An 82,391-nucleotide genomic window follows, 5' to 3' on the forward strand; every position below is an offset into this window, starting at 1 on the left:
CGCCGATGGTACTGCGACCGGGAGGTCGTGGGAGAGTAGGACGCCGCCGGACATTCACACTGTTAAGGGCCACCCCACTAGGGGTGGCCCTTAACATTTCTACGCATCTTTGCGTTCTGGTGTGTACGTCCACCAGGGCCGCGGCGGGTTGCCGTTCGCCTGGTCGACGGCGGACATGATCGTGTCCAGGAGACACGGATCGTGGCGTTGCTGATCCCGTTCGCAGATCGTCTCGTAGATCTCGGCAGGATCCCGGCCGGCCAGCTGGTCGATCCGCGTGATCTCCGCTCGGCCCAGGTAGTCGGCGACAGGCGGGCCGACATTCAGGAGACTCGTCAGTTCGGTCTTGGACATACATCCACCCTGCCTCGCGAGGGCCGTGTGGGTCTTGAACAAATCGGACGACCTGTACGGCGTACTGGCCCTATGCTCCCGGCATGGCTGGAATGGTGTTGATCGTCGGTCTGCCGGGTGCGGGCAAAACGTCGTTGGCTCGACGGCTCGAGGAGGACCGGAAAGCGCTGCGGTTGACACCGGATGAGTGGATGGACGCGTTGTTCAACACCAACGAGGTCGACGGACGGCGTTGGGTGCTGGAGTCCGAGATGCTGTGGGGTGTCGCGGCGAGGGCGTTGACCCTCGAGGTGGACGTGATCCTCGATTACGGCTGCTGGTCGGAGGAGGAGCGAGACCTGTTCCGGACCAGGGCGCAGGCGCTGGGTGCGAGTGCGGAGCTCGTCGTACTGGATTTGCCGTTCGAGGTGCTGTGGGAGCGTCTGGAGAAGCGCAATGCGAACCTGCCGCCGGCGACGTTCCGTGCCAGCCGGGAGGAACTCACGGAGTGGAGCAGTAGGTTCGAGGTGCCGACTGTGGACGAGCTCCAGCGTTGGGATCGGCACGTGGTGGTGAAGGAGTAGCTACTCTTCGGGGGCGATGCCGACGAGTGCGGCTGCCGCGCAGATGTGGACCGGTGTGAGGTCGATGGGGGAGACCGGCGCCTGCAGGAGGGTGCCACGCTCGTACGGCGTGAGGCTGATGTCGATGCCGGGAGCGCCGGCCACCATGCCCCGCACGTACGTGAGCCACCCCATCATCGGGATCCCGCGCCGGAAGACACCGGCTGCCGCGGCGAGCTCGGTGTCGGCGATGCTCGCCCACTGCGGTTCCCAGATCGTGACGACCGCGCGGAGGACCTGAGCGAAGCGTTCCGACTGCTGCAGTGCGTCCTCGTCGCTCCAGTGCAGCGTGAGCTGGTCCGAGACGGTCGTCATCGTGCCGCCCATGGACAGGTCGAACAGCCACGGTAGTTCGCCGGTGCTCTGCAGGTGCAGCCGCGTCGTACTCGTACCGTTCGCGAGCACCTTCGTCGTTGCCTCGACCATCTCCTGGAGCGGAGTGGAGCCGTCGGCTTCGAGGACGTGGTACCCCCAGCGCTCGTCCTGCGTCCAGTTGTGGACGTCGGGGAACGCGACCGCCACCGCGGTCAGCGTCCGGCCGACCCGGAGCGCGCGGTGCTCGACGGTCTCGTCACGATGCGGCCATTGGGCGCGGAGCAGCCACGAAGCCATTCACGCCCTCCGATCATGATCAGGCGGACACGACGGCGCGCCGGACGGTGACATGATGCCGGATGCAGGTGACGGTACGCCGTCATACGACCGCTTGACCAGAGCTCCGCCTACTCGGTGTGAGCAGCTACGGCGCCTCTCCGGAAACGTCACCGGACCAGTCTGCTGCACCCCCTGGTGCGGGGTCAGCACCGGGGTCCGATTTTGGTAACAACACATCGAAATCTGGACAAGTGTCAAGCTCAGCCCGCCGGTGCCGCTGCCACCAGTGCCCCCAGAGCGCTCGCCTGCGAACGCCAGTCCCGCGCGCCGCCGCCGGCCCAGCGCTGCCCGAGCCGGTTCAGTGAGTCGCGGTCGTTCTGCCAGATCGAGTCGGCCTGCCGCTGCGCATAGGTCCGGTACGACGCGTCGCCGGTGGCGTCCGCGAGGTCCATGAAGTACCGCATGAAGATGCCCTTGAACTGCTTCTGGTTGTCGTCGCAGGTGCCGGCCGGATCACAGCTCTCGGTGAGGATCCCGCCCGGGCTGAGCGAGGACATCGCCGCGTCACCCAGCTGCCGAGCCCTCGCGAGCAGGGAGCTGTCCCCGGTCGCCCGCCACAGTTCGAGCGCGCCGCCGATCGCCAGGCCCTGGTTGTACGTCCACACGGTCTGGCCATTGTTGGTGCATGCGCCGGTCACACCGTCGTTCACCAGGTTCGAGGAGTTGATCATCCCGCTGCCGACGAACCAGTTCCATCCTGCGGTCGCCCGCTGCAACCAGACGGTGTCGCCGGCCAGCCGGTTGTGCAGCGCAGCGGCCAGCCGGATGTAGAGCCCGTTCGTCACCGCGTTCTTGTACGTGCGCTCGCGGTCCCACCACACGCCGCCGCCACACGTGCTCGTGTCCCAGTACCCCTGCACGTAGTTCGCGATGGTGACCGCCATGTCCAGGTACTTACGGTCGCCGGTCAGGTCGTACGCCTCGATCCACGCGATACCCCACCATTCGGTGTCGTCGATCGCGCGGCTGGTGAAGTTCCCCTCCAGCGCGTCGCCGCTCTTCTCGCCGGCGGGGAACACGCCCTTGTTCTTCTCGAACACCTCGTTCACGATCCAGCGCAGATCGGTACGTCGGGTGCGCTGCTGGTAATCCATCAGCGTCGTCACCGCGACCGCGGAGTTCCACCAGCTCGACAGCCACCACGCGGTGTGCGGCTGATACGAGTACATCAACGCGTCGGCGGCTGCACCGGTGCGGTCGGAGGCAGGGCGCGCCCACGCCGTACAGCTGCCGTTCTGGCCTTCGACGGCTCGCCCGCAGGCGCGGACCGCGCCGCCGTACAGCTTGGAGATTGGGTCGGCTGCCGCGTAGAGGCGGGTTGTGGCTGCACTGGCGCCGGCGGTGACGCTGGTTCGGCCGAGTGATGAGCCGCCGGGCCAGGACGCGCCTTCGTTCCAGGAGCGATCGAGCCAGACCTCGTCGCCGCCTGTGCCGTTCTCGAGAGCCCCCCACGCCATCCCGCGATTGTCGACATGGAGCGAGATCCGCCGGTTGGACAGGGTGGTCGACTGCACCGGCTGGGTGTCGCCGGACGGACCGGAGCTACCGTCGCAGGCCGCCGCGCAAACCGCGGTGTGTACCCAGGCGGTGCAGTCGACGCCGGCCGCGTCACCACAGGCGCGGATCAGGCCGCGCCGGTGCCCGGCCGGGTCGGCGAGGTTGTACATGAGGGTGCGCGTGCCGGTCCATCCGGACGGGATCGAGGCCTTGCCGAGCAGGCCGTCCCAGGTCGCGCCGCCGTCCCAGCTGCGGTCCAGCCAGACCGCGTCGTTGGTGGACCCATTGTCGATGCTGCCCCACGCCATCGCGTCCTTGTCGGACACGTGCAGTACGACGCGACGCCCGTTGATCACCTTCTCGGGTACGGGGAACGTCTCCTCCTGTGCCTGCGAAGGATCGAGCATGTCGCACGAAACCGAACAGACCTGTGCCGCAAGCGGCTGCGAATCAAGTGGCTGGGCATCAACAGGAAGCGGCAACAGCAGGCCGAACACCAACAGAATTCGCATGTCAGCCTCCGAGGGCGGGCTGGTTGGTCCAGGTTGTGTCGGCGTCGTACGAACCGCCGCCGTCCCACGCGTTCGCGCCGCCGACGGTGGCGATGTAGACCAGCTCGCTCGCGTGCCGCACGTAGTACGTCGGATAGTTGATCGACTGCAGTGACACGTTGCCGGTCCCGCCGACGCGTGGCTGCTGGGCGCAGAACGTGGCGTCCTTGCGGAACGTGTCGGTGCCGTCGTTGGACGCCTTCTGCAGGCGGTAGTTGCTGTGCCGGAGGTACTGGCCCGGGAAGTTGACCGACTCGAGTGAGTAGCAACTGCTCTCGGCCAGGCCGGCGCGGATCACGAAGCTCGCGTCCTGGCGATCCGTCAGCGACGAGTTGGCGTCGATCACGTCGGTCCGGGCCAGCCCTTCGCGATGCCGCAGTACTCGATCGGCGTAGCCGGGCGTGGTCACGCGGAACGTGCGGCTCTGGCCGACGGCGAGGTCCGCGCCGCTTCGCCACCAGGCCGGGACGAGGTTCCAGGTCGCGTCGTCGCGGTACGAGCCGCCGGTGTCGGTGTCCAGCCAGACCTCGGAGTTGCGATGGCGCAGGTAGTACCCGGGCCGGGCGGCGGACTCCAGCGACGTACCGCCACCGCTCAGACCGGGATGCGTGCAGAAGGTGGCGTCAGCTGCGTTGGGGTTGGCCTCCTTGTAGATCCGAAGGTCGCGCTGGCGCAGGTACTGGCCGGGGAAGTTCCGCGACTCGAAGGAGTAGCAGCTGCTGTTGGACAGCCCTGGCCGGACCCAGAACGTCGCGTCCTGCTTGAGCGTTTGGTTGCTGCCCGCATCGACGACCTCGGTGTTCGCGACACCGTCGAGGTGCCGCAGGTACCGGTTCGTGTACGTCGGGGTGGTGACCCGGAAGGACACCAGCTTGCCAAGCGGAAGCGTCGTACCGTTGGCGGCGGCCAGGACCTGCTGGTTCACGGCACGTACCCGCGCGAAGTCCATCTTCTGCACCTGCCGGTCGTAGGTGTAGAAGCCGTTGATCTCGTCCTCGACGTCGGTCGGCTCCGTGTAGACCGAGCCGGACAGCCCGGATCCGGTGATCAGATCGGGCAGCTGGCTGGTGATCTGCACGTACCGCGTTGTCAGCGCGTCCGGCGTCGGCAGCATCTCGTACGCGAAGCTGTTGCCGCTCGGCCACTCGTGACCGGGGACGTGCAGTCCGAGGCCGCCGTACTCACCGAGCTGCAGGACGCGCGTCGTCGACGGCGCCCGCGCGACGCCGGGACCGACGTACAGGTGGTCGTCGATGACGTCGCCGTTGCCGGGATCCGGATCCGAGTCGCAGCAGTTCGAACCGGAGTTGTGGTTGACCAGCCGGCTCGGGTCGAGGCTCTTCACCAGGTCGGCGATCCGGCCGGCCTGGAACTCGCCCCAGCCCTCGTTGAACGGGATCCATTGCGTGATCGACGTGATCTGCTGGTGGTTGTCGACCATCCGGCGCAGCTCGGACTCGTACCGCGCCTCGCCGGTCGCGGAAGCGTTGCGTCCGGCAACCAGCGACGGCATGTCCTGCCACACCATCAGGCCGAGCTTGTCCGCCCAGTAGAACCAGCGCGCCGACTCGACCTTGATGTGCTTGCGGACCATGTTGAAGCCGAGCGCCTTCTGCTGCTCCAGGTCGAACCGCAACGCGTCGTCCGTCGGCGCGGTGTAGAGGCCGTCCGGCCAGTAACCCTGGTCGAGGGTGCCGAGCGCGTAGACGAACTTGCCGTTCAGCGTCGGCCGGAGGAAGCCGCCGAGCATCGCCTTGCCGACGGACCGCATCCCGAAGTATCCGCCGACCGAGTCGTTGCCCATCGTCACGCGGAGGTCGTAGAGGAACGGGTCGTCGGGCGACCACAAATGCGCATTCGGTACGGCGACGCGGAACGACGTACCGCTGACGCCGCTCGCGACGACCTGACCGCCGGACACCACCTGCGCGTGGACAGCTTGTCCGGGCGAAGATCCCTGCACGGTGAGGTCCAGTCCGCCGGCCGCGACGTTCGGGATCGTGTCGAGCCGGGTGATCCAGGTGGGCTGCGTCGGCTCGAGCCAGACGGTCTGCCAGATGCCGGACGACGGTGTGTACCAGATGCCGCCGCGGTTGACGCGCTGCTTGCCGAGCGGGATGTCCTCGGTGTCGACAGGCGCCCAGACGCCGACGACGATGTCGTTGCTACCGGCCCGCAACGCCGACGTGATGTCGTACGAGAACGCGTCGTACCCGCCCTCGTGCGTGCCGAGCAGCGTGCCGTTCACCCAGACCTTCGACTGCCACATCACCGCGCCGAAGTTGAGTTGCACGTGGCGTCCCGACCAGCCGGCCGGGACGGTGAACGTGCGCTTGTAGTACATCCGGTTCTCGTGGCGCTGGATGCCGGAGAGCGCGGACTCGATCGGGTACGGGACCAGGACCTCCTCGGGCAGCGTCCCGGTCGGCGGGTTGTTCAGATCGCTCGTCGGCGCGAACTGCCAGACGCCGTTGAGGCTCTGCCACTCGGTCCGCGTCAGCTGCGGCCGCGGGTATTCGGGGAGTGGGTTCGTCACCGACACCTGATTGGTCCACGGGGTGGCCAACGGCGGCGGCTTCGGGGTGAACGCGCTGGCGGTGAGCGGCGTCAGGAGTACGGCGATGACGCCGAGCACCAACGTCAGAAGGCGGAGTCGCGACAGCATGATGGATCTCCCTGGGGCGGTAGGAAGAGAGCGCTCTCACCTGGTGAGTATGCGGGCCCGCGCGACCAGGTCAAGACCTCGCGTGATTGTTTCTGTGGGAAATTGTCGGACTACGTGAAGATCTGACGCGTGCAGTCCGAACTCTGCGTCGGGCGCCTGCCACTCATTTGGTGGGTTGGCGTCCGAGATACAGGGTTGGCGACCGAGATCCCGGGCGCCAACCCAGACTTTCGGACGCCCACCCACCAAATGCCGACCGCCGCCGGCCGGGTCAAGGTGGTGCAGCGGCGCCCAGGGGGCGTCCGCTTCAGGGGGTGGGCTGCCCGGCGGGGGGATCCGGGCACGGACCCAGCTTTAAGCGAGCGTCGGCGAGGCAAGTTCCAGGGTCGGGGTTGAACCGCGGTACGACGTCATCCACTCGCGGAGCAGTTCGACCCGGGCCGCGTTGTCCTCGTTGCCCTTCACCACGGGCGCCTGGTTGTACGGCATGGTGTCCGAGCTGCGCCGGAGCTTCACGTACAGCCGGGACGAGGCGAGCGCGTACCGCTCCATGTCGTCCTGGAGCGCACCGATCACGGTGATGTTCCGGTCGCGGCCGATCTGCTCGAACAGCGCCACCGCCTCGCGACGGTGCTGCGAGCCGAGGTTGCGGCCGAGCTCGTCGAGGATCAGCAGCAGCGGTCGGTCGGAGCCGCCGGCGAGTGCGGCCGCGCACACCAGCTTCACCGCCTTCTCGTCCATCTGGGCGGTGTTGCCCTTGACGTTGAACGCCGAGAACGGACCTCCCTCGGACCGGCGCCACTTCGGCGTGACCGTCCAGCGCCACGGCTTGTCGGGCTCGGCGGGCGGATCGGGCTCGGGGAACTCGAGCTTCGCGCCGTACCCGCCGTACTGCTGGTCGAGGCGGTCGAACTCCTGTGACACCAGACGGAGCCGGGCCTTGATGCCGTCGGCGAGCGACGCGCGGTGCGCGCGGGCCGTGCTCTCGGCTTCGCCGAGTCCTTCGCGGGCGCGCTCGAGCGCGGCGTTCCGCTCGGCACGCTGGCTGGCGATCTGCTGTTGCTGCAGGCTGTCGAACGTCTCGTGCTGGGCGAGGTGGCTGCTCAGCGTGCGCTGCAGCGCCGGCACGAGGCCGACGCGGTCGCCGAGCGTGCCGTTCGTCCAGCCGTCCGGGCCGTTCAGGATCTCCCACAACTCGGTCGGGATCTCTTCACGCGACCGCGCGTTCGGGAAACAGCGGCGGATCACGTCGTCGAGCTGCGTACAGGCCTGGTGGTTCCAGTCGGCCGTCGTACGGCGTTGCGCGTCGTCGGCCAGTCCGAGAATGAACTCCTCGGCCTCGGCGGGTGTCCCGCCCCAGGCCGTCGTCCGGGTGGTGAGGTCGAGCGTGGTCTGCTCCTCGCGCAGCGCGAGACGGCGGCCGGTCAGCTCGTCGAGAATCCGGTCGTGGTCGCGACGGGTCGCTTCGAGGTTCTTCAGGCGCTCGTCGCGGACCAGTTGCTGGCCGGCGGCGGTCTCGGCGGACTCCTTCGCCGCCTGCAGCTGCGGCGCGAGCGTGTCGCGGTCGGTCTCGTGCCGGTCGACGGTCTCGCGGAGCGCGAGGATCTGCTCCTGCACCGAGTCCGCATCGGCGAGCGCGCGAGCGGCCGCCGTACGACGCTCTGCCTGCTCGACCCGCGACCGCGCCTGCTCCAGCGCCGCCGACGCCTTCGACCGTGCTTCGACGGCGGCCTCGACGCGGCGCCTGGCTGCCTCGATCCGCGCGGTCCGGCCGGTGATCGGCTCGTCGAACTGCCCGACCGCCACCACACCGGCGACGTCGTCGACGTTGTCCTTGGTCGCGCGCTCGCCGATCGCGGCGAAGAACGCGTCCAGCACGAACCGCTTGTCCGCGGACTTCGGACCCCGCTTCGCGGAACTCTTGCTGCCCGGGCGATTCGCCAGCACCAGCAGAAATCCGGCGTACCCGGCGTCGGCCAGCGCGGTCGCCGCAACCGTCGCGTCGCCCGCATCGATCACCACGGCCTCGCGGTACGGCGCGAACCGGGGCTCCCACTCCGCCCGATCGGACTCCGGCAGCTCGGTGATGTCCGTCAATGCACCGCACTCGATGCCCGCGTTCTCCAGGACCTGCTGCTGCGCCGCGGAGACGGTCTGACCGCTCTCCGCTTCCTTCAGGTCCGCCGTCGTGTGCTCGACGGCGACCCGTGCGGCGTGGTCGCGGCCGATGTGTTCCTCGAGGACCTCGCGGGCTTCGGCCTGCTCTTCGGCCGCGACGGCCAGGTCGCGGCCGTCCGCCGAACGGCCTGCCTCCAGCAGCCGCCGGTGCTCCTGCCCGAGACGCTCCAGTTGCTCTCGCACCGACCGTTGCGCCAGGTCGAGCTCCCGGTCGCGGGCGTCGAGCTTGTCCCGCTCCTGGCGGGTCAGCTGGACGTCCCGGAGCATGCCCTCCTCGTTGCCAAAGGCATCGATTTCGGCCTCGATCGCTTCCTTCCGGGCCTCCTGCTCGGCGACGCGCTCGTCGAGAACCGTCAACTCCTGCAGGATTTCGTCGTTCCGCGCGGAGCCGTCGATCAGGTGCCGCGCCGAGCGCGCCCGCCAGGACTCCTTGGCCGCGGCGAGCGCTTCCCGCGCCGCCGCACGCTGCAGGATGCCCGCCTCGACGGTCGCCATCTCCTGCTCCCAGCGCTGCAGGTCCGCGGTCGCCTGCTTGGTCGCCTCGCGCTGGGTGTGCTCGGCCGAACGGTGCGCCTGCTCCTGCTCGAGCTCGTGGTCGAGACCGGTGAGGGTCGCGATCGCGTTGAAGATCCGGGCCGGGACGAGCTCGTTGAGCGGCTCGGCGAGCAGGTTCGCGGTCGGGCTGGAACGCACCGACGTCGACAGGAACGAGACGCACCGGACCTGCCCGCCGTACAGCACCTGGGAGAGCTTGTTGGCGTGGAAGTCGGTGCGGCCGTTCGAGTGCGGGAGGGTGGCCCACAACGCGTCGGCGCCGGCGGCCCGCTCGGCCTCGGTCGCGCCGTACGGGATGTGCAGACCCTGTTTCCAGCGCAGGTCGATGTACGACGCCTTGCGGTTGATGCGGATCCAGACCGTGATCGCGGCAGCCTCGATCTCGTCGACGTCGGTGAGGTCCGGGTCGGAGAAGACGCCGACGATGTAGCCGCGGTCGACGTTCGACCAGTTGCCTTCCTGGCCGGCCGCCTCGGCCGTGAACAGCAGCTCGGCCGCGCCGGGCGCGCCGCTGGTCAGGCGCCACTGGTCGTCGGCGTGCAGGAGGCTGAGCGCGGCGATCCAGGACGACTTGCCGGCGCCGTTCGAGTCGGTGGGGCCCTGGCCGGCGACCGTGATCAGGCCGCGGCCGATCATCGGGATCGGGTGCGTCGACAGGCGGGACAGGTCGACGACCTGCACACCGAGCAGCACCTTGGACCCGAGGATGTCGAACGGTCCGTCCTCAATGCTCATGCGTCTCCTCCCGTGGTAGTGCTGACTGGGACGCCGTTGCGGGCGCGGATGGCTTCGGCGATCGGACTGGCCGGCGCCGCCGCGAGGATCAGCTGGTCCTGCAGGCGGCGACGTGCGGCCGGCGTCAGTCGCTGCAACTGCGGACCCGGGATGTACGACGGCCCGCCCGAATGATCGCCGGACAGCTGGATCAACCCCGCGGCCCGCAACCGCTGCAGAGCGAGGCGCCGCTCCTCGCCGCTGATCCTGGTCGTCCGCAGCTCGTCGACCGTGGTGGGGCGAGCGGACTTCCAGCTGTCACCGGTCAGGATTCCTTCGCTGCGGGGGATCGCGACGGAATGGATCAGCACGAGCACCAGCACCGCGCGGTCGACGACGGACAACGGCTGCCAGCCTTGAGCCACGAGGCTGGCGGCGATGTCGTCGTCGTACCCCGCGGTCCAATGGGTGCCGTCGACGTGGACCAGGGTCCGGCCGATGAGCTTGAGCATGCGCTGCACCTGGCGGCGCAGCGTGACGTCACGGAGGCCGGCGAGCTGCACCTCGGCGACCGGGTGCGCGGCGTACTGCACCGCGCTGAACGCGGCCAGCACCTCGTCCCGGGAGCGGTCGCTGAGGTCCTGGAGCAACGGATCGAACAACGCATGCTGCTCACTCATCCGATTCCTCCAGCTCCTGCTCGTCCACGGGCGACACCTGCGGGGACAACACGGCGGCGGGCGGCTCCGGGAGGTGGCGGCAGAGGTCTCGGAGGGTGGTGAGGTCGGCTGCGGTCCAGGTGATGACGCGCGGGCCGAGGCGGACCTCGGCGGCCTTGTCGTCCCACAGGAGCCAGTGCGTCGCGTGCAGGCGGCGCAGACTGCCGATGATCAGGGTGAGATCGCTCGACTGCTCGGGGCGGCCGCGCATCCCGGCGTACACGGATCTGACCTGCGCGAGCGTGCCGGTCGAACCGGGCCAGGCCGGTGCGCTGCGGTCGGTCCAGCAGCAGGCGACGCAGATCGCGAGAATGCGGGCCGTCTCGTTCGGCTGCTCGACGGCGACCGGCGGCGCGTCGAGCTCGTCGAGCACGCCGTGACCTGCGCCGGACGGGAGGGTGGGCACCAGCCAGACCGACGACCCGTCCGGCGCCGCGGCACGGGTGAGACCGGCGACGGCGGGCGTGTCCGGGTCGACCTCGAGCGGCCCGGCGGACTGCACCTTCGCCCACCACATCGCGTTGTACAGCCGCCGCTCGACAGCTTCGGTGCTCATCGGACCACCCGGCGGAACACGCCTTCGGTCGCCCACGGCGTACCGGCGGTGGGGTCGATCCGCATGCCGTCGGACCACACCAGCTCGTAGTCGAGCTCGTCGTGCAGGTGCGCCGCCGTCAGCTCGGCGAGCACGCGGCGCGCGGTGATCCAGTCGCCTGCCTCGTCGATGACCTCGACGATGTCGACGCTCGGGCGCCCGGCGAGCACCCGCTCCGCCTCGGCGCGGAGGTCCTCACGGTCCGTCGCGGCGGCGGACTCCGGAGCGTCCGCATCCGCCGTCGGACGCGGTGGCGCCATCCGCGCCGTCCCGCTGCGACGTCCCGTTTCGACTGCCTCGACCATCGTCTGCGCGGAGAAGTCCGGCGCGGCGGCGTCGAACAGCAGCCCGTCGAGTACGGCGGCCAGCGTGCCGGGATCGCTGCCCCGGGAGAAGGTCAACCAGGTCTCGATGGGCAGCAGGCCGAGCGCCCGTGTCGTGCCGGCGCGCTCGACCAGGCGCCCGGCGGCGAGCTGGACAGCATCGGCGTACGCCGCCAGCGCCATCCGGAGCGAGGTGCAGTCGCGGTGCAGCTCGGGCCAGCGGTCCAGGACCAGCCGGTGCACCTTCTCGGCCTGCTCGATCAGGCGCTCGTTGCCCCAGGCGAGCTGGGCGTTCTCCCGGAGCTGGGCGGTGGTGCTGGTCGAGACCAGGATGGCGAGCTCGTTGCCGAGCAGGCGGAAGACCTTGGTCAGGCGGCCGATCGAGGCGCTGCCGTCGTCGGCCGTCGCCTGCGGGTCGCTGACGCTGTGCGCCTCGAGGGTGAGCAGCTGGTGCAGCTCGCCCTGACCGCCCTGGACGGACATCCGCCGCAGGAACATCAGCATCACGTACGGCGCGAAGGCCGCGCGGTGCCGCAACTCGTTCGGACGGTCGACGAGTTTGGTGATCGCGCCGTACTGCCGGAGGACCTCGAAGCGGCGGACGATCACGTCGTGCGGATACGCCCGGCAGGCGAGGGTGGCCTGCTCGACGGTCAGCCCGTCGCTGCCCGCCTCGGCGAACGCGTCCAGGATCGCCTGGTCGGCGTCGAGCAGATCCGGGTCGACGATCATCGCGCCGGCCTCGCGGGCGAGCACGGCGAACACCTGACGGTAGACCCGCAGCACCGCCGCGTCGGCCTCGGCGTCGAGCAGTGTCGCGTCCATCCGCACTCCCTCCCGTGAGAAAAGGACTCTAACCACCCGCACCGACAGACCAAAACCGGCCCGCCACCGGCCTGTGGAAAACCGGATGACGGCGGAACTGCGGCTGCCTACCATCCGAGGTGTGATGAGAATCCTTGGCTGACGCGGTCGGGAAGGCCGCGTCAGTACCACGGCACCCTCTTGGTGTCGCCCCGCCGGAGTGGACCCCCTGGGTCCCCGGCGCGCTTGCTGATTCTCTCCGTACGGAGCCTGCACATGACTGTGCACCCTTTTGTCCGCTCTATCGGCGCGCAACACCCTCGTGTCCGTGACCTGCTCGCGCTCCGCAAGGACGGTTCGCCCGGCCGGATCATGGTCGAAGGCACCTGGGAACACGACCGCCTGCTGACCACGACCGCCACCATCGAGGCCTTCTTCTGGTGCCCTGAAGCCGGCCCCGAGGCCGGTCCGGCGGTCGTCGATCGGATCGCCGACCGCGCCACCGAGGTGTACCGGATCTCGGAGAAGCTTCTCGCCCGGCTGTCCCGCAAGACCCGCTCGGACGGCCTGATCTCGATCGCGAGGGTCCCGGAGTGGCGGCCGCAGACGTTCCGCTTCACCAGCCGGTCCCTGGTCCTGGTGGCCGACGGCGTCGAGTACGCCGGGAACCTCGGCACCCTGATCCGCACGGCGGACGCCGCCAACGCCGACTGCCTGGTCCTGACCAGCCGCCGCGCCCGCCCGACCCACCCCGCCGTGTACTCCGCGAGCCGCGGCACCGTCCTCTCGACCCCGATCGTGGAGTTCGACGACATCCCGTCCGCGGCCGCGTGGCTGCGGAGCCACCGGTTCCGCGTGCACCTCGCCGATCCGGCCGCCACGGGCACCTACCGAGTCCCGCAGTACGACGGTCCGACCGCGTTCGTGGTCGGCTCGGAGGGGTCGGGGCTGTCGCGGGCGTGGCACGACGAGGGGTTCGACGCGGTGTCGATCCCGATGCTCGGCCAGGCGGACTCCCTGAACGTCGCGCTGTCGGCCGGAATCCTGCTGTTCGAGGCGCGGGCCCGGAAGGAAGGCTGGTGATGCGTTCGGCAGAATGGCATCGCCGCCGAAGACAAGGAGAATGCCCGTGCCGTTCGAGCCAGGCGAGGTCGTCGCCCCGTCCGATCCGCGCATCGTCCTGGAAGGACAGTGGGGACAGCAGCCCGGCGTGGCGATCACCGTCAACTCCGGGTCGCGGATCTCGTTCTCGTACGCCGGGGAGCGGGTGCAACTGCTGTTCGACACCGACGGGCTGACCGTGGCGCCGCACCTGTGGGTCACGGTCGACGACGGCGAGCCCTCGTTGCACGTGCTCGAAGGACCAGTCATCGAGCTGTCTGCGCCCGATGGCCGGCACCAGGTGTCGGTGGTGGTGAAGGACGTCAACGAGCACGTCAACCGGTGGAACCCGCCGTTCGAGTGCGCGGTCGTGTTCGCCGGTCTGGTGCTCGACGTACGGTCGGCGTTGCGGCTCAGCGGCCGGCCGAGCGGTCCCCGGGTGGAGTTCTACGGCGACTCGATCACGCAGGGCGTGCGGTCGCTGAGCGAGCACCCGGAGTCGGAGGGCGCGGACGGTACGACGTCGTACGCGTATCTGACCGCGCGCGCGTTCGGCGCCACGTCGTACCAGGTCGGGTTCGGGAGCCAGGGGATCAGCAAGCCGGGGAACGGCGAGGTGCCGGCCGGGGCCGACTCGTTCGGGTGGAACTTCGCCGGCTCGCCGGCCGAGCGGGTCGAGCCGTCGGACGTGGTGGTGATCAACCTCGGCGTGAACGATCCGACGCTGGAGGTCGAGGAGTACGCCGGTTACGTACGCCGGGTGCGGGCGGCGTACCCGGCCGCGACGATCGTGTCGCTGACCCCGTTCAACGGCAAGCACGCGGACACGATCGAGGCCGCGGTGAAGTCCCTCGACGACCCGAACCTGGTCTATGTCGACTCCACCGGCTGGATCACCGAAGCCGACTGCACCGACCAGGTCCACCCCACAGTCGAAGGCCACGCCAAGATCGCCACCCACCTGATCAAGGCACTAGAAACCCAAACCTCACTCCACCGCCCCGCCTGACCTCAGCACACCCTCCCGAACACGGCCGTCCGGGATCGCTCCGAGTCGTGGCGTTTGGTTGGGCGCCGGAACGTCGAGTCGTGGATCGAGGCTGCGCTTGGACCGCCGATATCCACGACTCGAGGACCGCGGATGCGTGATGGGGGCGCTGCGGTCGGCGGTGGAGGCTGATTGGGGTGTGCGGGCCGGGACGATCGAGTGGAGTTGCCGGGCGACGGCCGAGCACATCGGGCAGGCGCAACTGCATTGGGCGTCTCAGCTCGCGGTCGGTGCGCGGACGCAGTACGTGCGCTGGTCCGCGGAGTGCTCGACCAGGTACGCCGTACGATCCACGCCGCCGTACCCGACGCAGCCGAAAAGATCAGCTACCAGATGCCGACCATCACCCTCGACGGCACACCCCTGCTCCACTTCAGCGCCTGGAAGACCCACATCGCCATCTACCCCATCCCACCCACCGACCAGCCCCTCACCGCAGCCCTCACCCCCTACCGCTCCGGCAAAGGCACCCTCAAATTCCCCCTCGACAAACCCATCCGTTACGACCTCATCACCCGTGTCGCCCGGGCGTTTGTTGCCGCCCGCAACAGTCAGGAGTAGGCCGGCTCGATCGCCCGTGCCAGCATCACGATCGGAATTGGACGCATCTGTTCGATCGGCGCGGAGGCGATCGCCACGTACACGCCCTTGCCGGTCTTGAAGACCAGGAAGCCTTGGGTCTGCTGCCAGCCTTCTGTGCCGACCGTCACGCGATGCGACTCGTTCGACTTGGCGTTCTCTTGGAGAATGTTGAAGCTGAACGCGTTGCCGGAACCTGCCCGGCCCGCGGTGACCCAGACCGCACGGGCCGCCGAACCCCACTGGCACCAGAGTTGCTGGTCGACGAGGGCATCGCGCCGGACGACGGCCTTCGCGCCGAGAACGTGTTCGGCCGCCGCGGTACCGCGGTCGCATTCAGGCCGGACTGTCGTCAGGGGCGCGGCGGGCAGGCCGCCCGGAAGTTCGGCGATCCTCCGGGCGATCGATCGGAGTTCGTCCATAGTTCCGGCGCCGTCGTTGTCGACCCGGAGCCGGACCTGACGACCCTCGGTGCGGAACACGAGCCAGGGAGCGGCCGCCGCCGGGTTGAGCGCCCACGAACCGTTGCCCAGGCCGCCGTCGGTGACCTTCGCGGCGTACCCCAGGCGCGCCGCCGACAGTTCGTCGGCCTTGCGGTACGCGACCGCCTGCTCGTCGGTCACGGGAAGGATGGAGACCTTGACCCAGATCCGGTGAGTCTGCTGGTCGGCGTCCACGAGAGCGCAGGTGTCCGACAGCGGGGCGCCGAGCTTGGGTCCGCCGCTGTCGCCGCCGTCGGCGCTGTCGGCGCTGTCGGTGGTCCAGTTGCCGGCGAGTTGCGGACGTACTCGCTCGCAGACATCGCCGCTCGGAATCGGAGCGGTCTTGTTCGTCGTGTCGGGGTTGCAGCCGAGCAAAGTCAGTAGGAGAAGCGTGGCGATGACGGCTCGGCGGTGCATGGTGATTGATCCCTCCCCAGGTAAGTGGTTGGAGCTTAGAGGAGGGCTCGGGGGTCTGGGGTGGGTGGGCGGGTGAGGGTCCAGTCGTTGAAGCTTTTGTCGAAGCGGTACCAGAGGTTGTCTTTGCCGAGGCGGAGTTGGAGTTTGCCCTTGGTGACCCGGTTGGCTTCGGTGGTGGCTTGGGGGAGGGCTTCTAGGGCTTCGGTCAGGGCTTCGGGGTCTACTTCGTGGGGGTCGTCGATGGTGACGGCCAGGCCGCCGGGGCCGGCTTGGCGCCAGGCGGTGGCCCAGGTGGTGAGTCGGCGGGCGGAGGTGCCGGCTCGGTGCGCTAGGTCGGCTAGTTCCGGCGTACCGAGGAGGTGTGCGGCTCGGCGGGCTAGGTCCTGCTCGTAGGTGAGTGCCTGGGTGGGGTCGCCGGAGGCCAGTTCCCAGGCTCGGCGGGCGGCGTCGGTGGCCAGGGCGATGAGGTCGCGTACGTCGACGCCGGATGATCGCGGTGGGTCCAGCACCTTCACTGCCGCCGGCACACCGGGCGCCCCCAGCGGCCGAGGCGGCACCGGCACAGGAACCACACCTGCACCCGCATCCGCGCCCGGTGCGGTTGGCATGTGGCGGGCGAAGGCTGCGATGGCGGGGATGCCGGCTGGTGCGGGAGCGCGGAGCGGAGCTGGTGCGGTGGTGTTGCCGGTGCGGCGCGAGCGGAGGGCTGAGAGGAGTTCGTCCTTGCGCCGGCCGCGGAGCAGGAGTAGCGCGAAGGGATCGTCGTCCAGCGCGTCCGCCACCAGGTAGCAAACAGCCGCGGAATGCTTGCACGGTACGGCGAAGTCCGGGCAGCTGCAGTTCGTCAGCACCTCGCCTGCGCCGGGTAACAGGTCCAGCCCGGCCGCCTGGACGTCCTCGACGACCTCCGGCGGCAACTCCCCGTCGAGCAGCGCCGCGACCCGCCCGATCTGCGCCGACACAACGTCGAGTACGGCGTCCCACTCGGCCGCGGTGAACGCACGGATCCGGACCGTCACCTGGTACGGCGTGACGCGGCTGCCCTGCACTACTGCCTCGACCTCGCCCGGGCTGACCGTCAGCTCCAGCACACTGCCGCGTCGCGCATACGACCGCCCGCGCGACAGCCGCCCCGGATCGAGCCGTGCCCGCTGTTCGAGCGCCTCCAACCAGGCCCGTCCCCACCACGTCGCCCCGAACGACCGCCGACTCCCCGCGCCCTTCGCCGCCGGCAGCCCCGCATCCTCCCGACTCCGCCACCACGCCGGCCCCGACGCAGCCGGCCTGTTCTCGTCAGGCATCGGATTTCCCAACGGCAGAAGGGTTGTAGGCGCTCGTCGACCCGGATCGCACCGGTCCGGTCGACAGCTCGACGAGCTCGGTCAGCTCGGCGTCCGACAGTTCGCTCAACCACGCTTCGCCCGATCCGACGACCGCGTCCGCGAGGTCGCGTTTCGCGTTGATCACCGTGGCGATCCGGTCCTCGAGCGTGTTCTCCGTGACGAGCCGGTGGACCTGCACCGGCCGGTCCTGACCGATCCGGTACGCGCGGTCCGTCGCCTGGTCCTCGACCGCTGGGTTCCACCAGCGGTCGTAATGCACGACATGCGTGGCCTGTGTCAGCGTCAACCCAACGCCGCCCGCCTTCAGCGACAGCAGGAACACCGGCGCCTCGCCCGACTGGAACTGCTCCACCATCTGCTCGCGCTTCCGCACCCCGATGCCGCCGTGCAGGAACAGTGTCTTGACCTGCCGCGCCGCCAGATGCGCCTCGATCAGCCGGCACATCTCGACGTACTGACTGAAGATCAGCACCGACTCGCCCTCGGCCAGGATCACGTCGAGCAGTTCGTCGAGCGCCGCGAGCTTGCCGGACCGCCGCTCGAGCGGACCGGGCTCGTGCAGGAACTGCGCCGGATGGTTGCACACCTGCTTCAACTGCGTGAGCAGACTCAGCACCAGCCCGCGCCGCGCGATGCCCTCGGCATCCTCGATCTTCGCGAGCGTTTCCTTCGCGACGGCCTGGTAGAGCGTGGCCTGCTCGGTGGTCAGCGGTACGACGACGTCGTGCTCGGACTTCTGCGGCAGCTCCGGCGCGATCCCCGGGTCGCTCTTCCGCCGCCGCAGCAGGAACGGCCGCGTCACGCGACCGAGCCGAGCGGTCGCCTCCTCGTCGTGGAACCGCTCCACCGGTACGGCGACGTCGTGGCGGAACCTGTCGAGCGTGCCGAGCAGCCCCGGAGCCGCCCAGTCGAGGATCGACCAGAGCTCGGAGAGCCGGTTCTCCACCGGAGTGCCGGTCAGGGCGATCCTGGTTGCCGATGGCAACGTTCGCAGGGCACGGGCGGTGCGGGACAACGGGTTCTTCGCGTGCTGCGCCTCGTCCGCGACGGCGAGGCCCCACGCGATCTCACCGAGCACCCGGTGATCCTGGCGCACCACGCCGTACGTCGTGAGCACGACCTCGTCGGGCGCGAGATCGCTGAGCGTCCGTCCCGGACCGTGGTAGCGGCGCGTCGGTACGCCGGGAGCGAACCGCTCGAACTCCCGCTCCCAGGTGCCGAGCAGCGTCGACGGACAGACGACGACGGTCGGGCCGCGCCCCTTGAGCTGCAGGTGCAGCGCGATGACCTGGATCGTCTTGCCGAGGCCCATGTCGTCGGCGAGGCAACCGCCGAGACCGAGGTTGGCGAGCTGCGCCATCCACGCGACGCCGCGGCGTTGGTAGTCGCGCAGGGTCGCCTGGAGACCAGCAGGCTCGGTGAACGGAGCCTGCTCCTCGGCCGTCCGCAGCCGGGCGAGCATCGCGGCCAGCGAACCGTCGGCGTCGAACGGCACCAGCTCGCCGTCCACCTCGATGGTCCCCGTGAGCGCGGCGCCGAGCGCTTCGGCGCCGGTGAGCTTGCGGCTGGAACCGTTGCGGAGCCGCCGGACAAGGTCGTGGTCGACCCGGATCCAGCGCCCGCGCATGCGGATCATCGGGCGCTTGGCCTCGGCGAGCGCCGCGACCTCCGCCTCGGTCAGGTCCTGGCCGTCGAGCGTGGGACGCCAGCGGAACGCGACGAGCTCGGTCAGGCTGAAATCAGGGCCGGTGACGGCGCCGGGAGTCGGTGTCGCGACGGTCGCGCGGACGGCGAGTTCGCCGGCGAACAGCTCGGTCGGCCAGAGCACCTCGATGCCGGCGCCCTCCAGCGCCGTACTGCCCTCGGCGAGCTCTTCCAACGCGTCGTCGTCGATCGGGATGTCTTCCGGTGCGGCGTCACGCAGAGCCGAGCCGAGTGGCGGCCAGACCCGGGCGCCGCGGCGGAGGGCGAGGAGGAGGTCGGTCTCGGCGCGTTCGCCGAGGGCCGTGAGTACGGCGGCCGGGGCGTTCCACATGTCCGCGACGTCGACGAGCAGGCTCGGGTCCACGCCGCTGCGCAACTGCAGAACTGCCCGGAAGTCCGGTGCGTCTTCTGGCGGCTCGATGCGCAGGACGAGGCGGGTGCCGGCTTGCTCGGCGAGGGCGGTTTCGTCGAGCCAGGCGGTCGGGCCGGGGAGCTGTGTGGGCTCGGCGGCCGCGAACGGCGCCGCGCCGGGGCGTGCCGCGACAGCTGCGGCGGGAGTGCGGACGAGGGTGTCCGCGAGCGCGTCCCAGAACGCGCGGACCAGGTGCTCCGGCTCGATCAGCCGGACCGGGCGAGTGCCGTCGAGAGGCAGTGCATGACCGTACGCCGGCATTGCGGCGCTGAGGTTCCGCAGCCAGGCGTGGTCGAGCGGGTCGAGCGGCGCCACCCGCCACGCGCCGTACCCCTCCGGGCTCTGGTCCGGCACCAGCCGCCCGCGCCCGATCAGCACCAACCCCGCGAGCCCAGCCGCCCGCCACGCGGCCCAACTAGTCGAGGCGTGCCCGCCTGGCTCGTCCGGCTCGGTCAGACGGGTGAGTACGTCGTCTATGGACAGCAAGCGCGCCGGGACCGTGGTGCGGCGGACTGTGGTGCCGCGGGGGAGGACCAGGTCGACCGTCCCGTCGGCGGTCTCGCCCGCGCCGGCCAGGTCGCCGTACAGCGCCAGGCGGCCAGCGCGCGGCGGGTCGGCAGGCACGAAGACGGCGTCGAACATGCCCCGCACAGTACGCCCCGCCGCCGACAGATCCGCCGCGCTCTGCAGCTCGACAGTACGTATAGGTCCACTAGCCGTTGATCGAGCCGGTTGGCAGGCGTGCGCGTGCTGCCAGTGGACATATACGTACTGTCGAGCTGCCGGTTGGACTTGACCTGAACCTTCGTTGAGGTTGCAGGCTCGGAGGGTCAGACCGACAAACCCGGAGAGTGTGAATATGCGTGCAGCAGTAGTGACCGCGTTCGGTGGTCCGGACGTGATCGAGACCCGTGAGGTCCCGGCCCCCGAGCCCGCCGGCGGGCAGGTGCTGGTCGAGGTCGGTGTCGCGGACGTGATCTTCGTCGAGACCGCGATCCGCCGGGGTGAGCACGGCGAGTTCTTCGACGTGCAGACGCCGTACGTGACCGGCAGCAACCTCGGCGGACGGGTCCGCGCGGTCGGCGCGGGAGTGCCGGCGGACTGGATCGGCAAGACCGTCGTGGGGCGGGGCGTGGCCTTCGGTGCTCATGCGGAGCTGGCCCTGACCACGACCGATCTGGTCGAGGTACCGCCCGAACTCGACCTGCGGACCGCGGTGGCGGTGTACGGCGACGGCTTCACGGCTCTCATGCTCGAGGAACTCGCGCCGCCGATGGCCGGGCAGGATGTACTGATCACCGCCTCCGCCGGCGGCATGGGCTTGCTGCTGATCCAGTTGGCGCACCAGGCCGGAGCCCGCGTCATCGCGGCGGCCCGCGGTGACGAGAAGCTCGAACTCAGCCGCGCCCAGGGCGCCGACGTACTGATCGACTACGGCAAGCCGGGCTGGGAGAAATCGGTGCTGGAGGCAACGAACGGCGCCGGTGCCGATGTCGTGTTCGAGGGCGCCGGTGGCGAGCTGGGCGCGGCTGCGTTCAGTGTGGTGAAGGACGGCGGCTGGATCTCCGCGCACGGAGCGCCGAGCGGCAGTTTCGCGCCGTACGACGCCGCGGAGGTCGAGCGGCGCGGGCTCACCGTGAAGGGCATCATGGATCTGCGGGCGGATTCGACGACTACGTCCGTCACAGGGGCTGACGTGATCGCTCGTGCGGCCGCTGGGGATCTCAAGCCGGTCATCGACCAGGTCTACGACCTCGACCATGTCGCCGACGCGCACCGGGCGCTGGAGAACCGCACGTTGCGCGGCAAGGCGCTGATCGAGGTCAGTCGCTGACGGTTTGTTCAGCAGCCTCGTTCGGCTGCAGGTCTTCGGAGTGGTTGGAGGAGTGGTTCGGGCGGGCGACCACGATCTGGTTCCGCCCGGACCGCTTGGCCCGCAGCAGCGCGTCGTCGGCAGCCAGGATCAGCTGGTCCATCGTGCTGGCCACGGCCGGGTAGACGGCCGCGCCGAACGAGGCCGGTACGCCGTCGAGCGTTGCCGTACCGCCGTCCGTCGTACTGACCGAGACCGTGAGCGTCACGAGCCGCTCTCTGATCCGCTCTGCGATCTCCAGCACCTCGGACTCGAACGCGCCCGGCAGGAGCACCGCCAGCTCGTCGCCACCGACCCGTGCAACCAGGTCGCCGTTCCGCACCTCCGCCCGGATCGCTTCCCCGGCAGCACGCAGCGCCTCGTCACCAGCGGGGTGACCGTAGGTGTCGTTGATCTCCTTGAACCTGTCCAGGTCCAGCATCAGCAGACCGACCGTGCTGCGCAGTGTGTCCGCGCGAGCGAGCTCTGCGGGCACCGCGCTCGCCCAGTACGACGAGGTGGCCAGGCCGGTCTTGTCGTCGATGCCTGCGGCCCGCTGGTACTGCGGGAGCAGCAGGTCCCTGTGCAGCGCCAGGACCGTCACCATGAGTACCGGAACGACCCAGGGGTACGACGACTGCACCGCAGCGATCGCTACGCCCAGACCCAGGCCGGCACACACGACGATCTGGTCTGACAGCTCACCGAGTGCCTCACGTGCTGTGGCCTCCGGAGTGGAGAGCAGAATCGCTCCGATCACCAGCGCGTAGTTCACCAGCCACCACGTCGCGGCTGCGGCCATAACCACCAGGAGCGACCAGAAACCGGTAGGTACGCGCGGAGCGTCGAGGAGACCTCCTGCACGCAGTACGGCGGCTGCTGCGGCGCTGGCCAGGACGTACGTGGCGGTGGAGAAGACCTTGCGGTGCGCAACGGTCCGGCCGTACACGCGGAACCAGGAATAGGTGTAGGCCAGTACGACGAGCGGGACGACCAGCGACAGCGGGAGCAGCAGCAGAGCCGCGAAGATCCACAGGCACTTCAGGTTGGTGTGCGGCGAGGTGTTCGCGGCCAGCTCGCGCCGGCGCTCGATTCCGCGGGCGAATTCCAGGTGCAGGGTCGAGGCAACGGCGAGGACGCCGAACGCCACCCATTCCGAATGGCGGACACCGGAATGCGGGCCGCTCAGCGTGCTCCGGACCGCGAGTGTGGTAATCGTCACCGCAATCAAATCAATCGCGAGCACATAAGTCAGCGCGGTCCTCGGCAACGACCAGAGCTTCCATTGCCGAGGTAGCACCCAGCTGCTCCGACCGATCAGAATCATCGTCTGCCTCACAAGCGGTCGATCTGAGCGGTTATGCGTTCATAGTAACGACCTGTTCACATCAGGTCACCCGGATGCCCGGGCCATTCCACCAGTTGGTCAGCACCAAGAAGGGTCGAAAATCATGCAGATCCCAGCCTTCTCCGCCTTCCCCGCCCGTACCGGCGCCGACGGTCCCGGTGGCAACGACTGGTTCACCGGTGGCGGAAACGACTGGTGACCGGCGGTATTTCTTTACTTCTTTCTTACATTTAAGAGAGATCGTTCACCGGCTAAACGCGGGAGCCCCCAATTTACCGCACAGTAATTACCCACGGACTATGCCAATCACTATCCGTGGCATCGCGCCTGCCGACAGTGATCGCAGCGGCGCATCAGTGCCAGTTCGGCAACGAATCGGGGACCCGGTGGCGCAGTATTTGGGTGAACGTTCTACTCTGGAGATCTCCGGTAGCGGGGTCTGGGCGGGGCGGCCCCGACCCTGCTACCGGAGCTCTTCTTTTCTGAGCCCCTCCGGTGGGCGGCGGCGCCGAAACTGTCGGTGGCGCCCGGTAGCGTTCTCAGTGCCAGGGGCGGCTCCTGGACGTGCTTCCTTCTCCTTCACCAGGCCAAGTAGCGCGTTCGCTCTCCGCCCCTGGCGCCTTCCTGACGCCCACCCGGGGGAGACGCCGATGCCGGACCAACCAGCGGATCCGCAGGCTGCCGTCCTGCTGCGCCGCCGCCGGCTCGTCGACGCCACCGCCCTCACTCCTCCCGTACGGCGCTCCGCCTGGCACTGGCTGCGCCGGCCGCTCACGATCCAGGCCGGCCTGTCCGCGCTCCAGGCCGACCTGATCCAGCGCGGTCTCCTGCTGTCGGTCGGTCTGTACCGGCACTGTGCCTCGCTGTCGGCGCCCGCGCTGGCCGGTTTCGGCAGTGCGCTGCTCGACCTGCTCGACGCCGAGTCCGGGTTCGACGCCAAGCACACACCGTTGTTCCGGGGCTTCCCGGAGAGTGTGCCGGGCGACACCGAGACCTTCTACGTGAACCGGGTCTTCGCGCGCCTGCTGCAGGAGCCGGAGCAACCGTGCGTGCTCTGCGGCGACACGACGTCTGTGCACGCGGTCTCCCCATGCGCACATCTGGTCTGCCGCACGTGCTGGGACGGCAGCGACTTCAGCGCCTGTCCGTTGTGCCTGCGGCGCATCGACCCGAAGGATCCGTTCCTCAAGCCCTCGCCGGCTGAGGAGCCGCCGGCGCATGTCCGTTCGGATCGTCTGCGGCTGCTCTCGCTGGCCACGGCCGACTCGGTCCGCCAGACCGTCGGGGCCCTGTTGGCGCGCCGCGCGCCCTTGTCCGCGGGGGATCGCGCGGACCTGCAGGTGCTGCTCGACGGCGCGAGCTCGGCCTGGATTCCCGACGACATCCCGGTCCGCGAGACGCGTGCGTTGGTCATCGCGCATTTCCTGGCCGACGATCCCGAGCTGATCGATCGCGCCGACACCGCGACCGACGTATTGCGGCTGGTCTACGCCTTGATGGACGCCGACCCCGGGCTGCGGACGCCGCCGGCCCGGCGGAAGTCGTTGCCGCGGGCAACTCGACGGCTCGTGCTGGAGCGTCTGGACCGGCTGCCGGTCGAGACCCTCGTCGAGGACATGCTGCGTCACGAGCGCGCCTGGAAGCGGATCGGGGAGAACCTGCATCCGTTCGAGTTCGCCACCCGCTTCCCGGTCGCGGCGCTGGCGTTCGCGGTCCTCCGTCGTACCGATCTGGATCTCGGAACGGCCGCCGGGCGTGCGGTGGCGGGCGAGGCGTCGCGGCATCCGCTGGTACGGGTGGAGAGTGGGCGGCTCGTGATGAGCACGTTCAGCTCCCGCGTCGAAGGCGCGTTCGCGCAGGGGCGGCCGGAGCTGGCCCTCGATCTGCTGCGGCAACGTCCGGGCGAGTTGGTACGCCGTCTTGTGCACCTGGCGCGGGCGCTTCCACCGGAGCAGCACGGTGAGCTCGTCGACGCTGTGACGACCGCGGTGTCGGACGTGTCGCCGGCGGTCATCACGGCCGCCCTGGGGCAGGTCCGGACGCCGCCGGGTGATCTGCGGCTGTTCTTCCCGCGCGGTGGGACCGCCCGGATATGGACGGCGGTCGACGACCGGGAGTCGTTGCCGACCGAGCTCGCGGTCGAGCTGTCCGGCGTACTGACCGGGGAGATGCTGCGCCGGGCCACGGGACTGCCGCGTCTGCGCAGGGTGTTCCTGGACGAGGAGCTGTCCCGGATCGCCGCGCCGGGCTCGGAGCGGAACGCGTCGTCGAGCCTGCTGCGGATGACGCGGGGGAGTGCGGTGCCGATCCCGCAGGACGAGCTGCTGCGGCTGTTCCTGCACTGGGTCGAGCCGCGCGGCCGGAGGATCGACCTCGACCTGTCGGTGGCGGTGTTCGACGAGGAGTGGGCCTTCGTCGGGCTGTGCGACTACACCCGGCTGCGGTTCGACCAGGACGCGCTGGTGCATTCCGGCGATCTGACGTCGGCGCCGGGCCCTGACGGTTCGACGGAATTCGTGGACATCGATCTGCGCGCGGTGCGCCGGGTGGGCGGTCGCTATCTGCTGCCGGTGGTGTTCAGCTACAACGACGTACCGTTCGACGAGCTTGAGCGCGGTTTCGTCGGCCTGCTGCGGCAACCGAGCGGGCTGTTCGATCCGGCGGCGGTCGAGGACCGCTTCGACCTGGCCGGCGCGGCGAAGATCCTGCTGCCGTTCGGCGTCGACCTGCGGACCAAGGAGCTGCGCTGGTACGACGTGAACCTCGGCGCGGCCGGGCACGGCCACAACGTCGCGAGGTACGGCGGTCATCTCGGGCTGATGGCGGCGACGCTGGAGGAGGTGCACGGGTCGGGCGACCGGGTGAGTCTGTGGGAGATCTGCTGCTGGCACGCGGCCGCCCGGGCCGACGAGATCGCGGTCCGGTGCGCCGACGGGTCGGTCGTCGGCTACGTCCGGGACCCGGCCGAGGAGCCGGCGGCGTTCGCGCGGCGGGTCGTTGCGCGGTTGGAGCCGGACCGGAGCTGGGACGAGGACGCGGCGAAACGCGCCGATCTCGTCGCGGTGCTGACCGGTGACCTCACGCCGCGCGCGGGCGCGGAAGTGTACGCGCTGCATCCGCGCCTGCTCGACGGCGCGAACCTCTCACTGATCGACGCGCCGTACCTGCTGTCCGGTCTGGCCCCCGACACCCGCGCCCGCGAGAGCCTCGGCGCAACCTCGCCGGCTCCCTGACCTGCACTCGGGCGAGTCTGGGAGGACCCTGAGAGGAAATTGACAATTCCGTGACGGACGCGCGGCCGGTGCTTTGGTCGGCACCCGGGCAGGAGTACAACGGAATTGACGCGAAGGGAGCCACGAATGACGTACGACGTGGTGGTGCTCATCGAGCGGGAGATGAGCGAGGGCGACGCGCGCCGCGTTGCCGCCCTGCATGCAAAGCGCGAGGACACCGTGGACTATCACCTGCTGGTGTCCAGTCATCCGGAGAGCGGGTTCGGCGGTCCGATGGCGTTGCTGGGATCGACGTTCGCGGACGTGGCCGGTCTGACCGGCTCGGCGTCCGTGGTCGGCTCGGCGACGGTGGCGTCGGCGCGCATCAGCCCGCCGGCAACGGTTGACCGAGCACAGAGTCGAACACAGCGTGGAACACAGGGCGGACCACCGACGGCGACCCTCGCGGACCCGGCCGTCGATCTCGCCTCGGTGATCGAGCACAGCTCCCGGCAGCTTCGGGCGGCGAGCGGCTACCCGGTGCACGTCTCCATCACGCACGGCGAGGTGCTGCTGGCGCTGATGCAGATGGTGAAGACCACCAAGAGCCAAGAGGTCGTGGTGGTCGCCTGGCCGGAGACCGCAGCATCATTCGTGTGCTCCGACTGGACCACCAAGGCACGCAAGCTCCTGAAGGTGCCCCGAGTCCGCATCCTCGAGCACGACACCTGATCTCAGCCGGGCGGCTGGTGCGGGAGCCGCACCTGGACCTTGGTCTCGCCCGGGCGTGACGTGATGCCGATCGTGCCGCCGTGGTGTTCGGCGACGATCCGTTGCGCGATGTCGAGGCCCAGGCCGGTGCCCTTGCCGACGTCCTTGGTCGTGTAGAACGGCTCGAACGCACGGGCCGCGACCTCCGGCGGCATCCCTGGACCGGTGTCGGCGATCTCGACGACGATCCGGTCGCCGTCGGCCAGGGTCGTGATCCGCAACGTGCCGACGCCGTCCATCGCGTCGACCGCGTTGTCGATCAGGTTCGTCCACACCTGGTTCAGTTCGCCGGCGTACGCGTCGATCCGGGGTACGCCGGCGCCATATGCGCGCACCACCTCGACGCCGTCGCGGAGCTTGTGCCCGAGCATCACGAGCGTGCTCTCGATCCCCTCGGTGACGTCGATCGTCTGGATCGAGCCGCGGTCCATCTGCGAGTACGAGCGGACCGCGGCGACCAGTTCGGTGATCCGCCTCGTCGACTCCTTCACCTCGCTGAGCAGCGTCGCGACCGACAACGTGCTGGCCACCCATTCGAGACCGGGTCCCAAAGCATCGCCGAGTACGTCGGCCGCGCGCTCGCACCAGCCCACGCTCGTGCCGGCCGCGGCGAGCGGGGGCGCGACGAACCACGATCGCTCGACGTCGTGCTCATCGAGCCAGTCCGCGATCGTGTTCTCGTGATCGGCGAGGTCCACCGGATCCGGCGCCGCCGTCCCTGAGCCGAGCTCGAGCCGCAGCTCGTCGAGCGCGCTGAACTGCGCGGCCGTCACGTCGCCTTCCGCGAGACCGCGCAGCGCCGACAGCAGCGTGACGCACGCGGTGTCGAGTGCGCTGACCGATCGTGCGGCGGCCGCGGCGGGGTTGTTGATCTCGTGGGCGAGCCCGGCCGCCAGCGTGCCGAGCGTGATCAGCGACTCGCGCTGCCGGGCCGTCGACTCGATTGCCCGCGCGGTCCCGTAGACCCCCTTGATCAGGTGCCCGGCGAGCGGGAACCAGTCGTCGATCCGTTCCCGCAGTATGTCGGCCGGCACCCGAAGGACCCGCCCTTCGGCGAGACCGCGGCCGCTCGCCAGGTACAGGCCGTGCTCGTCCCACGCGCGGAACCCGCCGGCCCAGCGCCCCGCGACGTCCATCTTGCCCAGCACGGTGTCCTCGCGGCCGATCTTGCGGTGCAGCGAGATCGCGCCGTCGACGAGCACCCACCAGAAATCGGCGGGTTCGCCCTCGTGGAACAGGTCGACGCCCCGCTCGATCGACACCTCGGTGCTGCCGTCGATCAGCTCGTCCAGTTGCGCATCGGTCAACCCGGCGAAGAGCGGGATCGCGCGCAGGTCCTCTGCCCTCATCAGAAGGTCCCAGTCATCAGATCGTCGCAAGGTAGCGGTGGACGAGATAGATCGACATGGCGCCTTCGCCGACCGCGGACGCCACGCGTTTCATCGAGTCGAGCCGTACGTCGCCGGCCGCGAACACCCCCGGCACGCTGGTCTCCAGCGCGTACGGCGTCCTGGGCAGCGACCACCGGTTCTGCGCGATCAGATCCGGTCCCGTCACGACGAACCCCTTGGTATCGCGGACGACGGAGTCGCCGAGCCAGTCCGTCCGCGGGATCGCGCCGACGAAGATGAACAGCCAGCCGGCGAGCACCTCCTCGACCCGCCCGGAGCTGCGATCCGCGAGCGTCAGGGCCTCGAGATGACCGTCGCCGCGGCAGCCGACCACCTCGGTCCGGCACCGTACTTCGATGTTCGCGGCCTCGGTGATCTTGTCGATGAGGTACCGCGACATCGAGGTCTCGAGGGTGTCGCCGCGGACCACGAGGATGACGCGTTTGGCGTACCGGGCCAGGTTGAGCGCTGCCTGTCCGGCCGAGTTCGCCGCGCCGACGACGTACACCTCGTCGTCCTGGACCTGCCTGGCTTCGCTCGCGGTCGCGCCGTAGTACACACGCCGCGCCCGGTGAGGTCGCCGAGGCCGTCGACGTCGAGGCTGCGGTACGAGACACCGGTCGCGACGATCAGCGCGCGGGCCTCGATCTCACCGGATCCCTCGAGCAGTACGGCGTGCACGGGGCCGCGGGACTCGAGGCCGACGACCGAGCGCGCGAGCACCATCTCCGCGCCGAAGCGGGACGCCTGCGCGACGGCCCGCTGGGCGAGGTCGGAGCCGGTGAGGCCGCGCGGGAACCCGAGGTAGTTCTCGATCGCGGCGCTGAGTCCCGCTTGTCCGCCGGGTGCCTCGCGTTCGACGATCACCGTGCTGAGGCCTTCGGATGCTGCGTAGACACCGGCCGCGAGTCCGGCCGGTCCGCCGCCGACGATGCAGACGTCGTACAGCGGTTGCTCGGCACGGGTGCGCAGACCGAGTGCAGAGGCGAGGTCGAGCGCGCTGGGGGAGCGGAGCGTGTCGCCTTCCGGGATCAGGACGAGCGGGAGGTCGTGGTCGGCGGCGTCGGCGAGCTCCCGCAGCCGCTGCCCTTCGGTGTCGCGCTCGACGTCGTACCAGCGGTACGGGACGTGGTTGCGGGCCAGGAACGTCTTGATGTCGTGTGCGCGGTCCGACCAGCGGTTGCCGACGACACGAACATCTGAGGTGTGCTCGGGGTTGGCGTGCTGCCAGTCGCCGAGCAGGTCGTCGACGACCGGGAAGAGCTGGTCCTCGGGCGGGTCCCAGGGCTTGAGGAGGTAGTAGTCGAGGCCGATCTCGTTGATCGCGCGGATCGCCACGTCGGTGTCGGCGTACGCCGTGAGCAGCAGGTACTTCGCGTTCGGGGCCTGCTCGCGGGCGCGTTCGAGCAGCTCGATGCCGGTCATGCCGGGCATCCGCTGGTCGGTCGCGATCAACGCGATCGGCTGGTTGCGCAGCGCGAGTTTGGTCAGCGCGGCGAGGGCCTGATCGCCCGAGGTCGCGCGGACGACCAGGTAGTCGTCGCCGTACCGCCGGCGCAGGTCACGGGAGATGGCCGCCGAGACCATCGGGTCGTCGTCGACCGTGAGAATCGCAGGTTTGCTCACGCTTGTGCCCCCCACAGCAGTGAACCGATCCCGTCAGAATGCCACGGAAATCACTCAGTCCTCTATGAGCGCTCGCAACGTTTCCTGCTCGGAGTCGGGTACGTACCCGGCGTAGTAGTCGAACATGTTCTGGCGGGCGATCCGGGCCGCGGCGTGGCCGTTGCCGGTGCGGATCGCGTCGACCACCTCGGCGTGGTGGTGCAGCGACTCGAGCATCAGGGCGCGGCTGTTGGCGGCGTGCGCGACCTTGTCGGCGATCAGTCCGAGGACGACACCGCGGACGACCTCGTTACAGGTCTGGATCAGCGAGTTCCGGCTGATCCGCGCGATCAGTTCGTGGAACGCGAGATCGGCCTCGCTGAACGCGGCGAAGTCGACGTCGATCGCGTCCCGCATCGCGACCAGGGTCGCCTCCAGGTCGTCCAGCTCCTCGGGAGTCCGCAGCCGGGACGCGACCTGGATCGCGGCGCCGTCCATGATCATCCGGAACCCGATCAGCTCGCTCAGGGTCAGCTCGTCGACCCGGGCCAGCCGCGCCACCTGCTTGCGGAGCGCGGAGGAGGAGAACGGCAGAATCTCCGGGCCGTTCGGATCGCCGGGCCGGGAGCGGACCACGCCGTTGCTCTCCAGCACCCGCAGTGCCTCGCGAACGGTCGACCGGCTGACCTCGAACTGGGCGACCAGTTCACGCTCGCTCGGCAGCCGCTGGCCCGGAACCAGGTCACCACGGGCGAGAGCGTCCTCGACCTGCTCGACGATCCGTTGGTAGGCGCGCACGGGTTGTACCGGCTCGAACTTCGGGCTCTTTGTCATTCCGGCACACCCCCATTCGCTTGACAGGCACCTGAGCAGGGGACAAACCTAGTGCCCCATTGAGACCTAGTCCACTGGTCAGACCAGTCGGCGCATCGGAGGAGTAGACGTGAAGCCGTCGTTTTCCACTCGAGCGGTCGCATTCCTCGCGTCCGCCGCGCTGCTGGCCGTGACAGCCTGCTCGGCCGGATCCGGTACGTCGTCCGGCAGCTCCCCGGGCGGTGACCAGAACCTGTCGATCGGTCTGGTCGCGGAGCCCGCCAGCCTGGACTTCACCACGACGGACGGTGCCGCGATCCCGCAGGTACTGCTCGGGAACGTGTACGAGACGCTGGTCGAACAGGACGACTCCGGCAAGATCGTGCCGTCGCTGGCGAAGTCGTGGACGGTGTCGCCGGACCGCAAGACGTACACGTTCGACCTGGTCGACAACGCGAAGTTCACCAACGACAAGCAGTTCACCGCGAACGACGCGGTGTTCAGCATCAACCGGGTGAAGACCGCGTGGACGACGTCGCTGAAGGCCGCGATGGACGTGGTCTCGCAGGCCAAGGCGCTGTCGCCGACCCAGTTGCAGGTCACGCTGACGAAGCCGAGCAACGACTGGCTGTTCCGGATGACCACCCGGATCGGCGCGATGTTCTCGGAGAGCGGTGTCAGCGCGCTCGCGACCGCTCCGGTCGGCTCCGGCCCGTTCAAGTTCTCGAAGTGGAACCGCGGCGACTCGATCGTGATGGTCCGCAACGACAGCTACTGGGGCGCCAAACCGTACTTCCAGCAGATCACGCTGAAGTACTTCAAGGACGCGACCGCGCTGAACAACGCGCTGCTCACCGGCACCATCAACGTGATCGGCACGGTGCAGGCGCCGGAGGCGCTCAGCCAGTTCACCAGCAACGACAAGTACCAGGTGATCGAGGGCACGACGAACGGCGAGGTGCTGCTGTCCTTCAACAACTCGCTGCCGCTGTTCAAGGACATCCGGACCCGGCAGGGGATCCGGATGGCGATCGACCACAAGGCGTTGCTGGACACCTGCTGGGCCGGTCGCGGCAAGCTGATCGGCAGCATGGTCCCGCCGACCGACCCGTGGTACGAGGACCTGACCGGAGTCGCGCCGTACGACCTGGCCAAGGCGAAGTCGTTGCTGCAGGCGTCCGGGGCGGTCGGCAAGACGCTCCGGCTCCGGCTCCCGACGTTGCCGTACGCAACGTCCTGCGGCCAGGTGGTGAAGAGCCAGCTGGAGCAGGCCGGGCTGAAGGTGGCGATCGACCAGCTCGAGTTCCCGGCGGCTTGGCTGACGACGGTGTTCAAGAACGCCGACTACGACATGTCGATCATCGCGCACGTCGAGCCGCGCGACCTGGGCGCGGTGTTCAACGCGAAGTACTACACCCGGTACGACGACCCGACGCTGCAGGGCTACCTGGCCGCGGCGGACTCCGGTGACGAGGCCGCGCAGGTCGACAACATGAAGAAGGCGGCGCGCCGGCTGTCCGAGCAGGCCGCGGGCGACTGGCTGTTCCTGCTGCCGAACCTGATGGTCGCCGACAAGAGCGTCAAGGGGCTGCCGACCAACGCGATCACCGAGAACTTCGATCTCTCCAAGCTCGCCCGATGATCCTCCGCCTGATCGAGCGCACCGGCGTGTTCTTGGTCAGTCTTGCGGTGAGCTCGATCCTGGTCTTCGCGTTCATGGCGGTACTGCCCGGGGATCCCGCCCGGGTCGCGCTCGGAGTGAACGCGTCCGACGAGGCAGTGGCCGAACTGCGTCGGCAGTTCGGCCTCGACCGCCCGCTGCCCACGCAGTACTTCGACTGGCTGGGCGGACTGCTGCACGGTGACCTCGGTACGTCGTACGTGTCGAAGGTGGCGATCGGTCCGCAGGTGTTCGACCGGCTGCAGGTCACGCTGTGGCTGGTCGTCGCGGGCATGATCATCGCCCTGGTGGTCGCTGCTCCGGCCGGGACGGTGATGGCGGCGCGGCACCGCAAGATCTCCGGGCTGGCGCTCTCGGCGTTCTCCCAGGCCGGCGTCGCGGTTCCGGCGTTCCTGGCCGGGATCCTGCTGATCGTGGTGTTCGCGGTGCGGCTCGGCTGGTTGCCGGCCAACGGCTGGACACCGCCCGCACAGGATCCGACGATGTTCTTGAAGCAACTGATCCTCCCCGCACTGTCACTCGGCCTGGTCCAAGGCGCCGTCCTCACCCGCTACGTCCGCAGCGCTGTGCTCGATGTCCTGCGCGAGGACTACCTGCGCACCGCCCGCGCCAAAGGCCTGCGTCCGTTCCAGGCGCTCTGGCGACACGGCCTCCGCAACGCCGCCGTACCGGTGGTGACCGTGCTCGGTCTGCAACTCGCGACGCTGCTGATCGGAGCGGTCGTCGTCGAGCGCGTCTTCGTGATCCCGGGCCTCGGCAGCCTGTTGCTCGACGGCGTCTCGAACCGCGACCTGCTCCTGGTGCAGGACGTCGTGATGGTCCTCGTCCTCGCCGTACTGCTGGTCAACTTCCTCGTCGACCTGCTGTACGTCGCCCTCGACCCGCGACTGAGGACGGCGTAGATGAAGCGACTGAACCCGAGCCTGATCGCCGGCGGCGTGATCGTCACGGTGATCGTGCTGATGGCGCTGGTGTCCTTCGTCTGGACGCCGTACGACGCGACGCTTGTCACCCCGACCTCGCGCTTGCTGAAACCGTCGTGGGAACACTGGTTCGGGACCGACAAATTCGGCCGGGACGTGCTCAGCCAGATCATGGTCGGCTCGCGGACGACCCTGTTCGTCGGCGTCGTCGCGGTCGGTGTCGCCGCGGTGATCGGCGTACCGCTGGGCATCCTGGCGGCGATGGTACGGCGGTGGCCGAGCGAGGTGATCATGCGGGCCAACGACCTGCTGCTCGCGTTCCCGGCGTTGCTGCTGGCGATCATGTTCGGTGCGGTGTTCGGGGCCAGCACGCTGACCGCGATGGTTGCCATCGGCATCGCCTCGGTGCCGAGTTTCGCGCGGGTGATCCGCAGCGGTGCGTTGCAGGTGATGCGGACGGAGTACGTGCTCGCGGCGCGTGCGGCCGGCCGGCAACCGTTTCCGATCGCGCTGCGGCACGTCCTGCCGAACGTGACCAGCCTGATCACGGTGCAGGCGTCGGTGTCCTTCGCGATCGCGGTCCTGGCCGAGGCGGCGCTGTCGTTCCTCGGGTACGGAACGCCGCCGCCGACACCGTCCTGGGGCCGGATGCTGCAGGAGAGCCAGGAGTTCCTGTTCACCGCGCCGCGGCTGGCGATCTTCCCCGGGATCGCGATCGCGATCGCCGTCCTCGGTTTCAACCTGCTCGGCGACGGCCTCCGAGACCGCTTCGACCCGAAACTGGAGGATCGACGGTGAACGACGTTCTGACTGTGCGCGGGTTGTCGGTGACCGTTCGGGACACGGCGCTGGTGTCCGATGTCGATCTGACGGTCGGTGCGGGGGAGCGGGTCGGGCTGATCGGGGAGTCGGGGTCAGGGAAGTCACTGACCGCGTTGAGCATTCTCGGGTTGTTGCCCGAGGACGTGCGGGCCGGCGGGTCGGTGCGGCTCGACGGCGTCGACCACGAACTGGTCGGCGCGGACGAGCGACGGATGTCCCGGGTGCGCGGCCGCGACATCGCGATGGTCTTCCAGGAACCGATGACCGCGCTGAACCCGACCATGCGGATCGGTGACCAGCTCGCCGAGGCGATGCTGATCCACAAGACCCTCGCGAAACCCGCGGCCCGGACCGCGGCGGCCGACCTGCTCGACCGCGTGCAACTCCCGGCCGAGACCCTTCGCGCCTATCCCCACCAGCTGTCAGGGGGCCAACGGCAACGAGTCGTCCTGGCGCTCGCACTGGCCAACGATCCGGCCCTGCTGATTTGCGACGAGCCGACGACCGCACTCGATGTGACCGTCCAGGCCCTCGTCCTGGACCTGATCGTGCGCGGTGTCGTGGACCGGTCGTCCGCGCTGCTCTTCATCACCCACGACCTCGCCGTCGTCGCCACCGTCTGCGAACGAGTCCTCGTCATGTACGGCGGACGCGTCGTCGAGGCGGGCCCTGTCGCCGAGGTGTTCACCCGTCCTCGTCACCGCTACACAGAAGGCTTGCTGGCGGCCTCCGACCTCGAAACCACGTCCCGTCGTCTCACCACCATCCCCGGCAACGTACCGCCCGCCGGCCGGTTCCCGTCGGGCTGCGTCTTCCGGACCAGATGCGCGCACGCGACAGCGCTCTGCGAGGAGACACCACCGTGGACAGGCTCCGAGACCGCAGGCTTCGCGTGTCATCACCCGGCGGGGGTGGGTAATGACTGAGCACATCCCTACGACGCACGAACTTGAGACGCCGACCGCGATCCAGGTGGTCGATCTGGTGCGCGACTACCCCCGCCCGCGGACCTCGTTGTTCCAGCCGGCTCCGGTCGTGCACGCGCTGCGGGGCGTGAGCCTGGAAGTCAAGCAGGGCGAGCGTTTCGGCATCGTCGGTGAATCCGGCTGCGGCAAGTCGACCCTCCTGCGCCTGATCGCCGCTCTCGACCGGGCCACCTCCGGCCATGTGATCGTCGAGGACACCGACATCACCCGCCTCCCGGAACGCCGGCTGCGGTCGCTGCGCGAAAACCTCCAGCTCGTGTTCCAGGACCCGATGAGCTCCCTCGACCCGCGCATGCGGGTCCGCGACATCATCGCCGAACCGCTGGTCGTTCAGGGCCATCCGGCGTCCGGCGAGCGCGTTCGCGAGCTGCTCGAAGCCGTCGGTCTCTCCGCGGATGCCGGCGACCGGTACCCGCACCAGTTCTCCGGCGGCCAGCGGCAGCGCATCTCGATCGCCCGCGCCCTCGCCCCGCGCCCGCGGATCCTGATCGCGGACGAGCCGGTGAGCGCGCTCGACGTGTCTGTCCGCGCCCAGGTCCTCAACCTGATCTCGGACCTGGTCGACGAACTCGACCTCACGCTCGTGTTCGTCTCGCACGACCTGTCCGTGGTGAAGCACGTCTGCGACCGCGTGGCCGTGATGAACGCCGGCCAGATCGTAGAGACGGGCTACACCGGTGACGTGTACGCCGCCCCGCAGCATCCGTACACGCAGCGCTTGGTGTCGGCCATCCCGACGCTCCAAAGGGCGCTGTCCGGTGCGACCACCGCCGACCTACTCGCGAAGGGGGAATCAGCGTGAAGATCCAGCTCGACAGCGGCGAGACGATCACGATGCCGTCCGGCCTGCCGATCGGCGAGACGTGGGTCGAGGCGCCGTCAACCGCTCCGGTGATCTTCCCGTACGACGGTTCGACCGTGGCGCACGCACCGGTCGGGGACGTCGAGCTCGCTCAGGCGGCGCTCGAGAGCGCGCTCGCCGTACGAGAAACGGTCGGCCGGCTCCCGTCGTACCTGCGTCGGAAAGTCTTGCAGAGCGTGCATTCCGCCGTACTCGCCAACCGGGACGCGTTCGTGGATCTGCTCGTGCTGGAGACCGGCAAGCCGCTGGTCGACTGCCGGGTCGAGATCGATCGGACACTGCTCACGCTCGAGACCTCGGCGGAGGAAGTTGCCCGGCTGCACGGTGAGACGGTGCCGCTCGACCTGCTGCCGAGCGGCGAAGGACTGCAAGGGTTCTGGGTACGTAAACCGATCGGCGTGGTCATCGGGATCACCGGGTTCAACTACCCGTTGCTGCTCGCCGCGCACAAGATCGCGCCGGCGTTCGCGGCCGGTTGCCCGATCATCGTGAAGCCCGCACCGCAGACGCCGCTCGCGACGCTCTGGCTCGCACACCTGATGCGGTCCGCGCTCGCTGACGCGGGAGCACCGCAGAGTGCTCTGCAGCTGATCACAGGCGGCGCGGACGTAGGTGCCACGCTCACCACGGACGCTCGGATCGGTGCCGTCTCCTTCACCGGATCCGCGGCGGTCGGGCATCGCATCGCGCGCGACGCGGCGCCGACGAAGGTACTGCTCGAACTCGGGTCCAACTCCGCGCTCGTTGTTGCCGCGGACGCCGACCTGGACGCGGCCGCCGACGCGATCGTGCGCGGCGGGTACTACGCGTCCGGGCAGGCCTGCATCTCCGTGCAGCGCGTGATCGCCGTCGAGTCGGTGCGGGACGCGTTGCTGGACAGGCTCGGCGCGCGAATGCCTGGTGTGGTGGTCGGCGATCCGCGTGATCCGGCGACCCGGGTGTCCGCGCTCATCAACCCGGCGTCGACCGATCGCGTGCGCCAATGGGTCGGTGACGCGGTCCAGGCCGGCGGATCGGTCGCGTACGAGGCCGCTGGCGACGTACTCGGGCCGATCGTGCTGACCGACGTACCGGACGGGCTGCAGGCGTGGGACGAGGAGATCTTCGGGCCGGTGATCGCGGTGCGGTCGGTTCCGGACGTGGAGAGCGCGCTGCGTGCGGTCAACGAGACCCGGTACGGGCTGCATGCGAGCGTGTTCACGTCCTCGCTCGAGACGGCGTTCGCGGCGATCGATCGGCTCGACGTCGGGGGAGTGGTGATCAACGACGTGCCCGGGTTCCGGTCCGACGTGATGCCGTACGGCGGCGTGAAGGACTCCGGTACGGGACGTGAAGGCCCGCGGTTCGCGATCGAGGAACTCACCACGACCCGGATGGCCATCATCCGCCCGCGCCCATGACCCATTCCGAGGTGACACGATGACGGAGTACGCGAACCTGTTCCGGCTCGACGGCAAGCATGCGGTGGTGATCGGCGCGGGCAGTGGGATCGGGCGGGAGAGCGCTCTCGCGTTGGCCGCGCACGGCGCCCGCGTCACCTGCGCCGACCGGGACCTCGCCGCCGCCCGCGAGACGGCGGGTCGTGGGGGAATGACGGCGTACGGGCTCGATGTGCTGGACGACTCTGCGATTGAGCAGGCTGCGGTTGAGCTGGATCCTGTGGATGTGTTGGTGTTCACCGCGGCGACGAACGTGCGGAAGCGGATCCTCGACTACACCGGCGAGGAGTTCGACCGGGTCGTGGCGCTCAACCTGCGCGCGTCGTTCCAGCTGATCCGCGGGTTCGGGCGTGGCATGGCGGAGCGGGGGAGCGGGAGCATCATCGGATTCAGCTCGATCCGCGGCACTACCGTCGAGCCGGGGCAATCGGTGTACGCGGCAACGAAGGCCGGCCTCGTCCAGTTGTTGCGCACCGCGGCCGCCGAACTCGGCCCGTCCGGTGTCCGCGCGAACGCGATCGCCCCGGGCGTCGTCGAGACACCGCTCACCGCGCAGATCAAGGCCGACCAGGGCTGGTACGACGCCTACGCGCAGAAGGGCGCGCTCGGTCGCTGGGCCCAGCCGAGCGAGCTCGCCGGCGCGGTCGTCTATCTCGCCTCCGACGCCTCGAGCTTCGTGACCGGGAGCGTCCTCGCGGTCGACGGCGGCTGGACCGCGGTCGACGGCCGCTTCGACCCACCGAACTAAGGGACTCTGAATGAATCTCGCTGACTTGACGGCAACCGAACTCCTGGCCGGCTACCGCGACGGATCGGTGTCCCCGGTCGAGGTCATCGAGGACGTGCTGACCCGCGTCTCTTCGTACGAACCGCGGTTGTGTGCGCTCTACGCGTTGGATCCGGACGGCGCGCGGGCCGCGGCGCAGGAGTCCGAGCGTCGCTGGCGGGGCGGTACGGCGGGCGCGCTGGACGGCGTACCGGTGACCGTGAAGGAGAACATCGCCACGCGCGGAACGCCCGTACCGCAAGGGACCGCGGCGACTGCGCTCGTCCCGGCGCCGGAGGATGCGCCGGCCGCGGCGCGGTTGCGGGCGGCCGGGGCGGTGATCTTCAGCAAGACGACGATGCCCGAGTACGGGATGTTGTCGTCCGGCGTCTCGACCTTTCACCGATTGACCCGCAATCCGTGGGACCTGACGAAGACGGCCGGCGGTTCGAGCGCCGGTGCGGCGGCCGCGGCGGCCGCTGGGTACGGGCCGATCCACATCGGTACGGACATCGGCGGGTCGATCCGATTGCCGGCCGGGTGGTGCGGACTGATCGGGCTGAAGCCGACGCACGGGCGGATCGCGGTCGGCAACCCGTACGCCGGGCGCGCGATCGGACCCCTGACCCGTACGGCGCCGGATGCGGCGCTCGCGCTGCAGGTCATGTCCGGGTACGACCCGCGCGACCACACCTCGATCCCTCTCGCGTCCGACGTCTTCGAGGCGAACCTCGACGGTCTGCGCGTGGCGTTGCTACTCGACGCGGGCGTCGGGCTGCCGGTCGATCCCGAGGTCACCGCGGCGGTCTCGGCCGCGGCCGCCGTACTCGAGAAGGCCGGCGCGATCGTCGAGCCGATCACTCCGATCATCACCCGGGACATGCTCGACGGTCTGGATCGCTTCTGGCGGATCCGCTCCGCCACGGACATCGCCGCGCTGCCCGAGGAACGCCGCGCGAAGGTGCTCCCGCAGATCCGCTCGTGGGTCTCGTCCGCGGCGGAGCTCACCGCCGCAGACGTCTTCCATGGGTACAGCCAGATGGGCGCGATGGCCGCCGCGGTCGGCCGGGTGTTCACGACGTACGACGTGATTCTGTCGCCGGTCGCGCCGATCACGGCTTTCCCGGCGGAGCTCGCGTACCCGACGGACGATCCGGGGAAGCCGTTCGAGCACATCGCGTTCACGGTCCCGTACAACATGTCCCAGCACCCCGCGACCACGGTCAACGCCGGCTGGTCGACGTCCGGGATGCCGATCGGGGCGCAACTCGCCGTACCGCATCACCAGGACCTGCGGGCGCTGGCTCTCGCCGACTTCCTCGACACGCATCGCGCGGAGACCCGCCCCTGGCCCTGATCGGGCGTGGACAGTCGGCGTACTGCGGAGCGAAACTGGCCGATGAGGTGACGACTTGGTCCGCTTCGGAGGTACGGCGTACCGCGCTGACGAGCTGCAGCGCGGTCTTGTCTCGCACTGCTACCGGATGCTCGGGTCCATCACCGACGCCGTTCAGATCGCCGCCGCGAGCACCGGATACGAGGACGCGACTCGTGCCTGTCTGCGGCAGGTCGGGAGCCGTCCGCTGCCGTCGGATCTCGCTGCACCGAGCGATGATCCTGAGGGAGTGCTCTCCGAGCGTTCCGAGATTCTCTGGCTGGAACCCATTCCAGCGGACCTGATGGACGACCACCCGATCGACCTCGGCCTGATCGCCGGCCTGCAACGCCTCCCACCCATCGAGCGCGCGGTGACCGTCCTCCACCTCGAGGGCCGGCCGAACATCGCCGACCTGCTGAGCGACGTTCCACCCGCACCGATCACCGCGGTCCCGCTCGTCGCACCCGACGAATTCCTCCTGGCCCGGTACCGCGCGGGGTTCGAGCAGTACGACGTACCCGCGATCGTCACGCTCTTCACCGACGACGCGATCTGGGAGATGCCGCCCTACACGTCCTGGTTCCGCGGCGCCCGCAACATCGGCCGCCTGATCAGCACCCACTGCCCAGCCGAACGCCCCGGCGACCAGTACCTCATCCCCCTGACCGCCAACGGCCACCCCGCCTTCGCCGTCTACATGCGAGACCCCAAAGAAGACATCTACCGAGCCTTCCAGATCCAGGTCCTAACCCTCACCGCCACCGCAGTAGTCCACGCAGTCGCCTTCTTCGACCTGACCCTCTTCCAAACCTTCCACCTCCCAGACCTCCTCACAGCCCTCCCACCCAACCCCTACGACGGCACCCCAAAACCCCACATCGAACGCCTACCGAAGCACTAACCCACCACAGCATCCAGCCGAGCGACCTGCCGCCGACCCGCGCTCAGCCTTCGAAATCTGCAGCTCGACAGTACGTATGTGTCTACTACCCGCCGCCGTGCGCCGGGCGACAGGACGAATCGCCCGGCAGTGGACGTATACGTACTGTCGAGCTGCCGGGCTTCTGCGGCTCAGCCGCCGAGTTGACCGGCCCAGCTCGTCCGTGGTGCCTGATGGGTGGCGGATTGGACTGTGAATCCGGGCGTTGATTGGGCGTGGGTTCCGGCCGATTCGGTCATAGGTTGATGGTACGTGATTGGGCAAGAGGACTGGATTGATTCATGGAATACCGGAATCTCGGCAGGACAGGGCTGAAGGTCAGTGAGGTGTGCCTGGGGGCTATGCACTTCGGTGGGCCTACCGATGAGCAGACCAGTGTGCGGATCCTCGACGAGTTCGCCGACGCCGGCGGGACGTTCATCGACACGGCGGACGTGTACAACGCCGGTGAGTCGGAGGCGGTCGTCGGCCGGTGGCTCAAGGGGCGGGACCGCGACGCGTTCGTGGTTGCCACCAAGGTGTACGGCGCGATGGGCGACGGACCGAACGACGACGGCCTGAGCCGTAAGCACATCCTGTCCGCTGTCGAAGCGAGCCTGCGCCGCCTCGGCACCGACTACATCGACTTGTACTACACGCACGTCTGGGACACGGCGACACCGCTCGAGGAGACCCTCGCGACGCTCGACACGCTGGTCACGTCGGGCAAGGTGCGGTACCTCGGAGCGAGCAACGTCACCGGATGGCAGCTGCAGAAGGCCGTCGACCTCGCCGGACGGAACAGGTACGTCGCGCTGCAGCCGCTCTACAACCTGCTCGACCGCGAGGCCGAGTGGGAGCTGCTGGAGATCTGCCGCAACGAAGGCCTCGGCGTGATGCCGTGGAGCCCGCTGCGCGCGGGATGGCTCGCGGGCCGGTTCCACCGCGGCATGGAGGCGCCGCCGGAGGACACCCGGGTCGCCGCGGCGGCCGACCGTGGACTGCTGGAGGCCTGGGACTACTACAACAACGAGCGCACCTGGAACGTCCTCGACGCGTTGCACGACATCGCGGCCGAGAGCGGCAAGAGCGTCGCGCAGGTAGCCCTGCGCTGGCTGATCCAGACCGAGCCGGTCACGGCTCCGATCATCGGACCGCGCACCCTCGAGCACTACGTCGACAACATCGGCGCCGCCGGCTGGTCCCTCACCGACGAGCAGTTCACCCGGCTCACCACGGTCAGCGAGAAGCCGTCCGTCTACCCCTACGATCTCCTGCGCAACTTCAGGCGGTGACACGAGCGGTACGACGCCGTGACTAGGATCTGGAGTCATGGCGAAGCAGTCCACGCGCGCGGCTTGGACTGTGGTGCTGACGCTTGACGGCGACGGGAAGCTCCACCGGCAGGTCGAGCGCGCGTTGCGAGAGGCAATCAGATCGGGGCGCGTCTCGACCGGCACCGTGCTGCCGCCGAGCCGCGAGCTGGCGGCGCAACTCGACTGTTCGCGATGGGCGGTCACCCAGGCCTACAGCCAGCTCGTGACGGAGGGCTATCTGGCGACGCGGATAGGGTCCGGAACCTGGGTCAGCTGGTCGGGCCCGACGCAGCGGACCTCGCGACGTACGGCGGCGGCCAGCGTTGCGACGTACCGGTTCGACCTGGCTCCCGGTGCGCCGGACCTGCGGGCGTTTCCACGTACGCGTTGGGCCGAGGCGGCGCGGTCGGCCGCGCGTACGGTACCGACTGCCGACCTTGGGTATCCGGACGAGCAGGGATACCGCCCGCTCCGCGAGCTGATGGCCGACTACCTTCAGCGAAGCCGAGGAGCGATCGCCTCCGCTGCCGACGTGGTGATCCGCAGCGGAGTCAGCGTGAGCGTCGCCGAGATCTGCGTCGGCCTGCGGGCGATGGGGATCGATCGCATCGCGGTCGAGGACCCCGGCTGGACGCGCCTGCGTACCGTCATCGAGTCGACCGGCATGCGGGTCGATCCGGTGCCGGTCGACGAGCACGGTCTGCAGGTCGAGCGGCTCTCGGGGCGTGCCGTGGTGGTGACTGCGGCGCATCAATTTCCCACCGGTGTCGTACTTGCGCCGCATCGACGGTTGGAGCTGATCGACTGGGCGCGGCGCAACAACGGCGTGATCCTCGAAGACGATTACGACGCCGAGTTCCGGTACGACCGCAGTCCCGTCGGCACGTTGCAGGGCATGGCGCCGGAACACGTCGTACTGCTCGGCTCGGTGAGCAAAACGCTGAGCCCAGCGATCGGGATCGGCTGGTTCGTTGCGCAGGGCACGTGGCGCGGGTTGCTGGAACGGCCATCGGTTCTCGGACCGTCGACCATTGGCCAGGCAACCTTCGCGGAACTGATGGCGGCCGGTGCATACGACAGGCACCTGCGCGCAATGCAACGGCGCTACAAACGCCGCCGCGACCTCGTCCTCACCGCGCTCCACCACGAACTGCCCACCTGGGCGATCGGCGGCGCTGCAGCAGGCCTCCACCTCACCCTGACGCCGCCAACCCCCGTCGACACAAGCCAACTGGCCACAGCCGCCCGAGCAGCAGGCACCCGAATAGTCCCTCTCCCGGACTACCGAATCCACTCCACCCAGGACGGCCTCGTCCTTGGCTACGGCAACATCCCCGACAACGAGATATCTCCGGCAATCCACGCCCTGCGAGGGTGCTTGCCGAGGTAGTCGGCTGGGTTCGTTCCGGTGATGGAGCGGACGATGCGGTGGAACTGCGGGTAGCTGCCGAAGCCGGCCAGGAGCGCGGCATCGACCATGGTCACGCCGTGACCTGCGCCGTAGACGTCCAGGAAGCGGCGGAAGCGTTGCTCGTTGCGGAAACGCGTGATGCTCGTTCCCATCTGTCGCGCGAAGAGCCGGCTGAGATGGTGCGGGCTCAGGCCTACCTGCCGTGCCAGTTCGGGCAGCGTCGACACGGACGGCAGCTCCCGCAGCAGTCTGGCAGCCTCGGCCACGGCTGGGTGTACGACGGTTGTCGGCGTGGCTGCCGGCGCCAGGTGAAATGCCTGCCAGGCGGCGAGGATGGCGTGGCGTCGGGCGGCGAGTTCCAGCTCTGGGTGATCGGGAGCTGCTGCCTGCCGGAAGAGCGTGTCCAGCCATCCGGCCTGGTCGACTCCCAGGCGGCGTACGAACAGACCTGGCGGATCAGGAAGGTAGAACGGCCTGATCCATTCGCTCGGATCGTCGATGCCGAGCACCGCGGGATCGAAGACACAGAGCCAGTCCCGGTAAGCCGGGGAGGCGTCGACGAGCAGGTGGTCCTGGCCCGGAAACAACCAGACGAGGGCGCCGGGCGCCAGGTGGTAGCGGCGACGGTCGAGCAGGTACGTCGCGGTGCCGTCGGCGACCAGGTTGAACTCCACACCGCGATGCCGGTGCGCGACCGTCATCACCTCGACCTGATCACGACGCGCGAACAACAGCCCGTCGGCAGGCAGTACCTCATCGATCATCGACCGTGTCCTCCGCGCATGAAATGAGAAGCAGTCCGCCATCGAACGAGAAGCTGTGCCGCACCGCTCCGCCCTACCGTGAAGTGAAATCACACCAGTTGATCACATCAGAAAGGGCACTCTTCCATGGCGACACCGACCGAGCTGGACGACTACCTGTTCGACCTTCGCGGCTACCTCGTTCTCCGGCAAGCGCTCGAACCCGGCGTCGTCGACGAGCTCAACACCGCACTGGACGACTTCCCGGAGCTCGAGCCGCAGGCCTGGGCAGGCAACGTGCACCGCGTCGACGACAACCCGGGCAACGCCGGCGTCGAGCTCCAGAACATCGTCGAAGGCGGGCCGGAATTCGAGCGGCTGATCGACCACCCGTCCTGGCTCGGTCATGTACGGCGTTACTGCGGTGAACAGGACAGCTACGTCGAGGGCCTGTTCATCGACGAGTGCTTCGCGACGATCCGCCAGGACGGCGGCTTCTTCCCGGTGCACTCCGGCGGCTACCGTGGCGCCGTCCGGGGACAGTACCGCTACAAGGACGGCATCTTCCGCTGCGGCCAGGTCAACATCCTGATGGCCCTGACCGACATCGGCCCCGGCGACGGCGGCACGCTGGTGATCCCGGGCAGCCACAAGTCGAACCTGCGCCACCCCCAGTTCGACGAGTACAAGAGCTGGGACACCACGATGGACGCCATGCCCGGCGTTGTGGAGATGCACCTCGAGAAGGGCGACGCGCTGCTGTTCTGCGACGGTCTGTCCCACGGCGCATCCACCCGCACCAATCCCGGTGAGCGCCGTGCCCTCATCTACCGTTACGGCCCGTCGTGGGCGACCACTCGCTGGGGCTACAGCTACTCCGACGAACTCCTGGCCCGCGTAACCCCACAGCAGAGGGCCATCCTGCAGCCGGTCGCGCCACGACGCCCAGGCCCACAGTGAGCGGGACATCGTCCCCTGCGACACCGCCCAGCTGACGAGCAGACTCGGCCAGCTCGCCATCCGTCACGTTCCGTAATGCGCAAAATGCAGCATCGAGCTCTTGTCATGCATCATGCGCATTCCTATAGTCCCCCCATGCGCAGTACAAGCGAGTCTTCGCCGTCCGCTCTCGACGCGTCTACGGACCGGGAGAGGCTTCTCGTCGCGCCGGCCGTGGATCGGCGTACGTTCAGGAGCCTGCAATTCGACGCCGATCTGGTGATTGTCGGGGGTGGCCTGGCCGGCACTTGCGCCGCGATCACGGCGGCCCGCGCGGGAGTCCAGGTGATCCTCGTCCACGACCGGCCGGTGCTCGGCGGCAACTCGTCGTCGGAGGTGCGGCTGTGGGTCCTCGGAGCCACCGCGCACATGAGCAACAACAACCGGTGGGCCCGCGAGGGCGGCGTCGTGGACGAGATCCTGGTCGAGAACACGTACCGCAACCCGGACGGCAACCCGCTGATCTTCGACACCGTCCTGCTGGAGAAGGCGACCGCCGAGCCGAATCTCACCGTGCTGCTCAACACGGCTCTGGTCGACGTGGAGATGGCCGACGCATCCGGCCGCCGGATCGACCGTGTCTCGGCGTTCTGCAGCCAGAACTCGACCAGGTACGACATCGGCGGAAACCTGTTCCTGGATTCCAGTGGTGACGGCGCGCTGGCCTTCCTGGCCGGTGCGGCGTTCCGGATGGGGGCCGAGTCGAGCTCGGAGTTCGGTGAGAAGTTCGCCCCGACCGACGACTACGGCCATCTCCTCGGCCACTCGATCTACTTCTACAGCAAGGATGTCGGTCACCCGGTACGGTTCACCCCGCCGGCCTTCGCGCTGTCCGACCTCGACTCGATCCCGCGGGCGCGCAACTTCAACACCAGTGAGGACGGTTGCCGGCTCTGGTGGATCGAGTGGGGCGGACGGCTCGACACCGTCCACGAGACCGAGACGATCAAGTGGCGGCTGTGGCAGGTGGTGTACGGCGTCTGGAACCACTTGAAGAACTCCGGAGAGTTCCCCGAGGCCGCGAACCTGACGCTGGAGTGGGTCGGGACCATCCCCGGCAAGCGGGAGAGCCGACGGTTCGAGGGCCTGTACATGCTTCGTCAGGACGACGTGTTCGGCCAGACCCAGCATCCCGACGCCGTTGCCTACGGCGGCTGGTCGATCGACCTGCATCCGGCCGACGGGGTCTTCAGCGAGAAGCCCGGCTGCAACCAGCTGCACAGCCGCGGCACTTATCAGATCCCGTACCGCTGCCTGGTCAGCCGGGACGTGGACAACCTGTTCCTGGCGGGCCGGGTGATGAGTGCCAGCCACGTCGCCTTCGGATCCACTCGGGTGATGGGCACCTCGGCGCACTGTGCTCAGGCCGTCGCGGTGGCCGCGGCACTGTGCCTGCGCGACGGTCGTCGGCCGGCCGACCTCGTCGAGCCGGAGTCGATGGCCGAGCTGCAGCGTGAGCTCCTGCGTCGTGGGCAGCACATTCCGCAGCACACCCTCCGAGACGGCGACGACCTGGTCGGCAGGGCACGGGTGTCGGCGAGCTCGGCGCTCGCGCTCGGATCCTTGCCGGACAACGGATCCGCGGTACCTCTGGCCGAGGACCGCGGTCAGCTGCTCCCGCTGCCTGCCGGCCCGGTACCCCAGCTCGGCCTGCGGCTCGACGTGTCCGGGCCGACCACCTTGAAGGTGGAGCTCCGCCAGGGCCGGCGCCCGGACGACTACACGCCGGATCGGGTCCTTGCCGGGAAAGAGGTCCGGTTGGACGCCGGCGACGACCAGTTGGTCAAGCTCGATTTCGACGCCGAGCTCGCCGAGCCGGGCTACGTCACGATCTGCCTGCTCGCCAACGACCGGGTGGCGGTGCGGGTCTCCGACCAGCTCGTCACCGGCCTCGTTCCGCTCCGTCACCGCCGCGACCAACCCGAGGATCCCGGCACCGGTTGCCCGGGCTTCGAGTTCTGGGCTCCGATCAGGCGCCCCGACGGCCGGAACCTCGCGCTGACCCTCGATCCGCCCGTCCGGCTGGGTGATCCGGCTGCTGTCTCGAACGGCGTCGACCGCCCCACGTGCGCGACCAACGCCTGGATCGCCGAGTTCGACGACCCGCACCCTGGCCTGACCCTGCGTTGGGACGACCCGATCGACCTCGGCCGGATCGAGCTCGCGTTCGACACCGACTTCGACCATGCGATGGAATCGGTCCTCTACGGCCAGCCGGAGGACGCGATGCCGCACTGCGTCCGGGACTTCCGGGTCCGGGCGGGCGAACGAGTTCTGGCCGAGGTACACGACCATCACCAGAGCCGCTGGACCCTGACGCTCGACGACGTGGTCAGTACCGATGAGCTCACCGTCGAGGTGGATGCGGTGAACGGCGCCGCGCCGGCCGCGGTGTTCTCCGTCCGCTGCTATGCCGACCCGGACGCCCGGATTCTTCGTCACGACGGGGGCGCTCGGCCGTGACCGATATCAGGGGCGACGCGGCATCGGTGCCGATCGAAGCGGGTTCGGAGCGCAATCCCCCGGGGAGCGCCAGCAACCAGGCGCTGGCCCGCGGCCTGCACATCCTGCGGATGCTCGTCGACGAGGGCGAGCCGATGACGGCCACGGAGATCGCCCGCCGGATCGGGATCCACCAGAGCTCTGCCTCCCGGATCCTCGCGACCCTCGGCGAGGTGGGCTACGTCCGCAAGAACCAGGGCCGGTTCGTGCCGGACTACGGAGTACTCGCACTCGGGTCGGCGACCACGCGGCTGCCGTTGATCAAGCGGCCTCGGGCCGCCTTCGAGCAGCTCACCGCCGAGCACGGCGACATCACCATGACGATGTGCATGCTGTGGCGGGACGAACTGCTCTACCTGCTGCGACAGACCAGCGGGTCGGAGCCGCTCGCCTTCTGGAGCGGCGCGTTCCCGATCAACGTTTCCGCGCCGGGTCTTCGGCTCCTGGTCGACCTGCCCGACGAGGAGGCGCTGCACATTCTGCGGGTGGCGCGGCAGCGCAACGGGTGGGGCGGTCGTCCCGAGCTCGTTCCGCCGACCGAGGAAGGCCTGCTCGCGAAGGCCCGCGCCACGGTGGCCGACGACGTACTCATCATGGCGGACTGGGTCGTGAAGGGTCGCACGAGTGGGGCGATTCCGCTGATCACTCCCGAGCCGCATCCGGTGGCGCTGGCGATCGTGGACGACGCGGGCACCCTCGGACCTGACCGGCTGGCGCTGCTGCTGCACAAGGCGCGGCGGCTGGTCGAGCAATCCTTCCTGACCTGACCTCCCGGGCGAACGCCTCGCTCGGCAAGATCCATCTCCCCCTGTAACTCTCACCGAGAGGACGCGAGCATGACCGGATCGCGCACCATCACCCGACGTTCCCTGTTAGGTATCGCGGCCTCCGCGAGCGCCGCCTCGCTGGCCGGATGCAATCTCGGCGCCGGCGGCGGGAAGTCGGCGGGAGGAGGCGGCGCGACCCTGAATGTCTGGGGTGGCGTCCCGAACGAGTCCGGGCCGGACGACATGTGCAAGGCGTTCATGGCCGAGAATCCCGGCACCACCGTGACGTACACCCGCTACGTCAACGACGACCAGGGCAACCTCAAGCTGGACACGTCGCTCAGCGGCGGCGTACCGATCGACCTGTACTTCTCGTACGGCCCGGTTCCGATGTTCAAGCGCAGCGCGGCCGGTCTCGCGCTGGACCTGACCGACAAGATCAAGGCCGAGAGCGACTTCGCCGCACTCACCGCGGACGCCACCCCACTGTCCAACTACGTCCTGAACGGCAAGCTCTACGGGCTGCCGGCCGCCCGCGCGCCGCAGCAGGTCTACATCAACAAGACAATGATGGACGCCGCCGGCATCAAGCTGGGCAAGACCTGGACAGTCGACGAGTTCAACGAGGTAGCTCGCGAGCTGACCAAGCCAGGAGTCTTCGGCACCTTGACCGCACCACAGCTGGCCAGGCCGGCGCTCGGGCCGGACTATCTCTATGCCGACGGCGGCAAACGGTCGAACTTCGGAAACCCCAAGTTCGCCGAGGAGCTCGAGCTCGCGCTCCGGTTGCAGAAGGCGAAGGTCGCGATGGACCGCCAGACGATCATCGCCGAGAAGCTGCAGACGTTCAGCCAGAACCCGTTCATCGCCGGGCGCGTCGCGATGCTGATCCAGTCCGGGCAGATCATCCGGTCGATCAACGACACCAAGGGCTACCCGCACGACTTCGCCACCTACTGCATGCCGGTCCCCGTTCCGGCCGGTACCGAAGGCTGGAACACCGGCCAGATCGGCGACCAGATCTCGATCAGCCCGAAGTCGAAGTCCCCGGACCAGGCGTGGGAGCTGGCCAAGTTCTGGGCCCGCAACGCCGGAAAGTACATGACCAAAGGTGGTCGCCTGCCGCTGCTCAGCGGCGAGTCCACCCCCGACCAGATCCTCGAGCAACTGCTCGGGCCCCAGCGCGACAAGCTGTACGACGTCAAGTCCTGGAAGTCCACGCTGTTCGAGAGCGATCTGAAGCTACCTGTCGACACGATCTTCACCGCCGGCACCGAGATCTCGACCATCCACACGAAGCTGACCGACGAGACCCTGCTCGGTGACCGCTCCGTCGCGTCCTGGGTCACCGAGGCGACCCGCCAGAGCGACGCCGCGATCGCCAAGGCAGGCAAATGAGCGCCGCGGTCCTCGCCGCGCCGGTCAGCCGTCAGGCACGACGTGGGCCTGGTGGCGCGTCGGCCAGGGCCGGTTGGTTGTTCATCCTGCCCAATCTGGTCGGCTTCCTGGCGTTCACCCTGGTGCCGTTGGTGTCCGGGATCGGCATCTCCTTCACCGACTGGAACGTCGTCTCGGGGCTGGACGGGATCCGGTTCGTCGGGCTCGACAACTTCGCCGCCCTGATCCGGGACACCGGGTTCTGGCAGGCAGTCGGCCGTACGGTGCTGTACGCCGGCGTCGGCGTTCCACTGACAATGACCGGCGGGTTGATCATCGCGCTCTGCCTGAACGGCCCGGTCTTCGGGCGCTCGGCGCTGCGGGTGATCTTCTTCGTCCCGCATATCGTGAGCTCGATCGCGATCGGTTTCGTGTGGTTGCTGCTGCTCCATCCGAGCAGCGGCCTGGTCAACCTGGCGTTGCAGGCGATCGGCGTCGCCGACCCGCCGACCTGGCTGGTCTCCCAGGACTGGAGCCTGGTCTCCTTGATCCTGATCACGTCCTGGGCGGGGATGGGGTTCCACGCCGTCATCTTCCTGTCTGCCCTGCAGGCACTGCCGGAAGACCTCTACGAGGCGGCTGAACTGGACGGGGCGGGACGCTGGCGCCAGTTCACCACGATCACCTGGCCGTCGCTGATGCCGACCACGACCTTCCTGGCGATCATGTCGATGATCGGTCACTCGCAGGGCTTCGGCCTGATCGCCTTTCTCACCCAAGGCGGCCCGGGCAACTCCTCCACCACTCTGTCGTACCTGATGTACCAGAACGGCTTCCAGTACTACCGCTTCGGCTACGCGGCGGCGATCGGCATGATGAGCTTCGTCGGCGTACTCCTGCTGAGCGCGTTCTTCTGGCGCTTCCAGCGCGGACGGGGGTTGTACTCATGACCACGGTCGCAGTCAGGCAAGTGCGGCAGGTATCCCGCAGCCGGCGTCCGTCCGCACGTGCCGGGTATGTCGTCAAATCCGTTCTGTTGTGGGCTTTCGCGATGTTGTTCCTGCTGCCGTTCCTCTGGATGCTCTCGTCGTCGCTGAAGCGCAACCTCGACGTGTTGGCGATCCCGGTGCGCTGGATTCCCAGTCCGGCGGAGTGGCAGAACTACGTCGAGGTGTGGACGGGCGGCGCGGTGACGATGGCGGTGTTCTTCGCCAACTCGCTGACCGTCTCGCTGATCGGTGTGGTGGGTGACCTCACCACGTCGGCGATGGCCGGCTACGCCTTCGCCCGGCTGACCTTCCGGGGTCGCGACAAGGTCTTCCTCCTGTATGTGGCGACGGCCATCGTGCCGATGCAACTGTTGCTCATTCCCCGGTTCATGTTCTTCCAGCAACTCGGGCTGTACAACACACTGTGGGCGTTGATCCTGCCGGGCATCTTCACGGTCTTCGGCACCTTCCTGGTCCGGCAGGCGTTCCTGGCCGTGCCGGCCGAGCTCGGAGAGGCGGCGCGGATCGACGGCGCAGGGGAGTGGCGGGTCTTCTCCCGGGTGTACCTGCCGCAGATCCGCTCGACCCTGGCCGCACTGGCGATCATCAGCTTCGTCGGTTCCTGGAACGACTACGAAGGTCCGCTGATCATGCTGTCCAACCAGAACCTCTACACCGTCCCGCTCGGGCTGACCCGGTTCGTCGATGCGGACGGAGGCCTGTCCGCCGGGCTGGCGATGGCCGGTTCGGTCTCCTCGGTCATCCCCATCCTGATCGTCTTCCTGGTGTTTCAGCGCCAGTTCGTCGCCGCGCTGGCCAGCAGCGGCTTGAAGTGACGGATGTGCGCCGGCCCGATGTCAGGTGGTGCGGTGGATGCCGGGGCTGCCGTTGTAGACCTCGAAGGAGGCCGCGGTGAAGACCGGGTCGTCGTGGCGGGACACCTTGTCGACCACGCGGACGTCGGCGTGGAGGCGGTCCGCGTCGAGGTCGCACAGGACGTAGCCGCAATGCAGGTCGGCCCACTTCAACGACGGGTTCACCCGACGCCGGACCTGGCGCGCCTCGTTCGCCACGGGGTTGAAGTCCTGCGCACTGGTGATCGACGTACTGGTGATCTCGGCACCGATGACGCGGGACGTCGGGTCGGTCGTGTCGGCCGCGATATCGGAGACGTAGCTGCAGTGCACGTCGCCGGAGAGTACGACGAAGTTCGACGACGTACCGCGCGCCTGGGACGTCGCCACCGTGTCGAACAGCCGCTGCTGGCCGGCCTGGTAGCCGTCCCACGTGCCGGGGGAGAACGTCGCCGGCGTATCCAGGTCGGCCGAGGTGTTCAGCCGCGCCATCAGGATCTGCTGCGCCACCAGGTTCCAGCGGGCCGGCTCGGCGCCGAAGCCGGCCGCGAACCAGCGCTCCTGCTCCGCGCCGAGCATCACCCGGGCCGGGTCGCGCCGTGGCCCCTGGTCGGCGGCGGCTCCGCCTGTGACCATGGGATCGCGGTACTGCCGCGTGTCGAGCACGTCGATCTGGGCCAGCCGGCCGTGCCGGAACCGCCGGTACAGGCGTGCGTCGGAGCCGCGCGGCGGCTGCGGCCACCGGATCGGCAGGAACTCCCAGTACGCCCGGTAGGCGGCGGCCCGGCGGTCGAGGTCCGGCGTACTCCACGACTCGTAGTCGTTGGCGACTTCGTGGTCGTCCCAGGACAGGATCCAGGGCATCGCGCTGTGGGCGGCGAGCAGGTCGGGATCCGTTCGGTACAAGGCATAACGCAGCCGGTACTGGTCGAGGGACATCGTGGTGGGGACGACCTCTGCCGGCAGGTTCGGGTCGATGTGGCGCCCGACGGCCAACTGCTGGACCGGGTACTCGTACAGGTAGTCGCCCACGAACAGCATCAGCTCGGTGTCCTGATCGACGACGTCAGCCATCGTCTGGAAGTACCCGGCCCGCCAGTTCTGGCAGGAGGCGACCGCGAAGCGCAGCGGCCGCATCGATTGCCGCGTCGGCATCGTTCGGGTCCGGCCGATCTCGCTGAGGTGACCGCCGGCGCGGAAGCGGTACCAGTAGACCCGTCCCGGGCGCAGGCCACGGACGTCGACATGAACCGTGTGGGAGGTGTCGGCGCTGGTCGTCGCCGTACCGGACCGGACGACGCGGTGGAAGCGTTCGTCCTCGGCGACCTGCCAGTCGACGCGCACCCTGGCACCCTCGTCCAGGCCACCGTTCGGCAGCAGTGGTGCCGGCGCGATCCGTGTCCAGATCACCACCGCGTCCTCCACCGGATCGCCGGAGGCGACGCCCTGGGTGAACGGGTACGGCAGTACGCCGTCGCTGCTCGCGGAGGCAGGCCGCGGCATCCCGAGGCTGAACGCGAGCCCGATGGCACTGCCACCGGCGAGGCTGAGGAAGCGACGGCGATCCGTCGCGGGCAACGTCCGGAACGAGGTCCTGGCGGTCATGGCGCAGGACGCTAACAGCCCAGCACCCATCAGGAGAAGGGCTCGTAACGCAATCCGACGTTAAAATCTCAAGATCGGGTGGTTAATCCGGGATGGCGATCAGTACTCGCCGTAGACCTGCACCTTCGTCCCCAGGGGTGTCTCGGTGAAGATGTGGTGGATCTCAGGGCGTACTACCCGGACGCAGCGGTGGCTGTCGGGGTAGGGCTTGACGAGGGAGTTGACTCGGGAGCCGTGCAGGGCGATACCTGGGCGGTCCTTGAGGAAGTAGAGCGAGTCGTACATGTACGCGTCGTCGTACAGGCTGCTCTCGTGGGCGCCGGCCCACTTGCGCCAGACGGCGCCGGTGCGGTTCGGGGTCTCGTAGCCGGGGCCGCCGGTGGAGATCCAGACGATCCGCTTGTAGGTCTTTCCGACGATTTGGTACAGGATCTGGCAGGTCTTGTTGACGTAGATGCCGGGGGAGCGGGTCGGCGCCGGGCGACTGGTTGCGTTGAGCACCGAGTACGCGTCGTTCAGGTTGAGTCCCTTGCGGGTGACCGGCAGGCCGTGGGTCTCGCGCCACGCGCACAGCGCCTGCTTGGCGCGGGCGGTGATGTCGCCGTCGACGTCGCCGACCGGGTACCCGAGTTTGTCCAGTTGGCGTTCCACGCGCAGTGCGTAGTACTCCGGCTTCTGCTTCACCTTGGGCTTCGGCTTGACCGTCGGCTTCACGGTGGGCGTGGCCGTCGGCGTGGCGCTCGGCGTCGAACTGGTCGGCGTACTGCTCGGCGTACTGCTCGAAGCCTGGGTAGGAGAAGGCGTCGACTCGCTCGCGGCCACGTCGGAACAGCCGGCGAGTACGAACGACACAACGACGGTACCGGCAACGAGACCACGTCGACGAGACACGGATTCCCCTCTCCCTCAGCGTTTTCAGCGTCGCAGAACCACGCCGGGTAAGCGTGCAGCGACCCGCCGAGACTAATCTGCGAGAGGTTCCTCAACGGGTGTCGCGCCGGATCCTGTCACCGAACCGTTGCCGAGTTCCGGTGCCGGATCGTCCCGCAGCCGGCTGTACAGGTACCCGTCCCGCAGCTTCCCGCCCCGGAACTCGCACCCGCGGATCACCCCTTCGAGCCGGAAACCCGCCTTTTCCAAGGACTTCTGCTCGGCGATGTTCTCCGGATGCGTCGCCGCCTGGATCCGGTGCACCGACGTGTGCTCGAACAGGTACGCCGTGAGTAGCGCCTGCGCCCGCCACCCGATCCCGCGCCCGCGGTACTCCGGAAGCAGCGCGATCCCGATCTCCCAGTACGTCGTACGCCCGTCGAAGGACCCCGACCGCCAACTCACGAACCCCGCCGTCTCGGACCCGGTACGCACCATCAGCCGCCCGTTGTCGGTCCCCAGAAACCCGTCCTCGGCGTACCGCCGGACCGGCGCCTGCGCGTCCCGGAAGCCGTTCCAGTCCAGCCCGATCAACCCCGGCTCGACCGCGAACCGTTGGAACAACGCCACATCTTCGTCCTGAACAGGCCGTAGCAAGACATCCACGCCTGCAAGACTAGGTCGATGGAGTTCCACATCCTCGGCCCGCTCGAGATCGTCGTCGACGGACGTGCGGTTCCGGCGCCGGCGCCGCGGTTGTGCTCGCTGCTCGCGATTCTCCTGTTGCGTCCGCATCGTCAGGTGCCGGTGGACGAGCTGATCGACAGGCTCTGGCCGGACGGCGCGCCCCAGCCGGCGAACCCGACCGCGACCGTCCACACCTATGTACGGCGCCTGCGCGACCTCGTCGGTGCCGACGTACTGCAGACCCGCGGGCGTGGGTACCTGCTCGCCGCCCAACCGTCCGACCTCGTCGCGTTCCGGGCCGCGGTGGCCGAGGCCGCGGCGAACCCGTCGCAGCAAGTGGAGCACCTGAAGCACGCGCTCGACCAGTGGCGCGGCGATCCGGTCGAGGTCGAGCCGACGGTCGCGGTCGGTCTGCGTGAGGAGCGGCTGACGACGATCGAGCAGTACTACGACGCGCGCCTCGCCCGCGGCGAGCACGCCGACGTACTCCCGGAGCTGCAGACCCTCAGCGCACAGGAACCGACGCGCGACCGCCTGACCGCGCTGCTGATGAAGGCGTTGTACCGCTGCGGACGGCAGGCGGAGGCGTTGTCGACGTACGACGGGTTCGCGGAGCGGCTCGTCGACGACTTCGGTCTCGACCCGACCGAGGAACTGCGGGCGCTGCGCCAATCGATCCTGACGTCCTCCCTCGACGAAGACGACGACGAGTGGCAGCACCAGAACCAGCTCCCGCTCGACATCCGCAACCTCGTCGGCCGCGACGAGCTCGTGACCGAGGTCGCGGGCCTGCTCACGGCGACCGACGGCGTCCGGATCGTCGCGCTCTTCGGCACACCCGGCGTCGGCAAGACGGCCGTCGCCGTTCGCGTCGCGAACGAGTTGACCGAACGGTTCCCGGACGGGCAGTGGTTCGTCCGCCTCCGCGGCGCATCGGATCAGCCGCGGCGCGCGGACGACGTACTGGTCGACCTGCTGCGGGCGTCCGGCGTCGATCCGCACGCGATCCCGGACGACAGCGATGCGCGCGCCGCACTCTTCCGGTCGCGGTTGGCGAAGCGCAGCATCCTGCTCGTCCTCGACGACGCCCAGGACGCGGCGCAGGTCCGGCCGCTGCTTCCCGGTACGCCGGCCAGCGCCGTCCTGGTCACCAGCCGGAACCCGCTGGACGCGCTCGCCGCGCTCGACGGCGGCATCCCGTTCCACGTCCCGGTCCTGAAGCCCGAGGCCGGCACTGCCCTCGTCCATTCGATGCTTCAGGCAACCAACGCGGATGTTCAGGAGCTCGTCGACCTGTGCGGCGGTCTCCCGCTGGCGCTGCGTATCGCGGGCGCCGTCGCCTCGCGCGGCTCGGTCGCGTCCTTCGTCTCACGCATGCGTCGTACCGGGGCGCTCGCGACGCTCACCATCGACGACGACACCGCGGTCAGCTCCGCGTTCCGAACGTCGTACGACCTGCTCGACCCGGCGGTACAACGCGGCTTCCGGCTGCTCTCGCTGTTCCCGGGGCAGGAGTTCGCGCCCGACGCGGCCGAGGCGCTCATCGGCCCGACATACGACCAGGTCCTCGACCGCCTCGAAGCCGCCAGCCTGCTGCAGTCCGTCGGCCGCGGCCGCTACCTCATGCACGACCTGGTCAAGGAGTACGCCGCCGACCTCGCTGAACCGGACCTCGACGCCTGGAAGTCCTTGTGCGGCTGGTACGTCGGTACGGCGGACGCAGCGATGACCGTCCTGGAACCGGGTGCGGTCCGCATCCAGATCCCGTCGTCCGGCGATCGCACCGTCACGGATCCGGAGAGCTGGCTCGCGGCCGAACTCCTCAACATCGAGGCGATCGCACAGCGCGCGCTGGAGCTCGGGACGCCCGACGTCGCCTGGCAGCTCGCGGACATCGTTCGCCTCCATCTCTACGAACACAGTCTGTCCGGGACCTGGCGTGCCCTGATCCGGCTCGGTGAGCTCGGTGCTCGTACCTCTGGTGACCAGGCCGGGCGCGGCGCGATGCTGCACGCGCGCGGCGTACTTGCTCGGCAGGCGGGGGAGAACGAGGAGGCGGTCGCGCTCTTCGAGCAGGCCGCCGAGCTTTACCACGCGTGTGGCTTCACGCTCGGCGAGGGCGCGCTGCGGTGCAACATCGCGGTCAGCTACAACGCCCAAGGACGGCTCCGGGAGTCGGCCGAGGCGTTCCGTCAAGGGCTGGCCGTGTTCCGGGCGGGCGGCGAGTTCGCGCGGATGCCTCGCGGGCTGAACGCGCAGGCGATGAACCACATCCACCTCGGCGAGTTCCGCGAGGCCGTCGCGTGCATCACGGAGTCTCTGGAGTACTCGGGGCCGGTCAGCAACGACCAACTCGTTGCCTTGATCAACCGAGCCGGGGCGTACAAGGAACTCGGTGAACTGGAGCTCGCGACGGCGGATCTCCGGACCGCCGAACCGCTGGTGGACAACCGGCTCGACCGGGTCCAGTGGGGACTGGCCAAGGCTGGTGTCGAGAACCGGCTCGGCCACCACGAGCAGGCGCGCGAGATTGCGACCGAAGTACTGCGCGAGAGCCGCGAGATCGGCAACGGGTACGACGCCTGCGTCGCGCTGCAGGCGCTCGCCGAGTCCTATCTGTTCGCCGGCGACGTTGCCTGCGCACGTACGTACTTCGAGGAAGGTGAGGCGCTCGCCGCCAAGTCGGGGTACGGGACGATCCTCGCCGAACTCCACGCCGACCTGGCCCAGTGCGCGTTTCTTGACGGCGAGGTCGAGCTCGCCTTTGCGCAGGCGACCCAGGCTCTGGCCGAGTCGGACGTTGCCGAGTACGGCATCGGGCAGCAGTGGTCCCACAGCCTGCTGGCCCGCTGCTGCACAGCCCTCAACCGCCCCGACGAAGCAGCCACCCACCAAGCCGCCGCCGACACCTTCTGCCGAGAGACGGGCTACACACCGAGGTAGCCCGCTGGCTGGACGTGGCTCGGTCTACAGGCCGAGGTCGCGGAGGAACTCGGGCTTGTAGGCCTGCAGGACGACGTACCGCGGGTCCGGGACCTCCACGTCCGCGTTCTTCGCGGCGTCACCGGCGGCGTCGTGCGGGCCGACCGGCACGCTCGGGTCGGTCCAGTCCTGCTCGGCCGGATTCCACCGCGTCACGGTGTACGTCGCGTCGAGGTCCTCGTCGGCCACCAGGTCCTTGGCGGTCCGCTCGGCCTCCTGCGCGTCGGCGAGCGTGTGCGTGTAGAGCAGCATCCGGTTCCCGTCCCGGGTGACCGTCACCTGACTCCCGAGCCGCTTCCGCGCGTCGTCGTCCAGATCCAACGCCCGCAACCGATCCCAGAACGTCAACCCGTGCCCCTCATCACTGAGCACAACCTCAACCCGAAACTCCTCATCCGCCATGGGCGACACCATACCTACTGCCGTCCGGCGCAGGCTCAACGCGTGGCAACGGCCCGCCGCAGCACTTCTTGTACTTGACGCCAGATCCACACCAGCACGGCCGATTACGAGGCGGCGGCCACGCGATCCGTCGACCGTCAGGCAGCTCGTCGTGCCGGATCCTGGCATCGCGCAGGCAATCGAGCAGGCCGCCGTACGTCCAGGTGGCGATCGCGACGCGCTCATCCTGGGCACGCAGCACCCGCTCGATCTGGTGACAGTAACCGTCCGCGTTCTCGCCGATCAGTTGTCTGCGCCATCGGACGGCGACGTCGAACTCGCTGCGATCCCACACCTGAATCCTGCTGTCGATCACCACCGGATTGCGCAGCAGATCGTGTAACTCGGCCTCTCGGTCTGCCTCCTCGTCCTCACCCTGGGCGCCCATGAGATCCAGGCTGTCGAGTGGCAGCCCCAACGCCCACTTCACCCGTCGACGACCGGTCACCAGGTCCAGGATTCGGTGCGAGCCGCTGCTCACGTCTTCCGCGGTCAGTCGGTCGGCCGCGATTTCGTACCAGAGCAGAGCCTCGTCGAACTCGCCGCGTCTCTCGAGCAACTCGGCTGCGCTGCACCAGGCGAAGCTGTAGATCCGCCCGTTCCCCATCACGACGCCGAGCTCGCTCCTTGCTTCGCGGGTCCTGTCCTCCTCGAACAGGAACTCGGCATAGTCCACGCGGGCGTCATCGCCGGCTGTGCCTCCCTCACCAATCAACTGCTGCCAAATCTCAACCGCCCGCTCAGCCCGTCTCATCTTCACGTGCTCCTGAGCGGCAATGAGCAATGCGAACGTCCGGCCAAGGCCGATGTCTGTCCAGTGATCGCGGAGCTCGTCCGCCAGCGGATCTTCCATGCCGGGGAACGTATTCGGAACGGCCCCGCCGTGAGCGCGCTGTTTTCGACCTGTGGATATCGGGTGCTCGCTCCCCGTGCGGACCTGCAGCACTCACCAACCTCGTCGCCGCAGCGCAACGCGTGCCCTCCTGAGCGTGAGCCTGGGCGCGACTCCCGGTCCTGGCCCCTCATTGTGAGTGGTGGACGTCCGCCACAACCGCCCGACACGGACCGCCAGCCCATCACAATTGCGCTCCCCGTGCCGCCCGCCGCCTGGAGCGAGCCGTAGGCGCGCATTTGTGATGGGCTGGCGGTCCGCCGCAGCGGTGGCCGACGGACGTCAACATGCAGGACAGGTGAATCGGTTTCCCTCGATCGACTACAGTTCTTAGTCATGGAGCTGAGGCACTTGGAACACTTCGTGGCGGTGGCCGAGCAGAAGCACTTCACGCGGGCCGCCGAGGCGATGTCGATCTCGCAGTCGGGGTTGTCCGCCTCGATCCGCGCACTCGAACGTGAGCTCCGCGCGAGTCTGTTCGTCCGCAACACCCGCAGCGTGGAGCTCACCGAGGCGGGGCGGGCGCTCCTGTGCGAGGGACGCCGTACCCTCGCCGCCGCCGAGGCCGCGAAGGACGCGGTCGCCGCGGTCCAGGGTCTGCTGCGCGGTCACCTCACGGTCGGGCTGGAGCAGTGCCTCGGGGTGGTCGACGTACCGGCGCTGCTCGCGAAGTTCCGGTCCGCGTACCCGGGCGTCGAAATCGAGGTCCGCCAGGCCGGCTCCACCCCGATGCTCGACGAACTCGCGTCCGGCCGGCTCGACGTCGCGTTCGTCGCGACCGCCGGGGACCCGGTCGACGGGCTTGACCTGCGCCCGCTGTCCCGCGAGTCGATGGTCCTCGTGTGCGCTCCCGACCACCGGCTCGCGAAGGCGTCCGGCGTGACCCTCGACGACCTGGCGGGGGAGTCGTTCGTCGACTTCGACCCGACCTGGGGCGCCCGCGCGATCTCCGACCGCGCCTTCACCACGGCCGGCGTCGCGCACCCGGTGACGATCGAGGTCAACGACGTACACACCCTGCTCGCCCTCGTCGCCCACGACCTGGGCGTAGCGCTCGTCCCCGAACGCATCGCCGCCAAACGAGGCGACCACGTCACCGTCTCCCTGGCCCCCGGCACCGCCTCCGACTGGCAGGTCTCCGTCGCGGTCCCCACCGGCTCCGCCGCTTCCCTGGCCGCCGACGCCCTGATCGGCATGCTCCCCACCACCGCGGGCCACGCTTAGAGGAGAGTTCCGCCAACCGGCTTGAGTCGAGCGAGTACTGCGTCGATGCGCTCGAGCGTGTCCGGGTGCAGCGTGATGTCTGCGGCCGCCAGGTTCTCGACGATGTGCGCCGGTGTACGGCTGCCGGGAATCGGTACGACGGCCGGATCCTGGTGCAGCAGCCACGCGAGCGCGAGCTGACTCCGCGTGACCCCGAGGTCCGCGGCGAGCGACTGAAGTGCGTCGTACGACGCGTTGTTCGCCTTCAGGCTCGCGGCGTCGAACCGCGGCGCGTTGTTCCGGAAATCGTCCTTGTCCAGCGCCTGCACGGTACCCGTCAGGAACCCGGCGCCGAGCGGGCTCCACGGTACGACGCCGACGCCGAGTTCACGCGCCACGTCGAGCAGTTCGGGGTCGATCGGCCGCCACATCGACCACTCGGTCTGGACGGCCGCGATCGGATGTACGTCGTACGCGCGCCGCAGCTCCCGCGCCGTCACGTTGCACACCCCGAGATGCCGAACCTTGCCATCAGCAACGAGCTCGGCCATCGCGCCGACGGTGTCCTCGATCGGCACCTGCGGATCCGGGAAGTGCAGGTAGTACAGGTCGATCACATCGGTGCCGAGGTTGCGCAGGCTGGACTCGGCGTACTCGCGAACGTACTTCGGCTCCGCGTTGACCAGCAGTTGCTCGAACGCGAACCCGACGTCGAGCGGATGCGGGTCCGCGCCGTCACCGAGCCGCAGCCCGAACTTCGTCGCGACCGTGACCTCGTCCCGTCGCGTCCTGATCGCCCGCCCGATCAGTTTCTCGTTGTGCCCGTCGTCGCCGTACGCATCGCTGGTGTCGATGAATGTCCCGCCGGCGTCGATCGCCGCGGTCAGCGCCGAGAGCGCGCGGTCGTCGTCGATCGCGCCGTACATACCGGGGGAGAGCACCATCGCGCCGAACCCGATCGCCGGTACGTCGAGCCCGCCGAGGTTGCGTGTCTTCGTCATGGGCCCAGCATTGACGCTGTGGATGTCGCCGCACCAAGACCTGTTGGTATAACCGTTGGTTATGGATGCGCACCTGCGAGAGCTGCGGTACTTCGTCGCGGTCGCCGAGGAATCGACCGTGACGGCCGCGGCCGCCCGCCTGTTCGTTTCGCAGCCCGCGCTGTCCAAGCAGCTCCGCGCCCTCGAACGCCGCCTCGGCTTCGACCTCTTCTCGCGTCAGCCGCGCGGACTGACACTGACCTCGCAGGGCTCGGTCTTGCTTCCGGTGGCGAGGGACGTGCTCGCAGCCTGGGACCGCGGGTACGCCGAAGCGCGGGCGGCCGCCCACCCGCAGCAGCTGGTCGTCGGCATGCAGACCGCCGTCGGCCGCGACCTGCAACGCCCCGCCGTCGAACGCTTCCGCGCCACGCTTCCCGGTTGGACGGTCTCGCTGCGCCTGGTCGGCTGGGACGACCCCACGGCCGGTCTGGCCGACGGATCCAGTGACGTCGCCTTCGTCTGGCTTCCGATCTCGACCGACTTCGCTCGGCGGGTCCTGATCAGCGAGTCCCGCTGGGTCGCTCTGCCTTTTGAGCACCCGCTGGCAGATCGCTCCGAGATCCCCTTCGAACTACTCCTGGATGAGCCCTTCGTGGCCCTCCCCGCGGCGGCCGGCCCGCTCCGTGACTTCTGGCTGGCCGTCGACGCCCGACCGGGTCCGCCTATCGTCGCGGCCGAGGCCACCGCCGCGGACGAGGTCCTCGAACTGGTCACCGCCGGAGTCGGGATCGCGCTGCTCGCCGAGGGAAACACCGGCCTCTACCAGCGCCCCGGCCTAGTCTGCCGCCCCGTCCCCGATCTCCCACCGGCCGAGCTCGCGGTCGCGTGGCGCCGCACCGACAACCGCGACGCCGTACGTGTATTCCTCGACTCGGTCCAGCCCTGAAAGGCCGCCGTACGCATGGCTGGTGTACGGCGGCCTCTTGCGACCTACCAGGCGTAGTCCTCCGGGGCGGTCTTGTAGCCCGGGAAGATCTCGTCGAGGCGCGTCAGCGACTTCTCGTCGAGCTTGATGTCGACCGCGCGTACGGCGGACTCCAGTTGCTCCATCGTCCGCGGCCCCACGATCGGGCCGGTCACACCCGGTTGGTGCAGCAGCCACGCCAGCCCGAGCTCACCCGGCTCGTGTCCGAGCTCGTCCGCGAACGCCTCGTACTGCTCGATCTGCGGCCGGAGGTTCTCGAGCGTCTCCTTGGCGCGACCTTCAAGGCGCCGTACGCCCTCGTTCTCCTTCCGGATCACGCCACCCAGCAGCCCACCGTGCAGCGGCGACCACGGGATCACGCCCAGCCCGTACGCCTGCGCCGCCGGCAGCACCTCACGCTCGATGTCCCGCTGCGCGAGGTTGTACAGCGACTGCTCGCTGACCAGCCCGACGTAGTTGCGCCGCTTGGCGGCCTCCTGCGCCTGCGCGATGTGCCACCCCGCGAAGTTGCTCGACCCGGCGTACAGGACCTTCCCCTGCTGTACGGCGACCTCCATCGCCTGCCAGATCTCTTCCCACGGCGTGTTCCGGTCGATGTGGTGGAACTGGTACAGATCCACGTAGTCCGTCTGCAACCGCTTCAGGCTGGCGTCCAACGCCCGCCGAATGTTGAGCGCCGACAGCTTCCCTTCGTTCGGCCATCCGTCGCCCATGTCGCCGTACACCTTGGTAGCGAGCACAGTCTTGTGCCGGTTCGCGGGATCCTTCGCGAACCACTCCCCGATAATCTCCTCGGTCCGCCCCGGGTAGATAGCCCGCCCATACCCATTGGCCGTATCGAAGAAGTTGACCCCCTTGTCATGCGCCGCATCCATGATCGCGTGCGCATCCCCCACCTCAGTCAGAGGCCCAAAGTTCATAGTCCCAAGAACGATCCGACTAACGTTCAGTCCCGTACGCCCAAGCTGAGTGAAGTCCATGCTCCCTACCCTCCCTCCGCCCAGCCGAGACTTCCAACAGAAGAATCTGCACAGTCCCATCACCACACGTTCTGAGTGGGAAGGTGGTAGATCCCACGCGGTGCCACGCGCGGCTCCTTCGTCGCCGTGCTACGCGCCGCCCCACCCACCCACGGGTTTGTTGCCGGCTGGCGCTGGCTGCTGCGGCTGCCGCCGCGATGACAGCCTCGCCCTGTTACCAGGATGTGGTGATCGAGAGGGCCCGTTACGAAATGGCTGGTTCGGAGTGAGCTGTCCCGTCAGCACTGCCTGCGCGCTCCCCGCGCGGCGGCCGTTTGCGGGAGACTCGTTCGGCTCAGTTCAGAGGTGGTTCAAGACGTCCATAGCGTGCTGGCGGACGGGTCGGGCTAGCTCGGTCAGCTCGCCCCCATCGGCAAATCGGAGTAACCGTGTGGCCGCGGCGAGCGTGGCGACATGTCCGGTGGGTGTATCGAGGAACTCGGCGAGGGATCGGCTGACCCCCTGGGCGAGGTCCGGATAGGCGAGGCTCGTGCAGACGAGGGTGGCGGCGTCATAGCCGACAGGTGCTCTGCCCCATGTCTCCCAGTCGAGGATGGCGAGCTTCGGGCCGGTGAGATTCCCCCAGTGAAGGTCGCAGTGTGCGGTCGTCCAAGGTACGGAGGCGATGTCGAGGTCGATACCGAAGAAGGCTCTGATTCCGTCGTTCACGTAGTCGGCGTCGACACCGTGCGACGGCACTGGGTGGTCAGCGAGTATGCGCAGAGCTCGACTGAGATCGGACAGCCACTGATCGGAGACAGCTACCTGGTGAGTGGGTGTCATCTTGGCAGAGAGGGCCGCATCGGCAACAAAGGTGCTGACCTCTCCCCGCATCCGTCGCCTGTTGTCTTCCCAATCTCGCCACCGTTTGACCGTCGGTTTTGGCACCCCTTGGATCGCGTTGGCGGCCCGGCTGTTCTCGAGGTAGTTGCCTTCGGCCCATTCCGGGTCGGCGTACACGACTCGTAGCCAGGCGTCTTCGCCGGCATCGGTGACGCGACATCCGACCGAGTGGAATCGACTCGTGTGCAACGGCTGACCGATTTGCTCGACACCGAACTCACGCGCGGCCCAGTCCAGGTGACTTTCCATCCAGGCGCGACGCTGACTGTTGTCGGTCACCGGTCGGACTCTTCGGCGTACTGCAGGTCAAGTTCGGACACCAGTGCCTCCGCGAGTTCCTGCCGTTGACTGAGATCGATCAGGATGCCGTTGAGGTTACCGGCGCCGCGGACGGTAGACAGGTCGGTGGTGCGGAAGTCGAAATCTGTGTAGGTCCCGGCGTCGAACTCGACGGCGTCGAGGGTGCAACCTGACATGTGCCCGCCAGGAAGCTCTGACCTCCGGAACGTTACCTCCTTGAAGCGGTCGTCGACGAAGACTACAGGCGTATTCGCGCGGATCGAGTCGAAGGTCGCGTACTCGATCCGGCAGTTCTCGAAGACGACGTTGCTCCACTTGTTGTCGACGAAGTTGGCGCCGAGGAGCTTGCAGTCGCGGAACACCACTCGGGACAGAGTGCAGTCCATCCAGTCGCTGGACTTCAGGACGCAGCGATCGAGCACGATCGATTGGAGCGTCACCTGGCTGAAGGTCACCCGCTCAGCCTCGATCTGCCTCAGTCGGCCGCCGGACAAGGTCGTGTCCGCCACAACCAAGTGGCGGACCGACCTGTCGGCGTACTCGAAATTGGTGAACGACCCAGCGCCATCCAGTTCGTCGACCGCAGTCAACTCGTCGTCCGCGACGGAAGGCTTCAGGATCTTCGCCCTTCCGTATTCCTCGATCTCCACTGTTCATGCCACGCTGACGACGAGCCGAGCCTCAACTTTCTCGATCACCTCGTGGTTCAGGTCCCCATCGAACGAGATGGCAGGCCTAAGCGTGCTGGCCGGATACGCGCGCACCGTTGGCCGGGCGTTTCGGTCGTGGTTCCAAGCCTCGATCTCGTCGCAGAGCTGCGCCGCGAGGTTGCCTCCATGCGTACCGTGTCCGATTGCTCCCAGCTCGAACCTGCCCTGTTCCACTTTCCGGATGGCGAGATAGGCGAGACTGTTCTCTTCGGCCAGCGCTGGGCTACGGATGGGAATCGCTGGTTTACACAGGTCTGTGTCGACCGCGGCGCGGTCGGCGGAGACACGGCAGATGCGGCTGTCGCGGCCAGTCATGCGTAGCCAGATGCCGTCAAAGGGTTCCTCTGGTCCAACCAGAACGTCCGACCAAACGGTCTCCCTTTCCTGGTCGAGGACGCCGCCTAGTTTCGCCGCGTCGATCGTCTGGTCGACGTCCCAGTACAGGGTGACCAGGCCGCTGCCGTCGATGGCGCCGCTGCGCTCGCCTTCTTGTCCGATCATGGGGACAAAGCCACACAGTTCCATTGAGTCCGACACCAGAGCGTCACAGTCTCGAACGAAGGCAACGCTCTGGGTCTGGGCGCGCCAGCGCAGCGGCACGACTAGACGACCGCCGGGAGCTAGCTGTTCCCAGAATGCCGGCGTCAGGTCCCATGCGCCGACGGTGAAGATGATGCGGTCGTACGGTGCGTTCTCGGAGGCGCCGAGTGACCCGTCTCGGGTGATGACCTCGACGTGCTGATTACCGGTGGCGTCCAACCCGCGGCGCGCGCCTGCTGTGACCTCGGGGTCGATGTCGACCGTTGTGACAGATCCACCAGGGCCGGTCAGCTGAGCGAGCAGAGCGGCGTTGTAGCCGGTCCCTGCGCCGATCTCCAGGATTCGGTTGCCTGGTTGGACCTGGAGTTGGTCGAGCATCATGGCAACGACGGTGGGCACTGACGCGCAGCTGAGGGCTGAGCCGTCGCCAGCGCGCTTGGTGATGACTGCGATGTCGGAGTAGGCGTCTTCGACGGTGGCTTCGGGAACGAAGTCGTGCCGCGCAACAGTGCGCATCGCCTGTTCGACGGCCGGGCTCGTGGCATGGCCGGCTGCCTTGATGGTGTCGACCATGGCCGCGCGCAAGGTCTCCGGCGAGTTGGTAATGGTGGTCATTGCTTCCTTTCGTGGAGCCCCGGGCCTCAGATGGGCGGCGGGTTGATCGTAATTGGGTGGACGGACAGTTCTTCGAAACACTTTCAGCCGCTGAGCAGCAGGCAGGCATCCCAGTTCGACTTGGAGTCAACGGTTGACGTGGCAGAGATCTGAACCAGGCGGATGCCGGTTCGTCCTTCCAGCAGGTCGGGTCGGTGCATCGATCCATCAAAGAATGCGAGTTCATCGAGCCGTCGAGTCAGATGAGACAGCTGCGCTGTCAGTGGGCTGCGCGCGCCGGCATCGGCTGCGACTCGTTGGGTGGCCTGTACGAGCCCGGCCCAGCCATGGCAGAGCGTCGTGTCGCTGAGTTGGTCCAGTTGAGCGTTGTCGGTGACGCAGCCGAGCAGTGCTGTTTCTGCCTTGTGCTGACGACTCTGATCGTCGAGTGCCAGCCCTGCGAGCTGCTGAGCCCGTACAAGTCCAGGGGTGCCGTAGCACCACGATGGCCGTTGCGGCCCTGCCTGTTCGAGATGATCGGTGTCGAGCTCGCGTTTCGTGATGGTCCCAGGCCACCAGGCTGTCTCTCCGTTGCCCTGTTGCCAGCGATCGAGCCAGACGCAGATGCTGGCGATCGCCTCGAGCTGTCCCCGAACAAACATGCCACGTCGAGCGGCCATGGCCATTAGGGCGAGAGGCCCCGAGATGCCGTGCGCGATGCCTAGGTTGCCATGCCCACCCGGCCAGGACGCCGAAGGGTGATCTGCGATGTCATTGGCAGTCCACCATCCTGGCAGGGCTTGGTCGTCAAGTGTCAGTGGTTCGCAGAGTCGGACGAGGTACTCCAGCACGTCATGGAGGACCTCACCGCCGCGCCGTCGGCGGAGCTGGTACACGCCGAGTCCGGTCAATCCGCTGATCAGGTCGAACTCTCGCAGTCCTGGCAATAGGCCGCTCTCAATACGGCGGTGTGCACGTTGGAGCCGCTCTCGCGTGAGCTCGTCGATGTGGCTGTCGAGGGTTGCGAGCGCCGATTCATACGCGGCCTGTTCAGCGGTCGCCAACACGTAGGCAATCGCTGGTGCTCCTTCGAACAAGCAGCTCTGGGAATGGGCTGCGACAGGCGCGCCGGTCATCTTGATGATGTGTTCGTGTACTCGTCGCCAGCTGCCGTAGCCGATGCGTGCCTGTTCGATGTGGAGCAGAGCTTGGCCAGCTGTTCCGCGCCCTAGGGACTGGCTCGCGACGGTTGACGTCAGTTGCCGAGTGGCTGCTGTCATCGCGCTCCCTCCGTCGCATGTGCGTTCCAGGCGATCGCGGACTGGCGGGCCAGACGCCGGCAGATCGCCTCGCCGTCACGGTCGATTCCCATCGCTCGGTTGTGGTGCATGTGCAAGAGCGATTCGAGGACATCGTTGATCCGCGCTGTGTCGGACAACAGTTCGCGATAGCTCGCCAGGGCGTTGTTGCGCTCTTGCCAGGCGCTCGCCAGTTCGGTGTTCCAGCCAGGGACGCTGCTGGGAAGCCCGGCCCGGGTCAGCTTGATAACCAGCTCGGTGATACGGCGGTCGGCCACCGCGTCGAGAGAGGCCCGGCCGCTCGTCAGCCAGGCGCAAGCCGCCGCCAGGCTCCCGAAGAAGCCGTCGAGCGTGCCGAGCACGTTCACCGCCGTCAGGACGCTCGGATCGATGACGACAGTTGGAAGGTACCTCAGCTGCGCAGCGACCAACTTCGAGTCGGCGACGAAGACCGCCTCAGCCGCGATCATTGCGGAGCCGCCGCCGTAACGCCCGTTCTCTGGGTAGTAGGTGTCGATGACTAGCCGACCGATCTTGCTCTCGTCTCGAAGGCGTTCGGTCCACCTGCTAGTTGCCGCGAGCAACCTAGCGCTTTGCTCCCCGTCCTGCACTCGGAGGCGCAGCCGCAAGTGGTCTGTCTCACGCGGGCTGCGATAGCGGGCAAACCAGTAGTCGGGCTGATCGACCTCATCGAGTAGCTGCGGAATCTCCGTAGCAATCAGGTTGTCCATCTGTTCTGGGTGGGTGTGGAGCTTGAGGTACAACCACCGAGCATCTGAGGATGCGGCGAACTGCCCGTCGTCGTGCATTGTTACGGTTCCACTCGCTGCTGCCGCAGGAGGTCGCGCAGGTGGCCTGGTCGTCTCCAGCGGCATCGCGATGTCGTGCGCGTGGCCGCCGACCCACCCGAAGTCGCCGGTTTCCGCGGTCTCGGTAAGGATGACGAATCCGTGTTTTGCGAGCTGCGAACGCACGATGGCGGTGTGGGCTGGCTCGGTCAGATCGAGGGGCAGCGACCGGTCAGCATCCTGGAGTTCGACTGTTGCTGGGCAGGCCCACCGTACCCGCCAGTGTTCGAGAGACGCTTCCCAGGTGGCATCGTCGATGGACGACGACAATGTGTCGGCCTCCAGCCGCCACGTAGCCGGCGACAGGATCGATCGCCGGTAGCGCACTCGTGGGAGGTAGGGCAGTTGTCGAGCGGCCGGGCCCCAATCGAACCGATGCCAGGCTGCACCGAGGCTCTGGGACAGGTGAGCTAGGGCGCGCGCGAGCGGTGGCGATTGTTTCTCGATCGCGAGTGCGTGAAAGGTCTGCGGTTCGATCACTCGCCGGCGAGAGATGCTCACGAGGTAGAGGTTGTCTAGGGTGGCTGTCACGGCGAGATCGTTGAGTGGAACCGTGCTGTCGTCGTCGCTGCGGTGCTCGCCGAGCGACAGTACGTGCGGTAGGTGGGCAGGTACGCGGCTGATGTTCTCGGCGTGGGTGAACGTAGGCGGATAGGACAGCTGGACTGGCAACGCGCCGTCGACGCCTGTCGGGACACCTCGATATACGTCCTGGAGGCCGGCCTCAGACGCCAGATACGCCAGGCGGGAGGTGAAGGTTCCGGCCGAGCGTCCAGGGTGGACGACGAGTGTGTAGTCACCCCGGTCAAGTGCATCTGTCGACGTTGAACGAATTTGCGCAGCCAGTTCGACGTGAGGTGGGATCGGCCTCTCGACCGACGGGTCACCGACAGCGAGGCTTCGGATGACTTGATCGGTCAGAACGATTTCCGGGCTCTTGTCAGCCATGGCGCCCCAGGCCAGCGCGAGCAGTCGTTCGTCCCGCTCGGAGAGACCACTCGGATTGGATAGTGCCGTGCTGCCGGGATAGGTGGCGGGCAGTCCGAGTCCGGTCTCGGGATTGACGACATCGCTGAGCGGAACCAACGCGTTGATGCCGTACCGGTCGCAGAAGGCGATGTAGTAGTCGCGCCAAACCGCGGATCCGGTTGGCTGACGTGTTAGCCGTATCAGGGCAGTCGACGCGAAGCTCATCTCGACCGCGACGTGCTCAGGGATCTGTACCTTGCAGTCGAGGCGAAGGTCAGCGGCAAGTGGTGTTCGGCCGGCCGGTGACAGCTGCTGCATCTGCACGCCCACTGTGGTGCGAATGTCTGTCCGCTCCTCGTCGAGGACGTCTGGGTCGTTGTGGCGCGCAATATCTGCCGCGATGACCCCGAGGTGACGAAGGATCATGGACTCATCGCTACCTGGTTCAAGGTCGACGTCGTTGAGTTGCCGGATGACATACGCCAGCGGGTCGGCGACCGTCATAGGTGGTCGGAGACTGGTTATCAGGAACCGCTGCATCACGAGATCAGTGACTAGGCCACGGATCTTGGCCTCGCAGACTCCAGGGAATCTCTCGCTCAACTTGTTGAGCAAAGCATCGAAGTGAATCGGCGACTGACAGAGCTCTTGGATTGCGCGAACGGGGCGAGTGCGACGGACCAGTAGCCGTGCTGTGCCTTGCGGTACGTCGAGGTCGTCGCCGCGCTGGGCTGCCAGGTTCGTGAAGACGACATCGAGTTGATCTAGCAGTCCAGGCACGCGCTCCAGTCGACCGACGACGCCGTCGAGCCACTGTGCATCCGCTCGGATGAACGCTCGATGGTCCGCTCCCCAGCGTGCGGAGCTTCGGGCGTTGATTGCGACCGCGGCGACACCGGAGAACAGACCGAATGGCATTTGACGACCGGTCAAGCGGAGGATGTATCGGACGATGGACAGAGTGGCTCGCCGGATTTGCTTACCCGAGAAGGTTTCGCCGGAGCAGATAGCGTCGACCCGTTTCGCCAGCCCCGAACTGGCATGTCGGATCGCGGCCGCAAGGCGCGGCTCAAGCCACACATCCCGTAGCCAAGAACGACAGTCGTCGATGTCGTTCACGTCAGGCCATCGATCAGGACGATCGTGAATGGCTACCGCAGTTGCCCGGAGCAGTGCTGCACCGCTGTGGCGGTACAGCAGTTTGCCGTCGCCGTTGCCCATCAGTCCTCCTGTGATCGAGTCGGAAGAGGGGTCGGAGCACCGCTCCGACCCCTCGATTGGCTACGTCAGACGTCGCTGGCGCAGCTCGACGCACACGAGGCGGCGCAGCCATCTTCCGTGGCGCAGGCGGCGTTGGCCTGCGGCACGACATCGGAGACCACGCGGACATCCAGCTCGAACTCGATGTCGAGCGACTGCTTCGGATCCATTTCGATTCCTCTCTGTTGGTGTTGGAACGGCTGGCGCAGGACGGACTCGCTTGCGCGTCCCGCGCCAGCCGGACGGTGGGATCTGTGGCCGAGCCCTCCACGGGGGAGGGGAAGGCTCGGCCACAGACCACGAGTGACGGGATCGGTGGGTGTGCAGGCGATCCGCTGCACGCGAGGGGCTGAGGACGACGACTCCCCACCGATCCCGCCAGTTCAAGGGCGCTCGTCGTAGGGCAGGAAGCGAGCCCCCGTGGCTCGCCTGAACTGCTGACTCACCGCGGCAGAACTTCCGACGAGTGCCGCGTGTCGCCAGTCGGTCACCGCTCCTCGTCCATCCACCGGCGGAAACTGGTGATGAGACGCTCCCAGAACCGGGACCACCAGCCACGGCGGTGCTGGCGGTTCATGAGCCGGGAGCATCTTCAGCCATCACCGGCACGGCCGGATCGATGGTCACCCGCAAGCTGTAGAAGCAGCGCGTCATGGCCGCCTGGTACCTCATGGCGTCTGCGGGCTCAGCGGTGTAGTCCGCGATGACGTGCTCACCGAACCAGACACGCACTCTGCGTTCTATTGGAAGCGAGGCATCCACGAGCGTGGTCATTCGCCGCGCACCTCCCGCACGATGTCGCGAACCATCAGTACGGCGACCGCCACCGTCACGATGACCAGGACCCACATGCCGGCGATCATGCAACCCACCTCGCTCCGCTCCTCCGAACTGGCTGATGAGTTATTACCGTAAGGAGTCCGTCACGCTCCGTATAACCTCTTCGTGCATGACTTTTATGCGTGCCGCGCATACTCTTCGTGGTGGCCCGATACCCTGGGGTGGCGAGACCTCAATACCGGGGACCAGGGGAGACCGGATGGCCGCCAAGATGGCCTCACGACCATGCGCGAGTTGCGGCGCGGCCCTGGCGCGCGACAACACCGCGTCGTTGTGTTCGCCATGTAGCCGTGTCCGTCAAGCGGCTGCTTCGGGGGCGCCAGCGATGCCTGCGGAGTTCTGGCAATCACCTGCGATCCATGAGGCCGCCTCGCGACGAGACATGGGCGCGCTGCTCTATGCATATCGGTCACATCCGACCCACGGCCACCGGCCGCTACCGCAAGCGGTAGTCAGCAGTTGGCTCGGAATCACTCAGAGCCAGTTGAGCCGATTGGAGTCCGGCCGAAACCGCGTGCGGGAGCTGGCCAAGTTAGAGCACTACGCCCAGGTCCTTGGCATCCCGGCCGATGTGCTCTGGTTCCAGATGCCGAGCTCAGCTCCGGAGCACGATGCGCGGCCAAGCGCCGGCACAGCGCTGCCTGTCGACCTACGGTTGCCTGCACACCTGGTCTCAGCCGGGCCGAGCGTCGCTGACTCCCTCTTGTTGACACTGCAGCAGTACGCGGCGACGGACAATCTGGCCGGTTCGCGTTCACTCGTCCCGGTTGTGCCGCACCAGGTCAGGTTCATCGAGGAGTTGGTCGGAAACAGTCGGGGTCACGGCCACACACTGCTCCTTTACGTGGCTGCTCGCTTCGCCGAATTCGCCGGCTGGGTCAACCAAGACGCCGGCGATCTCCGCGAAGCGATGCGCTGGTCCAACGCTGCCCTCGACTATGCCCAGGAAGCCGAAGACTCGCACCTGACGTCCTACATCCAGATGCGTAAGAGCAGCATCGCCAGCGACGCCAACAAACCGAAGCTTGCGCTTGGGTTTGCCAAGGAAGCACTCCTGAACGGCTCGGCGCTGTCGCCGCAAGTCCGAGCTGTGGCCTACAGGCAGGCGGCGCAGGCGTACGCGATCAGCGGTGACGCGACTGGCTGTGCACGTGCGCTGCAACAGGCTTACGAGCTCGCGAACCAGCCAGTCGAGGACGAGAACGACATCGCTCGGTACTGCACGCCGAGCTACATCGAGATGGAAGCAGCCAACTGCTGGGTCGAACTCGAGCGGCCGAATGAGGCGATAAAGACGCTGCACCAGGGGCTGAAGGTGTGGCAGCCTGAGTTCCGCCGTGACCTCGGTCTTTGTCTGTCTCGCCTCGCCGTCGCATACGCTGTCAGCGAGGAGCCTGACAACGCTGTCGCGGTTGCTCAGCAATCGCTGTCCATCGCTGCCAACACCCAATCTCGGCGTATCGCCGGCCAGCTCGGCCGTGTCCCCGGTCTGCTGACGACGATCGGCGCCAGTGACCAGGCAAGGCAGCTTCAGCGACAGCTTGCCACCCTGCGATGAGCACTGCTGATAGCGCGCAAGACAGAGGGAGATGTCCGTGAACCTGCTGACCACCGCCACCTCGACCGACGAGGCCGCTCGCATGGCGACCATCGCAGTCCTACCTGTCGGTAGTTTCGAGCAGCACGGTGACCACCTGCCGTTGATCACTGACACCGTCGTCGCCTGCCTAATCGCACAAGGCATCGCTGAGACCTACAACCTCCGCCTTCTGCCGCCGATCACGATCTCGTGCTCGCACGAGCATGAAGGATTTGCAGGAACCGTCAGCATCAGCGCGTCGACGGTGATGACGATGATCGACGACATCCGGACTTCGTTGGCGCGGAGCGGTGTTGAGCGTCTTGTGATCGTCAACGGTCACGGGGGTAACCACGTACTCGCGAACGTCACCCAGGAAGCGAATGTGTCCGGGCCGCGAGTTGTGCTGTATCCGCAAGGCGACGACTGGATCGCTGCCCGCACCACCGCTGGTCTGGACAGCACTTGGGGTGGGGACATGCACGGCGGTGAGATCGAGACATCGATCATGCTGCACGCGTACCCGGACCTAGTGCGCGACTCCTACCGCACGGCGGACCATGAGGCTCGCGATCGGCCGGAGCTGCTCGTGACCGGCCTCCGCGGTTACACCGACACTGGGATCATCGGCAGCCCGTCCTTGGCGACGGCTGCCAAGGGCCGGGCGGTGCTGGAGAGTTTGACCGCCTTGTTCGCGGATCATTTGAAGGTCCTGGACCACTAGTCGGGCGAGCCCTCCAAGAGATGGGCATTAACCGCCCTGACCGCTGCGGCGAGGTCGGGTATCTCGATGACCTCGTGCCCGGCCGCACGCAGCAATTCAGCTCCCTCGCAATCGACGAAGATATCCGGCTCGCGCCATGCCAGAACCACGCGCCGAATTCCAGCGGCCAGTATGAGCTGGGTGCACGTGAGTGGGTGCGACGAGCGCTTGCTGCATGGCTCCAGGCTGCTGTAGATCGTGCTGGAGGCGAGCCGCGAATCGTCCGGGACCTTGGCGAGTGCGGTTTCCTCGGCGTGATCGTGCGGATCTCCCTCGCGAGAGTAGCCAGTCGCGATGCTCTCCCCATCAGCCGAGACGATGATCGCTCCGACCGAGAAGGCGGTCTTCGACGGCGGGCACTGTTTCGAGAGCTCAATCGCCTCCTCGAGCCAACGGCGGTCGGCGGCAGCGCGGTCAGGCATCGGAAGGCTCCTTCAAGAGGTAGCGCAGCAACGCGATGTCGCCGATCTGCTGTACCTCGTCCAGATGCATCCGATTGCGAAAGTCCTGGGGAAATTTCGCGTCGACGACTAGCCGGGGAGCCGTCGAGTCACCGACGAAGAACGGCGCGACGGCCAGGTGGATTTCGTCTACCAACTCGGCCGTCAGGAACATGGTGTGGATGTGGCCGCCGCCCTCGACCATCAAGCGGCCAACGCCGCGGCTCGAGAGGTCCGTGAGCACGGAGCGGAGGTCCAGAGGATCGCCAGCTCCAACGACCGTCGCCACCTCACCAAGCCGTTCGCCAGCTGCCGACTTGGCCGACGTGGGTACGTACACCAGCTTCTCGACGTCCTCTGTGCCGAAGAACTTTGACGCCGGGTCCAGGTCGCCCTTGCTGCTGATCGTTACCTTGAGCGGAATCTCCGGACGACCTGCGGCAACCCTGCGATCCCGACGATCCTGTGACCTGATCCGCAGCCTGGGATTGTCTCGACGGACGGTGTTCGCACCAATCAGGACGGCGTCGACACCTGCACGAACCTCGTCCACCCGGTCAAAGTCGGCCTCATTAGACAGATACAGGCGCTCAGGGTTGCTGTCATCGATGTAACCGTCGACAGACGCCGCGACGGACAGGATCACGTATGGACGCATGCTCATGCAGACATCCTGCCGTACGTTCGTCGCGCCCCCGTCCATCAAGCCGTCCACTCGTCTGTGCGTACGAATCTGCAACAGCCCGGCCAGGTGGACGGCCGCGATCTCAGACACCTTGCCGCTCGGCCTACGGGCGGGGCAGTCGAAAAGAGACAGCCCGTCGTAGCCATGCCGTTCTCGAACTACGCACAGATCAGCTTCCCCGCTGTACAGGACGCCATCAAGAAGCTCTCGAGTTGGGGAGTGACGATGCTGGTCGGGGATGACGTCTATCGGCAGCACGAGCCCGGAACAGGTGGCAACTACATCCACCAGTTCCCGTGGCAACTTGCCTGGCAGGCAGCCCTCAACCACCTGTGGCGCACCGCGAGCTAACCCGCCGGTCCTCCGACACGGCCCGTTTAGGCGACCACGGAGGCAGCCTGAAAGACCTCTGGTGGCATGGCATAGGTCAGCTCCCACGTGATCGCGATCGGCTGGCTGCCGGAGTGGTTGGTGTAGTTCGCTGGGCCAAGGAACAGATACGGCGAGGTGCCGAGGTCATCGGTGCTGTGCTGACGAGCAAAGATGAAAATGTCGGTCCCTTGCTCCCGGTGGTTGAGGTACCGCTTGCCGGTCGGGGAGCCAACCCGCTCCCTGCTCTGCGACTCCCAGTGAAAGAGCGTCGGGCTGATCGCGTAGTCCCGATACATCGTCGTCGGAGAGAAGTCCGCCTGGTTCTTGACCAGAGTCACCAGGAAGGCGTCCGCCTTGTGCTCACGCGAGTACAAAACGCCTGCATTGAAGGTCTTCGGGCGCACGCCGTCCAGCTTGGCGTAGTCCAATGCCGCGAGGATCTCCTCGCGTTGGTATCTCGCGTGCACCCGGAGCGGTAGGTGGGCGTGCCGTCCAGGTACGCGGAAGGTGCGATGGCGGGAACGATCCGCCGCGAGCGAGATGACCTCGAGCAACTCGTCCCGAGCAGCGGCCTCATCACGAAGCACGCTTAGACCCTCCGCATAGGACCCGAACTCGTCGCCACCGGGCCAGAGCGAGAAGAACAGCATGCGTGCGTACGACTGATCGTTCGGTGAGAGGTCGTCGTACGACGGCGCGCTGTCGTTGAGCAGACGGCGATAGGCCATCAGGCGGTCTGGATCGTCAACGTGAGCAAGGGCTCGTACACGCTTGAGAAGACCGGGTTCATGGTCTGCACCCTGCCGCGTAGTGAGACCAGCGCGCCGCCGCAACTCAGTCCAACTGTGCTGTCGAACAATATCGCCCAGTTCGGCACCCGATTCATGGAGGAAGGTTGGCAAGTCTTGCTCGCCATGAGTTTTGAGATCACGAATCAGGTCGCGCCAGCGCCCAGCCACCTGGCTCCGGAGGTTGGCGAGGACAAGTTCTTGGGCGTACTTGTCAAGCACGATCTGGCTTCCCGATGGCAGATGGGGGAACCCCTTCTCGACCTGGCGCTCCAGACCGGTGCGGGTATCACCGGTGAGCGCGCGGAAGCGGAGATCGAAGCGAAACTCCTTGCGTTGATGTCCCACGAAGTCGAGGGCTGTCAGCACCGGCTTCCCGTCAGCCTGGCGGAGGCCGCGGCCGAGTTGCTGCAGGAAGACCGTCGGGCTCTCGGTTGGGCGGAGGAACAGGACGGTGTTGACCTCCGGAAGGTCAAGACCTTCATTGAACAGATCCGCCGCGAAGAGCGCGTTGACGCGGAGATCTCGCAAGTCGCGTAACGCCTCATCGCGTTGATCTGGGCGCGTGTTACCGGACACAGCTCGCGCCGGAATCCCGGCATCCGCGAAGACCCTCGCCATGTACTCGGCGTGCGCGACTGAGACGCAGAAACCTAGAGCTCGCATCGTGCTCACGTCGGTGAGCTTGTCGCGAACCTCTCGTAGGACAATGGCGGCGCGCGCGTCGTTGCCGGTGTACAGCTGTTCCAACTCGTGCTCGTCGTACCTGCCTCGGGTCCACCGCAGTTGTTGCAGTTGCGTGCCGTCGGCAACTCCGAAGTAGTGAAACGGACAGAGCAGATCGGCGGAGAGCGCGTCCCAGAGTCGCAGCTCAACTGCGGTTCGCCCGCCGAAGTAGCTTTGGATGTCCAGGCCGTCGGAGCGTTCCGGTGTCGCCGTCAGCCCAAGGAGCTCGACCGGCTGCAGGTGGTCGAGCAACCGACGGTAGGTCCGAGCCGAAGCATGGTGAAACTCGTCGACAACGACTACGTCGAAATGATCGGGCGGGATCGTCGTGATGTCGTACGCAGTGAGTGCCTGCACCGAGGCAAAGACGTGGGTCCACCGTTCAGGTCGAGCGCCAGCGAAATACTCCTCACCGAATGTCGGATCTGCGAGCACTTCCCGATAGGTGCGGAGCGATTGCTGAAGGATCTCCCGCCGGTGAGCGACGAACAGCAATGACGGTGCCGCTTCTCCACGCTGCTTGGCGGCGTTGTAGAGCCGCCGGTAGTCGAGCGCCGCGATGACAGTCTTCCCGGTGCCGGTTGCTGCGACGACCAGATTGCGGTGTCGGTCGTGAACCTCACGCTCAACCGCGATCTCTTCGAGCATCTCCGCCTGATATGGCCGAGGGCGAACCTCGAGACCAGCCAACGACACGGTCACACGACCAGACGGAGCGCGACCGCGGCCCTGCAGCGCGAGCGCGTCGTCGAGCCGGTCGCGGTCGCGCACCGGATCGTAGGGCTCGAACGTGGAGTCATTCCAATAGGTCTCAAAGGTCGCGCTGAACTTGTCCAGCAGGGTCGGTGTGGCAACGCGTGACAGCCGAACGTTCCACTCGATGCCGTCCAGCAGCGCCGCTTGCGACAGATTTGATGATCCGACGTACGCCGTGTCGAAGCGGGTGTTGCGGCGAAACAGCCAGGCTTTGGCGTGCAGTCGGGTGCGAAGCGCGTCGTACTGGATCTTGACCTCGGCACCGAAGTCGTTGACGAGCCGATCTAACGCCGCGCGATCCGTCGCGCCCATGTACGTCGTTGTGATCACCCGGAAGGGGCCGTTTCGCTCGTGAAGCCGACGGAGCTCCGGTTCGAGGAGTCGCAGGCCGAACCACTTCACGAAGGCGCAAATCAGGTCGACTTCATCCGACGTATCAATCTCCGCGCGGAGCTCCGGGCCCAGGGATGGTTCGCCCTGCGAGTTGGTCAGCAGCGCCGCTTCAGACAGCGGCGTGCTCGGCCGGACCTGGCCGTAATCCGCAACTCCAGGTCCTGCCGGCAGCCGCAGCGAATGCAGTTGCTTCGGCACCTCCGGGGGCAACAGATCTTCGTCAGTCGTCAGATGGCGCAGTACCTCGTTAACCAGCTCCACCCGCTGCTTCTGATCGGTCTTGCTACTCAGAGCCCGCAGCACTGCATCCCGGACATGCCGAGCGAGGACTTCCGGTTGATCGGCTTGGTCCACCCTTTGAAGCGCTGACTCCAGCCCATCAGAGCGGCCGATCACCTCCAGCAACCGGTTCGTAATCAACGCGTCGTAGATGCCTGGCTCCACTGCTTATCACCCCTCGCAGAGCAGCTTGCCAGACCGCGTCGACAGTCAGCGGACCTATGCGTCTCCCGAGCGTGTCTCGGGCGCTCGCGCACCTCCGCCGCGACCACAGTCCCCCACAGTTGGGCGGCGGTCTTTCGGAGGCGGTCGGGTGTGCAGCCAACAGGCGAGGTCGAGGCGGAGTTCGACTACGACAATCCGCCGTTCGAGGGTGGTGGGACGCCGGATCTGCTGGAGGACGATCAGCGGGCCTACCCACGCTACGCTGTGCACCTTCCGACTTGGCATCCGGCCAGCGATGAATCTCACTGAGCGATGTACCGCTATCGGATGGAGACGTGGCTCTAGGTCGTCACCAGCTGGCTTGGTGACCCGCGCTGCTCTGCCACGACCGGGATTTTGATCTCGGCGCAGTCGCGAAGATCAGGATGATTGTCGGAACGGCCCAGGCGCTCGCCGGCGAACTCAGCCTCACGGCCTTCGCGCAGGGCGCTCAGCGCGACGCGAGCTGCTTCGAGCTGCTTCGTTGCCGGACCGTTGGGGTCTGCTTGGGCACGGGCCCGGAGTTCACGAAGCTCGTCGCGGAGCTCTGGATCGAGGATCAGGTGATACCTGGCTGTCATCGGGATGCTGCGGGTGGCTCGTCATCGCTGTCGAGGTTCCATCCGAACTCCGCGGCGAGTTCGTCGGCAGAGACGTAGTCCTCGACACGGTTCGTCGCCAGGCGCCGCTGGGTGACGTCGCGAATCTCTGCGGCCTGCTCGGCGTCCTCGGCGAGTTCCTCGAGCTGCTCCCACCGATCGAAGGGAACGACCACGCCCTCAGGTTGACCGCCGTCGCCAAAGATCAGCGGCTCGGCCTGACCTGCCCGGAACCGCTGCAGCATCTTAGACAGGTTGTACGCCGCGGTTGCCGTGTCGATCACGTTCACCCGATCACCGTTCGGGCGATCCTGTGGTGTTTCCGTCGACATCTGAGCTCCTTCGCTGGCTGCCTTTCCAGACTAGATGAGTCAGCCGGAGTCTGTCCGTGGCACTACCGGTCGGTCCGGGATCGTCATCAGGATAGGAGTTCAGTCCTGGTCTGGGGCGGAGTTGTCCACAGGGGTACGACTTTGGTTTGGGCTCGCGGAGGAGGCTCTCCCGGACTCCTCCGGACGGTTCGTGTCTTTCAGCAGATCGGACCGGTGCGCCTGCCGGGACGTACGCGGGGGATCAGCGACGGCACGGATTGCGAGGAGCGCTCATACGGTGTGCGACTTATCGGGTTCTCTTCCTGTGGAAGAGTTTGCCTCGAGCGACCATCGCGAGGAGGTTCTTCCTTTACCCGAGACCGAGGTCTTGCAACTGCCGAGGGGGCGTGAGGTGCCGATCGAGTTCGAGGCCAAAGTTCTGGATGTCGACCCCGACGAGGTCGCGGGGAGGATCCTCTCGTTGGGCGGGCGGCCGGTTGGGGATCGGCTGATGCGGCGGTACGTGTACGACGTTGAGCCTGGGGATCGGTCGCGGTGGATTCGGTTGCGGGACAGCGGTACGGCGGTGACGTTGACGGTGAAGGAGATTGCGCACGACGGGATCGTCGGTACGACGGAGACCGAGGTGGTGGTTGGGGACTTTGAGACGACCAACGAGTTGCTGCGGCGCATCGGGTTCGAGGCGAAGTCGTACCAGGAGAATCGGCGGGTGAGCTTTGAACTCGCCGGCGCTGAGTTGGAGCTCGACTGGTGGCCGTTGATTCCGCCGTACCTCGAGATCGAGGGGCGGTCCCGCGACCACGTCGTTGAGGTTGGCCACATGCTCGGTGTTTCCGAAGACGACCTCACGGGCGAGAACACCACCAAGGTGTACGCGCGCTACGGAATCGATCTGGCCACAATCACCGATCTCAGATTCTCGGCCTGAGGGTACATGGCCGTGATTTGCGTAGGCGGTTGTGGCTACCGGGAACTGCCTACAGCTCTCTGCTGGGGTTGTTGTCGCGAGGTAGACCGACCCGCGGTCTCTCTGAGCGGGGACGCTCGGTGCGGACTGCGCCCGATGCGGGGGCGACGTTGGATGCTGCTGCCAGGGCGATGCGTAGGTCCTGCGGGAGGGCCTGGCGGATCGGGGCTATGTCGGATGAGGCGCCGTACGACTTGAGGGTGTTGCGGCGGACGGACGCCTCGCGGCCCAGGCGTTTGGCGGCGACCTCGAAAGGGCGGTCGTTCTTGCGGTGTTCGAAGCAGATGGCTTCGCGGTACGGCAGGCCGCCGTCCTCTGGCTGGAACTCGCGATAGATCAGGCGGTGTGAGGCGCCGAGTTCCTGGCTTCCGCGGGTTTCGGGGATGACCGGCAACTTGATCTCGGCGCAATCACTGAGGTCGTGAGTGGCGAAACGAAGACGTTTGCCTTCGAAGTCGGCTTCCTCGCCGTTCGCGATGGCGCGCAGGCCAGCTCTGAGTGCGCGTAGTTCGCGCGCTCGGAGGCTGCCCGGTTGAGTGGCGGCGGCTCGCTCGAGTTCGCGCAGGTAGAGCAGCAATTCCTGATTGACGAGCAGCCGGTACTGACTCATTTCGGCTTGCGGAACTCGGAGTCGTCGATCTCTTCGTCGAGATCCCAGCCGAGCTCGGCGGCGACCTCCTCAATGGGAACAGATGGCCCACCAGGGTTCTTCAGGCGGTGCCGAAGGAGTGAGTACGAGGAGTCGAAGCCCTCCTCGTCGGTGGCCGCCTCGGTCAGGGCCCGCCAGACCTCGAAGGGGATGACCGCAGCCTCGGGCTGGCCGGCGTCGCCGAATACCAGAGGCTCGGCGGCGCCGGACCGGAACAACTGGAGGAGGGCGGGCAGGTTCTTCGAGGCTTCTGTGGTTGAGAGGACCCAGACCGTTCTCCCGTCGGGGAGCAGGTGTTCCGTCTCTTCGGGGTCCATTTGTGGTCCTTTCGAGTGGTTGGGGGCGTGTTCAGGATAGGAGCTTGGTGCGGTCTGCGAGGTGAGTTATCCACAGGGGGCGAGGGCTGTTGTCGGGTGGGTGGGGTGGGCGTAGTTTCGGAGGTGGGGTGAGTGGGGGTGAGCGCCGGTTGGGGGTGTGTTGGCCGGTGGAGGAGGCTCTGCCCGGACGTCCCTCCAGATGGGTGGAGCTCAAAGGAGCCCGGGGTGCTTTGGCGCTCCGGGCTCCCTGTTTGTCTACTCGACAACGCGGAGGCGCAGTCGGGCAGCAGGGTTCGCGCCTCGGTGCGGTGTCCTTTGGGCGTGGACGGGGTGTTGGAGGGCGGCTACTTACCGTTGCGGTCGGGTGGGGTTTGGGAGGACTATTAGCGCGAGCTTCGGGAGGGGTGGGTTGTGGGGGTTTGGGTTGAGGTGGTCCTTGTCGATGGGGATCCGGAGGTGGCGGATCGGGGGATTCGGCAGTTGCGGGGGGAGTTGCAGCGGGAGTTCGAGACGCGGGATGTGTTGGTGGTTGCGCCTCCGGGGAGTAAGGGGGACGCGGCCGCGGTGGGGGCGGTGGCGGTTGCGTTGGGCGGGGCGGGTGGGATGGTGCCGTTGTTGATCGCGGTACTTCGGGATTGGCTGGGGCGGCGTACCAGAGGGCAGCGGGTGAAGCTGACGGTGGGGGACGAGTCGATCGAGGTGGATGCGGCTTCGCCGGAGGAGCAGCGAGAGCTGGTTGAGGCGTTCCTGCGTCGGCACGAAGTGAGCTGATCGGCCATGCGCCGGGCCTTGCTGGTGGCCACGTACGAGTACCAGGACGCCGGGTTGCGGCGGTTGGCCGCGCCGGAGCGGGACGTCGAGGCGTTGGCGGAGGTACTCGAGGACGAGGCGGTCGCGGGGTTCGACGTACAGGTGCTGATGAACAGGCCCACGCACGAGGTGGGGAAGGCGATCGCGGACTTCTTTGCCGCGGGCGAGCGCGACGACCTGATGCTGCTGTACTTCAGTGGGCACGGGTTGAAGGACGACAACGGCCGGCTCTACCTGGCGATGAAGAACACGGTGCGGGACAGTCTGCGGTTCACGGCGTTGTCGTCGGAGTCGGTGCAGGAGACGGTGTCCGAGAGCCGGTCGCGGCAGACGATCCTCATTCTCGATTGCTGCTACAGCGGGGCGTACGCGGCGCAGAGGTTCGCCAAGTCGGACTCCGCGGTCCACACGAAGGAGGCGTTCGGCGGGCGCGGGCGGATCGTGCTCACCGCGTCGGACTCGACGCAGTACGCCTTTGAGGGAACGGAATCGGTGTTCACGCATCACCTGGTCGAAGGTTTGCGTACGGGCGCCGCCGACCTGGACGCCGACGGGGATGTCACGACCGACGAGCTGTACGACTACACCTACAAGGCCGTTACCGCTGAGCAGCCGGGTCAGCGCCCGCGCCAGTTCGCCGAGACCGAGGGGCGGACGGTCGTCGCCTCCAACCCGCGCTGGACGTTGCCCGAGTATCTCGCCAACGCGATCAACAGTCCGCTCGCCGAGATCCGCCATACATCGCTAGTGTCCTGCTTCTGAAATTCGCGACATAAGTTGGTCTGGGGTAGTTTGCCCAGTGATTCGTTGGAGGTAGCGGCTGAGGGAGTCCAGGATTTCGTC

Annotated in this window: 70 protein-coding genes and 1 pseudogene; 33 read left to right on the top strand and 38 right to left on the bottom strand. The window is 67.7% G+C overall.

Annotated elements, in window-relative coordinates:
- Nucleotides 1-99: 99 nt before the first annotated feature.
- Nucleotides 100-354, bottom strand: a complete 255-nt coding sequence (locus E0H50_RS39840; protein ID WP_131296352.1) for a helix-hairpin-helix domain-containing protein — start codon at nt 352-354, stop codon at nt 100-102.
- An 83-nt stretch (nt 355-437) separates the two neighbouring features.
- Here E0H50_RS39840 and E0H50_RS39845 point away from each other — a divergent pair, with 83 nt between their 5' ends.
- Nucleotides 438-917 carry a P-loop nucleotide/nucleoside kinase family protein gene (locus E0H50_RS39845; RefSeq protein ID WP_131296353.1) on the top strand — a complete coding sequence of 160 codons (480 nt, stop codon included), beginning with the start codon at nt 438-440 and terminating at the stop codon, nt 915-917.
- On the opposite strand, the gene E0H50_RS39850 is transcribed toward E0H50_RS39845, so the two are convergent.
- The 7 genes from E0H50_RS39850 to E0H50_RS39880 all read right to left on the bottom strand — a co-directional run bounded on the left by E0H50_RS39850 (nt 918) and on the right by E0H50_RS39880 (nt 12,232).
- Complete coding sequence (locus tag E0H50_RS39850; RefSeq protein ID WP_131296354.1) at nt 918-1,568, bottom strand: hypothetical protein; 651 nt, start codon at nt 1,566-1,568, stop codon at nt 918-920. It abuts the gene before it with no gap.
- 242 nt (nt 1,569-1,810) lie between these two features.
- Nucleotides 1,811-3,619, bottom strand: coding sequence for a glycoside hydrolase family 76 protein (locus tag E0H50_RS44120; RefSeq protein ID WP_131296355.1), 1,809 nt, complete (start codon nt 3,617-3,619; stop codon nt 1,811-1,813).
- 1 nt (nt 3,620) lies between these two features.
- Nucleotides 3,621-6,323: an AbfB domain-containing protein gene (locus tag E0H50_RS39860; RefSeq protein ID WP_131296356.1), complete on the bottom strand. Its 2,703-nt coding sequence runs from the start codon at nt 6,321-6,323 to the stop codon at nt 3,621-3,623.
- Between the two features lie 354 nt (nt 6,324-6,677).
- A complete protein-coding gene (locus E0H50_RS39865; RefSeq protein WP_131296357.1) occupies nt 6,678-9,791 on the bottom strand; it encodes a coiled-coil domain-containing protein in 3,114 nt (1,037 codons plus the stop codon).
- The gene (locus E0H50_RS39870) at nt 9,788-10,450 is read right to left on the bottom strand and encodes a hypothetical protein (RefSeq protein WP_131296358.1); all 663 of its coding nucleotides are present in this window, start codon (nt 10,448-10,450) and stop codon (nt 9,788-9,790) included. Before E0H50_RS39870 ends, E0H50_RS39865 begins: the two co-directional genes overlap by 4 nt.
- Nucleotides 10,443-11,045 (bottom strand): hypothetical protein, encoded by a 603-nt coding sequence (locus tag E0H50_RS39875; RefSeq protein ID WP_131296359.1) that lies wholly within the window; start codon nt 11,043-11,045, stop codon nt 10,443-10,445. Before E0H50_RS39875 ends, E0H50_RS39870 begins: the two co-directional genes overlap by 8 nt.
- Nucleotides 11,042-12,232 carry a hypothetical protein gene (locus E0H50_RS39880; protein WP_131296360.1) on the bottom strand — a complete coding sequence of 397 codons (1,191 nt, stop codon included), beginning with the start codon at nt 12,230-12,232 and terminating at the stop codon, nt 11,042-11,044. The genes E0H50_RS39875 and E0H50_RS39880 overlap by 4 nt, the downstream gene beginning before the upstream one ends.
- Nucleotides 12,233-12,487: 255 nt before the next feature.
- Here E0H50_RS39880 and E0H50_RS39885 point away from each other — a divergent pair, with 255 nt between their 5' ends.
- The 3 genes from E0H50_RS39885 to E0H50_RS39895 all read left to right on the top strand — a co-directional run bounded on the left by E0H50_RS39885 (nt 12,488) and on the right by E0H50_RS39895 (nt 14,921).
- Nucleotides 12,488-13,294, top strand: a complete 807-nt coding sequence (locus tag E0H50_RS39885; RefSeq protein ID WP_131296361.1) for a TrmH family RNA methyltransferase — start codon at nt 12,488-12,490, stop codon at nt 13,292-13,294.
- A 40-nt stretch (nt 13,295-13,334) separates the two neighbouring features.
- Nucleotides 13,335-14,321, top strand: coding sequence for an SGNH/GDSL hydrolase family protein (locus E0H50_RS39890; RefSeq protein WP_420323274.1), 987 nt, complete (start codon nt 13,335-13,337; stop codon nt 14,319-14,321).
- A 303-nt stretch (nt 14,322-14,624) separates the two neighbouring features.
- Nucleotides 14,625-14,921: an iron chaperone gene (locus E0H50_RS39895; RefSeq protein ID WP_238151669.1), complete on the top strand. Its 297-nt coding sequence runs from the start codon at nt 14,625-14,627 to the stop codon at nt 14,919-14,921.
- Here the strand turns inward: E0H50_RS39895 and E0H50_RS39900 are convergent.
- From E0H50_RS39900 to E0H50_RS39910, 3 genes are read right to left on the bottom strand one after another with little or no spacing between them, the layout of a single operon-like run.
- Nucleotides 14,912-15,838, bottom strand: a complete 927-nt coding sequence (locus E0H50_RS39900) for a hypothetical protein (protein WP_131296363.1) — start codon at nt 15,836-15,838, stop codon at nt 14,912-14,914. The two genes, E0H50_RS39895 and E0H50_RS39900, sit on opposite strands and share 10 nt — an antisense overlap.
- Before the next feature lie 35 nt (nt 15,839-15,873).
- Entirely contained in the window at nt 15,874-17,139 is a 1,266-nt protein-coding gene (locus E0H50_RS39905) for an SWIM zinc finger family protein (RefSeq protein WP_131296364.1), read from the bottom strand.
- Complete coding sequence (locus tag E0H50_RS39910) at nt 17,132-19,939, bottom strand: DEAD/DEAH box helicase (RefSeq protein ID WP_131296365.1); 2,808 nt, start codon at nt 19,937-19,939, stop codon at nt 17,132-17,134. The genes E0H50_RS39905 and E0H50_RS39910 overlap by 8 nt, the downstream gene beginning before the upstream one ends.
- A 217-nt stretch (nt 19,940-20,156) precedes the next feature.
- Between E0H50_RS39910 and E0H50_RS39915 the strand changes: the two genes are divergently transcribed.
- Nucleotides 20,157-21,131, top strand: a complete 975-nt coding sequence (locus E0H50_RS39915) for a zinc-binding dehydrogenase (RefSeq protein ID WP_131296366.1) — start codon at nt 20,157-20,159, stop codon at nt 21,129-21,131.
- Here the strand turns inward: E0H50_RS39915 and E0H50_RS39920 are convergent.
- Nucleotides 21,121-22,371 (bottom strand): GGDEF domain-containing protein, encoded by a 1,251-nt coding sequence (locus E0H50_RS39920; protein WP_238151670.1) that lies wholly within the window; start codon nt 22,369-22,371, stop codon nt 21,121-21,123. The two genes, E0H50_RS39915 and E0H50_RS39920, sit on opposite strands and share 11 nt — an antisense overlap.
- A 776-nt stretch (nt 22,372-23,147) precedes the next feature.
- Between E0H50_RS39920 and E0H50_RS39925 the strand changes: the two genes are divergently transcribed.
- Both E0H50_RS39925 and E0H50_RS39930 read left to right on the top strand, forming a co-directional pair.
- Complete coding sequence (locus tag E0H50_RS39925) at nt 23,148-25,730, top strand: MXAN_6230/SCO0854 family RING domain-containing protein (protein WP_131296368.1); 2,583 nt, start codon at nt 23,148-23,150, stop codon at nt 25,728-25,730.
- Nucleotides 25,731-25,856: 126 nt separating this feature from the next.
- Entirely contained in the window at nt 25,857-26,441 is a 585-nt protein-coding gene (locus E0H50_RS39930) for a hypothetical protein (RefSeq protein ID WP_131296369.1), read from the top strand.
- Between the two features lie 2 nt (nt 26,442-26,443).
- On the opposite strand, the gene E0H50_RS39935 is transcribed toward E0H50_RS39930, so the two are convergent.
- The 4 genes and pseudogenes from E0H50_RS39935 to E0H50_RS39945 form a co-directional block, all read right to left on the bottom strand.
- Entirely contained in the window at nt 26,444-27,829 is a 1,386-nt protein-coding gene (locus tag E0H50_RS39935; RefSeq protein ID WP_131296370.1) for a sensor histidine kinase, read from the bottom strand.
- Between the two features lie 16 nt (nt 27,830-27,845).
- Complete coding sequence (locus E0H50_RS44350; RefSeq protein WP_337590395.1) at nt 27,846-28,430, bottom strand: NAD(P)/FAD-dependent oxidoreductase; 585 nt, start codon at nt 28,428-28,430, stop codon at nt 27,846-27,848.
- Nucleotides 28,431-28,486: 56 nt separating this feature from the next.
- Nucleotides 28,487-29,458, bottom strand: a pseudogene (locus tag E0H50_RS44355) (NAD(P)/FAD-dependent oxidoreductase); the annotation flags it as partial.
- A gap of 93 nt (nt 29,459-29,551) precedes the next feature.
- Nucleotides 29,552-30,310: a FadR/GntR family transcriptional regulator gene (locus E0H50_RS39945; protein WP_131296371.1), complete on the bottom strand. Its 759-nt coding sequence runs from the start codon at nt 30,308-30,310 to the stop codon at nt 29,552-29,554.
- 109 nt (nt 30,311-30,419) lie between these two features.
- Between E0H50_RS39945 and E0H50_RS39950 the strand changes: the two genes are divergently transcribed.
- From E0H50_RS39950 to pdxR, 11 genes are all read left to right on the top strand, one after another.
- The gene (locus E0H50_RS39950; RefSeq protein ID WP_131296372.1) at nt 30,420-31,931 is read left to right on the top strand and encodes an ABC transporter substrate-binding protein; all 1,512 of its coding nucleotides are present in this window, start codon (nt 30,420-30,422) and stop codon (nt 31,929-31,931) included.
- Nucleotides 31,928-32,872 (top strand): ABC transporter permease, encoded by a 945-nt coding sequence (locus tag E0H50_RS39955; protein ID WP_131296373.1) that lies wholly within the window; start codon nt 31,928-31,930, stop codon nt 32,870-32,872. The genes E0H50_RS39950 and E0H50_RS39955 overlap by 4 nt, the downstream gene beginning before the upstream one ends.
- Nucleotides 32,873-33,691 carry an ABC transporter permease gene (locus tag E0H50_RS39960; RefSeq protein WP_131296374.1) on the top strand — a complete coding sequence of 273 codons (819 nt, stop codon included), beginning with the start codon at nt 32,873-32,875 and terminating at the stop codon, nt 33,689-33,691. It begins immediately after the preceding gene.
- Entirely contained in the window at nt 33,688-34,641 is a 954-nt protein-coding gene (locus E0H50_RS39965) for an ABC transporter ATP-binding protein (RefSeq protein WP_202868543.1), read from the top strand. Before E0H50_RS39960 ends, E0H50_RS39965 begins: the two co-directional genes overlap by 4 nt.
- Entirely contained in the window at nt 34,634-35,503 is an 870-nt protein-coding gene (locus E0H50_RS39970; RefSeq protein ID WP_131296375.1) for an ATP-binding cassette domain-containing protein, read from the top strand. The genes E0H50_RS39965 and E0H50_RS39970 overlap by 8 nt, the downstream gene beginning before the upstream one ends.
- A complete protein-coding gene (locus E0H50_RS39975; RefSeq protein ID WP_238151671.1) occupies nt 35,500-36,963 on the top strand; it encodes an aldehyde dehydrogenase family protein in 1,464 nt (487 codons plus the stop codon). The genes E0H50_RS39970 and E0H50_RS39975 overlap by 4 nt, the downstream gene beginning before the upstream one ends.
- Before the next feature lie 19 nt (nt 36,964-36,982).
- Nucleotides 36,983-37,750 (top strand): SDR family NAD(P)-dependent oxidoreductase, encoded by a 768-nt coding sequence (locus E0H50_RS39980; protein ID WP_131296376.1) that lies wholly within the window; start codon nt 36,983-36,985, stop codon nt 37,748-37,750.
- Between the two features lie 10 nt (nt 37,751-37,760).
- Nucleotides 37,761-39,125, top strand: a complete 1,365-nt coding sequence (locus E0H50_RS39985; protein ID WP_131296377.1) for an amidase — start codon at nt 37,761-37,763, stop codon at nt 39,123-39,125.
- A 55-nt stretch (nt 39,126-39,180) separates the two neighbouring features.
- The gene (locus E0H50_RS39990; RefSeq protein WP_202868544.1) at nt 39,181-40,047 is read left to right on the top strand and encodes a sigma-70 family RNA polymerase sigma factor family protein; all 867 of its coding nucleotides are present in this window, start codon (nt 39,181-39,183) and stop codon (nt 40,045-40,047) included.
- Nucleotides 40,048-40,367: 320 nt separating this feature from the next.
- Complete coding sequence (locus tag E0H50_RS39995; RefSeq protein ID WP_131296378.1) at nt 40,368-41,360, top strand: aldo/keto reductase; 993 nt, start codon at nt 40,368-40,370, stop codon at nt 41,358-41,360.
- A 37-nt stretch (nt 41,361-41,397) separates the two neighbouring features.
- The gene (pdxR, locus tag E0H50_RS40000; protein WP_131296379.1) at nt 41,398-42,771 is read left to right on the top strand and encodes a MocR-like pyridoxine biosynthesis transcription factor PdxR; all 1,374 of its coding nucleotides are present in this window, start codon (nt 41,398-41,400) and stop codon (nt 42,769-42,771) included.
- Here the strand turns inward: pdxR and E0H50_RS40005 are convergent.
- Nucleotides 42,702-43,556, bottom strand: coding sequence for a helix-turn-helix domain-containing protein (locus tag E0H50_RS40005; protein ID WP_165547459.1), 855 nt, complete (start codon nt 43,554-43,556; stop codon nt 42,702-42,704). The two genes, pdxR and E0H50_RS40005, sit on opposite strands and share 70 nt — an antisense overlap.
- 126 nt (nt 43,557-43,682) lie before the next feature.
- On the opposite strand from E0H50_RS40005, the gene E0H50_RS40010 reads away from it, so the two are divergent.
- The 6 genes from E0H50_RS40010 (at nt 43,683) to E0H50_RS40035 (ending at nt 51,005) form a co-directional block, all read left to right on the top strand.
- Nucleotides 43,683-44,495, top strand: coding sequence for a phytanoyl-CoA dioxygenase family protein (locus E0H50_RS40010; RefSeq protein WP_131296381.1), 813 nt, complete (start codon nt 43,683-43,685; stop codon nt 44,493-44,495).
- A 135-nt stretch (nt 44,496-44,630) separates the two neighbouring features.
- Nucleotides 44,631-46,997: an FAD-dependent oxidoreductase gene (locus E0H50_RS40015; protein ID WP_131296382.1), complete on the top strand. Its 2,367-nt coding sequence runs from the start codon at nt 44,631-44,633 to the stop codon at nt 46,995-46,997.
- Nucleotides 46,994-47,803, top strand: a complete 810-nt coding sequence (locus E0H50_RS40020; protein WP_131296383.1) for a helix-turn-helix domain-containing protein — start codon at nt 46,994-46,996, stop codon at nt 47,801-47,803. Before E0H50_RS40015 ends, E0H50_RS40020 begins: the two co-directional genes overlap by 4 nt.
- A 69-nt stretch (nt 47,804-47,872) precedes the next feature.
- On the top strand, nt 47,873-49,201 hold the full coding sequence (locus E0H50_RS40025; protein ID WP_131296384.1) for an ABC transporter substrate-binding protein: 1,329 nt from the start codon (nt 47,873-47,875) through the stop codon (nt 49,199-49,201).
- Nucleotides 49,198-50,130 carry a carbohydrate ABC transporter permease gene (locus tag E0H50_RS40030; RefSeq protein WP_131296385.1) on the top strand — a complete coding sequence of 311 codons (933 nt, stop codon included), beginning with the start codon at nt 49,198-49,200 and terminating at the stop codon, nt 50,128-50,130. The genes E0H50_RS40025 and E0H50_RS40030 overlap by 4 nt, the downstream gene beginning before the upstream one ends.
- 101 nt (nt 50,131-50,231) lie before the next feature.
- Nucleotides 50,232-51,005, top strand: a complete 774-nt coding sequence (locus E0H50_RS40035; RefSeq protein ID WP_238151672.1) for a carbohydrate ABC transporter permease — start codon at nt 50,232-50,234, stop codon at nt 51,003-51,005.
- A gap of 21 nt (nt 51,006-51,026) precedes the next feature.
- Here the strand turns inward: E0H50_RS40035 and E0H50_RS40040 are convergent, their stop codons facing one another.
- From E0H50_RS40040 to E0H50_RS40050, 3 genes are all read right to left on the bottom strand, one after another.
- Nucleotides 51,027-52,628: an alkaline phosphatase D family protein gene (locus E0H50_RS40040; RefSeq protein WP_165547460.1), complete on the bottom strand. Its 1,602-nt coding sequence runs from the start codon at nt 52,626-52,628 to the stop codon at nt 51,027-51,029.
- 99 nt (nt 52,629-52,727) lie between these two features.
- Complete coding sequence (locus E0H50_RS40045; protein WP_238151673.1) at nt 52,728-53,519, bottom strand: L,D-transpeptidase family protein; 792 nt, start codon at nt 53,517-53,519, stop codon at nt 52,728-52,730.
- A gap of 72 nt (nt 53,520-53,591) precedes the next feature.
- A complete protein-coding gene (locus tag E0H50_RS40050) occupies nt 53,592-54,293 on the bottom strand; it encodes a GNAT family N-acetyltransferase (RefSeq protein WP_131296388.1) in 702 nt (233 codons plus the stop codon).
- Here E0H50_RS40050 and E0H50_RS40055 point away from each other — a divergent pair.
- The gene (locus tag E0H50_RS40055) at nt 54,183-57,128 is read left to right on the top strand and encodes an AfsR/SARP family transcriptional regulator (protein ID WP_131296389.1); all 2,946 of its coding nucleotides are present in this window, start codon (nt 54,183-54,185) and stop codon (nt 57,126-57,128) included. The two genes, E0H50_RS40050 and E0H50_RS40055, sit on opposite strands and share 111 nt — an antisense overlap.
- 24 nt (nt 57,129-57,152) lie before the next feature.
- Here the strand turns inward: E0H50_RS40055 and E0H50_RS40060 are convergent, their stop codons facing one another.
- Complete coding sequence (locus E0H50_RS40060; RefSeq protein ID WP_131296390.1) at nt 57,153-57,569, bottom strand: hypothetical protein; 417 nt, start codon at nt 57,567-57,569, stop codon at nt 57,153-57,155.
- Nucleotides 57,559-58,461: an SEC-C metal-binding domain-containing protein gene (locus E0H50_RS40065; protein WP_131296391.1), complete on the bottom strand. Its 903-nt coding sequence runs from the start codon at nt 58,459-58,461 to the stop codon at nt 57,559-57,561. The genes E0H50_RS40060 and E0H50_RS40065 overlap by 11 nt, the downstream gene beginning before the upstream one ends.
- A 375-nt stretch (nt 58,462-58,836) precedes the next feature.
- On the opposite strand from E0H50_RS40065, the gene E0H50_RS40070 reads away from it, so the two are divergent.
- On the top strand, nt 58,837-59,724 hold the full coding sequence (locus tag E0H50_RS40070; RefSeq protein WP_131296392.1) for a LysR family transcriptional regulator: 888 nt from the start codon (nt 58,837-58,839) through the stop codon (nt 59,722-59,724).
- Here the strand turns inward: E0H50_RS40070 and E0H50_RS40075 are convergent.
- Entirely contained in the window at nt 59,721-60,704 is a 984-nt protein-coding gene (locus E0H50_RS40075) for an aldo/keto reductase (protein WP_131296393.1), read from the bottom strand. The genes E0H50_RS40070 and E0H50_RS40075 overlap by 4 nt on opposite strands.
- Nucleotides 60,705-60,765: 61 nt before the next feature.
- Here E0H50_RS40075 and E0H50_RS40080 point away from each other — a divergent pair, with 61 nt between their 5' ends.
- Nucleotides 60,766-61,629 carry a LysR family transcriptional regulator gene (locus E0H50_RS40080; RefSeq protein ID WP_131296394.1) on the top strand — a complete coding sequence of 288 codons (864 nt, stop codon included), beginning with the start codon at nt 60,766-60,768 and terminating at the stop codon, nt 61,627-61,629.
- A 44-nt stretch (nt 61,630-61,673) separates the two neighbouring features.
- On the opposite strand, the gene E0H50_RS40085 is transcribed toward E0H50_RS40080, so the two are convergent.
- From E0H50_RS40085 to E0H50_RS40120, 8 genes are all read right to left on the bottom strand, one after another.
- Nucleotides 61,674-62,708 carry an aldo/keto reductase gene (locus E0H50_RS40085; RefSeq protein ID WP_337590396.1) on the bottom strand — a complete coding sequence of 345 codons (1,035 nt, stop codon included), beginning with the start codon at nt 62,706-62,708 and terminating at the stop codon, nt 61,674-61,676.
- A gap of 279 nt (nt 62,709-62,987) precedes the next feature.
- Entirely contained in the window at nt 62,988-63,809 is an 822-nt protein-coding gene (locus tag E0H50_RS40090) for an aminoglycoside phosphotransferase (protein ID WP_131296396.1), read from the bottom strand.
- Entirely contained in the window at nt 63,806-64,480 is a 675-nt protein-coding gene (locus E0H50_RS40095; RefSeq protein WP_131296397.1) for a pentapeptide repeat-containing protein, read from the bottom strand. The genes E0H50_RS40090 and E0H50_RS40095 overlap by 4 nt, the downstream gene beginning before the upstream one ends.
- A gap of 3 nt (nt 64,481-64,483) precedes the next feature.
- Nucleotides 64,484-65,695 (bottom strand): methyltransferase, FxLD system, encoded by a 1,212-nt coding sequence (fxlM, locus tag E0H50_RS40100; RefSeq protein ID WP_131296398.1) that lies wholly within the window; start codon nt 65,693-65,695, stop codon nt 64,484-64,486.
- Between the two features lie 83 nt (nt 65,696-65,778).
- The gene (locus E0H50_RS40105; protein ID WP_131296399.1) at nt 65,779-66,954 is read right to left on the bottom strand and encodes a lanthionine synthetase C family protein; all 1,176 of its coding nucleotides are present in this window, start codon (nt 66,952-66,954) and stop codon (nt 65,779-65,781) included.
- Nucleotides 66,951-70,010, bottom strand: coding sequence for a lantibiotic dehydratase (locus E0H50_RS40110; RefSeq protein ID WP_131296400.1), 3,060 nt, complete (start codon nt 70,008-70,010; stop codon nt 66,951-66,953). The genes E0H50_RS40105 and E0H50_RS40110 overlap by 4 nt, the downstream gene beginning before the upstream one ends.
- A 65-nt stretch (nt 70,011-70,075) precedes the next feature.
- Nucleotides 70,076-70,219, bottom strand: coding sequence for an FxLD family lanthipeptide (fxlA, locus tag E0H50_RS40115; RefSeq protein WP_131296401.1), 144 nt, complete (start codon nt 70,217-70,219; stop codon nt 70,076-70,078).
- Nucleotides 70,220-70,622: 403 nt separating this feature from the next.
- A complete protein-coding gene (locus E0H50_RS40120) occupies nt 70,623-70,823 on the bottom strand; it encodes a hypothetical protein (RefSeq protein ID WP_131296402.1) in 201 nt (66 codons plus the stop codon).
- Between the two features lie 391 nt (nt 70,824-71,214).
- Here E0H50_RS40120 and E0H50_RS40125 point away from each other — a divergent pair, with 391 nt between their 5' ends.
- Nucleotides 71,215-72,447 carry a helix-turn-helix domain-containing protein gene (locus E0H50_RS40125; RefSeq protein WP_131296403.1) on the top strand — a complete coding sequence of 411 codons (1,233 nt, stop codon included), beginning with the start codon at nt 71,215-71,217 and terminating at the stop codon, nt 72,445-72,447.
- Between the two features lie 37 nt (nt 72,448-72,484).
- Nucleotides 72,485-73,192 carry a creatininase family protein gene (locus tag E0H50_RS40130; protein ID WP_131296404.1) on the top strand — a complete coding sequence of 236 codons (708 nt, stop codon included), beginning with the start codon at nt 72,485-72,487 and terminating at the stop codon, nt 73,190-73,192.
- Here the strand turns inward: E0H50_RS40130 and E0H50_RS40135 are convergent.
- Together E0H50_RS40135 and E0H50_RS40140 are read right to left on the bottom strand one after the other, a co-directional pair.
- Nucleotides 73,189-73,653 (bottom strand): cytidine/deoxycytidylate deaminase family protein, encoded by a 465-nt coding sequence (locus tag E0H50_RS40135; protein WP_131296405.1) that lies wholly within the window; start codon nt 73,651-73,653, stop codon nt 73,189-73,191. The two genes, E0H50_RS40130 and E0H50_RS40135, sit on opposite strands and share 4 nt — an antisense overlap.
- Nucleotides 73,646-74,446: a RibD family protein gene (locus E0H50_RS40140; RefSeq protein WP_238151675.1), complete on the bottom strand. Its 801-nt coding sequence runs from the start codon at nt 74,444-74,446 to the stop codon at nt 73,646-73,648. The genes E0H50_RS40135 and E0H50_RS40140 overlap by 8 nt, the downstream gene beginning before the upstream one ends.
- 54 nt (nt 74,447-74,500) lie before the next feature.
- Between E0H50_RS40140 and E0H50_RS40145 the strand changes: the two genes are divergently transcribed.
- Entirely contained in the window at nt 74,501-74,707 is a 207-nt protein-coding gene (locus E0H50_RS40145; RefSeq protein WP_131296406.1) for a hypothetical protein, read from the top strand.
- A 26-nt stretch (nt 74,708-74,733) separates the two neighbouring features.
- Here E0H50_RS40145 and E0H50_RS40150 read toward each other — a convergent pair whose 3' ends face one another.
- The 3 genes from E0H50_RS40150 to E0H50_RS40160 form a co-directional block, all read right to left on the bottom strand.
- Nucleotides 74,734-77,835: a DEAD/DEAH box helicase gene (locus tag E0H50_RS40150; protein ID WP_131296407.1), complete on the bottom strand. Its 3,102-nt coding sequence runs from the start codon at nt 77,833-77,835 to the stop codon at nt 74,734-74,736.
- 341 nt (nt 77,836-78,176) lie between these two features.
- Complete coding sequence (locus E0H50_RS40155) at nt 78,177-78,455, bottom strand: hypothetical protein (protein WP_131296408.1); 279 nt, start codon at nt 78,453-78,455, stop codon at nt 78,177-78,179.
- Nucleotides 78,452-78,805, bottom strand: coding sequence for a hypothetical protein (locus tag E0H50_RS40160; RefSeq protein WP_131296409.1), 354 nt, complete (start codon nt 78,803-78,805; stop codon nt 78,452-78,454). Before E0H50_RS40160 ends, E0H50_RS40155 begins: the two co-directional genes overlap by 4 nt.
- 34 nt (nt 78,806-78,839) lie before the next feature.
- On the opposite strand from E0H50_RS40160, the gene E0H50_RS40165 reads away from it, so the two are divergent.
- Nucleotides 78,840-79,733, top strand: coding sequence for a class IV adenylate cyclase (locus tag E0H50_RS40165; RefSeq protein ID WP_131296410.1), 894 nt, complete (start codon nt 78,840-78,842; stop codon nt 79,731-79,733).
- A gap of 49 nt (nt 79,734-79,782) precedes the next feature.
- Here E0H50_RS40165 and E0H50_RS40170 read toward each other — a convergent pair whose 3' ends face one another.
- Nucleotides 79,783-80,382, bottom strand: coding sequence for a hypothetical protein (locus E0H50_RS40170; RefSeq protein ID WP_131296411.1), 600 nt, complete (start codon nt 80,380-80,382; stop codon nt 79,783-79,785).
- Nucleotides 80,379-80,738 (bottom strand): hypothetical protein, encoded by a 360-nt coding sequence (locus E0H50_RS40175; protein ID WP_131296412.1) that lies wholly within the window; start codon nt 80,736-80,738, stop codon nt 80,379-80,381. The genes E0H50_RS40170 and E0H50_RS40175 overlap by 4 nt, the downstream gene beginning before the upstream one ends.
- A gap of 456 nt (nt 80,739-81,194) precedes the next feature.
- Here E0H50_RS40175 and E0H50_RS43635 point away from each other — a divergent pair, with 456 nt between their 5' ends.
- Both E0H50_RS43635 and E0H50_RS40185 read left to right on the top strand, forming a co-directional pair.
- Nucleotides 81,195-81,509: an effector-associated constant component EACC1 gene (locus tag E0H50_RS43635; RefSeq protein WP_272948563.1), complete on the top strand. Its 315-nt coding sequence runs from the start codon at nt 81,195-81,197 to the stop codon at nt 81,507-81,509.
- Nucleotides 81,510-81,515: 6 nt separating this feature from the next.
- Entirely contained in the window at nt 81,516-82,310 is a 795-nt protein-coding gene (locus tag E0H50_RS40185) for a caspase family protein (protein WP_131296414.1), read from the top strand.
- Nucleotides 82,311-82,391: the final 81 nt, after the last annotated feature.

This window comes from Kribbella sindirgiensis (assembly GCF_004331435.1).
Taxonomy (GTDB): domain Bacteria; phylum Actinomycetota; class Actinomycetes; order Propionibacteriales; family Kribbellaceae; genus Kribbella; species Kribbella sindirgiensis.

Bases quoted from the DNA above. Each gene is read 5' to 3' on its own strand.
- E0H50_RS40005 (WP_165547459.1), bottom strand. From the start codon at position 43,556: ATGATCGATGAGGTACTGCCTGCCGACGGGCTGTTGTTCGCGCGTCGT.
- E0H50_RS39885 (WP_131296361.1), top strand. From the start codon at position 12,488: ATGACTGTGCACCCTTTTGTCCGCTCTATCGGCGCGCAACACCCTCGT.
- E0H50_RS40185 (WP_131296414.1), top strand. From the start codon at position 81,516: ATGCGCCGGGCCTTGCTGGTGGCCACGTACGAGTACCAGGACGCCGGG.
- E0H50_RS39935 (WP_131296370.1), bottom strand. From the start codon at position 27,829: ATGAGGGCAGAGGACCTGCGCGCGATCCCGCTCTTCGCCGGGTTGACC.
- E0H50_RS40175 (WP_131296412.1), bottom strand. From the start codon at position 80,738: ATGGACCCCGAAGAGACGGAACACCTGCTCCCCGACGGGAGAACGGTC.
- E0H50_RS40010 (WP_131296381.1), top strand. From the start codon at position 43,683: ATGGCGACACCGACCGAGCTGGACGACTACCTGTTCGACCTTCGCGGC.
- E0H50_RS40070 (WP_131296392.1), top strand. From the start codon at position 58,837: ATGGAGCTGAGGCACTTGGAACACTTCGTGGCGGTGGCCGAGCAGAAG.
- E0H50_RS39900 (WP_131296363.1), bottom strand. From the start codon at position 15,838: ATGCACCGCCGAGCCGTCATCGCCACGCTTCTCCTACTGACTTTGCTC.
- E0H50_RS40015 (WP_131296382.1), top strand. From the start codon at position 44,631: ATGCGCAGTACAAGCGAGTCTTCGCCGTCCGCTCTCGACGCGTCTACG.
- E0H50_RS40060 (WP_131296390.1), bottom strand. From the start codon at position 57,569: ATGGCGGATGAGGAGTTTCGGGTTGAGGTTGTGCTCAGTGATGAGGGG.
- E0H50_RS40165 (WP_131296410.1), top strand. From the start codon at position 78,840: ATGAGTCAGCCGGAGTCTGTCCGTGGCACTACCGGTCGGTCCGGGATC.
- E0H50_RS39890 (WP_420323274.1), top strand. From the start codon at position 13,335: ATGCCCGTGCCGTTCGAGCCAGGCGAGGTCGTCGCCCCGTCCGATCCG.
- E0H50_RS39905 (WP_131296364.1), bottom strand. From the start codon at position 17,139: ATGCCTGACGAGAACAGGCCGGCTGCGTCGGGGCCGGCGTGGTGGCGG.
- E0H50_RS39925 (WP_131296368.1), top strand. From the start codon at position 23,148: ATGCCGGACCAACCAGCGGATCCGCAGGCTGCCGTCCTGCTGCGCCGC.
- E0H50_RS40155 (WP_131296408.1), bottom strand. From the start codon at position 78,455: ATGACAGCCAGGTATCACCTGATCCTCGATCCAGAGCTCCGCGACGAG.
- E0H50_RS40170 (WP_131296411.1), bottom strand. From the start codon at position 80,382: ATGAGTCAGTACCGGCTGCTCGTCAATCAGGAATTGCTGCTCTACCTG.
- E0H50_RS39980 (WP_131296376.1), top strand. From the start codon at position 36,983: ATGACGGAGTACGCGAACCTGTTCCGGCTCGACGGCAAGCATGCGGTG.
- E0H50_RS39845 (WP_131296353.1), top strand. From the start codon at position 438: ATGGCTGGAATGGTGTTGATCGTCGGTCTGCCGGGTGCGGGCAAAACG.
- E0H50_RS39915 (WP_131296366.1), top strand. From the start codon at position 20,157: ATGCGTGCAGCAGTAGTGACCGCGTTCGGTGGTCCGGACGTGATCGAG.
- E0H50_RS39880 (WP_131296360.1), bottom strand. From the start codon at position 12,232: ATGGACGCGACACTGCTCGACGCCGAGGCCGACGCGGCGGTGCTGCGG.
- E0H50_RS40065 (WP_131296391.1), bottom strand. From the start codon at position 58,461: ATGGAAGATCCGCTGGCGGACGAGCTCCGCGATCACTGGACAGACATC.
- E0H50_RS40105 (WP_131296399.1), bottom strand. From the start codon at position 66,954: ATGACAGCAGCCACTCGGCAACTGACGTCAACCGTCGCGAGCCAGTCC.
- E0H50_RS39930 (WP_131296369.1), top strand. From the start codon at position 25,857: ATGACGTACGACGTGGTGGTGCTCATCGAGCGGGAGATGAGCGAGGGC.
- E0H50_RS40145 (WP_131296406.1), top strand. From the start codon at position 74,501: ATGCCGTTCTCGAACTACGCACAGATCAGCTTCCCCGCTGTACAGGAC.
- E0H50_RS40080 (WP_131296394.1), top strand. From the start codon at position 60,766: ATGGATGCGCACCTGCGAGAGCTGCGGTACTTCGTCGCGGTCGCCGAG.
- E0H50_RS39870 (WP_131296358.1), bottom strand. From the start codon at position 10,450: ATGAGTGAGCAGCATGCGTTGTTCGATCCGTTGCTCCAGGACCTCAGC.
- fxlM (WP_131296398.1), bottom strand. From the start codon at position 65,695: ATGACCACCATTACCAACTCGCCGGAGACCTTGCGCGCGGCCATGGTC.
- pdxR (WP_131296379.1), top strand. From the start codon at position 41,398: ATGGCGAAGCAGTCCACGCGCGCGGCTTGGACTGTGGTGCTGACGCTT.
- E0H50_RS40160 (WP_131296409.1), bottom strand. From the start codon at position 78,805: ATGTCGACGGAAACACCACAGGATCGCCCGAACGGTGATCGGGTGAAC.
- E0H50_RS39945 (WP_131296371.1), bottom strand. From the start codon at position 30,310: ATGACAAAGAGCCCGAAGTTCGAGCCGGTACAACCCGTGCGCGCCTAC.
- E0H50_RS40085 (WP_337590396.1), bottom strand. From the start codon at position 62,708: ATGGGACTGTGCAGATTCTTCTGTTGGAAGTCTCGGCTGGGCGGAGGG.
- E0H50_RS40125 (WP_131296403.1), top strand. From the start codon at position 71,215: ATGCCTGCGGAGTTCTGGCAATCACCTGCGATCCATGAGGCCGCCTCG.
- E0H50_RS39840 (WP_131296352.1), bottom strand. From the start codon at position 354: ATGTCCAAGACCGAACTGACGAGTCTCCTGAATGTCGGCCCGCCTGTC.
- E0H50_RS39960 (WP_131296374.1), top strand. From the start codon at position 32,873: ATGAAGCGACTGAACCCGAGCCTGATCGCCGGCGGCGTGATCGTCACG.
- E0H50_RS40025 (WP_131296384.1), top strand. From the start codon at position 47,873: ATGACCGGATCGCGCACCATCACCCGACGTTCCCTGTTAGGTATCGCG.
- E0H50_RS39860 (WP_131296356.1), bottom strand. From the start codon at position 6,323: ATGCTGTCGCGACTCCGCCTTCTGACGTTGGTGCTCGGCGTCATCGCC.
- E0H50_RS39985 (WP_131296377.1), top strand. From the start codon at position 37,761: ATGAATCTCGCTGACTTGACGGCAACCGAACTCCTGGCCGGCTACCGC.
- E0H50_RS40055 (WP_131296389.1), top strand. From the start codon at position 54,183: ATGGAGTTCCACATCCTCGGCCCGCTCGAGATCGTCGTCGACGGACGT.
- fxlA (WP_131296401.1), bottom strand. From the start codon at position 70,219: ATGGATCCGAAGCAGTCGCTCGACATCGAGTTCGAGCTGGATGTCCGC.
- E0H50_RS39970 (WP_131296375.1), top strand. From the start codon at position 34,634: ATGACTGAGCACATCCCTACGACGCACGAACTTGAGACGCCGACCGCG.
- E0H50_RS39865 (WP_131296357.1), bottom strand. From the start codon at position 9,791: ATGAGCATTGAGGACGGACCGTTCGACATCCTCGGGTCCAAGGTGCTG.
- E0H50_RS40135 (WP_131296405.1), bottom strand. From the start codon at position 73,653: ATGCCTGACCGCGCTGCCGCCGACCGCCGTTGGCTCGAGGAGGCGATT.
- E0H50_RS40075 (WP_131296393.1), bottom strand. From the start codon at position 60,704: ATGACGAAGACACGCAACCTCGGCGGGCTCGACGTACCGGCGATCGGG.
- E0H50_RS39955 (WP_131296373.1), top strand. From the start codon at position 31,928: ATGATCCTCCGCCTGATCGAGCGCACCGGCGTGTTCTTGGTCAGTCTT.
- E0H50_RS39910 (WP_131296365.1), bottom strand. From the start codon at position 19,939: ATGTTCGACGCCGTCTTCGTGCCTGCCGACCCGCCGCGCGCTGGCCGC.
- E0H50_RS39875 (WP_131296359.1), bottom strand. From the start codon at position 11,045: ATGAGCACCGAAGCTGTCGAGCGGCGGCTGTACAACGCGATGTGGTGG.
- E0H50_RS40120 (WP_131296402.1), bottom strand. From the start codon at position 70,823: ATGACCACGCTCGTGGATGCCTCGCTTCCAATAGAACGCAGAGTGCGT.
- E0H50_RS40035 (WP_238151672.1), top strand. From the start codon at position 50,232: ATGTTGTTCCTGCTGCCGTTCCTCTGGATGCTCTCGTCGTCGCTGAAG.
- E0H50_RS44120 (WP_131296355.1), bottom strand. From the start codon at position 3,619: ATGCGAATTCTGTTGGTGTTCGGCCTGCTGTTGCCGCTTCCTGTTGAT.
- E0H50_RS39995 (WP_131296378.1), top strand. From the start codon at position 40,368: ATGGAATACCGGAATCTCGGCAGGACAGGGCTGAAGGTCAGTGAGGTG.
- E0H50_RS40030 (WP_131296385.1), top strand. From the start codon at position 49,198: ATGAGCGCCGCGGTCCTCGCCGCGCCGGTCAGCCGTCAGGCACGACGT.
- E0H50_RS40040 (WP_165547460.1), bottom strand. From the start codon at position 52,628: ATGACCGCCAGGACCTCGTTCCGGACGTTGCCCGCGACGGATCGCCGT.
- E0H50_RS40110 (WP_131296400.1), bottom strand. From the start codon at position 70,010: ATGGGCAACGGCGACGGCAAACTGCTGTACCGCCACAGCGGTGCAGCA.
- E0H50_RS40050 (WP_131296388.1), bottom strand. From the start codon at position 54,293: ATGCGGACGCAACAGGAGAATCGCGAGCAGCGAGCACAACCGCGGCGC.
- E0H50_RS39850 (WP_131296354.1), bottom strand. From the start codon at position 1,568: ATGGCTTCGTGGCTGCTCCGCGCCCAATGGCCGCATCGTGACGAGACC.